Source organism: Escherichia sp. E14S1, from assembly GCF_004211995.1.
Lineage (GTDB): Bacteria > Pseudomonadota > Gammaproteobacteria > Enterobacterales > Enterobacteriaceae > Escherichia.
In genome coordinates this window covers 173,015-288,357 of record NZ_RHJQ01000003.1, presented here as the reverse complement: position 1 = coordinate 288,357, position 115,343 = coordinate 173,015, and the positions used below count along the sequence as shown (strand labels likewise).

108 protein-coding genes, 1 tRNA gene and 1 pseudogene (2 of these 110 running past the window's edge) are annotated in these 115,343 nt (G+C 50.8%); 33 read left to right on the top strand and 77 right to left on the bottom strand.

What is annotated here, in order from left to right; all coding sequences use genetic code 11:
• From appC to hyaA, 7 genes are all read right to left on the bottom strand, one after another.
• Positions 1-1,217: the 5' portion of a cytochrome bd-II oxidase subunit 1 gene (appC, locus tag D9734_RS03620; protein ID WP_130205402.1), read on the bottom strand. Its footprint begins 328 nt before the window's first position; the window shows 1,217 of its 1,545 coding nt (coding positions 1-1,217); its start codon is at positions 1,215-1,217; its stop codon lies beyond the left edge, outside the window.
• A 134-nt stretch (positions 1,218-1,351) separates the two neighbouring features.
• Positions 1,352-2,209 (bottom strand): hydrogenase expression/formation protein, encoded by an 858-nt coding sequence (locus D9734_RS03615; protein ID WP_130205399.1) that lies wholly within the window; start codon positions 2,207-2,209, stop codon positions 1,352-1,354.
• Positions 2,206-2,604, bottom strand: coding sequence for a hydrogenase-1 operon protein HyaE (gene hyaE, locus D9734_RS03610; RefSeq protein ID WP_130205397.1), 399 nt, complete (start codon positions 2,602-2,604; stop codon positions 2,206-2,208). Before hyaE ends, D9734_RS03615 begins: the two co-directional genes overlap by 4 nt.
• Positions 2,601-3,188, bottom strand: coding sequence for a hydrogenase 1 maturation protease (gene hyaD, locus D9734_RS03605; RefSeq protein ID WP_130205395.1), 588 nt, complete (start codon positions 3,186-3,188; stop codon positions 2,601-2,603). Before hyaD ends, hyaE begins: the two co-directional genes overlap by 4 nt.
• Entirely contained in the window at positions 3,185-3,895 is a 711-nt protein-coding gene (hyaC, locus tag D9734_RS03600) for a Ni/Fe-hydrogenase b-type cytochrome subunit (RefSeq protein ID WP_130205393.1), read from the bottom strand. Before hyaC ends, hyaD begins: the two co-directional genes overlap by 4 nt.
• Before the next feature lie 18 nt (positions 3,896-3,913).
• Entirely contained in the window at positions 3,914-5,707 is a 1,794-nt protein-coding gene (gene hyaB, locus D9734_RS03595) for a Ni/Fe-hydrogenase large subunit (RefSeq protein WP_130205391.1), read from the bottom strand.
• Positions 5,704-6,822: a hydrogenase 1 small subunit gene (gene hyaA / locus D9734_RS03590; protein WP_010344442.1), complete on the bottom strand. Its 1,119-nt coding sequence runs from the start codon at positions 6,820-6,822 to the stop codon at positions 5,704-5,706. Before hyaA ends, hyaB begins: the two co-directional genes overlap by 4 nt.
• Before the next feature lie 404 nt (positions 6,823-7,226).
• Between hyaA and D9734_RS03580 the strand changes: the two genes are divergently transcribed.
• The 3 genes from D9734_RS03580 (at position 7,227) to tusE (ending at position 8,593) form a co-directional block, all read left to right on the top strand.
• Positions 7,227-7,314, top strand: a tRNA-Ser gene (locus D9734_RS03580).
• A gap of 198 nt (positions 7,315-7,512) precedes the next feature.
• A complete protein-coding gene (yccA, locus tag D9734_RS03575; RefSeq protein ID WP_000375136.1) occupies positions 7,513-8,172 on the top strand; it encodes an FtsH protease modulator YccA in 660 nt (219 codons plus the stop codon).
• Between the two features lie 91 nt (positions 8,173-8,263).
• Positions 8,264-8,593 carry a sulfurtransferase TusE gene (tusE, locus tag D9734_RS03570; RefSeq protein ID WP_000904443.1) on the top strand — a complete coding sequence of 110 codons (330 nt, stop codon included), beginning with the start codon at positions 8,264-8,266 and terminating at the stop codon, positions 8,591-8,593.
• Here tusE and yccX read toward each other — a convergent pair.
• Positions 8,590-8,868 (bottom strand): acylphosphatase, encoded by a 279-nt coding sequence (yccX, locus tag D9734_RS03565; protein WP_000048252.1) that lies wholly within the window; start codon positions 8,866-8,868, stop codon positions 8,590-8,592. The two genes, tusE and yccX, sit on opposite strands and share 4 nt — an antisense overlap.
• 94 nt (positions 8,869-8,962) lie before the next feature.
• On the opposite strand from yccX, the gene rlmI reads away from it, so the two are divergent.
• The gene (rlmI, locus tag D9734_RS03560; protein WP_130205389.1) at positions 8,963-10,153 is read left to right on the top strand and encodes a 23S rRNA (cytosine(1962)-C(5))-methyltransferase RlmI; all 1,191 of its coding nucleotides are present in this window, start codon (positions 8,963-8,965) and stop codon (positions 10,151-10,153) included.
• A gap of 57 nt (positions 10,154-10,210) precedes the next feature.
• Complete coding sequence (hspQ, locus tag D9734_RS03555; protein ID WP_001295356.1) at positions 10,211-10,528, top strand: heat shock protein HspQ; 318 nt, start codon at positions 10,211-10,213, stop codon at positions 10,526-10,528.
• A gap of 45 nt (positions 10,529-10,573) precedes the next feature.
• Here the strand turns inward: hspQ and D9734_RS03550 are convergent, their stop codons facing one another.
• Positions 10,574-10,987, bottom strand: coding sequence for a CoA-binding protein (locus D9734_RS03550; protein ID WP_064528416.1), 414 nt, complete (start codon positions 10,985-10,987; stop codon positions 10,574-10,576).
• Positions 10,988-11,159: 172 nt separating this feature from the next.
• Between D9734_RS03550 and D9734_RS03545 the strand changes: the two genes are divergently transcribed.
• Both D9734_RS03545 and mgsA read left to right on the top strand, forming a co-directional pair.
• Positions 11,160-11,822, top strand: a complete 663-nt coding sequence (locus D9734_RS03545) for a DUF2057 family protein (protein WP_130205387.1) — start codon at positions 11,160-11,162, stop codon at positions 11,820-11,822.
• A 95-nt stretch (positions 11,823-11,917) separates the two neighbouring features.
• Complete coding sequence (mgsA, locus tag D9734_RS03540) at positions 11,918-12,376, top strand: methylglyoxal synthase (protein ID WP_064528411.1); 459 nt, start codon at positions 11,918-11,920, stop codon at positions 12,374-12,376.
• A gap of 31 nt (positions 12,377-12,407) precedes the next feature.
• Here the strand turns inward: mgsA and helD are convergent, their stop codons facing one another.
• Positions 12,408-14,462, bottom strand: a complete 2,055-nt coding sequence (gene helD, locus D9734_RS03535) for a DNA helicase IV (RefSeq protein WP_130205385.1) — start codon at positions 14,460-14,462, stop codon at positions 12,408-12,410.
• A gap of 122 nt (positions 14,463-14,584) precedes the next feature.
• Between helD and D9734_RS03530 the strand changes: the two genes are divergently transcribed.
• Positions 14,585-15,031, top strand: a complete 447-nt coding sequence (locus D9734_RS03530) for a YccF domain-containing protein (protein ID WP_032161476.1) — start codon at positions 14,585-14,587, stop codon at positions 15,029-15,031.
• 9 nt (positions 15,032-15,040) lie between these two features.
• The gene (gene yccS / locus D9734_RS03525) at positions 15,041-17,203 is read left to right on the top strand and encodes a YccS family putative transporter (RefSeq protein ID WP_130205383.1); all 2,163 of its coding nucleotides are present in this window, start codon (positions 15,041-15,043) and stop codon (positions 17,201-17,203) included.
• Here the strand turns inward: yccS and sxy are convergent.
• On the bottom strand, positions 17,166-17,795 hold the full coding sequence (gene sxy / locus D9734_RS03520; RefSeq protein ID WP_130205381.1) for a CRP-S regulon transcriptional coactivator Sxy: 630 nt from the start codon (positions 17,793-17,795) through the stop codon (positions 17,166-17,168). The two genes, yccS and sxy, sit on opposite strands and share 38 nt — an antisense overlap.
• A gap of 217 nt (positions 17,796-18,012) precedes the next feature.
• Here sxy and sulA point away from each other — a divergent pair, with 217 nt between their 5' ends.
• Together sulA and ompA are read left to right on the top strand one after the other, a co-directional pair.
• The gene (sulA, locus tag D9734_RS03515) at positions 18,013-18,522 is read left to right on the top strand and encodes an SOS-induced cell division inhibitor SulA (protein WP_064528402.1); all 510 of its coding nucleotides are present in this window, start codon (positions 18,013-18,015) and stop codon (positions 18,520-18,522) included.
• A 356-nt stretch (positions 18,523-18,878) separates the two neighbouring features.
• Positions 18,879-19,931: a porin OmpA gene (ompA, locus tag D9734_RS03510; RefSeq protein ID WP_064528817.1), complete on the top strand. Its 1,053-nt coding sequence runs from the start codon at positions 18,879-18,881 to the stop codon at positions 19,929-19,931.
• Positions 19,932-20,005: 74 nt separating this feature from the next.
• Here the strand turns inward: ompA and matP are convergent, their stop codons facing one another.
• Positions 20,006-20,458: a macrodomain Ter protein MatP gene (gene matP / locus D9734_RS03505; protein WP_064528401.1), complete on the bottom strand. Its 453-nt coding sequence runs from the start codon at positions 20,456-20,458 to the stop codon at positions 20,006-20,008.
• A gap of 185 nt (positions 20,459-20,643) precedes the next feature.
• On the opposite strand from matP, the gene D9734_RS03500 reads away from it, so the two are divergent.
• Together D9734_RS03500 and fabA are read left to right on the top strand one after the other, a co-directional pair.
• Positions 20,644-22,404 (top strand): Lon protease family protein, encoded by a 1,761-nt coding sequence (locus tag D9734_RS03500; protein WP_130205379.1) that lies wholly within the window; start codon positions 20,644-20,646, stop codon positions 22,402-22,404.
• A gap of 68 nt (positions 22,405-22,472) precedes the next feature.
• On the top strand, positions 22,473-22,991 hold the full coding sequence (gene fabA, locus D9734_RS03495) for a bifunctional 3-hydroxydecanoyl-ACP dehydratase/trans-2-decenoyl-ACP isomerase (protein WP_000227926.1): 519 nt from the start codon (positions 22,473-22,475) through the stop codon (positions 22,989-22,991).
• 69 nt (positions 22,992-23,060) lie between these two features.
• Here the strand turns inward: fabA and rmf are convergent, their stop codons facing one another.
• The 6 genes from rmf to rlmKL all read right to left on the bottom strand — a co-directional run bounded on the left by rmf (position 23,061) and on the right by rlmKL (position 31,174).
• Positions 23,061-23,228, bottom strand: coding sequence for a ribosome modulation factor (gene rmf, locus D9734_RS03490; protein WP_000828648.1), 168 nt, complete (start codon positions 23,226-23,228; stop codon positions 23,061-23,063).
• A gap of 255 nt (positions 23,229-23,483) precedes the next feature.
• Positions 23,484-24,047 (bottom strand): membrane integrity-associated transporter subunit PqiC, encoded by a 564-nt coding sequence (gene pqiC / locus D9734_RS03485; RefSeq protein WP_064528397.1) that lies wholly within the window; start codon positions 24,045-24,047, stop codon positions 23,484-23,486.
• The gene (gene pqiB, locus D9734_RS03480) at positions 24,044-25,684 is read right to left on the bottom strand and encodes an intermembrane transport protein PqiB (RefSeq protein WP_130205377.1); all 1,641 of its coding nucleotides are present in this window, start codon (positions 25,682-25,684) and stop codon (positions 24,044-24,046) included. Before pqiB ends, pqiC begins: the two co-directional genes overlap by 4 nt.
• A 4-nt stretch (positions 25,685-25,688) precedes the next feature.
• Positions 25,689-26,942: a membrane integrity-associated transporter subunit PqiA gene (gene pqiA / locus D9734_RS03475; RefSeq protein WP_130205375.1), complete on the bottom strand. Its 1,254-nt coding sequence runs from the start codon at positions 26,940-26,942 to the stop codon at positions 25,689-25,691.
• A gap of 204 nt (positions 26,943-27,146) precedes the next feature.
• Complete coding sequence (locus tag D9734_RS03470) at positions 27,147-29,054, bottom strand: ABC transporter ATP-binding protein (RefSeq protein WP_130205373.1); 1,908 nt, start codon at positions 29,052-29,054, stop codon at positions 27,147-27,149.
• 11 nt (positions 29,055-29,065) lie between these two features.
• Positions 29,066-31,174 (bottom strand): bifunctional 23S rRNA (guanine(2069)-N(7))-methyltransferase RlmK/23S rRNA (guanine(2445)-N(2))-methyltransferase RlmL, encoded by a 2,109-nt coding sequence (gene rlmKL / locus D9734_RS03465; protein WP_130205371.1) that lies wholly within the window; start codon positions 31,172-31,174, stop codon positions 29,066-29,068.
• 242 nt (positions 31,175-31,416) lie between these two features.
• On the opposite strand from rlmKL, the gene ycbX reads away from it, so the two are divergent.
• Positions 31,417-32,526 carry a 6-N-hydroxylaminopurine resistance protein YcbX gene (gene ycbX / locus D9734_RS03460; RefSeq protein ID WP_130205369.1) on the top strand — a complete coding sequence of 370 codons (1,110 nt, stop codon included), beginning with the start codon at positions 31,417-31,419 and terminating at the stop codon, positions 32,524-32,526.
• On the opposite strand, the gene zapC is transcribed toward ycbX, so the two are convergent.
• Entirely contained in the window at positions 32,523-33,065 is a 543-nt protein-coding gene (zapC, locus tag D9734_RS03455; protein WP_064528385.1) for a cell division protein ZapC, read from the bottom strand. The genes ycbX and zapC overlap by 4 nt on opposite strands.
• Positions 33,066-33,238: 173 nt before the next feature.
• A complete protein-coding gene (gene pyrD / locus D9734_RS03450) occupies positions 33,239-34,249 on the bottom strand; it encodes a quinone-dependent dihydroorotate dehydrogenase (RefSeq protein WP_130205367.1) in 1,011 nt (336 codons plus the stop codon).
• Positions 34,250-34,485: 236 nt separating this feature from the next.
• On the opposite strand from pyrD, the gene ssuE reads away from it, so the two are divergent.
• Genes ssuE through ssuB form a run of 5 tightly spaced genes read left to right on the top strand, consistent with a single transcriptional unit; the run spans position 34,486 to position 38,722 of the window.
• Complete coding sequence (ssuE, locus tag D9734_RS03440) at positions 34,486-35,061, top strand: NADPH-dependent FMN reductase (protein ID WP_077737658.1); 576 nt, start codon at positions 34,486-34,488, stop codon at positions 35,059-35,061.
• Positions 35,054-36,013 carry an aliphatic sulfonate ABC transporter substrate-binding protein SsuA gene (ssuA, locus tag D9734_RS03435; RefSeq protein ID WP_130205365.1) on the top strand — a complete coding sequence of 320 codons (960 nt, stop codon included), beginning with the start codon at positions 35,054-35,056 and terminating at the stop codon, positions 36,011-36,013. Before ssuE ends, ssuA begins: the two co-directional genes overlap by 8 nt.
• The gene (ssuD, locus tag D9734_RS03430; protein ID WP_130205363.1) at positions 36,010-37,155 is read left to right on the top strand and encodes an FMNH2-dependent alkanesulfonate monooxygenase; all 1,146 of its coding nucleotides are present in this window, start codon (positions 36,010-36,012) and stop codon (positions 37,153-37,155) included. The genes ssuA and ssuD overlap by 4 nt, the downstream gene beginning before the upstream one ends.
• A gap of 11 nt (positions 37,156-37,166) precedes the next feature.
• Positions 37,167-37,958, top strand: a complete 792-nt coding sequence (gene ssuC, locus D9734_RS03425; protein WP_130205723.1) for an aliphatic sulfonate ABC transporter permease SsuC — start codon at positions 37,167-37,169, stop codon at positions 37,956-37,958.
• A complete protein-coding gene (ssuB, locus tag D9734_RS03420; protein WP_130205361.1) occupies positions 37,955-38,722 on the top strand; it encodes an aliphatic sulfonates ABC transporter ATP-binding protein in 768 nt (255 codons plus the stop codon). The genes ssuC and ssuB overlap by 4 nt, the downstream gene beginning before the upstream one ends.
• A gap of 198 nt (positions 38,723-38,920) precedes the next feature.
• Here ssuB and pepN read toward each other — a convergent pair whose 3' ends face one another.
• On the bottom strand, positions 38,921-41,533 hold the full coding sequence (gene pepN, locus D9734_RS03415) for an aminopeptidase N (RefSeq protein ID WP_130205359.1): 2,613 nt from the start codon (positions 41,531-41,533) through the stop codon (positions 38,921-38,923).
• A 265-nt stretch (positions 41,534-41,798) separates the two neighbouring features.
• Here pepN and pncB point away from each other — a divergent pair, with 265 nt between their 5' ends.
• The 4 genes from pncB (at position 41,799) to aspC (ending at position 47,616) form a co-directional block, all read left to right on the top strand.
• Positions 41,799-43,001, top strand: a complete 1,203-nt coding sequence (gene pncB, locus D9734_RS03410) for a nicotinate phosphoribosyltransferase (protein ID WP_130205357.1) — start codon at positions 41,799-41,801, stop codon at positions 42,999-43,001.
• Positions 43,002-43,168: 167 nt separating this feature from the next.
• Positions 43,169-44,569 (top strand): asparagine--tRNA ligase, encoded by a 1,401-nt coding sequence (gene asnS, locus D9734_RS03405; RefSeq protein WP_130205355.1) that lies wholly within the window; start codon positions 43,169-43,171, stop codon positions 44,567-44,569.
• A gap of 602 nt (positions 44,570-45,171) precedes the next feature.
• Positions 45,172-46,242 carry a porin OmpF gene (gene ompF, locus D9734_RS03400; protein ID WP_130205353.1) on the top strand — a complete coding sequence of 357 codons (1,071 nt, stop codon included), beginning with the start codon at positions 45,172-45,174 and terminating at the stop codon, positions 46,240-46,242.
• Between the two features lie 183 nt (positions 46,243-46,425).
• Positions 46,426-47,616, top strand: coding sequence for an aspartate transaminase (gene aspC / locus D9734_RS03395; RefSeq protein ID WP_130205351.1), 1,191 nt, complete (start codon positions 46,426-46,428; stop codon positions 47,614-47,616).
• Positions 47,617-47,837: 221 nt separating this feature from the next.
• Here the strand turns inward: aspC and gloC are convergent, their stop codons facing one another.
• From gloC to cmoM, 7 genes are all read right to left on the bottom strand, one after another.
• Positions 47,838-48,485: a hydroxyacylglutathione hydrolase GloC gene (gene gloC, locus D9734_RS03390; protein WP_130205349.1), complete on the bottom strand. Its 648-nt coding sequence runs from the start codon at positions 48,483-48,485 to the stop codon at positions 47,838-47,840.
• Between the two features lie 26 nt (positions 48,486-48,511).
• A complete protein-coding gene (locus D9734_RS03385) occupies positions 48,512-49,060 on the bottom strand; it encodes a YcbK family protein (RefSeq protein ID WP_130205347.1) in 549 nt (182 codons plus the stop codon).
• Between the two features lie 180 nt (positions 49,061-49,240).
• The gene (gene ldtD / locus D9734_RS03380; protein ID WP_130205345.1) at positions 49,241-51,088 is read right to left on the bottom strand and encodes a L,D-transpeptidase; all 1,848 of its coding nucleotides are present in this window, start codon (positions 51,086-51,088) and stop codon (positions 49,241-49,243) included.
• A 257-nt stretch (positions 51,089-51,345) separates the two neighbouring features.
• Complete coding sequence (gene mukB / locus D9734_RS03375; RefSeq protein ID WP_130205343.1) at positions 51,346-55,806, bottom strand: chromosome partition protein MukB; 4,461 nt, start codon at positions 55,804-55,806, stop codon at positions 51,346-51,348.
• Positions 55,806-56,510 carry a chromosome partition protein MukE gene (gene mukE, locus D9734_RS03370; protein ID WP_010344468.1) on the bottom strand — a complete coding sequence of 235 codons (705 nt, stop codon included), beginning with the start codon at positions 56,508-56,510 and terminating at the stop codon, positions 55,806-55,808. Before mukE ends, mukB begins: the two co-directional genes overlap by 1 nt.
• On the bottom strand, positions 56,491-57,813 hold the full coding sequence (mukF, locus tag D9734_RS03365) for a chromosome partition protein MukF (protein WP_130205341.1): 1,323 nt from the start codon (positions 57,811-57,813) through the stop codon (positions 56,491-56,493). Before mukF ends, mukE begins: the two co-directional genes overlap by 20 nt.
• Positions 57,810-58,595: a tRNA uridine 5-oxyacetic acid(34) methyltransferase CmoM gene (cmoM, locus tag D9734_RS03360; RefSeq protein ID WP_130205339.1), complete on the bottom strand. Its 786-nt coding sequence runs from the start codon at positions 58,593-58,595 to the stop codon at positions 57,810-57,812. Before cmoM ends, mukF begins: the two co-directional genes overlap by 4 nt.
• A 135-nt stretch (positions 58,596-58,730) precedes the next feature.
• On the opposite strand from cmoM, the gene elyC reads away from it, so the two are divergent.
• Positions 58,731-59,510 (top strand): envelope biogenesis factor ElyC, encoded by a 780-nt coding sequence (elyC, locus tag D9734_RS03355; protein WP_130205337.1) that lies wholly within the window; start codon positions 58,731-58,733, stop codon positions 59,508-59,510.
• Here elyC and D9734_RS03350 read toward each other — a convergent pair.
• The 14 genes from D9734_RS03350 to D9734_RS03280 form a co-directional block, all read right to left on the bottom strand.
• Positions 59,487-60,380 (bottom strand): YcbJ family phosphotransferase, encoded by an 894-nt coding sequence (locus D9734_RS03350; RefSeq protein ID WP_130205335.1) that lies wholly within the window; start codon positions 60,378-60,380, stop codon positions 59,487-59,489. The two genes, elyC and D9734_RS03350, sit on opposite strands and share 24 nt — an antisense overlap.
• 154 nt (positions 60,381-60,534) lie before the next feature.
• Positions 60,535-61,281, bottom strand: a complete 747-nt coding sequence (gene kdsB, locus D9734_RS03345; RefSeq protein ID WP_064528339.1) for a 3-deoxy-manno-octulosonate cytidylyltransferase — start codon at positions 61,279-61,281, stop codon at positions 60,535-60,537.
• Positions 61,278-61,460, bottom strand: coding sequence for a protein YcaR (ycaR, locus tag D9734_RS03340; RefSeq protein ID WP_000350058.1), 183 nt, complete (start codon positions 61,458-61,460; stop codon positions 61,278-61,280). The genes kdsB and ycaR overlap by 4 nt, the downstream gene beginning before the upstream one ends.
• A 51-nt stretch (positions 61,461-61,511) precedes the next feature.
• Complete coding sequence (gene ycaQ, locus D9734_RS03335; protein ID WP_130205333.1) at positions 61,512-62,744, bottom strand: crosslink repair DNA glycosylase YcaQ; 1,233 nt, start codon at positions 62,742-62,744, stop codon at positions 61,512-61,514.
• Positions 62,745-62,780: 36 nt separating this feature from the next.
• Entirely contained in the window at positions 62,781-63,767 is a 987-nt protein-coding gene (gene lpxK / locus D9734_RS03330) for a tetraacyldisaccharide 4'-kinase (protein WP_130205331.1), read from the bottom strand.
• Positions 63,764-65,512: a lipid A ABC transporter ATP-binding protein/permease MsbA gene (gene msbA / locus D9734_RS03325; RefSeq protein WP_130205329.1), complete on the bottom strand. Its 1,749-nt coding sequence runs from the start codon at positions 65,510-65,512 to the stop codon at positions 63,764-63,766. Before msbA ends, lpxK begins: the two co-directional genes overlap by 4 nt.
• A 36-nt stretch (positions 65,513-65,548) precedes the next feature.
• A complete protein-coding gene (locus D9734_RS03320) occupies positions 65,549-67,813 on the bottom strand; it encodes a ComEC family protein (RefSeq protein ID WP_130205327.1) in 2,265 nt (754 codons plus the stop codon).
• A 205-nt stretch (positions 67,814-68,018) separates the two neighbouring features.
• Positions 68,019-68,303, bottom strand: a complete 285-nt coding sequence (gene ihfB, locus D9734_RS03315) for an integration host factor subunit beta (RefSeq protein WP_000167336.1) — start codon at positions 68,301-68,303, stop codon at positions 68,019-68,021.
• A gap of 159 nt (positions 68,304-68,462) precedes the next feature.
• Positions 68,463-70,136 carry a 30S ribosomal protein S1 gene (gene rpsA, locus D9734_RS03310; protein WP_000140327.1) on the bottom strand — a complete coding sequence of 558 codons (1,674 nt, stop codon included), beginning with the start codon at positions 70,134-70,136 and terminating at the stop codon, positions 68,463-68,465.
• Between the two features lie 110 nt (positions 70,137-70,246).
• Positions 70,247-70,930, bottom strand: coding sequence for a (d)CMP kinase (gene cmk / locus D9734_RS03305; protein ID WP_000125014.1), 684 nt, complete (start codon positions 70,928-70,930; stop codon positions 70,247-70,249).
• A gap of 172 nt (positions 70,931-71,102) precedes the next feature.
• Positions 71,103-71,867, bottom strand: a complete 765-nt coding sequence (gene ycaL, locus D9734_RS03300; RefSeq protein WP_130205325.1) for a metallopeptidase YcaL — start codon at positions 71,865-71,867, stop codon at positions 71,103-71,105.
• A 164-nt stretch (positions 71,868-72,031) separates the two neighbouring features.
• A complete protein-coding gene (aroA, locus tag D9734_RS03290; RefSeq protein WP_130205323.1) occupies positions 72,032-73,315 on the bottom strand; it encodes a 3-phosphoshikimate 1-carboxyvinyltransferase in 1,284 nt (427 codons plus the stop codon).
• A gap of 70 nt (positions 73,316-73,385) precedes the next feature.
• Positions 73,386-74,474 carry a 3-phosphoserine/phosphohydroxythreonine transaminase gene (gene serC / locus D9734_RS03285; protein ID WP_022645462.1) on the bottom strand — a complete coding sequence of 363 codons (1,089 nt, stop codon included), beginning with the start codon at positions 74,472-74,474 and terminating at the stop codon, positions 73,386-73,388.
• Between the two features lie 198 nt (positions 74,475-74,672).
• Positions 74,673-75,365, bottom strand: coding sequence for a DUF421 domain-containing protein (locus tag D9734_RS03280; RefSeq protein WP_130205321.1), 693 nt, complete (start codon positions 75,363-75,365; stop codon positions 74,673-74,675).
• A 129-nt stretch (positions 75,366-75,494) separates the two neighbouring features.
• On the opposite strand from D9734_RS03280, the gene ycaO reads away from it, so the two are divergent.
• From ycaO to pflB, 3 genes are all read left to right on the top strand, one after another.
• Positions 75,495-77,255 (top strand): 30S ribosomal protein S12 methylthiotransferase accessory factor YcaO, encoded by a 1,761-nt coding sequence (gene ycaO, locus D9734_RS03275; RefSeq protein WP_130205319.1) that lies wholly within the window; start codon positions 75,495-75,497, stop codon positions 77,253-77,255.
• A 405-nt stretch (positions 77,256-77,660) separates the two neighbouring features.
• On the top strand, positions 77,661-78,518 hold the full coding sequence (focA, locus tag D9734_RS23340; RefSeq protein ID WP_000642546.1) for a formate transporter FocA: 858 nt from the start codon (positions 77,661-77,663) through the stop codon (positions 78,516-78,518).
• 54 nt (positions 78,519-78,572) lie between these two features.
• On the top strand, positions 78,573-80,855 hold the full coding sequence (pflB, locus tag D9734_RS03265; RefSeq protein WP_001292820.1) for a formate C-acetyltransferase: 2,283 nt from the start codon (positions 78,573-78,575) through the stop codon (positions 80,853-80,855).
• Between the two features lie 318 nt (positions 80,856-81,173).
• Here pflB and ogrK read toward each other — a convergent pair whose 3' ends face one another.
• The 28 genes from ogrK to D9734_RS03125 form a co-directional block, all read right to left on the bottom strand.
• The gene (gene ogrK / locus D9734_RS03260; RefSeq protein WP_000468308.1) at positions 81,174-81,392 is read right to left on the bottom strand and encodes a prophage transcriptional regulator OgrK; all 219 of its coding nucleotides are present in this window, start codon (positions 81,390-81,392) and stop codon (positions 81,174-81,176) included.
• An 81-nt stretch (positions 81,393-81,473) separates the two neighbouring features.
• Positions 81,474-82,637, bottom strand: a complete 1,164-nt coding sequence (locus D9734_RS03255) for a phage late control D family protein (protein WP_130205317.1) — start codon at positions 82,635-82,637, stop codon at positions 81,474-81,476.
• A 13-nt stretch (positions 82,638-82,650) separates the two neighbouring features.
• A complete protein-coding gene (locus D9734_RS03250; protein ID WP_130205315.1) occupies positions 82,651-83,115 on the bottom strand; it encodes a phage tail protein in 465 nt (154 codons plus the stop codon).
• 14 nt (positions 83,116-83,129) lie between these two features.
• On the bottom strand, positions 83,130-85,577 hold the full coding sequence (locus D9734_RS03245; protein ID WP_130205313.1) for a phage tail tape measure protein: 2,448 nt from the start codon (positions 85,575-85,577) through the stop codon (positions 83,130-83,132).
• Complete coding sequence (locus D9734_RS03240; RefSeq protein ID WP_049804398.1) at positions 85,570-85,689, bottom strand: GpE family phage tail protein; 120 nt, start codon at positions 85,687-85,689, stop codon at positions 85,570-85,572. The genes D9734_RS03245 and D9734_RS03240 overlap by 8 nt, the downstream gene beginning before the upstream one ends.
• Positions 85,690-85,721: 32 nt before the next feature.
• Positions 85,722-85,997: a phage tail assembly protein gene (locus tag D9734_RS03235; RefSeq protein ID WP_062826789.1), complete on the bottom strand. Its 276-nt coding sequence runs from the start codon at positions 85,995-85,997 to the stop codon at positions 85,722-85,724.
• Positions 85,998-86,053: 56 nt separating this feature from the next.
• Positions 86,054-86,572, bottom strand: coding sequence for a phage major tail tube protein (locus tag D9734_RS03230; protein ID WP_001251408.1), 519 nt, complete (start codon positions 86,570-86,572; stop codon positions 86,054-86,056).
• A 12-nt stretch (positions 86,573-86,584) separates the two neighbouring features.
• Positions 86,585-87,775 (bottom strand): phage tail sheath protein, encoded by a 1,191-nt coding sequence (locus tag D9734_RS03225; RefSeq protein WP_130205311.1) that lies wholly within the window; start codon positions 87,773-87,775, stop codon positions 86,585-86,587.
• A 574-nt stretch (positions 87,776-88,349) separates the two neighbouring features.
• Positions 88,350-89,207 (bottom strand): DUF4435 domain-containing protein, encoded by an 858-nt coding sequence (locus D9734_RS03220; protein ID WP_001531545.1) that lies wholly within the window; start codon positions 89,205-89,207, stop codon positions 88,350-88,352.
• On the bottom strand, positions 89,208-90,452 hold the full coding sequence (locus tag D9734_RS03215; protein ID WP_001531543.1) for an AAA family ATPase: 1,245 nt from the start codon (positions 90,450-90,452) through the stop codon (positions 89,208-89,210).
• 1,030 nt (positions 90,453-91,482) lie between these two features.
• Complete coding sequence (locus tag D9734_RS03210) at positions 91,483-92,061, bottom strand: tail fiber assembly protein (RefSeq protein WP_062826786.1); 579 nt, start codon at positions 92,059-92,061, stop codon at positions 91,483-91,485.
• Complete coding sequence (locus tag D9734_RS03205; protein ID WP_130205309.1) at positions 92,061-94,679, bottom strand: phage tail protein; 2,619 nt, start codon at positions 94,677-94,679, stop codon at positions 92,061-92,063. Before D9734_RS03205 ends, D9734_RS03210 begins: the two co-directional genes overlap by 1 nt.
• Positions 94,680-94,689: 10 nt before the next feature.
• Positions 94,690-95,220 (bottom strand): phage tail protein I, encoded by a 531-nt coding sequence (locus D9734_RS03200; RefSeq protein WP_021544283.1) that lies wholly within the window; start codon positions 95,218-95,220, stop codon positions 94,690-94,692.
• Complete coding sequence (locus D9734_RS03195) at positions 95,213-96,121, bottom strand: baseplate assembly protein (protein ID WP_130205307.1); 909 nt, start codon at positions 96,119-96,121, stop codon at positions 95,213-95,215. The genes D9734_RS03200 and D9734_RS03195 overlap by 8 nt, the downstream gene beginning before the upstream one ends.
• 4 nt (positions 96,122-96,125) lie before the next feature.
• Complete coding sequence (locus D9734_RS03190) at positions 96,126-96,473, bottom strand: GPW/gp25 family protein (protein ID WP_000127163.1); 348 nt, start codon at positions 96,471-96,473, stop codon at positions 96,126-96,128.
• A complete protein-coding gene (locus D9734_RS03185; RefSeq protein ID WP_032221691.1) occupies positions 96,470-97,105 on the bottom strand; it encodes a phage baseplate assembly protein V in 636 nt (211 codons plus the stop codon). The genes D9734_RS03190 and D9734_RS03185 overlap by 4 nt, the downstream gene beginning before the upstream one ends.
• Before the next feature lie 66 nt (positions 97,106-97,171).
• On the bottom strand, positions 97,172-97,624 hold the full coding sequence (locus D9734_RS03180) for a phage virion morphogenesis protein (protein WP_001001787.1): 453 nt from the start codon (positions 97,622-97,624) through the stop codon (positions 97,172-97,174).
• Positions 97,617-98,084: a phage tail protein gene (locus D9734_RS03175; protein WP_130205305.1), complete on the bottom strand. Its 468-nt coding sequence runs from the start codon at positions 98,082-98,084 to the stop codon at positions 97,617-97,619. Before D9734_RS03175 ends, D9734_RS03180 begins: the two co-directional genes overlap by 8 nt.
• Entirely contained in the window at positions 98,047-98,292 is a 246-nt protein-coding gene (lysC, locus tag D9734_RS23470; RefSeq protein WP_229436302.1) for an Rz1-like lysis system protein LysC, read from the bottom strand. The genes D9734_RS03175 and lysC overlap by 38 nt, the downstream gene beginning before the upstream one ends.
• A complete protein-coding gene (lysB, locus tag D9734_RS03165; protein ID WP_032221687.1) occupies positions 98,192-98,617 on the bottom strand; it encodes an Rz-like lysis system protein LysB in 426 nt (141 codons plus the stop codon). The genes lysC and lysB overlap by 101 nt, the downstream gene beginning before the upstream one ends.
• A complete protein-coding gene (locus tag D9734_RS03160; RefSeq protein ID WP_001712252.1) occupies positions 98,605-99,030 on the bottom strand; it encodes a DNZ54_00345 family protein in 426 nt (141 codons plus the stop codon). The genes lysB and D9734_RS03160 overlap by 13 nt, the downstream gene beginning before the upstream one ends.
• Positions 99,031-99,044: 14 nt before the next feature.
• Positions 99,045-99,542, bottom strand: a complete 498-nt coding sequence (locus D9734_RS03155; protein ID WP_001530534.1) for a glycoside hydrolase family 104 protein — start codon at positions 99,540-99,542, stop codon at positions 99,045-99,047.
• Complete coding sequence (locus D9734_RS03150; protein ID WP_032221685.1) at positions 99,542-99,823, bottom strand: phage holin family protein; 282 nt, start codon at positions 99,821-99,823, stop codon at positions 99,542-99,544. The genes D9734_RS03155 and D9734_RS03150 overlap by 1 nt, the downstream gene beginning before the upstream one ends.
• Before the next feature lie 3 nt (positions 99,824-99,826).
• Positions 99,827-100,030 carry a tail protein X gene (locus D9734_RS03145; RefSeq protein WP_000846409.1) on the bottom strand — a complete coding sequence of 68 codons (204 nt, stop codon included), beginning with the start codon at positions 100,028-100,030 and terminating at the stop codon, positions 99,827-99,829.
• Entirely contained in the window at positions 100,030-100,539 is a 510-nt protein-coding gene (locus D9734_RS03140) for a head completion/stabilization protein (RefSeq protein WP_000988633.1), read from the bottom strand. Before D9734_RS03140 ends, D9734_RS03145 begins: the two co-directional genes overlap by 1 nt.
• Before the next feature lie 99 nt (positions 100,540-100,638).
• The gene (locus tag D9734_RS03135) at positions 100,639-101,382 is read right to left on the bottom strand and encodes a terminase endonuclease subunit (RefSeq protein WP_032221684.1); all 744 of its coding nucleotides are present in this window, start codon (positions 101,380-101,382) and stop codon (positions 100,639-100,641) included.
• Positions 101,383-101,385: 3 nt separating this feature from the next.
• Complete coding sequence (locus D9734_RS03130) at positions 101,386-102,459, bottom strand: phage major capsid protein, P2 family (protein WP_001248602.1); 1,074 nt, start codon at positions 102,457-102,459, stop codon at positions 101,386-101,388.
• 58 nt (positions 102,460-102,517) lie between these two features.
• Entirely contained in the window at positions 102,518-103,372 is an 855-nt protein-coding gene (locus tag D9734_RS03125; protein ID WP_001085975.1) for a GPO family capsid scaffolding protein, read from the bottom strand.
• Positions 103,373-103,545: 173 nt separating this feature from the next.
• On the opposite strand from D9734_RS03125, the gene D9734_RS03120 reads away from it, so the two are divergent.
• The 3 genes from D9734_RS03120 to D9734_RS03110 all read left to right on the top strand — a co-directional run bounded on the left by D9734_RS03120 (position 103,546) and on the right by D9734_RS03110 (position 109,073).
• Positions 103,546-105,318 (top strand): terminase ATPase subunit family protein, encoded by a 1,773-nt coding sequence (locus D9734_RS03120; protein WP_000156877.1) that lies wholly within the window; start codon positions 103,546-103,548, stop codon positions 105,316-105,318.
• Positions 105,318-106,352 carry a phage portal protein gene (locus tag D9734_RS03115; protein WP_023351983.1) on the top strand — a complete coding sequence of 345 codons (1,035 nt, stop codon included), beginning with the start codon at positions 105,318-105,320 and terminating at the stop codon, positions 106,350-106,352. Before D9734_RS03120 ends, D9734_RS03115 begins: the two co-directional genes overlap by 1 nt.
• Positions 106,353-106,856: 504 nt before the next feature.
• The gene (locus D9734_RS03110) at positions 106,857-109,073 is read left to right on the top strand and encodes an AAA family ATPase (RefSeq protein ID WP_130205303.1); all 2,217 of its coding nucleotides are present in this window, start codon (positions 106,857-106,859) and stop codon (positions 109,071-109,073) included.
• A 249-nt stretch (positions 109,074-109,322) separates the two neighbouring features.
• Here D9734_RS03110 and D9734_RS03105 read toward each other — a convergent pair whose 3' ends face one another.
• The 7 genes and pseudogenes from D9734_RS03105 to D9734_RS03075 all read right to left on the bottom strand — a co-directional run bounded on the left by D9734_RS03105 (position 109,323) and on the right by D9734_RS03075 (position 113,698).
• Positions 109,323-111,587, bottom strand: a complete 2,265-nt coding sequence (locus tag D9734_RS03105; RefSeq protein WP_130205301.1) for a replication endonuclease — start codon at positions 111,585-111,587, stop codon at positions 109,323-109,325.
• On the bottom strand, positions 111,577-111,852 hold the full coding sequence (locus D9734_RS03100; RefSeq protein ID WP_000027662.1) for a DUF5405 family protein: 276 nt from the start codon (positions 111,850-111,852) through the stop codon (positions 111,577-111,579). The genes D9734_RS03105 and D9734_RS03100 overlap by 11 nt, the downstream gene beginning before the upstream one ends.
• Entirely contained in the window at positions 111,849-112,073 is a 225-nt protein-coding gene (locus D9734_RS03095) for a TraR/DksA C4-type zinc finger protein (protein WP_001113264.1), read from the bottom strand. The genes D9734_RS03100 and D9734_RS03095 overlap by 4 nt, the downstream gene beginning before the upstream one ends.
• A gap of 2 nt (positions 112,074-112,075) precedes the next feature.
• Complete coding sequence (locus D9734_RS03090; protein ID WP_130205299.1) at positions 112,076-112,375, bottom strand: DUF5405 family protein; 300 nt, start codon at positions 112,373-112,375, stop codon at positions 112,076-112,078.
• Positions 112,375-112,600, bottom strand: a pseudogene (locus tag D9734_RS03085) (DUF2732 family protein). Before D9734_RS03085 ends, D9734_RS03090 begins: the two are co-directional and overlap by 1 nt.
• A gap of 63 nt (positions 112,601-112,663) precedes the next feature.
• Positions 112,664-113,164, bottom strand: a complete 501-nt coding sequence (locus D9734_RS03080; protein WP_000217677.1) for a hypothetical protein — start codon at positions 113,162-113,164, stop codon at positions 112,664-112,666.
• Between the two features lie 177 nt (positions 113,165-113,341).
• Positions 113,342-113,698, bottom strand: a complete 357-nt coding sequence (locus D9734_RS03075; RefSeq protein WP_000022051.1) for a Cox family DNA-binding protein — start codon at positions 113,696-113,698, stop codon at positions 113,342-113,344.
• Positions 113,699-113,802: 104 nt separating this feature from the next.
• Here D9734_RS03075 and D9734_RS03070 point away from each other — a divergent pair, with 104 nt between their 5' ends.
• From D9734_RS03070 to pflA, 3 genes are all read left to right on the top strand, one after another.
• Positions 113,803-114,114 (top strand): helix-turn-helix transcriptional regulator, encoded by a 312-nt coding sequence (locus D9734_RS03070; RefSeq protein ID WP_000072552.1) that lies wholly within the window; start codon positions 113,803-113,805, stop codon positions 114,112-114,114.
• A gap of 93 nt (positions 114,115-114,207) precedes the next feature.
• A complete protein-coding gene (locus D9734_RS03065; protein WP_130205297.1) occupies positions 114,208-115,203 on the top strand; it encodes a tyrosine-type recombinase/integrase in 996 nt (331 codons plus the stop codon).
• A gap of 31 nt (positions 115,204-115,234) precedes the next feature.
• Positions 115,235-115,343 carry the 5' portion of a pyruvate formate lyase 1-activating protein gene (gene pflA / locus D9734_RS03060; RefSeq protein ID WP_000067979.1) on the top strand. It continues 689 nt past the right edge of the window, so the window shows 109 of its 798 coding nt (coding positions 1-109); the start codon lies at positions 115,235-115,237; the stop codon falls past the right edge of the window.

The following is a 115,343-nucleotide window of genomic DNA, read 5'->3' as shown; positions in this document are numbered from 1 at the left end:
ATCAGCATCACCAGTAACAGCAGCGAACCGCAGCCAACCATGATGCGGAAACTCCAGAATACCGGCGCAACTTGCGGGATTGCGCCACGCATCGCCGCCTGGTACTGCGCAGCAGTGACCTGATTCATATCCGGTGCATAACGAGAGAGCAGCATGCCGTAACCGAGATCGCCTTCTAACTCGCGAAACGCCTGTAATACATGCGGCTCGCGGTTGCCCTGCGATATCTCCTGCATTAACAGCCAGGCTATGCGTCCGCGTTGCAGCCGTGGGTAGGTTTCGGCCATCAAATTTTTCAGCCCGGGAACAGGTTTATCCAATGAATGAGTGGCGAGGATCCCTAACAGGGCCGGGATTTTAATGGCAAAAGCGTTGCGTTCTTGATCCTGTTCCGGCCAGGCAACGAGATGGAACGGCGCGGGTGCAGGTTCAGTTTGCCACTCCCCTTCCATTGCCGCCAGTTTTACCGGCTGTACTCGTGCGACTTCATATGCAGAGCTGTCTCCGAGTTGCAGCGCGCCGATTATCGCCAGGGTCCCGAAGACAGAACCGATGGCAAACGAGCGGAGTGCAACGTCGCGCTCCCGCCCACGCAGCAAATACCACGCGCTGATCGCCATAATGAACATCGCCCCGGTCACATAACCTGCCATCACCGTGTGCACAAATTTCACCTGGCTGACAGGGTTAAAGACCAGATCGCTGAAGCTGGTCATCTCCATACGCAGGGTATCGATATCGAAATGCGCCCCGGTCGGGAACTGCATCCAGCCATTGGCATTCAAGATCCACAATGCGGAGATATTTGAACCGAATGCCACCAGCCAGGTGACCAACAGGTGTTGATATTTGTTCAGGCGTTGCCAGCCGAAGAAGAACAGACCAACAAAAGTGGATTCGAGGAAGAAGGCCATTAATGCTTCCATCGCCAGCGGTGCGCCGAAAATGTCGCCTACATAGTTGGAATAGAATGACCAGTTAGTACCAAACTGAAACTCCATCGTCAGGCCGGTGGCCACGCCGAGAGCAAAGTTGATACCGAAGAGCTTACCCCAGAAACGCGTCATATCGCGGTAGATTGTTTTGCCGGTAACCACGTAAATAGTTTCCATGATGGCCAGCAAAAAAATCAGCCCCAGGGTAAGGGGCACAAATAAAAAGTGATACAGCGCGGTCAGCGCAAACTGCCAGCGCGATAAGTCAATAACATCCCACATGCTAACTCCTGTAGGCGAAGAGAGGGTAATAACCCTTTAATAGTAGATCCCTCTTTTTATCCTTACAGTTTGTAGGTAGTTGTATTCGCTAATTGCGATATTCACAGGACCGAAAGCGATATTTGCCACCGTTTTTACTGTTGTGCGCTTTCCGCCAGCCACTGACAAACCTCGCCGAGACGCTGCGCAGAGTCCGCCAGATCTTCCGGCGCAGCCAGCACAACTTCGGGTATCGGGCAGATTTCATAACTCTCAAGCAGAGGGCCTTTTAAGGTGTCCATACAGCGTAAATGCCAGACATGGCGTAACCCCGTGGCGTTGATATAGCTCTCGCCATAGCCAATGGTGCGAATCTGAATATTTCCCGGCCCACAGAGACGTGAGAGAAAAAGCCGATCAGCCTCGCTGATGGGTAATTGCGTCAGATTAATGCTGTGCGGCTGCGCGTCGGGGTTACGTACATGTGCCAGTAACTCATGCGCCAACGGTAGGCCATTCATCAGGCCATCAATGGGCGGCGGTAACAGCGAATCTGTCGGCAAGAGATTTTGCGTTGCCGCCTGCCACAACGCCAGCGGCGCGCAGCCAGCCTCCAGTTTGTCCTCCAGCAACTTTTCGCCGCGACGTCTGCGCACCCGCCATAATCCGCAGAAGATCGCCTCCTGTATTTCACTTTCACTGTCGTCAGCCTGCTGAATGCGCACTGACACTTCCCCTTCCCCGAGAAGCGTATTGATAAAGTGACGATCGTCGGCGTTGAGATTTAACAGATCGACTGCCAGCACCTCGCCCAACGGCGGCTGGCGTTGACTTAGTTGATGTTGTAACTCGTTTAACAGCGCCATCACCTGCGGGCTGTGAGCACATTGCTCCAGGGCCGCCATACTCGGTTCATCATTCACCTGACAGGTGATCGGCAGTGGATTCATGCTGAAACTGTCATCGTTCGGTTGCGTTCCTGGCCCCAGCAGATGGAAAAAAGTTTCGCTCATGAGGCACGCTCCTGCTGCGGTTCGACAAGCCCGCGCATCAGGTTTATCAGTTCCGCCCACGGGTGAATACCATTCAGCACGCCGCGATAGTTTCCGCCGGTAAACACTAAAGTGGCGGGAAAGCGAAAGACGCCAAAGCGATCGCCGATGGCTTCGCTCTGCTCAAGATCGGCAATCGCCACCTTCCACACATAGTCTGGAAACTCGCGCAGTAGCTCGCCGATCATTACCGGATTGTCGCTGACTTCAGGCGTCCGTTTTGGGTCACAGCTTAACAACACCACGCCGTCTGGCGCTTGCGTAAGCCAGTCATCAAGACAGGATTCACTAACCTGCGTCCAGCCGCGCGCCAGCATTCGTTGCCACAACGCATCAAATGGCGTGTCGTTGCTCATCCCTGCTCCTCCAGCGTCATCCGGTACTGGCGCAAGCGAACGCCTTCGTAATTTTCCATCGACAGACAGTCATAATTGAGACAACGAGACTCCTCAGTCGGTTGCGGTACAACTCCCCACTCAGCCAACTGGACCAGCGCCGCCTGTTCCGCAGCGGGCAGTTGCTCTCGCGCCAGTTCGCTCAGGCTGCCGCCGTAGTCGTCGAGCATCGCGGGTTGCAGGCCGACGAGGGCAATATGTGCTGGCAGATGTCCGCGGATATCTGCCAGCGCCAGCACTTCGGAGAAACTGTTCTGGTGCAGGCTCATTTTCTTCGCGCTGAGATAGGCCGGAATACGTTCTCCGACATAGGTTCGTAGCGTTCCTGGCTCCAGCCCATAATCAATGGCATCGAGAATCAACAAGTGGCTGGCGCTTTCGACATAGCCCAGCAAGTTCAGCCCCTGAGTGCCGCCATCAACAATCTCCACTTCCTCGGGCCAGTGATAATGGGCATACAGCCGTTCTGCCACCCGCACGCCGAAGCCTTCATCGGCCCACAGCAGGTTACCCAGCCCCATTACCACCACGCGTTGCTCGCTCATGAACGCTCCTTGTTGCTTTTGACTTTAAAAAATTTGTGGCTGCGGTAGCCATTCACCATAGTGGAGATCACCGTGTCATCAGACATGATGTCTTCACGCAGCGCCATATACACATGACCGATCACAAACGCGCCAATCAGCCACATCCCCAGCCGATGCCAGCTGTGAATGTCCATTGAGTTGCCGCCCGTCCAGTAGAAAAATTCCACCACGTAACGGAACGGTGTGAAGATGGCATACTGACTATGTTCGCTGAACAGCGCAAAACCGGTGACGATCATAAAAACGGACATCAGGAAATAGCCGAACATCGCGGCCTGGGCGATGGGATTATGACCAATATCAGCACTCGGGCGTTTTGCCAGAAACAGATACCAGCGGATTTCATACCACACGCCCAACCACCAGCGTTTACGCCACACCGGCACGATGAACAGCTCGCGTGAGTAGCGATTACCGACAAATGCCCAGTAGATCCGCATCAGTAATATCACGGTAAAAATCATCCCAGCACTGAAGTGAATTAACCGGATGTACCCCATGTAGAACAGATAAGTCGCCTCGCCGCTGACCGAAGGCAGCGGTTTACCAATAAAGTAGCCAGTAACCATCAACACTGCCATGCACAGCACCGTCAGCCAGTGCCAGATCCGCACGGGCGCTTCAAAGACATAGTGGCTGACAACGTTGTCGCTTTTCTGTTGCATGATGATTCTCCTTCGCTGTTAACGCACCTGCACGGAGATAAGCTCGCTGCCATAGTCGCCTAGCACGTGAGTTGAACAGGCGAGGCACGGGTCGAAGCTGTGCAAAGTACGCAGGATTTCCAGCGGCTGTTCAGGAATAGCCATTTTGGTGTTCATCAGCGCCGCTTCATACGCACCAATTTGCCCTTTGGGATCGCGCGGGCTGGCGTTCCAGGTGGTCGGCACCACGCACTGATAGAGATCAATCTTGCCATCGCGAATGGCGGCCCAGTGACCTAACGCCCCGCGCGGCGCTTCGGTAAAACCGACGCCCCGGCACTCTTTCGGCCAGGTAGCAGGCTCCCATTTTTCAGTGGAGGCGGTGGCGAGGTTGCCGTTTTTCAGGTTGGTCATCAGCTTGTCAAAGAAGTATTGCAACTTACCTGCGGCCCACTGCGCTTCGTGCGCGCGGCACAAAATGCGGCCCAACGTTGACTGGATGCCATAAAGCGGCAGGTTCAGTGCCGACATCATGCGATCGACAGACTCAACGGTTGCCGCATCGCCTTTGTGGTAAGCGATCAACGTGCGCGCCAGCGGCCCCACTTCCATCGCATGACCGCGCCAGCGTGGCGCTTTGATCCACGAGTAGCGTTCCTGTTCATTCAGTTGCTGAATGTTAGTATCACTGCCTTTGACATCGCCGGGGTTGTACCACGGATCGGTAATACCATCGAAGGGATGACGTCCAACCCGATCGTCGGGATAACGATACCAGGCGTGATCGACAAACTCCTGCACCTGCTGCGGATCAACCAAATCTACTGGCAGCACGTTTTTGAAGTCGCCGTTAATTACTGCGCCGCCAGGCATCAGCAGACTTTTTTCGCCAAAGTCGTTGGCGATATCGGGGAACGCACCGTAGCTGAGGACGCATTGATCCGAAAGGCCCGTGCCGATTTCGCTCCACGGTTTGTTGAACTGGCCGATGGCTAAAGCGTCGGGGATCATCACGTTATTAATGAAGTCCGCCGTACGGGTGATAATCGACTGCACCAGGTTCAGGCGTTCCATATTGACCGCGCCGACCGCGCCGCTTTCGTCAATGTTAATTGCGCATGGCATCCCGCCGACAATCCAGTTTGGATGAGGGTTTTTACCGCCAAAGACCGCGTGGATTTTGACAATTTCACGCTGAAAATCGAGAGCTTCGAGATAGTGGGCAAAGCCCATCAGGTTGGCTTCTGGCGGCAGTTTATATTGCGGATGGCCCCAGTAGCCGTTACGGAAGATCCCCAACTGCCCGCCTTCAACAAATTTCTTCAGTCGGTTTTGTACGTCGAAGAAATAGCCAGGGGACGATTTCGGCCACGAAGAGAGGCTTTGCGCCAGTTCGGAGGTTTTCCGCGGATCGGCTTTCAACGCATCTAACACATCGATCCAGTCCATCCCGGCGAGCTGATAGAAATGCACCAGGTGATCGTGGCACCAGAGCGTTGCCAGCATAATATTGCGGATGATATTGGCGTTGTCCGGCACTTTAATACCGATGGCATCTTCGATGGCGTAAACCGAAGCCAGAGCGTGTACGCCGGTACAGACGCCGCAGATACGTTCAACGAACGCCCACGCATCGCGCGGATCGCGCCCTTGCAGGATGATCTCCAGCCCGCGAAACATAGTGCCGCAGGAGACGGCATTGGTTATCACATTCTGATCGTTGATATTTACTTCGCAGCGCATATGGCCTTCGATGCGCGTGATTGGATCAACCACCAGGCGACGTCCGGCATTGTTGATGGTGTATCCCTGAGTTTCGTACTGAGTGCTCATGCCTGTTTATCCTCGTTGCCCGGCTGTTGTTCTGCTTCTGCAAGTTGCTGGTTATGACGTCTGCGCTGGTCAACGGCGCTGGCGACTGCATGTACGCCAACCGCCGCAGCCACCACGCCAAGCGCGGTTAAACCGACGGTATCGGCGGTGGAGTGAGTCCCCATTTGCGGAATATCGACCACGCGGCTGTAGAACGAGCCGCGATCCCAGAAGCCATTTTCAGAACAGCCAAGACAACCGTGACCAGACTGAATCGGGAAGGAAACGCCATCGTTCCAGCGGGTAGAGGAGCAGGCGTTATACGTAGTTGGCCCTTTGCAGCCCATTTTGTACAGGCAGTAACCTTTACGCGCCGCGTCATCATCCCAACTCTGCACAAACTCTCCGGCGTCGAAGTGGGCGCGGCGATAGCATTTATCGTGAATACGCTGACCATAGAACATCAGCGGACGCCCCATTCTGTCGACATCCGGCAGGCGATCGAACGTCACCATGTAAGTAATGATGGCGCTCATCACATCCGGGATCGGCGGGCAGCCTGGCACTTTGATAATAGGTTTGTCGGTGATGACTTTGTCGATAGGCGTTGCCTGCGTCGGATTGGGCCGCGCGGCCTGCACGCAGCCCCATGAAGCGCAGGTTCCCCATGCGATAATCGCACTGGCTCCGGCAGCGGCACGTTTGAGTTTTTCAATAAACGGCCTACCGCTGCTGATACAGAACATCCCCTGCTCGCCCAGTGGCGGATTGCCCTCTACCGCAAGGATATATTTGCCATTGTATTGTGTGATGATGTCTTCAAAGACTTCTTCCGCCTGAGTTCCGGCAGCAGCCATCAGAGTATCGTCGTAGTCGAGAGAAATAAGGGAAAGAATGACATCCTTCGCCAGTGGGTGAGCGGAGCGGATAAAAGATTCGGTACAGCAGGTGCATTCCAGACCGTGGATCCACACCACCGGAATGCGCGGTTTATTTTCCAGCGCCCAGGCAATCTTTGGTGCCATTCCCGCGCCTAATCCCAGCGAGGTTGCAGCCAGACTGCAATATTTGAGAAAGCTGCGCCGGGTGACCCCCTGACGCCGCATGGCCTGGTAAAATGTCTCCTCGTTATTCATATCGCACGTCTCTTCTCCTTGCGACACCAGCAGGACGCCGGGCGCATATGGTCGGCAAGCGACGTCCCTGTAGCAAGGCAAACCATCGTTTTACGTGAGAGGCTGAAAACGAAAGCTCATCCTTCTGCACTGGCGCACGTCGCCAGAAAGTATTGTTAATAAAGCGTAGTGAAACTTTTGCACAAAACAATACAAACTGTGTGGATTTGTCTTTTAGCGATAAAAATGGGCCTTATTTTCCTTAAGGTTTGGCGCAGAACGATTACGAGCTCATTTTTATGGCGACAGAATACCCAAATTGCTGTTATTTCACGCAATCAACGCGCATTTGTCTGTTTTTCAAGCAAACAAACAAATTGGGGGTTTACACGACGCATCGGGATGTTTATAGTTCGCGTCATTCCGGAAGTGTGGCCGAGCGGTTGAAGGCACCGGTCTTGAAAACCGGCAACCCGAAAGGGTTCCAGAGTTCGAATCTCTGCGCTTCCGCCAAATAAGATAAGGGGTTAGCTAAATGCTAACCCCTTTTTCTTTTGCCTGTCAAAATGCTATACCACACTCAGTGGCTTAACCATCCTCTGCTAAACCTGTTCCAGATCAAATGCGTAAAGATGGGTAAAACCTCTGGGTAGCTTTCGGCATTATCATTATGCTGCTTCATTAATTACATCTGTCATAGAGAGTGACTCAATGGATCGTATTGTTAGTTCTTCACATGACCGTACATCGCTGCTTAGCACCCATAAGGTGCTGCGTAATACCTATTTTCTCCTGAGCCTGACACTGGCCTTTTCGGCGATTACCGCGACGGCCAGTACGGTTCTGATGCTGCCATCTCCGGGGCTGATTCTGACGCTGGTGGGTATGTATGGTTTGATGTTCCTGACCTATAAAACGGCGAATAAGCCGACCGGGATTATCTCCGCGTTCGCGTTTACCGGTTTTCTGGGTTATATCCTCGGGCCAATTCTGAACACCTATCTGTCAGCCGGAATGGGTGACGTAATTGCCATGGCGTTGGGCGGTACGGCATTAGTGTTCTTCTGCTGCTCTGCGTATGTGCTGACCACTCGCAAGGATATGTCGTTCCTCGGCGGTATGCTGATGGCAGGTATTGTTGTTGTCCTGATCGGGATGGTAGCGAATATCTTCCTGCAACTGCCTGCTCTGCATCTGGCGATCAGCGCGGTGTTCATTCTGATCTCCTCTGGCGCAATTCTGTTTGAAACCAGCAACATCATCCACGGCGGTGAAACGAACTACATTCGTGCCACTGTGAGCCTGTATGTGTCGCTGTATAACATCTTCGTTAGCCTGTTGAGCATTCTGGGCTTCGCCAGCCGCGATTAATCTCGCCCGCTATCTCTTTCTGAGCCTCGCTTTATGCGGGGCTTTGTTTTTTGTTACACTGCCGCCAGTCTGACTAAGGTAGTAAATAATTATGCTGATCTTCGAAGGTAAAGAGATAGAAACCGATACCGAAGGCTATCTCAAAGAGAGTAGCCAGTGGAGCGAACCACTGGCGGTGGTCATTGCAGAGAACGAAGGTATTACACTGTCGCCAGAACACTGGGAGGTGGTGCGTTTTGTACGTGACTTCTACCTGGAATTTAATACCTCTCCGGCAATTCGTATGCTGGTTAAAGCGATGGCGAATAAATTTGGTGAAGAGAAAGGCAATAGCCGTTATCTGTACCGACTGTTCCCGAAAGGCCCGGCAAAGCAAGCCACCAAAATTGCTGGCCTGCCTAAACCTGTGAAATGCATTTAACGAATACGAAAATCCGTTAACTCCCCGGAGGGATGATGCGGCTCGCTAAGCACCCGCTCCACACGCGCTGAACGCGGGCCGCCGCTTTTTAACCACTGCATTAATTTTTCCACCTGCCCTTCTTCACCGCAGGCAACGACTTCCACGCTGCCATCGTCAAGATTTTTGGCGTAACCGGTTAATCCCAATCTTTTCGCTTCGTACTGGGTGGTATAGCGAAATCCTACCCCCTGAACCCGGCCGTATACCCAGGCAATTATGCAGACTTTCGACATGACTGCTCCCCTTATCCTTAATGGACGCGTTGCAAATCCATGGAAAACTCCGGACAATGGCGCCCATTTCTTTGCATCGACAGAATAGTTAATTATGAGTGTACGTTTAGTGTTAGCCAAAGGGCGCGAAAAATCATTACTTCGTCGCCATCCGTGGGTCTTTTCCGGCGCCGTTGCCCGAATGGAAGGTAAAGCCAGCCTCGGAGAAACCATCGATATTGTTGATCATCAGGGAAAATGGTTAGCACGCGGCGCTTATTCGCCAGCATCGCAAATCCGTGCGCGCGTCTGGACGTTTGACCCGTCAGAATCCATCGACATTGCCTTTTTTACTCGCCGTTTACAACAGGCGCAAAAGTGGCGCGACTGGCTGGCGAAAAAAGATGGCCTCGACAGCTATCGTTTAATTGCTGGCGAATCTGATGGCCTGCCTGGCATTACTATCGACCGCTTCGGCAATTTTCTGGTGCTGCAACTGCTGAGTGCTGGCGCAGAGTATCAGCGCGCGGCATTAATTAGCGCCCTGCAAACGATCTATCCGGAGTGCGCAATTTACGACCGCAGCGACGTCGCTGTACGTAAAAAAGAAGGTATGGAGCTGACCCAGGGCCCCGTTACCGGCGAGCTGCCGCCTGCCCTGCTGCCGATTGAAGAACACGGTATGAAGCTGCTGGTGGACATTCAACACGGCCACAAAACGGGCTACTACCTGGACCAGCGTGACAGCCGCCTGGCTACCCGCCGCTACGTTGAAAATAAACGCGTACTCAACTGTTTCTCCTATACCGGTGGTTTCGCCGTCTCGGCATTAATGGGTGGATGCAGCCAGGTAGTCAGCGTCGATACTTCGCAGGAAGCCCTGGATATCGCGCGGCAGAACGTTGAGCTGAACAAGCTGGATCTGAGCAAGGCTGAGTTTGTCCGTGATGACGTCTTTAAATTGCTGCGTACCTATCGCGATCGCGGTGAAAAATTTGACGTTATCGTGATGGACCCGCCGAAGTTTGTTGAGAATAAAAGCCAGTTGATGGGCGCATGCCGTGGCTATAAAGACATCAACATGCTGGCCATTCAGCTGTTGAATGAAGGCGGAGTTCTCCTGACTTTCTCATGTTCTGGCCTGATGACCAGCGATTTATTTCAGAAAATCATCGCTGACGCCGCAATTGATGCCGGTCGTGATGTACAATTTATAGAGCAGTTCCGTCAGGCCGCCGATCACCCGGTGATCGCTACCTACCCGGAAGGGCTATATCTGAAAGGGTTTGCCTGTCGCGTCATGTAACTTGAAAAGTGAAATTTTGCCCATATATCAAAGGTAAAGATTTCCCGGGAGGTGACTATGATTGCCAGCAAATTCGGTATCGGCCAGCAGGTCCGCCATTCCCTGTTAGGTTATCTCGGAGTGGTCGTGGATATCGACCCGGTTTACTCGCTCTCTGAACCGTCGCCTGATGAGCTGGCGGTGAATGACGAGCTTCGCGCCGCTCCGTGGTATCACGTGGTGATGGAGGATGACAACGGCCTACCGGTTCATACCTACCTGGCTGAAGCCCAGCTAAGTAGCGAATTGCAGGATGAACATCCAGAGCAACCGTCAATGGATGAGCTAGCGCAGACTATCCGCAAACAACTCCAGGCGCCGCGTCTGCGTAACTAATCCTCATAAACATGCCCGGAAGGTTTTCGCCTTCCGGGTATTTTTTTATTTCGCCAGGCCCAGACGAGGGATCTCAATCGCCGGGCAGCGATCCATCACCACGTTTAGCCCTGCATCACGCGCCAGCACTGCCGCCTGTTCATTTATAACACCCAGCTGCATCCATAAGGTTTTCGCACCAATAGCGATCGCCTCCTGCGCCACACCCCATGCTGCTTCTGAATTACGGAAAACATCGACCATATCCACTTTTTCCGGAACCTCCGCCAGCGTGCCGTAACCTTGCTGGCCTAACAGCGTTTTACCGGCGACCTTTGGGGAGACGGGAATAACGTGATAGCCCTGATCGAGCAGATACTTCATTACGCGATAACTTGGACGATCGGGTTTGTCACTTGCTCCCACCAGCGCAATGGTGCGAGTGGACGTTAAAATGCCTGCAATATCGGTTTCTTTCATCATTTCCTCCAGACTATTTACCAAAGTGTACGACAATCCCGACATGCCAACCATGTAGCTACTACGAATGTATGAGAGCAAAAGCAGAAAACATGTCTATATGTTAGTAAGTATGATTAAAGAAAAATTTTGATACATTATTAGTCGGGCGGTCTTTGGACAGGAGCTACCTATGAAAACCGGCATTATGACCACCTTGATTGCACTGTGTTTGCCGGTATCCGTTTTTGCCACCACACTGCGGCTATCCAGCGATGTTGATCTCCTGATACTCGACGGCAAAAAGGTTTCCAGTTCTCTGCTTCGCGGTGCTGATAGCATCGAACTGGATAATGGACCACATCAGTTAGTGTTTCGCGTTGAAAAGACAATCCATCTTTCCAGTAACGAAGAACGACTTTATATCTCCCCGCCGCTGGTCGTTAGCTTTAATACCCAGCTCATTAGTCAGGTGAATTTTCGTCTCCCTCGCCTGGAGAATGAACGAGAAGCGAACCATTTTGACGCAGCGCCGAACCTTGAATTGTTAGATGGCGATGCGACGCCGATTCCGGTGAAGCTGGATATTCTCGCCATTACCTCTGCCGGGAAAACAATCGATTATGAGCTGGAAGTCGAACGCTATAACAAATCCGCAAAACGCGCTTCGCTACCGCAATTTGCCACTATGATGGCGGACGACAGTACACTGCTCTCCGGCGTTTCGGAACTGGATGCGATTCCTCCGCAGTCACAGGTGCTCACTGAACAACGGCTGAAGTATTGGTTTAAACTGGCTGACCCACAAACGCGTAATAACTTTCTGCAATGGGCGGAAAAACAACCTTCTTCCTGAGATTTTTGTGCCTGTGCGCAGGCTTTTTCAGTCTTTATCTTGCAGCGATAAGTGCTTACAGTAGTCTGTAGGAAAGTTAACTACGGATGTAAATTATGGAACTGACAACTCGCACAATGGCGGCGCGTAAACATATTGCGCTGGTGGCACATGATCACTGCAAGCAAATGCTCATGAGCTGGGTGGAACGGCATCAGCCGCTTCTGGAGCAGCACGAACTTTATGCAACGGGCACCACGGGTAACTTAATTTCCCGCGCGACAGGAATGAACGTCAACGCGATGCTGAGCGGCCCGATGGGCGGCGATCAGCAGGTTGGCGCATTGATCTCAGAAGGGAAAATTGATGTGCTGATTTTCTTCTGGGACCCGCTGAATGCTGTACCACACGACCCCGACGTGAAAGCGTTGCTGCGTCTGGCGACGGTGTGGAACATTCCGGTCGCCACCAACGTGGCAACGGCTGATTTCATCATCCAGTCACCACATTTCAACGACGCTGTAGATATTCTGATCCCGGATTATCAACGTTATCTCGCAGAACGCCTGAAGTAAGTTCGCACAGGCGGCACTCGCCGCCTGTTTCTTACGGTTTCCTTGCTACCGGTACATCCAGTTTTTTCAGGTCGTCCACAAAGGGAGAAGGATTCTCTTTGCTGAACAGTACCCAAACCCGATGCCGTGCGCGAGTGAGCGCAACGTACATTAATCGCCGTTCTTCGGCGTCCGGATAGTCCTCTACTGGCGGCAGTAGCGCCTCTTCCATAATGGACTCACGCGCCACAGCCGGGAAGCCATCACTCCCCTCCTGCAAACCAACGATGATGACGTAGTCGGCCTGTTGCCCTTTGCTGGCATGAATGGTCATAAAGTCGATTTGCAGCTTCGGCCAGCGCGTCGTGGCTTTATCCAGAGTAACGGGCTTCAGATGATGGTAACGCGCTAGTACCAGAATGCGCTCTTCGGGTTTGACATAACCAGATAGCTTGTCCAGTAAAGCGTCAAGCTGACTCTCATCCAACAAGGTGACGGCTTTTTTGTCACCATTCGTTAAGCTATTCAGCGGTTTTTTCAACTGATTAGGGTTCTGCTGAATAAAACGGTTTGCCACCTCTCCGATACGGCTATTGAAACGGTAAGTCGTGTCTAAATCACAGCGATCGCCTTCACCGAAGTTTTCATGGAAGGCCGTGGTGAGCGACATTTGCGCGCCGCTGAAGCGGTAAATAGCCTGCCAGTCATCGCCAACAGCAAACAACGTTGTCTGACTATTTTGTTTACGCAATGCTGCCAGCAAGGCCGCTCGCTGTGGGGAGATGTCCTGGAATTCATCAACCAGAATATGTTTCCACGGACTGATAAACCGCCCTTTCTCAAGGATAGCAATCGCCTGATGTATCAGACCTGAAAAATCGACGGCGTTTTCCGCTTTCAGCGCACCTTTCCAGGCTTTCAGCAACGGTGCCATCAATTTGATTCGTTTACTGAACAGATCCCGAATCTCTTCTGGCGCACTGGCAATCATTTCAGCCTGCGCGCCGCCGTGCATCCGCATCAGACTGACCCAGCGATCGAGGCGAGATGCGAGACGACGCTGCAATTTTTCATCATCCCAGAAGTTGCCTTCTGGCACTGACCACTGCAGTTCTTCCATCAACCATTGTCGCCAGCCCTTCGCCTGTGCTTTCTTTTCACTACACTGCTTGCGCCACTCAGCAATAAAGAGTTCATGGCGGGCTGCGGTGTCATTTTCCAGGTTGCTGACTGTCGGTACTTTTTTGCTGCCTTGCTGAATAATATGCAGGGCCAGAGAATGAAACGTGCGCGCGGTAATCTCTTCGGTATGCAGCCGTTCGCGGATCCGCTCGTCCATCTCTTCCGCCGCTTTTCGACCAAACGCCAGCAATAAAATTTGCTCGGGTGATGCTTCACCACGCGCCAATAACCAGCCAGCGCGCGCCACCAGCACAGACGTTTTTCCGCTTCCTGCGCCAGCCAGCACTAACAGGGAATGCTCACCATTAACCACCGCCCGGGCCTGCGCCGGATTAAGCGGTGAAGACTCAACCTGACGGAAAAAATCCGCATATTCGTTAAGCATGGTTTCGGTATACGCCTGATTATGCTGCAACCGACTGGCTTCAATATCTTTCAGCCAGGCCTGACATTTGCGCCACGCCTCACGACAGTTATCAAATTCCTCCAGGCGATTAACCGGTAATGGCAACGCTGACAAAGCCTGACGAATTTGTTGCTGTACCCCAGTGGTTTGCTCCCGCGTCAGCCATTTATTTTCTCCAGTGCGAGCAGCAATAAGATCCAGTTGTTGCTGCAATACGCCAGCGGCAATTTCGCTCATTTCCTCGCTCCAGCGCCGCCAGTGAGCATCAAGATGATGGTGAAAACGCTGCGTCTCTGCCCATTCAGTGCCATGCAGACGCACGACTTTTTCATCAGGCAATACAAATTCCAGCTCACCCCATACCAAACCACGTTTGCAGTGAATAGCCAGTAATTGATTGAAAGGAATAAGGTATTCGTGGCGATCGCCGGAAACTTTTATCCCGGCATTGAGGATCACCGCCCGATCGTAAGGGTGCTGTGCCAGACGTTTGCCAAGAGTTGTCGCTTTCAGTTCCATGTCTCTGTAGATCCACACGATGTCATTTCTTATCAGTGTAACCGCCAGAGAAAACGTGCTCCAGCCCAAAAAAACGTTACAATTGCCGCCCATTACTGAAAACCACAGTAAAGCGAGGTTTTATGCGTACCGTTTTGAACATTCTGAACTTTGTGCTTGGCGGATTCGCCACCACTCTTGGCTGGCTGTTAGCGACCCTGGTCAGTATTGTGCTGATTTTCACCTTACCGCTGACACGGTCCTGCTGGGAGATAACCAAACTGTCTCTGCTGCCTTATGGCAATGAAGCTATTCATGTCGATGAACTAAACCCGGCAGGCAAAAATGTGCTGCTTAACACTGGCGGTACGGTGCTGAATATTTTCTGGCTGGTTTTCTTCGGCTGGTGGCTATGTCTGATGCATATCGCAACAGGTATCGCGCAATGCATTTCCATCATTGGTATTCCGGTTGGTATTGCGAACTTTAAAATTGCCGCTATTGCACTGTGGCCGGTCGGACGCCGCGTGGTATCGGTAGAAACAGCTCAAGCTGCGCGTGAAGCCAATGCACGTCGCCGTTTCCAATAATCCAACATTATGGCCTTTATGCTAAGTCCTTTGCTCAAACGCTATACCTGGAACAGCACCTGGCTGTATTACGCGCGCATTTTTATCGCACTTTGCGGCACCACTGCGTTTCCGTGGTGGCTGGGTGATGTAAAACTTACGATTCCGCTGACTCTCGGAATGGTGGCGGCAGCACTGACCGATCTCGACGACCGACTGGCGGGACGTCTGCGTAATCTCATTATTACGCTGTTCTGTTTTTTTATTGCCTCGGCTTCAGTAGAGCTGTTATTTCCGTGGCCCTGGCTGTTCGCCATTGGTTTAACGCTCTCCACCAGCGGCTTCATTTTGCTCGGCGGTCTGGGTCAACGCTATGCGACCATCGCTTTCGGTGCATTGCTGATTGCCATTTATACGATGCTGGGAACCTCCCTGTATGAGCACTGGTATCAGCAGCCTATCTATCTGCTTGCTGGTGCGGTTTGGTACAACATCCTGACGCTTATTGGTCATTTGCTGTTCCCTGTCCGCCCGTTGCAGGACAACCTGGCTCGTTGTTATGAACAACTGGCGCGGTATCTGGAACTCAAGTCACGTATGTTTGATCCTGATATTGAGGATGAAAGCCAGGCACCGCTGTATGATTTGGCGCTCGCCAACGGGCAACTTATGGTGACGCTGAACCAGACGAAAATCTCGTTACTGACCCGCTTACGCGGCGACCGCGGTCAGCGGGGAACGCGTCGTACACTACATTACTATTTTGTAGCGCAGGATATCCACGAGCGGGCAAGCTCTTCACATATTCAGTATCAAACGCTGCGAGAACATTTTCGCCACAGCGATGTGCTGTTCCGCTTCCAGCGCCTGATGTCGATGCAGGGCCAGGCTTGCCAACAATTGTCACGCTGTATTTTGCTGCGTCAGCCTTATCAGCACGATCCACATTTTGAACGCGCTTTTACGCATATTGACGCCGCACTTGAGCGGATGCGCGAAAATGGTGCGCCCGCCGATCTGCTAAAAATACTGGGATTCCTGCTGAACAATTTACGTGCCATAGATGCCCAACTGGCGACTATTGAATCAGAACAAGCCCAGGCGCTGCCCCCCAATGCAGACGAAAATGAACTCGCCGACGACAGCCCTCGCGGGTTTAGCGATATCTGGCTGCGTCTTAAACGTAACTTAACGCCGGAGTCTGCACTATTTCGCCATGCAGTGAGAATGTCGCTGGTATTGTGTGTTGGTTACGCCATCATTCAGATAACCGGAATGCATCACGGGTATTGGATCCTGCTGACAAGTCTGTTTGTCTGCCAGCCAAACTATAACGCCACGCGCCACCGTCTGAAGTTAAGGATTATTGGTACGTTGGTGGGTATTGCGATTGGTATTCCTGTGCTGTGGTTTGTTCCGTCACTGGAAGGACAACTGGTGCTGCTGGTGATTACCGGCGTGCTCTTTTTTGCCTTCCGTAACGTGCAATACGCTCATGCAACGATGTTCATTACGCTTCTGGTGTTACTGTGCTTCAACTTGCTGGGTGAAGGTTTTGAAGTCGCGCTGCCTCGCGTAATCGATACGCTGATCGGCTGTGCAATAGCATGGGCGGCAGTGAGCTACATCTGGCCCGACTGGCGGTTTCGTAATTTGCCGCGAATGCTTGAACGCGCGACGGATGCTAACTGCCGTTATCTCGATGCCATTCTTGAGCAATATCATCAGGGGCGTGACAACCGTCTGGCGTATCGTATTGCCCGACGCGATGCTCACAACCGTGATGCTGAACTGGCGTCGGTGGTGTCGAATATGTCCAGTGAACCGAACGTCACACCGCAAATTCGCGATGACGCGTTCCGTTTACTGTGCCTTAACCATACTTTTACCAGCTATATTTCTGCCCTCGGCGCACACCGCGAGCAGTTAACCAACCCTGAAATTCTGGCGTTTCTTGATGACGCAGTTTGCTATGTTGATGACGCGCTACATCATCAACCTGCCGATGAAGAACGCGTCAATCAGGCATTAGCTGGCCTGAAACAGCGGATGCAACAACTTGAACCGCGGGCAGACAGCAAAGAACCTCTGGTCGTACAGCAAATCGGGTTACTGATTGCATTACTGCCAGAAATTGGCCGTCTGCAACGCCGGATTACTCAAGTTCCTCAGGAAACTCCTGTTTCGGTGTAATAGAATCTGCCCATTCTGCAAGCTCCTGGCGGCGTGCCACCGGGAGCGCAGCTTCATGAATACCGATAATTGCGCCTTCAAGCATGAACAGAATCTTTTCTGTCACCAGACTGTTATGCTGCCGTAGTCGCAACCAGCACATTTTCGCCCCAAGTATACGTAGCGCCCGAACATCCTTAATCCCCACTTCCCCGAGAATCGCTTCCAGGTGATAAGACATATTGGGCAAATCTTTCAGCCGTTGCTGGGTGTCGCGCGTACTTTTCTCTTTAAGCGCAGCGTCCAGCGAATATTTCGACAACCGCACCAACTTCTGTTGATTCCGCCATAAGCTTTCATCAACCCGGTAGTAATTGAGAGTAACGGGACGGCCACACTTTTTGTATGTCAGCCAGACTGGTGGATGTTTTACACAGTACTGTGCGCTTTGCTCACAAGCCCGAAGATACAACTCACCATCAGAAACCATCGCAAACACTGTATCGTCAACGGTCAGACTGTAACTGCCAAACAACGATCGATATTCAATAGTGCCTAACGTCGACAGGTATTCTTGTGACTTATAGATCCGCTTGTAGGAGAGGCTTTTCATAAAATTCCTTTTAAAATCATAATATAAAAGAATGATTCACATTAACGGATCCGTTAAATACGAAAATAGGCAACTTATTCTCAAGGGGCAAGATTAATTTAAGTTTTCAGGTCACCAACGACAAAAATTGCGAGGCTCTTTCCGAAATTTGTGTTGATCTTTGTTGTCACTGGATGTACTGTATATCCATACAGTAACTCACAGGGCTGGATTGATTATGTACACTTCAGGCTACGCAAATCGTTCTTCGATGTTCTCCTCCACAGCAAGCAAAATTGCGCGTGTCTCTACGGAAAACACTACAGCCGGGCTAATTAGTGAAGTTGTCTATCGCGAAGATCAGCCCATGATGACGCAACTCCTGCTTTTGCCATTATTACAGCAACTCGGCCAACAATCGCGTTGGCAACTTTGGTTAACGCCGCAACAAAAACTAAGTCGTGAATGGGTTCAGGCAGCGGGACTACCCTTAACTAAGGTGATGCAGATAAGCCAGCTTTCCCCTTGTCACACCGTGGAATCGATGGTTCGTGCTTTGCGTACGGGAAATTACAGCGTAGTGATCGGTTGGTTGGCAGACGATCTGACAGAAGAAGAGCATGCTGATCTTGTTGATGCCGCCAATGAAGGTAACGCAATGGGGTTTATTATGCGTCCAGTAAGCACACACTCTCACGCCACGAGACAACTTTCTGGGCTAAAAATTCACTCAAATTTGTATCATTAAGTAAATTTAGGATTAATCCTGGAACTTTTTTTGTTAACCCGTAGACGCTTTCACTTGTCACTAATTTTACTTGTGGAGGCTTGTCTGAAGCGGTTTCCGCGATTTTATCCTGTAAAGTATCGTTAACAAAAAAGGTTAAACGCACCTTATACAAGTCTTTTTTTTCATATGCCTGACGGAGTTCACACTTGTAAGTTTTCAACTACGTTGTAGACTTTACATCGCCAGGGGTGCTCGGCATAAGCCGAATTTATCGGCAGAGTTACAATTGAGCAGATCCCCCGGTGAAGGATTTAACCGTGTTATCTCGTTGGAGATATTCATGGCGTATTTTGGATGATAACGAGGCGCAAAAAATGAAAAAGACAGCTATCGCGATTGCAGTGGCACTGGCTGGTTTCGCTACCGTAGCGCAGGCCGCTCCGAAAGATAACACCTGGTACACTGGTGCTAAACTGGGCTGGTCCCAGTACCATGACACTGGTTTCATTCCTAACAATGGTCCGACCCACGAAAACCAACTGGGTGCAGGTGCTTTTGGTGGTTACCAGGTTAACCCGTATGTTGGCTTTGAAATGGGTTACGACTGGTTAGGTCGTATGCCGTACAAAGGCGACAACATCAACGGCGCATACAAAGCTCAGGGCGTTCAGCTGACCGCTAAACTGGGTTACCCAATCACTGACGATCTGGACATCTACACTCGTCTGGGTGGTATGGTATGGCGCGCAGACACCAAGGCTAACGTACCTGGTGGCCCATCCTTTAAAGACCACGACACCGGCGTTTCTCCGGTATTCGCAGGCGGTGTTGAATACGCGATCACTCCAGAAATCGCTACCCGTCTGGAATATCAGTGGACCAACAACATCGGTGACGCTAACACCATCGGTACTCGTCCGGACAACGGTCTGCTGAGCCTGGGTGTTTCCTACCGTTTCGGTCAGGGCGAAGCAGCTCCAGTAGTTGCTCCGGCTCCAGCTCCGGCACCGGAAGTACAGACCAAGCACTTCACTCTGAAGTCTGACGTTCTGTTCAACTTCAACAAAGCAACCCTGAAACCGGAAGGTCAGGCTGCTCTGGATCAGCTGTACAGCCAGCTGAGCAACCTGGATCCGAAAGACGGTTCCGTAGTTGTTCTGGGTTACACTGACCGCATCGGTTCTGACGCCTACAACCAGGGTCTGTCCGAGCGTCGTGCTCAGTCCGTCGTTGATTACCTGATCTCCAAAGGTATCCCGTCTGACAAGATCTCCGCACGTGGTATGGGCGAATCTAACCCGGTTACTGGCAACACCTGTGACAACGTGAAACAGCGTGCTGCTCTGATCGACTGCCTGGCTCCGGATCGTCGCGTAGAGATCGAAGTTAAAGGCATCAAAGACGTTGTAACTCAGCCGCAGGCTTAAGTTCTCGTCTAATAAAAAACCCCGCTACTGCGGGGTTTTTTTTCATCTGTAGTAAAGTAAATGACCTTCGCCAGTTATTCCTTACCAAGTAATGCCTGCAAATCCTGCTTCAAAGAAGACATTTTATTCGCATACTTCTCTTTGTTTTCCGCATCTTCAATCAGCTGGACAATCGTTTCGGATAGCGTTTTACCACGACGTTGCGCAAGCCCTGCTAACCGTTGCCAGACAATAAATTCCAGATCGATAGATTTCTTGCGCGTATGCTGATGCTCCGCATTAAAGTGCCGTTTTCGTCTGGCCCGAATCGTCTGTTTCATGCGATTAAGCAGCTCTGGATTCATATGTTTTTCAATCCAGCCATTTACGAGTACAGGTTCGTTCTCCAGCGATAGCAACACATCGACGGCTTCCTGGGCGGCACTGGCCTCTATGTAACGGGTGATCAACTCACCTTCACGGTGCTTCTTCACCAGATATTTCCATTTCCAACCACTTTCAAGATTTTCAAGTTGTTGATATTTCATAGCGATCTCAATGTTACCGTGTAACTCTTTACAGAATATCAGCTTTTTACCTGCGTGATGAAAAGAATCTCTGTCCTGTGAGCTTTAACGCGCATGCCGGGACTTTTGTCGGTGCTTTCTACGTGTGCTGCAGTGCCGGTTACGGTATAATCGCGCCTTTGACAACAGACTAAAAAACATCGACTTTGACCATTACGAAACTTGCATGGCGTGACCTGATTCCTGATACCGAAAGCTATCAGGAAGTATTCGCACAGCCACATTTGATTGACGAAAACGATCCTTTATTCAGTGACACTCAACCGCGACTGCAATTTGCGCTTGAGCAGTTGCTGCACGCGCGGGCATCATCCTCTTTTATACTGGCAAAAGCGCCGGAAGAATCCGATTATCTGAATCTTATAGCCGATGCTGCACGCGCGCTACAAAGCGATGCAGGCCAACTGATGGGCGCTCACTATGAGATTTCCGGCCACACCATACGCTTACGGAACGCAGTTAGCACTGACGATAATTTTGCAACCTTAACCCAGGTTGTTACTGCTGACTGGGCTGAAGCCGAACAGCTTTTTGGCTGTTTGCGCCAGTTTAATGGCGACATTACCTTGCAGCCAGGACTGGTACATCAGGCCAATGGCGGCATTTTGATTATCTCCTTGCGTACACTGCTGGCCCAGCCATTGCTGTGGATGCGTCTGAAGAACATCGTCAACCGCGAACGCTTCGATTGGGTAGCATTTGATGAGTCGCGCCCTCTCCCCGTCTCTGTACCTTCAATGCCATTGAAGCTGAAAGTCATTCTGGTAGGCGAACGCGATTCATTGGCCGATTTCCAGGAGATGGAGCCAGAACTGTCTGAACAAGCGATCTATAGCGAATTTGAAGATACTCTGCAGATAGTCGATGCCGAATCCGTACGCCAGTGGTGTCGCTGGGTGACTTTTATTGCCAGACTTAACCACTTGCCAGCGCCAGATGCCGATGCCTGGCCGGTACTTATCCGCGAAGCAGTACGCTATACCGGTGAGCAAGAAACGCTGCCCCTTAGTCCGCAGTGGATCCTCCGCCAGTGTAAAGAAGTCGCTTCATTGTGCGAAGGTGATACCTTCTCCGGCGAGCAGCTAAACTTAATGCTACAGCAGCGGGAATGGCGCGAAGGTTTCCTCGCCGAGCGTATGCAGGATGAAATCCTTCAGGAGCAGATCCTGATTGAAACCGAAGGTGAACGCATCGGGCAAATTAACGCCCTTTCGGTCATTGAATTTCCAGGCCATCCACGCGCATTTGGCGAACCTTCTCGCATTAGCTGCGTTGTGCATATTGGCGATGGTGAATTCACCGACATCGAACGAAAAGCGGAGCTTGGCGGCAACATTCACGCTAAAGGGATGATGATCATGCAAGCGTTTTTGATGTCGGAACTTCAGCTTGAGCAACAGATCCCTTTCTCGGCGTCACTGACCTTTGAGCAATCTTACAGTGAAGTGGATGGTGACAGCGCATCAATGGCCGAGCTCTGCGCTCTGATCAGCGCCCTTGCTGATGTCCCGGTGAATCAGAGTATCGCTATTACAGGTTCAGTGGATCAGTTTGGTCGCGCCCAGCCTGTGGGCGGTCTGAATGAGAAAATCGAAGGCTTCTTTGCTATCTGCCAGCAGCGTGAGTTAAGTGGGAAGCAAGGTGTGATTATCCCCAGCGCTAACGTTCGCCATTTAAGTCTTCACAGTGAACTGGTGAAGGCGGTAGAGGAAGGCAAATTCACCATCTGGGCAGTGGACGATGTGACTGATGCACTGCCGTTATTATTAAATCTGGTGTGGGATGGCGAAGGCCAGACGACGCTGATGCAAACTATCCAGGAACGTATCGCGCAAGCATCGCAACAGGAAGGGCGTCACCGTTTTCCGTGGCCACTACGTTGGCTGAACTGGTTTATTCCGAACTGATCGGACTTGTTCAGCGTACACGTGTTAGCTATCCTGCGTGCTTCAATAAAATAAGGCTTACAGAGAACATGGTAGATAAACGCGAATCCTATACAAAAGAAGACCTTCTTGCCTCTGGTCGCGGTGAACTGTTTGGTGCTAAAGGCCCACAATTGCCAGCACCGAACATGCTGATGATGGACCGTGTGGTCAAAATGACTGAAACGGGCGGTAACTTCGACAAAGGGTATGTAGAAGCAGAGCTGGATATTAATCCGGACCTGTGGTTCTTCGGTTGCCACTTCATCGGCGATCCGGTAATGCCGGGCTGCCTGGGCCTGGACGCGATGTGGCAGCTGGTAGGATTCTACCTCGGCTGGCTGGGCGGCGAAGGTAAAGGCCGCGCCCTGGGCGTTGGCGAAGTGAAATTCACAGGCCAGGTGCTGCCGACGGCGAAAAAAGTGACCTATCGTATTCACTTTAAACGCATTGTTAACCGTCGTCTCATTATGGGCCTGGCGGATGGCGAAGTGCTGGTTGATGGTCGTTTGATCTATACCGCCAACGACCTGAAAGTAGGTCTGTTCCAGGATACGTCTGCATTCTGATTTTAATCAGACAGAGTATAAAAAGGCGAAACCTCCGCAATGCGGAGGTTTCTTTTTAAAGAGACAGAATCAGGCCATTACCACCCTGTCCGCCATGGCTTCTCGCCAGCCTCCCAGCCATTGTGACCTTTGATTCAGCGTCTGATAGGGACACATTTCTTTTGAGCGTCCGGCGATGCCGGCCTGATAACCACGTTGATGTGCCCGTTCCAGGCGATCTCGTTTTTGTCTCTTCATGCCTCGTTTCCCTCATACTGGTTTCTGGTGGAAAAGAAAACAGTGATTACTAAATGTGCAATCACAGTTAAGCAATACCGCGAATCATAACTGCCGTCAATGCGCAAAATTCACGCCACTGCCATATTTGTGAGCTACACGGGCATGTCGGTTGTACAAAAAATGTGAAGCGGAACAAGTTTTCCCATGGCTTATAAACAAAAAAACCGCCTCAGGCTACATGCCGGAGACGGTTATATTTACAAATCTTTATAATTAAGGTAGACGCTTTATCTCTTGCGCAATAGTAGCGGCTTCCTGACTCCAGACACTGGCCAGCACTTTGACCATTTCATCGTAGCCATCCTGATTCTGCACCCCTTCCACACGGAACGGACGTTTTATCAGTTGTCCCTGATGGTTTAGTAGCCACTCGCCACTCACTATCACCTTACCATCGTAACGGCCGTTAAACTCTGTCACAGTCACATTAAGCGTGTCCTGGGTACTTCCCAAAGGCTGGGAGGCTACGACCCAACCGGGCAGTTGCGCACTCAGGTTAGCGACCAAAGTATTGCGCAACTGTTGATCCAGCGGGCTGGCCCACAGGTTGTTATTGGCAATCACATACTTCACATCACTGGTCTGGTATACCACGCCATTCCCTGCCAGATAATCAGGTACGGAAACCTGCTCGACCCATAGCAGGCGGTTACCCTGGCTGGCGGTACTTTGCGTACCGCTCTGCACCACAGGCAATTGGTAATAGTTTTTGTTAATTTCACCGGAGCTGCATCCGGCCAGCCACAGTGCCGCTATCGTCACTAGCCACTTTTTCATTGTTTTGCCCTCTTCGGCTCTGGATCTTTTTTATCCTTCGCTTCAAATACCAGCGCGTTGCTCTTCTCGTTGAGCGTTTTCAGAACCGGTTGCAGTTCACGCAATACCTGATCAAGACGCTGCATATCCGCAACCATCTTGTTATAAGCTGCGGAACCCGGCTGGAAGCCCTGCATGCTACGATTCAATTCGCGCAGTGTCGACTGCATATCCGTCGGCAACTGTTGCATCGACTGACTGGCAAGGATCTTGTTCATACTATCCAGCGTAGTCTGCAGGTTTTTCATCGTGCGCTGACTTTCCGACAGCGTACTGGTCGCCTGTTCAATCATCGGGTTCAACGGCAGTTTGTTAATCTTATCCAACGCTTCCATCAGACGTTGCTGGATTTGCGCCAGACCACCGCTAACGGTCGGGATTATTTGATAGCCATTAAACTCACGCACACCGGTAATTGCCGGAGCATTTGGATAGAAGTCCAGATCGACGTACAGCGCTCCCGTGACCAGATTCCCGGTTTTCAGTGAACCGCGTAAACCGCGCTTCAGCAATTCGGCCAGGTGTTCTACCACATCAGCATTTTCACCTAGCTGCATTTTCAGTCGTTCTGGTTCAATACGCACCATGACTGGAATGCGATAATCATCGTTAAAGACCTGACGCATATTCGGCGCAAAGAATGGCACTTTGCTTACCGTACCGAGACGAATACCGCGGAATTCCACTGGCGCGCCAGGTTGCAGACCGCGTACCGAATCTTTAAAGAACATCAGATAATCAATGTGATCTGTGTACAGTGAATCCTGGATACTCTTCTGATCATCATACAAAACGAATGACGTTTTTGGCGCAACCGGCTGTCCCAAGTCCAGTCCTTCAGGCACGTCAAAGCTGACACCACCACTTAGCAACGTCGTCAATGACCCCATCTCTACGCGCATCCCCGCCGAGGTCAGATCCACCGCTATGCCGCTATCTTTCCAGAAGCGAACGTTGCTCGTTACCAGGCGGTCATAAGGCGCATTGATGAACAGTTGATAGCTGATATTACGCTTCTGGGTATCGAAGGTGCTGGTTTCAACCGACCCTACGCGATAGCCACGAAACAGGACGGGATCTCCCGCCGTGAGCTGGCCAGCTTTGTTGCTGTCAAGAATGACACGGATCCCTTTGGCATCTGGTGGGGCCAACGGTGGAGAATCAAGCAAATCATATTTTGTTTGCTTGCTGCCTGCAGCCCCCGGTTGCAACTCGATATACACCCCGGAAAGCAACGTACCAAGGCCACTAATGCCTTCACGACCAATTTGTGGTTTCACTACCCAAAAGACCGTATCTTTGTGCAGCAGTTTTTCCATACCGGCGTTGAGACGCGCTTTGATTTCAACATGCGTTAAATCATCAGCCAGCGTGGCACTTTCGACCACACCGACGTCCACGCTACGACTTTTAATGGTAGTCTTGCCGCCTTCTATTCCTTCCGCATTAGCAGTGATCAGGGTAACTTCCGGCCCTTGATGACTGTAATGATAAAAAAGTACCCAGGCCCCGATGAGTGCCGTAACGATGGGAAATATCCACACAGGGGACCAGTTCTTCACTTTCTGGATTTTGGCTTCCCCACTATTAGATTCCATACTGTCAGGACTCCTCATGCTCTGGTTCAGGTTGACGATCCCACGACAAACGTGGATCAAACGTCATCGCAGAAAACATTGTCATAATGACGACTAAAGCAAACATTAATGCACCCATTGCCGGATAAATACTCATTAAGCCTCCCATACGCACCAGCGCCGAGAGCACCGCTATCACGAAAACGTCAATCATTGACCAGCGGCCTACAAACTCAACAACTTCGTAAATCAAATGCATTCTTTCACTATCACGCTTGCCGTGCCCTTTCGCATCCCAGCACAGCCAAGCTATAGCGATCATCTTTAAAGTTGGCACCATGATACTGGCTAAAAAGATGACGGCGGCAACCGGATAAGAGCCTTCGCTCCATAATAAGATGACCCCGGCGAGAATGGTCGACGGCATCTTAGAGCCTAAAAAATCGGTCACCATAATGGGTAAGATGTTCGCCGGGAGATATAACATGATCGACGTAAAAAGCAGTGCCAATGTCCATTGCAGGCTGTTTTTGCGTCGAATATATCCTTTGGTGCCACAGCGCGGACACACTGGATCATCGGCAGGAAGAATTGCCGTACAGCATGAGCAAGAGCGCAGCCCCTGGCGTATTCCCGTTATGCCGGGTTTCAGCGTCTGGTGAAGCTCTGGCATCGGGGCAATATCATCCCATAACCAGCGGCGATCAACGCACTGAAAGGCGCGTAATTGCAGCACACAAAATAAACACCAGGGAATGAAACTACTGCCCACGCCAATGCTGCCGTAAGCCATCAGTTTGACAAAACTGACCAACACACCGGCAAGGAAAATCTCCGCCATTCCCCAGGTTTTAAGCTGAAAAAGTACCCGCCCCAGTTGTTCTTTTAAACGAACAGGTATTTCCGCGCGATTAACCAACAGTAAAATAGTAATCAGGCAAAACGCGGGGACCAGTTGCACAAACAACAGGAAAAAAGTACCGAGGCTGGCATAGTCCTCGGAAAACAGTACGCCCGGGATTTCCAGCAACGTAATCTCACTGGTTACCCCCGCAACGTTCATATTGACAAAAGGGAACAGGTTGGACAGCAGCAGCATGAACAGTGCAGCCAACGCATAAGCGGTAGGACGCTGTCGAGGGGCATCCCACGCAACGGTTAACGTTGTGCCACACCGAGGACATGCCGCCTTCTGACCATGCTCAAGGTGGGGTAAAACCACCAGCATGTCACACTGCGAACACAGGATGTGCTTCGCGGCATGATGATGTTCGCACATTGGTACTCCTTAATGATGCGCTATTCTACAGAATGCTGACATAGCACTCGCTTTCAATGCCGGATGCTGAACTACCGCATTATCCGCTCAGGGAGCTCGTGGAAACGCAATAAATTGACGTTTCCACCCAGGCCAGATAAGCGTAGCGCATCAGGCAATTTGGCCGTTATCAGCAGTCTCTCTTTTCACTTAACTGATTAGCGATCAGCCACCATTTTTTAACGCTTCAAGATACTCCCAACGTTCAAATGCCTGCTCCAGTTCCTGTTCAGCGGAAGTCAGATCAGCGAGCACTTTTTGCGTATGCTCATGTGGCTGGCTGAAGAAAGAGGCATCTGCCACCTGCGCCTGTAAGGCTTCCAGTTTTGCTTCTAAATCTTCAAGCAGTTGCGGTAACTGTTCTAATTCGCGCTGCAATTTATAGCTTAGTTTGCTACTGCTGCGTTTTACAGTTTCTGCTTTCGGCGCAGCTACTTCTTCGTTTTTTTTCACCGCAGGCTGTTTTAACGCCACATACTGTTCTTGCTGTCCGCGCGCGTCGTGATAACCGCCGACATAACGGCCAATTTTGCCGCCACCTTCGAAGATCCAGCACTCTGTTACGGTGTTATCAACAAACTGACGATCGTGACTAACCAGCAATACTGTACCCTGGTAGCTGTCGATCAGCTCTTCAAGCAGTTCCAGCGTTTCAACATCGAGATCGTTGGTCGGTTCGTCGAGGATCAGTAAGTTACTGGGTTTCAGGAACAGACGCGCCAAAAGCAGACGGTTACGTTCCCCGCCAGAAAGCGCGCGCACCGGCGTCATCGCCCGTTTCGGATGGAACAGGAAGTCCTGTAAATAGCCCAGTACATGGCGCGGTTTACCGTTAACCATCACCTCTTGCTTACCTTCAGCAAGGTTATCCATCACCGTTTTGTCGGGATCGAGTTCCGCGCGGTGCTGGTCAAAATAGGCGACTTCCAGTTTAGTGCCGACGTGAATGCGTCCGCTGTCCGGCTGAAGTTGACCAAGCATCAGTTTCAGCAACGTGGTTTTGCCACAGCCATTCGGGCCAATCAGGGCAATTTTATCGCCACGCAGTACCTGGGCAGAAAAATCTTTCACCAGTTGCTTGCCGTCAACCTGGTAGCAAACGTCTTCCATTTCGAAAACGATCTTACCGGAGCGACTGGCCTCTTCCACCTGCATCTTTGCAGTACCCATCACTTCGCGACGTTCGCCACGCTCGCGACGCATTGCTTTCAGCGCACGCACGCGGCCTTCATTACGGGTACGGCGTGCTTTGATCCCCTGACGGATCCACACTTCTTCCTGTGCCAGTTTGCGATCGAACTCGGCATTTTGTAGTTCTTCCACGCGCAGAGCTTCTTCTTTTTCCAACAAATACTGGTCGTAATTACCCGGATAGGTGACCAGTTTGCCGCGATCGAGATCGACAATACGCGTCGCCATATTGCGAATAAATGAACGGTCGTGGGAGATGAAAATAATCGTACCGCTGAACGTTTTCAGGAAACCTTCCAGCCAGTCGATGGTTTCAATATCCAGGTGGTTTGTCGGTTCGTCGAGCAGCAACACGCGCGGATTACTCACCAGCGCTCGCCCTAATGCGGCTTTACGCAACCAGCCGCCGGAAAGCGACGACAGCGCGACGTTAGGATCCAGCCCAAGCTGCGCCAGCACTTCGTTGATGCGGTTTTCCAGTTGCCACAGGTTGTGGTGATCCAACTGTTCCTGAACCTTCGCCAGTTCGTTGAGATTCTTCTCGCTCGGGTCGTTCATCACCAGGCGCGAAATATCGTGATAGCGTTTCAGGTATTCCGCTTGTTCTTCAATGCCTTCGGCAACAAAATCATAAACGCTACCCTCAACGTTACGCGGTGGATCCTGCTGCAAACGCGCAACGATCAAATCTTGCTCGTAAATAATGCGACCGTCATCCAGCCCCTGTTCACGGTTAAGGATTTTCATTAACGTCGATTTGCCTGCACCGTTACGGCCCACCAGACAAACACGTTCGTTATCTTCGATATGCAGTTCTGCGTTATCGAGAAGCGGCGCGTCGCTGAACGACAGCCATGCGCCATGCATACTGATTAATGACATTACTATTCCTTTCAGGCTGCGGTAATCAGCCAGCAGTTGTGGATCTGGCGGTTACGGGCGAAATCCTGGGAGAGCGTTTTTTGCGTAATTTCTTGTGCTTTCAGTCCTAGTTTTGCCAGTCCATCGAGATCCATACGGAAGCCACGTTTGTTGTTCGAGAACATGATCGTCCCACCAGCACGCAGCAGACGTTTCAAATCTTTCATCAGCGCCAGATGATCGCGCTGAACATCAAACGCATCTTCCATTCGTTTCGAGTTAGAGAAGGTTGGTGGATCGATAAATATCAGATCGAACTGTTCATTTGCTTCACGTAACCACGCCAGGCAGTCGGCCTGAATCAGGCGATGCGCACGACCGGTTAAGCCGTTAAGGCGCAGGTTACGTTCTGCCCACTCCAGATAGGTACGCGACATATCCACCGTAGTGGTGCTGCGCGCGCCGCCTAATCCCGCGTGCACAGTGGCGCTACCGGTATAGGAGAACAGGTTGAGGAAATCTTTGCCTTTGCTCATCTGACCGAGCATACGACGGGCGATACGGTGATCGAGGAACAAACCAGTATCAAGATAATCCGTCAGGTTCACCCACAGGTGAGCGTTATATTCGGTAACTTCAAGAAACTCGCCCTTCTCGCCCAGTTTCTGGTACTGATTTTTGCCCTTCTGGCGTTCACGGGTTTTCAGCACCAGTTTGTTTGGCGCAATCCCGAGTACCGAAATGGTCGCCGCGATAATATCGAACAGACGTTGACGCGCTTTGTGCGCATCAATGGTTTTCGGCGGCGCATACTCCTGCACCACCACCCAGTCGGCATAACGGTCAACGGCAACGTTGTATTCCGGTAGATCGGCGTCGTACAGGCGGTAGCATTCAATGCCTTCCTGACGCGCCCACTTCTCGAATTTTTTGAGGTTCTTACGCAGACGGTTGGCGTAGTCTTCTGCCACCATTGCCGGTTTGCTGTCTGGAGTGCTTTCGGCAACGTGGTAATTTTTCTGCACGCAGTCTAATGGACCGTTTTTCGCTTTGTACTGTTTGTCTGCACGCAGCTGCAGGCAACTTAACAGATCCGGCGAGGCACTGAATAAAGAGAGATTCCAGCCGCCGAACTGGTTTTTCATGATTCGGCCCAGCAGGCTATGCAGCGCAATCAGCGCCGGTTCGCTGTCCAGACGTTCGCCGTAAGGCGGGTTGCTCAACACTGTACCGTACGGTCCTTTTGGCAGCGGATTGGTCAATTGCGCGACATCTTTCACTTCAAAAGTGATCAGTTCGCCAATCCCCGCAAGACGGGCGTTGGTGCGCGCACGTTGAATCACCCGCGCATCGCTGTCGGAACCGTAGAAATGAGAGTTGTACTCAGCCAGACCTTTACGGGCGCGGGTTTGCGCTTCCGCTTTTACTTCTTGCCAGATAGCTTCATCATGTTGCGCCCAGCCGCTAAAGCCCCAACGCCCGCGGTGCAAGCCCGGTGCGCGGTCGGTCGCCAGCATCGCCGCTTCAATCAGCAACGTACCAGAACCACACATTGGATCGAGCAGCGGTGTTCCTGACTGCCAACCGGAACGCATCACAATTGCCGCCGCCAGAGTTTCTTTGATCGGCGCAATACCCGCACGATCGCGATAGCCGCGCAGATGCAAACCATCACCACTTAAATCGAGAGCGATGCTGGCGGTTTCTTTATTTAGCCAGACGTTCACGCGGATATCCGGCGCATCACGATCGACATTCGGACGCGGCAGATTCTTACGGGTGAAAGCATCAACGATCGCATCTTTGACTTTCATCGCGCCGTACTGGCTGTTGCGGATGGTGTCATTCAGACCGCTGAAGTGGACAGCAAAGGTCGCGCCAGGATTAAACATCTCTGTCCAGTTGATCGCCTGAACGCCGAGATAAAGGTCTAAGTCGCTGTAAACCTTGCACTCGCCCAGCGGCAACATAATACGTGAGGCCAGGCGACTCCACATCAGGCTCTGGTAAACAAGCCGCGTGTCGCCCTTGAAATGGACCCCACCCTGAACCACCTGGCATTCAACGGCCCCCAGGTTTTCGAGTTCAGTTTTTAACAGCTCTTCCAGCCCACGGGCCGTACTGGCAAACAGAGAATTCATATCGTCACTTTTACTCTAAGGCCTACCGCAGTAGGCGTAATTGTTGCAGTCAGTTTGGACATGGACAGCATGGAGAAACCGGAACGTACACCAGTACGTGAGGATTTCGAGTACTGCCCAGGGCTAAACTGACAAATAAAATAGCCTAACGGGATAGGCACTAAGAAAATTGTTGCGCATTATAGCTAATAAGCGCGTCATGTCATAAAGTTGAGGGCTTATTTTCATTTGAGGACCGCACCGTGACGACATTAACCCGGCTTTTTATTCATCCTGTTAAATCGATGCGCGGCATCGGTCTGACACATGCTCTGGCTGATGTCAGCGGTCTGGCCTTCGATCGCACCTTTATGGTCACAGAACCTGACGGTACGTTTATTACTGCCCGCCAGTTTCCGCAGATGGTGCGATTTACCCCTTCGCCCGTGCATGACGGCTTACATCTCACCGCGCCAGATGGCAGCAGCGCATACATCCGTTTTGCTGATTTCGCTATGCAGGACGCGCCAACCGAAGTGTGGGGTAACCATTTTACTGCACGCATTGCGCCAGATGAGATCAACAAATGGTTAAGCGGCTTTTTCTCCCGTGAAGTGCAATTGCGCTGGGTAGGACCGCAGATGACACGGCGCGTAAAACGCCATAACACTGTACCCTTGTCGTTTGCTGATGGCTATCCGTATCTGCTCGCTAATGAAGCCTCACTGCGTGATGTGCAGCAACGCTGCCCGGCAAGTGTAAAAATGGAGCAATTTCGCCCCAATCTGGTGGTTTCCGGCGCGGCAGCCTGGGAAGAAGATACCTGGAAAGTGATTCGCATTGGCGATGTGGTGTTTGACGTGGTAAAGCCCTGCAGCCGCTGCATTTTCACCACTGTCAGCCCGGAAAAAGGACAAAAGCATCCGGCAGGCGAACCGTTAAAAACGCTGCAATCCTTCCGTACTGCCCAGGATAATGGCGATGTCGATTTTGGTCAGAATTTAATTGCCCGCAATAGTGGCGTTGTTCGTGTTGGTGATGCAGTGGAAATTCTTGCTACTGCACCGGCGAAAATCTACGGCGCGGCAGCCTCAGACGATACTCTCCCGACAAAGCAGCAAATGGATGCGAATGTAGATATCGACTGGCAAGGACTGGCATTTCGCGGTAATAATCAACAGGTATTGTTAGAACAATTAGAAAATCAAGGGATTCGGATCCCCTATTCTTGTCGCGCGGGCATATGTGGAAGTTGTCGAGTTCAGCTTCTGGAAGGCGAAGTCACCCCGCTGAAAAAATCAGCTATGAGCGACGACGGGACAATTCTTTGCTGTAGTTGTGTACCGAAGACTGCATTGAAACTGAAAGGTTAAACGGCCTGTTCAAGGCTGAAGCTGTCATAACTCATATGAGGTTTCAGCCTGTCATTCATAATTTTGATGGCGTCACCCAGTTGCATGGCGCGACCAGCGATGACAACACAAGGCTGCGCAAGGAGGCACAGCGCGGCATTTTCACCAGATTCAACAACCAGAAGGCTGACTTGTTCATTGGTATCGCTTAACCAGACACAGGCTGCATCACCCGGCACTGGCGACCACATTTCACCATGAGAAACAAAATGCCAGCTTTTCGGCATTTGCGGTTTGAGATAACGAACTGCCACCAGCGCATTAAGCACCAGTTCAGCTTTTTGTTCTTTTGATAAGTTAAGGTCGCGGCATTTTTCTTCAAACGAGAAATAGAGCGCGGCGTCATCAACGCAGAATCCCGCAGGAGAAAAGGCGTCTGGTGTCAACATCTTGCGCGCAAAACGTGAGCGAAATAGCATGCCATTGGCTAAATCAAGCATCATTCGATCATGCTCTTCATCATAATACCAACGCCAATTATCGTCTGGTTTAATTCGCATATGCTTCTCCTCTACCCTATAAATCCACTGCAACATATTCCATTGTTGCTTCGCTTAATAACCTCAACAAGAAAAGTACAAAATGTCTAAATAAGTAACAGCAATGAATATAAAACAACCAGGGCTGAAAATAAAGCCCTGATTATCTTATAAAGAGAAAATGAAAGAAATAATTAGATATGGTTAACGATTTCTTTAATCAGCGGCGGACCTTTAAAAATAAAACCGGAATAAATTTGCACCAAAGAAGCCCCCGCAGCTATCTTCTCGCGAGCAGCGATTACCGAGTCAATACCACCAACACCAATAATCGGTAAGCGGCCGTTTAATTCCTGCGACAAGCGACGAATAATTTCCGTACTTTTTAATTGTAAGGGACGACCACTTAAGCCACCAGTTTGATCACAATTTTTCATTCCCTGAACTAAAGAACGATCGAGGGTCGTATTAGTTGCAATGACGCCATCAATATTATGGCGAACTAAACTATCGGCGACCTGGATCAACTCTTCTTCAGAAAGATCCGGCGCGATCTTCACTGCTATTGGTACATATTTGTGGTGGTGCGCTTGCAGATCATTTTGTTTATTTTTAATTGCCGTTAATAAATCATCCAGCGCTTCGCCATATTGCAGAGTGCGTAATCCCGGGGTATTTGGTGATGAAATATTGATGGCAATATATCCTGCATAGGCGTAGATTTTTTCCATACAAATCAGATAGTCATCTTTGCCTTGCTCAACCGGCGTATCTTTATTTTTGCCGATATTGATTCCCAGAACACCGTCGTAATGGGCTTTTTTAACGTTCTCTACGAGGTTATCAACGCCGAGGTTATTAAAACCCATACGGTTTATTAAACCTTCAGCATCTACCAGGCGAAAAAGACGAGGTTTATCGTTTCCTGGTTGTGGACGCGGGGTGACAGTACCGATCTCGATCGATCCAAATCCCATTGCACCAAGGGCATCAATACACTCCCCGTCTTTATCAAGACCGGCAGCCAGGCCAAGCGGGTTTTTAAAGGTCAGTCCCATACAGTTAACCGGCTTCGCTGGAACATTTTGCCGAACAAGCGCTTCAAATGGTGTTCCGGTGATGCGGCGTAATTGCTGAAAAGTAAACTCGTGTGCGCGCTCTGGATCGAGCTGGAAAAGGGCTTTACGAACGAAGGGGTAGTACATGAACTCTCCTGGATTCCCGGTGTGCAAACCGGGGGCGTATTATGTGCGAGTTCGCAGCAAAAGGGAATTGACCTGCGGCAATAAATAGCAAACGTTTTCTTGTTGCGCCTTTTTTATGCTTTTTTTGGCTTTCCTTCTTCAGATAAATCATTTCGACTCACGAACGCCCTCTGTCAGACTGACCGAATTGTTATCAATGTTAACAAAACAAGAACAATTGGTTATAAGGAGAGAGTATGCGTGTCATCACCCTGGCGGGTAGTCCTCGCTTTCCTTCTCGCTCCAGTTCCTTACTGGAATATGCGCGGGAAAAACTGAATGGCCTGGATGTTGAGGTTTATCACTGGAATCTGCAAAACTTCGCCCCGGAAGATCTGCTCTATGCCCGTTTCGATAGTCCGGCACTCAAGACCTTCACCGAACAGCTGCAACAGGCCGATGGGCTGATCGTCGCCACGCCTGTGTATAAAGCCGCCTATTCCGGTGCGCTGAAAACCCTGCTCGACCTGCTGCCAGAACGCGCTTTGCAAGGCAAAGTAGTGCTACCGCTGGCGACGGGCGGCACCGTGGCCCATCTACTGGCGGTCGATTATGCCCTTAAACCAGTTTTAAGTGCGCTGAAAGCCCAGGAGATCCTGCACGGCGTGTTTGCCGATGACTCGCAGGTGATTGATTATCAGCACAAGCCGCTATTCACGCCAAATCTACAAACCCGTCTTGATACCGCGCTTGAAACTTTCTGGCAGGCATTGCACCGCCGCGATGTTCAGGTTCCTGACCTTCTGTCTCTGCGAGGTAATGCCCATGCGTAACATCATTAAACTGGCGCTGGCGGGCTTACTTAGCGTCTCTACACTCGCGGTTGCCGCGGAATCTTCGCCCGAGGTGTTACGGATTGGCTATCAGAAAAGCAACATCAGTTCGGTACTGGCGAAAAATTACCAGTTGCTGGAAAAACGCTATCCGCAAACCAAAATCTCCTGGGTGGAGTTCCCGGCTGGCCCGCAGATGCTGGAAGCGCTGAACGTCGGCAGTATTGATCTCGGCAGTACCGGGGATATTCCGCCCATCTTTGCTCAGGCCGCCGGGGCTGATTTGCTGTATGTGGGCGTCGAGCCGCCAAAGCCAAAAGCCGAAGTGATTCTGGTGGCAGAAAACAGCCCGATCAAAACCGTGGCCGATCTTAAAGGCCACAAAGTTGCCTTTCAGAAAGGCTCCAGTTCGCACAACCTTTTACTGCGCGCCCTGCAACAGGCCGGGCTTAAATTCACCGATATCCAGCCCACTTACCTGACGCCAGCTGATGCCCGCGCCGCGTTCCAGCAAGGTAACGTCGACGCCTGGGCTATCTGGGATCCCTACTACTCCGCCGCGTTATTACAGGGCGGCGTGCGGGTGTTGAAAGATGGCACCAGTCTCAATCAAACCGGATCGTTTTATCTGGCCGCTCGTCCCTATGCAGAAAAAAACGGCACCTTTATTCAGGGTGTGCTCACAACCTTTAGTGAGGCCGATGCGTTAACCCGCAGCCAGCGCGAGCAAAGCATCGCTTTACTGGCAAAAACAATGGGCTTACCGGCTCCGGTAATTGCCTCTTACTTAGATCATCGCCCTCCTACCACCATCAAACCGGTTAACGCCGAGGTTGCCGCCTTACAGCAGCAAACAGCAGATCTGTTTTATGAAAACCGTCTGGTGCCGAAAAAAGTCGATATTCGCCAGCGCATCTGGCAGCCCACGCAACTGGAAGGAAAACAATTATGAGTCTGAATATGTTCTGGTTTTTACCGACCCACGGTGACGGACATTACCTGGGAACGGAAGAAGGTTCACGCCCGGTTGATCACGGTTATCTGCAACAAATTGCGCAAGCGGCGGAACGTCTTGGCTTTACCGGTGTGCTAATTCCAACGGGGCGATCGTGTGAAGATGCGTGGCTGGTTGCGGCGTCGATGATCCCGGTGACGCAGCGGCTGAAGTTTCTTGTCGCCCTGCGCCCCAGCGTAACCTCACCTACCGTTGCCGCCCGCCAGGCCGCCACGCTTGACCGTCTCTCTAATGGGCGTGCATTGTTTAACCTAGTCACAGGCAGCGATCCACAAGAGCTGGCAGGCGACGGCGTGTTCCTTAATCATAGCGAGCGTTACGAAGCCTCGGCGGAATTTACCCAGGTCTGGCGACGTTTATTGCTGGGCGAAACCGTCGATTTCAACGGAAAACATATTCATGTGCGGGGAGCCAAACTGCTCTTCCCGCCGATTCAACAGCCATATCCTCCGCTTTACTTTGGCGGATCGTCAGACGTCGCCCAGGAGCTGGCGGCAGAACAAGTTGATCTCTACCTCACCTGGGGCGAACCACCAGAACTGGTTAAAGAGAAAATCGAACAAGTGCGGGCGAAAGCTGCCGCGCATGGACGAAAAATTCGTTTCGGTATTCGCCTGCATGTGATTGTCCGCGAAACCAACGACGAAGCGTGGCAGGCCGCCGAGCGGTTAATCTCTCATCTTGATGATGAGACTATCGCCAAAGCACAGGCCGCATTCGCTCGGACGGATTCCGTAGGACAACAGCGAATGGCGGCGCTACATAACGGCAAGCGCGACAATCTGGAGATCAGCCCCAATTTATGGGCGGGCGTTGGCTTAGTCCGCGGCGGTGCCGGGACGGCGCTGGTGGGCGATGGTCCTACGGTCGCCGCGCGAATCAACGAATACGCCGCGCTTGGCATCGACAGTTTTGTGCTTTCGGGCTATCCACATCTGGAAGAAGCGTATCGGGTTGGCGAGTTGCTGTTCCCGCTTCTGGATGTCGCCATCCCGGAAATTCCCCAGCCACAACCGCTGAATCCGCAAGGCGAAGCGGTGGCGAATGATTTTATCCCCCGTAAAGTCGCGCAAAGCTAAGGAACACGATGATGGCAACGCCAGTGAAGAAGTGGTTATTACGCGTTGCCCCCTGGTTTTTACCGGTGGGCATCGTGGCGGTGTGGCAACTGGCCTCCTCAGTTGGCTGGCTGTCGACGCGTATTTTGCCCTCTCCGGAAGGAGTGGTGACGGCGTTCTGGACGCTCTCCGCCAGCGGCGAATTGTGGCAGCATCTGGCGATCAGCTCCTGGCGGGCGTTGATTGGCTTTTCAGTTGGCGGATCGCTGGGGTTGATTCTGGGACTGATTAGCGGACTGTCGCGCTGGGGAGAACGGCTGCTGGATACCTCAATTCAGATGTTGCGCAACGTGCCGCATCTGGCACTGATCCCGCTGGTGATTTTGTGGTTTGGCATTGATGAATCCGCGAAAATCTTTCTGGTGGCGCTCGGCACGCTTTTCCCCATTTATATCAATACCTGGCACGGCATCCGTAATATCGATCGCGGGCTGGTGGAAATGGCGCGTAGCTATGGCTTATCCGGATTACCGCTGTTTATCCATGTGATCCTGCCTGGCGCCCTACCCTCAATTATGGTCGGCGTGCGCTTCGCGTTAGGTCTGATGTGGCTAACGCTGATTGTTGCTGAAACCATTTCTGCTAATTCTGGCATTGGTTATCTGGCGATGAATGCGCGGGAGTTTTTGCAAACGGACGTGGTGGTGGTTGCCATTATTCTCTACGCCCTGCTCGGCAAACTTGCTGACGTCAGCGCGCAACTTTTAGAGCGCCTCTGGTTGCGCTGGAACCCGGCTTATCATCTGAAGGAGGCCACTGTATGAATACTGCTCGTCTGAACCAGGGTACGCCGCTACTGCTCAATGCGGTAAGCAAACATTACGCGGAAAATATCGTCCTGAACCAACTGGATTTGCATATTCCGGCAGGCCAGTTTGTGGCGGTAGTGGGCCGCAGCGGTGGTGGCAAAAGTACCCTGCTGCGACTGCTGGCCGGGCTGGAAACGCCAACCGCAGGCGATGTGCTGGCAGGCACAACACCGCTGGCTGAGATTCAGGATGATACGCGAATGATGTTTCAGGATGCGCGTCTGCTGCCATGGAAATCGGTGATTGATAACGTTGGGTTAGGCCTTAAAGGCCAGTGGCGCGATGCCGCTCGTCGGGCGTTGGCTGCGGTAGGGCTGGAGAATCGCGCGGGGGAATGGCCGGCCGCTCTTTCTGGCGGGCAGAAACAGCGTGTGGCGCTGGCGCGAGCGTTGATCCATCGACCGGGTTTATTGTTGCTTGATGAACCACTCGGTGCGCTGGACGCTTTAACGCGACTGGAGATGCAGGATTTGATTGTGTCACTCTGGCAGGATCATGGCTTTACTGTTTTGCTGGTGACGCATGATGTGAGCGAAGCGGTAGCGATGGCTGACCGGGTGCTGTTAATTGAAGAAGGAAAAATTGGTCTGGATTTGACGGTGGATATCCCCCGTCCGCGCCGGTTAGGATCAGTACGATTAGCGGAGCTGGAAGCGGAAGTGTTGCAGCGGGTGATGCATCGTGGGCATTCTGAACAACCGATTCGGCGTCATGGTTAATATGCCGGATGCGGCGCACAAAACCAGCAGCTTCAACGGGCTTGTAGGCCTGATAAGACGCGTCAAGCGTCGCATCAGGCAGTTGGACACGGTTGCCGGATGCGGCGTGAACGCCTTATCCTGCCTACAAAACCAGCAGTTTCAACGGGTTTGTAGGCCTGATAAGACGCGTCAAGCGTCGCATCAGGCATGTTTGTATCAAGCCAGTGCTTTAGTTATCTTCTCGTACAGATCGCCAGAGAGATTTTCCAGCCCTTTCAACTGTTCCAGCGCCGCGCGCATTTTCTCCTGACGTTTGGCATCATAACGTTTCAGGCGAATCAGCGGCTCAATCAGACGTGAAGCCACCTGTGGGTTACGGCTGTTGAGGTCGGTAAGCATTTCCACCAGGAACTGGTAACCGCTGCCATCTTCGGCATGGAACGCTGCCGGGTTGCTGCCCGCAAATGCACCAATTAACGAACGAATACGGTTCGGGTTGCTCATGGTAAATGAGCGATGCTGCAACAGACCACGCACCGTCTCCAGCACATTCGCCGCCGGGCTGGTGGCTTGCAGGATAAACCATTTATCCATCACCAGACCGTCCTGATGCCACTTATCGTCGTATTCCTGCATCAACTTGTCACGGCATGGCAACTGCGCAGCAACCGCCGCAGAGAGCGCCGCCAGCGCATCGGTCATATTGTTCGCTTCGTGGAACTGCTTGCTCACCAACACATCAGCCAGATGCGTTTCACCAAAAGCGAGGAAGCGCAGGCAGGCGTTACGCAGCGTCCGTTTCGCAATATCTTCATGCTCAACGCGATACTCACTCTGGTAATTCGCGTTATAGATTGCCAGCAGCTCATCCGCCAGTTCAGTCGCCAGAGTACGAGTGAGTGCTTCGCGTACTTCGGCAATAGCAATCGGATCAATGATATCGAACAGTTCCGCCATTTCATTGACGGAAGGCAGTGTCAGAATTTCTGCCGCCAGTGCCGGGTCAATCTTCTCATCCAGCAGTACCGCGCGGAAAGCATCGGCAACGTGTGCTGGTAAAGACAATGGTTGACCTTGCTGATGACGGGCGACGTTCAGCTTGATGTAGGTTGCCAGCAAACTTTGCGCCGCGTCCCAGCGAGAGAAGTCATTACGCGCATGACGCATCAGGAAGGTCAGTTGCTGATCGCTCCACTTATATTCCAGTTTCACTGGCGCAGAGAATTCGCACAGCAGCGCAGGCACCGGCTGGAAGTAGACATTATCAAAGACAAAGGTCTGTTCCGCCTGGGTGACGTTCAGCACTGAATTCACCGGATGATCGCCTTTCTGCAACGGGATCACTTTGCCTTCGTTGTCATACAGTTCGATGGCAAACGGAATATGCAGCGGCTGTTTTTCTGCCTGATCCGGCGTAGCAGGCGTGCGCTGGCTGATGGTCAGGGTGTACTGCTCGGTTTCCGGATTGTAGTCGTCTTTGACGGTCACAACCGGCGTGCCGGACTGACTGTACCAACGGCGGAAATGGGAGAGATCGACATTCGACGCATCTTCCATTGCCTGAACAAAGTCGTCACAGGTCGCTGCACTGCCATCATGGCGCTCGAAATAGAGCTGCATCCCTTTCTGGAAGTTTTCTTCGCCCAGCAGGGTGTGGATCATACGGATCACTTCCGCGCCCTTCTCGTAAACGGTCAGGGTGTAGAAGTTGTTCATTTCAATGACCATGTCCGGGCGGATCGGGTGCGCCATCGGGCTGGCGTCTTCCGCAAACTGCAATCCGCGCATGGTGCGCACGTTATTGATGCGGTTAACTGCGCGGGAACCAAGGTCAGAGCTGAATTCCTGATCGCGGAACACCGTTAAGCCTTCTTTCAGACTAAGCTGGAACCAGTCGCGGCAGGTCACACGGTTACCGGTCCAGTTATGGAAATATTCATGACCGATAACGCGTTCAATATCAAGGTAATCTTTGTCGGTGGCGGTGTCGGTGCGCGCCAGTACATACTTGGAGTTAAAGATATTCAGACCTTTATTCTCCATCGCGCCCATATTGAAGAAATCCACCGCAACGATCATATAGATGTCGAGGTCATACTCCAGGCCGAAGCGTTCTTCATCCCACTTCATGGAATTTTTCAGGGACGTCATCGCCCACGGAGCGCGATCAAGGTTGCCGCGATCGACATACAGCTCCAGCGCTACTTCGCGGCCAGAACGCGTGGTGAAGGTGTCGCGCAGCACGTCGAAGTCGCCTGCCACCAGCGCAAACAGGTAGCACGGTTTCGGGAACGGGTCCTGCCACTGTACCCAGTGACGTCCGTTTTCCAGTTCGCCTTGCGCAACGCGGTTACCGTTGGAAAGCAGGAATGGATATTTGGTTTTATCGGCAATAATTTTGGTGGTAAAACGCGCCAGCACGTCCGGGCGGTCGAGATAATACGTAATATGGCGGAAACCTTCGGCTTCACACTGAGTGCAAAGCGCATCGCCTGACTGATAAAGCCCTTCCAACGCGGTATTCGCTGCCGGACTAATTTCATTAACAATCTTGAGCGTAAAACACTCCGGCAAATTACTGATGACCAGTGCGCCCTCTTCTTCTTTCCAGGCGTTCCACGGCTCATCATTAATATGAATAGAAACCAGTTTAAGATCTTCGCCATCAAGACGAAGCGGTGCATCTGATGCACCATGACGGACAGCCTGGCTGACTGCGGTAACTACCGTCTTTTGCGCGTCCAGGTCAAAGGTCAAGTCAATATCAGTAATCTGGTAATCCGGCGCACGATAATCGTGACGGTATTTGGCTTGTGGCTGTTGAGTCATAAATAACCTTTAGCATCTTTTATAGAGTCTGGTGTTCAGTCTATTCCTGTTGCGTAAATCTCGCTACGCAGAATCTTCATCTTTTCAGGTACAAACGCTTTTATTGCTACATTTGTATAACATACACAGCGCAACGCTATCGACCATAAAGGTGGCATATGGTGTGATCGGGGTTCAATAAATTGCGAAACAAGGTATACTCCAGCAGTTTCCTAAGATGTTTATTGTACTAAACGCTCCCGTAAGAGGACGCTACTGCGCACCTATGACACAATTCGCTTCTCCTGTTCTGCACTCGTTGCTGGATACAGATGCTTATAAGTTGCATATGCAGCAAGCCGTGTTTCATCACTACTATGATGTGCATGTCGCGGCGGAATTTCGTTGCCGTGGTGACGATCTGCTGGGTATTTATGCCGATGCTATTCGTGAACAGGTTCAGGCGATGGAAAACTTGTGCCTGCGGGATGATGAATATCAGTGGCTCTCTGCCCTGCCTTTCTTTAAAGCCGACTATCTCGACTGGCTGCGTGAATTCCGCTTTAATCCGGAACAGGTCACTGTTAGCAACGATAACGGTAAGCTGGATATTCGTTTAAGCGGTCCGTGGCGTGAAGTCATCCTATGGGAAGTTCCTTTGCTGGCGGTCATTAGTGAACTGGTACATCGCTATCGCTCACCGCAGGCCGACGTTGCGCAAGCCCTCGACACTCTGGAAAGCAAATTAGTCAACTTCTCGGCGTTAACCGCCGACCTTGATATGTCGCGCTTCCATCTGATGGATTTCGGCACTCGCCGCCGTTTTTCTCGCGAAGTACAAGAAACCATCGTTAAACGTCTGCAACAGGAAAAGTGGTTCGTTGGCACCAGTAATTACGATCTGGCGCGTCGCCTTTCCCTTACGCCGATGGGAACCCAGGCACACGAATGGTTCCAGGCACATCAGCAAATCAGCCCGGACCTTGCCAACAGCCAGCGAGCTGCACTTGCTGCCTGGCTGGAAGAGTATCCCGATCAACTGGGGATTGCGTTAACCGACTGTATTACGATGGATGCATTCTTACGTGATTTCGGTGTGGAGTTTGCCAGCCGCTATCAGGGCTTGCGTCATGACTCTGGCGACCCGGTAGAATGGGGCGAAAAAGCGATTGCACATTATGAGAAACTGGGGATTGATCCGCAAAGCAAAATACTGGTTTTCTCCGACAATCTGGATTTACCTAAAGCGGTTGAGCTTTATCGCCACTTCTCTTCTCGCGTACAATTAAGTTTTGGCATTGGTACACGCCTGACTTGTGATATTCCTCAGGTAAAACCCTTGAATATCGTGATTAAACTGGTGGAGTGTAACGGTAAACCGGTGGCGAAACTTTCTGACAGCCCTGGCAAAACTATCTGCCATGACAAAGCGTTTGTCCGCGCGCTGCGTAAAGCATTCGACCTTCCGCACATTAAAAAAGCCAGTTAATATCATCAGGGAGCCATAACGGCTCCTTTTTTGCCTTTTATTCCGAAATCTTTTGCCCCATCTGCGAATTCTGCTTGTCTGATTGCAGATGCCAGGTAACATAGGTATCCCCCCATTGACGGGTGGACAAGTGTTTATTTTTTCCGACTATTAACAGAGAGAATATTATGAGCGTTGTGCCTGTAGCCGACGTACTCCAGGGCCGCATAGCCGTTGACAGCGAAGTCACCGTGCGCGGATGGGTACGTACCCGCCGAGATTCAAAAGCTGGCATCTCCTTCCTCGCCGTTTATGACGGTTCCTGCTTTGATCCTGTACAGGCTGTCATCAATAATTCTCTGCCCAATTACAATGAAGACGTACTGCGTCTGACCACCGGTTGCTCGGTCATTGTGACGGGTAAAGTCGTGGCATCGCCGGGCCAGGGGCAACAATTTGAAATTCAGGCCAGCAACGTTGAAGTTGCCGGTTGGGTTGAAGATCCAGACACTTACCCGATGGCCGCAAAACGCCACAGCATCGAATATCTGCGTGAAGTCGCTCACCTGCGTCCGCGTACCAACCTGATTGGCGCAGTAGCACGCGTTCGCCACACGCTGGCACAGGCACTGCATCGCTTCTTTAACGAGCAGGGCTTCTTCTGGGTTTCTACGCCGCTGATTACCGCGTCCGATACCGAAGGCGCTGGCGAAATGTTCCGCGTTTCAACGCTGGATCTGGAAAACCTACCACGTAACGATCAGGGCAAAGTCGATTTCGATAAAGACTTCTTCGGTAAAGAGTCTTTCCTGACCGTATCTGGCCAGTTGAACGGCGAAACTTATGCCTGTGCGCTGTCGAAAATTTATACCTTCGGCCCGACCTTCCGTGCTGAAAACTCCAACACCAGTCGTCACCTGGCGGAATTCTGGATGCTGGAGCCAGAAGTCGCGTTTGCTAATCTGAACGATATCGCCGGTCTGGCTGAAGCCATGCTGAAATATGTCTTCAAAGCAGTTCTCGAAGAACGTGCTGACGACATGAAATTCTTCGCTGAACGCGTGGACAAAGATGCTGTAAGCCGCCTGGAACGTTTCATTGAAGCAGACTTCGCCCAGGTTGATTACACCGAAGCAGTCACCATCCTTGAAAACTGCGGTAAGAAATTTGAAAACCCGGTTTACTGGGGCGTCGATCTCTCTTCTGAGCACGAGCGTTATCTGGCGGAAGAACACTTTAAAGCACCGGTAGTGGTTAAAAACTATCCGAAAGACATTAAAGCGTTCTATATGCGCCTTAACGAAGACGGTAAAACCGTTGCCGCAATGGACGTACTGGCGCCGGGTATCGGTGAGATCATTGGTGGTTCGCAGCGTGAAGAGCGTCTGGACGTGCTGGACGAGCGCATGCTGGAGATGGGCCTGAACAAAGAAGATTACTGGTGGTATCGCGATCTGCGTCGCTACGGTACTGTTCCACATTCCGGTTTCGGTCTTGGCTTTGAACGCCTGATTGCCTACGTGACCGGCGTACAGAACGTGCGTGACGTGATTCCTTTCCCACGTACTCCGCGTAACGCCAGCTTCTAATTCACTTCCTGAAAGAGCCAGCGCACGCTGGCTCTTTTTTATCCCCTTCTGTCAAGTTATCTGTTTGTTAAGTCAATCAATCTATTTGCAACCCCTCAAGGCCCCTCTTCCTGTTACGGAATATTTCTCTGAAATATTTGCGAACAAAAAATTAACCCACAGTCTTATTGCGGATTAGCAATTTCTTAGCTGATAGCACAATTTTTATACTTATTTTTGGCTTTCTGGACGCCTGAAAGCGTGATTCAGCGAGACTGCGGGGAAAAATGATCAGAAAGAAAATTTTCGTTTAGTTAATTTAAACATAAGGAAATCATATAAATAGATCAAATTCACTGCAAATATCATTAAAGTCCAATGGAAATATGACGGCGTTCACAAAGCCCCTTAAATTTTACCATTGGTTACACACTTTTGCTTTTTGTAACTATATCTTTATCTTTGTAGCACTTTCACGGTAGCGAAACGTTAGTTTGAATGGAAAGATGCCTGCAGATACATAAAACACCAAACTCTCATCAATAGTTCCGTAAAGATTCATTGACAGAACTTATTGGCGGCAGTGGCAGGTGTTATAAAAAAAACCATGAGGGTAATAAATAATGATGAAGCGCAATATTCTGGCAGTGATTGTCCCTGCTCTGTTAGTAGCAGGTACTGCAAACGCTGCAGAAATCTATAACAAAGATGGCAACAAAGTAGATCTGTACGGTAAAGCTGTCGGTCTGCATTATTTTTCCAAGGATAACGGTGAAAACAGTTACGGTGGCAATGGTGACATGACCTATGCCCGCCTTGGTTTTAAAGGGGAAACTCAAATCAATTCCGATCTGACCGGTTACGGTCAGTGGGAATACAACTTCCAGGGTAACAACTCTGAAGGTGCTGACGCTCAAACTGGCAACAAAACCCGTCTGGCATTCGCTGGTCTGAAATACGCTGACGTAGGTTCTTTCGATTACGGTCGTAATTACGGTGTTGTTTATGACGCACTGGGCTACACCGATATGCTGCCAGAGTTCGGTGGCGATACCGCATACAGCGATGACTTCTTCGTTGGTCGTGTAGGCGGCGTTGCTACCTACCGTAACTCCAACTTCTTTGGTCTGGTTGATGGCCTGAACTTCGCTGTTCAGTACCTGGGTAAAAACGAGCGTGATACTGCACGACGTTCTAACGGCGACGGTGTTGGCGGTTCCATCAGCTACGAATTCGAAGGCTTTGGTATCGTTGGTGCTTATGGTGCAGCTGACCGCACCGACCTGCAAGAAGCTCAGCCTCTCGGCCAGGGTAAAAAAGCTGAACAGTGGGCAACTGGTCTGAAGTATGATGCAAATAACATCTACCTGGCTGCAAACTACGGTGAAACCCGTAACGCCACCCCGATCACTGGTGGCTTTGCCAACAAAACGCAAGACGTTCTGTTAGTTGCGCAATACCAGTTTGACTTTGGTCTGCGCCCGTCCATCGCTTACACCAAATCTAAAGCGAAAGACGTAGAAGGCATCGGTGATGTTGATCTGGTGAACTACGTTGAAGTGGGCGCAACCTACTACTTCAACAAAAACATGTCCACCTATGTTGACTACATCATCAACCAGATCGATTCTGACAACAAACTGGGCGTAGGTTCTGATGATACCGTTGCTGTAGGTATCGTTTACCAGTTCTAATAGCAGACCTCTTTGTTAAATGCCGAAAAAACAGGACTTTGGTCCTGTTTTTTTATGCCTTCCAGAGCAATCTCACGTCTTGAAAAAACAGCCTGCGTTTTCATCAGTAATAGTTGGAATTTTGTAAATCTCCCGTTACCCTGATAGCGGACTTCCCTTCTGTAACCATAATGGAACCTCGTCATGTTTGAGAACATTACCGCCGCTCCTGCCGACCCGATTCTGGGTCTGGCCGATCTGTTTCGTGCCGATGAACGTCCCGGCAAAATTAACCTCGGGATTGGTGTCTATAAAGATGAGACGGGCAAAACCCCGGTATTGACCAGCGTTAAAAAGGCTGAACAGTATCTGCTCGAAAATGAAACCACCAAAAACTACCTCGGCATTGACGGTATTCCTGAGTTTGGTCGTTGTACTCAGGAACTGCTGTTTGGTAAAGGTAGCGCCTTAATCAATGACAAACGTGCACGTACAGCCCAGACCCCAGGTGGTACCGGGGCATTACGTGTAGCTGCCGATTTCCTGGCAAAAAATACCAGCGTTAAGCGCGTGTGGGTGAGCAACCCAAGCTGGCCAAACCATAAGAGCGTATTTAACTCTGCGGGTCTGGAAGTTCGTGAATACGCTTATTACGATGCGGAAAATCACACTCTGGACTTCGACGCTTTAGTTAACAGTCTGAACGAAGCTCAGGCTGGTGACGTTGTCCTGTTCCACGGCTGCTGCCATAACCCTACCGGCATCGATCCTACACTGGAGCAATGGCAAACGCTGGCGCAGCTTTCTGTTGAGAAAGGCTGGCTGCCGCTATTTGACTTCGCTTACCAGGGTTTCGCCCGTGGTCTGGAAGAGGATGCTGAAGGTCTGCGCGCTTTCGCGGCTCTGCATAAAGAGCTGATCGTCGCCAGTTCCTACTCTAAGAACTTTGGCCTGTACAACGAGCGTGTTGGCGCTTGTACTCTGGTTGCCGCAGACAGTGAAACTGTCGATCGTGCATTCAGCCAGATGAAAGCAGTAATTCGCGCAAACTATTCTAACCCACCGGCTCACGGGGCTTCGGTTGTTGCCACGATCCTGAGCAACGAGGCTTTGCGTGCGATCTGGGAACAAGAGCTGACCGATATGCGCCAGCGCATTCAGCGTATGCGTCAGTTATTTGTTAATACACTGCAGGAGAAAGGCGCAAACCGCGACTTTAGCTTTATCATCAAACAGAATGGTATGTTCTCTTTCAGTGGCCTGACAAAAGAACAGGTACTGCGTCTGCGTGAAGAGTTTGGCGTGTACGCTGTTGCTTCTGGTCGCGTAAACGTGGCCGGAATGACGCCAGATAACATGGCGCCGCTGTGCGAAGCGATTGTGGCTGTGCTGTAAGCGTTAAAACCAATGAAGCCCGCTGAAAGCGGGCTGAGACTGATGACAAACGCAACATTGCCTGATGCGCTACGCTTATCAGGCCTACGCGTCCCCTGCAATATTTTGAATTTGCACAATTTTGTAGGCTAGATAAGGTGCTCGCGCCGCATCCGGCATAAACAAAGCGCACTTTGTCAGAAATCCAGGCCCGCATTAAAAGCGGGCTTTTTTATGCGCTTTTACCAGACGGGCATTTCGTCTTGCAGGAAGGGGTTATGCAGGCGCTCATAACCAAGAGTGGATAATGGTCCGTGACCAGGAATAAATGTCACGTCATCCCCCAATGGCAGCAATTTATCTTTGATTGAAGAAATTAGTTGATTGTGATCGCCTCGTGGGAAGTCACTGCGCCCTACTCCGCCTTTGAAAAGGACGTCGCCAGAAATCAACAGTTTTGCCTGATTATCAAAGAAAACCACATGGCCTGGCGTATGCCCTGGGCAATGTAACACCTGTAAAGTCACATTCCCTATGCTGATAGTGTCGCCTTCATTCAGCCAGCGATCTGGCGTTAATGGCTGACACTCTTCTAGGCCAAACATGCGACTCTGCGCAGGCAAGCCTTGCAGCCAGAACTCATCTTCTTTTTCCGGGCCAAGCACTGGCACGCCGTAGTGTTGTGCCAGTTCCGCCGCTGCGCCAACGTGGTCCAGATGACCATGCGTCAGCAGGATCTGCATTAGCGTCAGGCCGCTGGCGTCAACTTCCTGTTTGATTTTTTCCGCATCGCCACCCGGATCGACCAGTGCGGCCAGGCGAGTTTGCTCACACCAGATCAATGAACAGTTCTGGGAAAATGCGGTGACCGGAATAATACGATAATTCATACTGCCCCTGTTTCGTTAAGCGATTGTTACCAGTGCCGCGCTGGCCCGGTATCAATATGCACAAAGTTACTGCGTGGGTAATATCCTACACCACCTGCGCGCATAGATAACGCTGCTTTGCGTATATTGCTTAACGCAATACCTTCAATATGGAAGTCCATCGCCTGCCCTTTAGTGTGATAGCTTTTCTTTGCTACTCCACGGCTGTGGGCGCGTAATTCATTATTGGTGTCAATCGAACGGTAGCCAGAAATGAGCTGTACTGGCTTGCGAGTGCCTAACAACCCTTGCAGGCGATATAACTGGTCGAATAATCCTGGGTCGATGGACCTTATTTTGTTCGCGCGGAAATCGCGGAAAAAATGGTTTAGTTTTGCCAATTCTTCCTGAATATAGCCTCTGCCATCGAAAAACTCCGCCTTAATTGACTCTCCGGTATGGAGATTGTTAAGTGTCAAAATGCGCGGACGTGGGGTAGAGAGTGTCGCAAATGAAGGCGTCGGCAGGATGGCGGCACCAAGTGCAACACCACCAAGCGCCAGTAGTTTGCGGCGATTAGCGTCGAATTTGTCCATGATAATCAAGTCTACAGGTCAATGTTATCGTTTATATGCACTTCTGGCGCACAAGAGGCACCTTAACCGCCCATAAAGCTGACGTCAAGATGACTCACCCCCAGCAGCGACGGGGGCTACAGAGAATAGCCCCCGAAAATGCTAATTATTACGACAACAGATTTTCCCGAACTACTTCATTTACCTGATTAATTGTTCCGCTTTTGAGACAATTTGCGAGCTGGATCGTGCCGGCAGATCATAATTGTAAATATCTGTACGATATTGGGTACGACCATCTGCACCAACAAAAGCGGTCAGATAGTAAAGATTAACCGGTATCGATTGACGAATATTAACGTAACGGGTATCACCCCGCTTTAGAGCATCGGAGATACGCTTGTCATTCCAGCCAGCATCCTGCAGCAGCATATTTGCCAGATCCGACGCCTTATTCACCCGCACACAGCCAGAACTCAACGCGCGCGTTTCACGTTTGAAAAGATTGTGATTCGGCGTGTCATGCAAATAGATAGCGTCTGAACTCGGCATATTAAATTTATACCGTCCTAGCGAATTTCGCGGGCCAGGAGCTTGCTGGAAGCGGAACGGCAAATTCGATGCGGTTATCGTCGACCAGTCAATCTGCCACGGGTCAAGCGCATCTTTGCTGTTCCAGCCGCGCATAACCGTATAGCCATGGCTTTCAAGATAACCGGGATCGTTACGCACCTTTGGCAGAATATCTTTGCGTGCCAGCGTCGGTGGTACGTTCCACGGCGGGTTTACCACCACATTGTTTAAGGCACTGCTCATCATCGGCGTTTTGCGATCGGGACGACCGACAATGACCCTTGAATCCAGCACTTGATTGCCGTTCTGATAATAGACCAGCGAATAGGCCGGAATGTTAACCATGATGCCAGTAGAAAGCTCGGATGGCAGCAAGCGCAATCGCTGGATATTGAGCGCCAGCACGCCCGCTCGCTGTGCAGGCGTGACGTTTAACCAGTCTCGCGTTGCCGGGCCAATAGAGCCATCTGCCCCTAAGCCTTGCCATGCCTGAAAACGTTTCACGGCTTCCACCAGCTCATTATCATAGGCAGCTCGGACGGCTGGCGCAGGTTTACTGCGAGCTGTAGTTTGCTTACCCATCGGCTTAGTTTCGGCTGTTTCGATTGCAGCGGCAGACGGACTAACTACCGCGCCTGTCGATGTTTCATCGCCCGGCAGTGCTATTTTCGGCCCACCTTCGAGCATACCTGTACGCTGCAAAATCTCGCGCAGCGCCGGGACGTCGTTACTCCATTGACCAGGACGTAGCGTTGCTTTACCGGTCAGTTGCGGCCACGGTTTGGAATCACTCAATAAGTTCAGCAAAGATTCATGCATTGCTGAATATTGCGGATGCTGTGGTGCCAACCCTGTGACAAACGTGGTCAGTTGACCGTTATCCAGCGCCACCTGCCAATGGTTAATGACCGAGAGCGGCGGTGTTGAGAGCGCATAAGGTTTACTGCTGTACAGCCAGCGGGTACCTTTGACCGGAATGTTTGCGACGAAATGGAGATACCCCATCATTGCATCCGATAGCACCACATCACGTGCCATACCGTTAACGCCAGGGTTAGTCAGTAACTCCACCCATTTGTTAAACTGCGGTTGAAAACCGGCAATCGCCACTTCCGCCAACTGCTGCTGGAAAGCTTTAACTGCATCACGATTTTCCCACATCGGCTGCATATCGCGTGCTGCATACAAGAGTTGAAGCTGGTTAAGATAAACCGGCTTATAACCTGCAGGTAATTGTGATTCAATTTGCGTGCGGGCCTTTTCTGCCGCACCTTCAGGTAGCGGTTGGATCCCCGCCATTATTGCCGTGGCTTGCGCCTGCGGCAGTACATCTCCCTGTTCACTTACAGCCACCGGGCTGTCACCAGGGATAACCTCAGGCTCATCAGCCTGCACACTGAACAGTGGAGCGAATGTTACGGCCAGGCACAAACTGATTGCCGAAAGCCGACGACCACACATCATGTTAAGCAACATCCCTTGCCCCCTGTTTTTATCATACTCTGAATAGCCAGGCTGTTTTATCTTAACTGCCTTTACAACGCCAATACTCATGAAAGTATGACGAGCAAGCCTGTTACTTCTCAAGCTTACCTTCAGTATATAAACGTCGGTACGTTTTTACACAACCTAATGTAAAGAAGTTTAAAGAAAAGCGCGCCATAATGCGGCATTTTTTTAGTGCAGAAACGGAGTTTTTCGAAAAAAAAAGCGGCATCGCTGCCGCCTTGAACTTAACTTGCCTGAGAAGGCGCTTCGTCCGTTCCTGGAAGCGTTTCAGGGAGTCGCGGCGCAAATCCTCGCAGGCCGACTACGTGAACGTGTTCGGTATTCTGGAAGACTTTACGCACCAGTTTATAGGTGGTGCCTTTCTCCGGGCTGATATTTTCAGGTGCCGCGATGATGAGCTGCATTTGCAAACGCTCACACAATTCAAACAGCGTGGCGATGGAACGGGCATCCAGTCGCGCAGCTTCATCGAGGAATAGCAGACGGCAAGGAGAGATATCTTTACCGCGCAGGCGGCGAGATTCATCTTCCCAGCTCTGTACCACCATCACCAGAATCGACATACCCGTACCGATAGCCTCACCGGTCGACAGTGCGCCAGACTCCGCGCGCAACCAGCCATCGGAACCACGGTTAACCTCAACTTCCATCTCCAGGTAGTTACGGTAATCCAGAAGTTCTTCACCAATGGTTTGCGGCGTGCGCTGACCCATATCAATTTGTGGATTAAGTCGCTGATACAGTTTTGCCAGAGCCTCTGAGAAGGTTAGACGGTTGCTCTTGAACAGATCCTGATGTTGTTCATGCTGTTCTGAAAGCACGTCAAGCAGCATGGCGTGGGTTTCACGCACGTTCACGTTCAGACGCACACTGTTCACCTGACCGAACGATACGCTCTGCAAGCCCTGGTTGAGCATGCGGATACGGTTCTGTTCGCGCTGAATGGTTTTGCGAATGATGTTCGCCACACTGCGGGAGCTGATCGCCAGTTTCTGTTCGCGAGAAGTTAACTCTTCGGTCAGACGGCTAAGTTCGATTTCCATCTGCTCGATAGCTTCCACCGGATCATCGGTACGAATAATATCCTGGCGAATACGTTCGCGCAGATGCTGATAAACCGCCACGAAGAACTGGATTTTGCGCTCAGGTCGTTTTGGATCTTCCGACATGCGCAGCACGTCGCGCAGATGTTCGTTATCCGCCACCGCCAGACGCAGCGCACCCAACGCCTTATCCGACATGGAACGCAAATCATCAGCGGAGAGATAGGCCAGCTCACGACGGTGTAAGCGGCGCTCAACACCGTTATCTTTCACCATGCGCATGACTGCACACCAGCCCGCTTTCGCGGTCACTACCTGCTCGCGCATCTCAAAGTAATCACGTTCCAGCTTGCGCAGTTTGCGGGTCAGGTTGTCCATCTCCGCTTCGCAGAAGGTCAGCGCTTTTTCCAGTTGATTGCGGCGTGAACGGTTATTGCTCAGTTGCGCGTGCAGCTCGTCACGGCGAATACGCGCCCGCTCTTCTGCCCCGCTATCGGCACGCACGCCGATATCCTGCAGTTCTCGTTGTAGATCGTTAAGCAGCTCTTTTTTGGTGTCGTAAGAACTTTTCAGCGAAGCCAGTACCTGGTTGTACTGACTCAACTGCGCAGCGTGGCCGCGCAACGCTTCACGAGCACGAGTACGTTCCGCTTCCGCCTGCTCCAGACGTTCGCGCAGTTTTTCGTTGAGATCGCTGTTCCCACTCAGCATTTCTGCCGAGTCAGAGTAGCTAAAGTGCGCACGACGCTGTACCACTTCAGTCAAGGCAAATGCCTGTTGACGGGCATCGCGCTGCATCTGCTGAGAATACGTGTAATCTTCTTTTAACTGTTCGAACTGTTCCGGGTCGCTCTGCAACACAGAAACGATCGGCTCCAGTTTCGCCAGTTGATTGCCAAACTGCTGAACAAAACGCGCGGCTTCCTGAGCTTCATCAAGACGTTCGCGGATTTCATCGACACGATCCGCCAGTGAGTCATCCGCTAACAGGTTGAGACGCGGCAGGATACGGTTCAGTGCCGCAACGCCCTCTTTCGCCTGCTCAAACTGAATTCGCTGCTGCTGGTTATCATTTTCATGATTACTCAACGCCCGCTCCAGTTCGACACGACGGCTGTTCAGTTGGCGAATTTCGGCTTCTGGATCGGACTCAAACGCCACTGCCAGATGGCTGCCAATAAAGCGGCTGAATGCCTGATGCAGTCGCTGGGTTTTCTGAACATCAAAGGAGAGCGTAGCAAAGCGTTCAGAGAGCAATTCGCGCTCGGCGTGCAAGCTTTCGATGCGGCTTTCACGCGCCGCGCGACCAAACAGCGGCACTTCCGGGAAGCGCGAGTAACGCCACTGACGCTCGGCGGTTTTCACCACCACCGCTTTTTCCAGCTCATCGACGTTGAACACGCTATCATCGAACGACTGCGGATCTCCCTCGATCAAGTAGAGATCTTCCGGACAATCGGTTAAGCCTTCTAGCTGTTCGGCCACCTGAGACAGATCCGGCACCACAATGGCGTGGCGAGACGGGCCATACAGCGCCGAGAAGTACGGCGCATCTTCCAGGCTAACGTCGTCATAAATTTCTGACAGCAGCACGCCGCCAAAGCGTTCCGCCAACGCATTCAGACGCTGGTCTTCGGAGCCGCCTGGCTGGCTTAAACGTTCGATCTCTTCATCGACAGCGTTTTTGCGCGCGCCCACTTCATCACGTTCAACAATCGCTTCGCGCTCACGCTCCAGCAGTTGTTGCAGATATTCGGTGACATCCTGGCTGCAGGTGAACTCTTCACCGCACTGCTCGCTCAACTGATTGAGGCTGTTTTGCGCTGCCAGCCAAACCGGCGCACGCTGCATCAGGCTCTGAATACGAGATTGCAGCTGTTCCTGTTCCTGACGCAGTGCCATACGCTCTTCACGGGCGTTGGAAACGCTGTCAGAAAGAGAGGCAATACGCGCTTCCAGTTCCTGATGCAGGGCTTCCAGTTCGTCGATATCAAAATTCTTGCCCTGACGTTTGCAGAAATCTGCCAGCAGACGTTCAGCTTCTTGCTGCTCGCGCAGACGCTGTTCCAGTTCGCTTAAGCGCATCCGCAGTGGCTGAACCTGCTCTGCCAGGTGACGCTGATCGACCCCTTCGCGCAGCAGTTCGCGGGCGACATCCCACGCCTCGTTACGCGCCAGCGGGCCGTTGATTGCAACCACCAGCTGATAAGCCTGCTCAAACTGGCTGTGCGCAGTTTGCGCCATGCTCATTTTCTGCTCAAGAGAGAGCATTTTTTCGGTCGCTTCCAGCTCTTTCGCCTGGAAGGTTTCCAGCCATTCGGCGGCGCTGTCGGCGGTTAAGTCCGGCAGATGGCACAGTTCTTTGGCGCGATTAAGCGCAGCAATCGCCTGGTTGTACTGGATCGCACGCGTTTGCTGGACGTCCAGCGCCTGCTGGTAGTCAGCAAGCTGACTTTTCAGCTCGTCCACTTCCAGTTCGGCGGCTTCCGCGCGCGCTTCGTTATCTTCCTGACGCTCGATGGCTTCTGCCACCACTTCATTTTGCTCTTCGAGACGGATCTGCAGTTCATCGAGGTCCGCTTCGTAGCGTTCGATTTTCTCCTGCTGACGCAAAGCGGTTTGCACCAGGTTCAGGTGATCGCTGGCCGCCTGATAATCCGCTTCCAGATCGCCTTCGGCACCGTTGTGCTCTGCCAGTTCACGCGCCATATCGACGTGTTTGTACTGCTCCGCCGCCAGCTGCTGACGCGAAGTATGTAGCTCGCGACGAAACTCCAGGGCTTTATCGAGATGAACACGGCGCTCGTTGGCGTGACGCATGTAGTCCGCCGCCACGTAGTTGGTAGCTTCGCTGATCAGATGCTTAAACAGGTCACGGTCAGACTGGGTGACGCGAATCGCTTCCAGCGTCATACGGTTTTCACGCAGCGCCGCTTCCATGTCCTGGAACGCTTTACGCACGCCGCTGTTTTCCGGCAACAGGTAGTCGCGCAGAGAACGGGTGATGGCACTGGAGATACCACCGTACAGAGAAGCTTCGATCAGACGATAGAATTTGCTACGGTCAGACGCCGAACGCAGACGACGCGCGATGATGCCCAGATCGAACATCAGCGAGTGATAATCGGTAATGGAGTTGAACTGCTTAAACTGCACGCCTTCCATCGCCTCGAGCTTTTCTTTCAGCTCGTTAAGCGGCAGCACGCGCGCCTGGCGTTCGTTCAGGGATTCGGTCACCAGCTGCGTCGGCTGCACCGACATCGGCAGTCCCTGAATGGCAAACGGCTTGATATCAACTTTACGATCGCGTCCGGCAACCTGTTGCAGACGCACACCGACCACCACGCGCTGGTGGCGCGAGTTAATGGTGTCGAGCATCGAATAACAGACACCCGCTTTCAGCTTACCGTGCAGACCTTTATCGCGCGAACCGCTGGTAGCCCCGGCTTCCGTGGTGTTACGGAAATGCAGCAGGGTCAAGTCGGGAATGAGCGCCGTAACAAACGCCGCCATCGTGGTGGATTTACCCGCACCGTTACCGCCGGAAAGCGTCGTGACCAACTCATCCAGGTCAAAGGTGCGAGCAAAAAAGCCGTTCCAGTTAATCAGCGTCAGTGAGCGAAATTTACCGCGTTCAATCATTATTCTTCCTCTCCGCTATCTGGCTGATTCTCTTCAGTTTCGTCATTGAGTTGCAGGTGATTTTCCAGCGACATTGCTTCACCATCGCGAATCAGACGACGTTGTGCTTCACGCGGATCGTCGCCCGCACGCACATCGGCACCAAAGCGGAACACCGATTCGGTAATGCGGAACTTGCTGCTGTCGTGGCCCATAAACCACACCATGCCTAAGCGACGCAGACGGTTGAGCGAAGAGCGTACTTTTTCCTGCAACTTCTGGCGGTCAACGTCTGAACCGGTAGAACGATTGTTCACCAGTTTCAGCAATTTTGCTTCATCGGCCAGGGTGAGCAGTTCGTCATACAGTTCCTGCTGGGTAAAGATCCCCTCGTTCGCCAGCCGTTCCGGGCTGAGATAGAGATAACAGAGGATTTTCCCGACCATCATGTCCAGTTCCGACAACACGGAACGAGGGATGATGGTGGTGGAACGTGGACGTAAATAGAAGAAACCTTCCGGCGCGCGGATTAGCTCCACGTTATAACGCGCGTAAAATTCTTCCAGATATTCCTGAAAATCCATCAGGAAAGCATGATTATCCAGTTCGTCGAGGCCAATATGGCGGCCTGAACGTAAGGCGCTATCCAGCGCCGGAAATAACGGATTCGCCAGCGCCTGCGCCAGCTTAACCGGCATCACTTGTTCAATATTTGTCGATGACATGCGCCTGTACCTTGGCTCCGTAATCATTAATCGGCTGCCATTTCGCTGGCAGTCCGGTGAAGTCTGCTTGCGCTACGCCGAGGCGTACCGCCTGATCAATAACAATACGCGCGACGTCAAAGTGACGCGCACGCGGATACTGCGCCAGATATTCGCGTACCACCAGACCAAGATCCAGCGGTACTTGTCTGGTTTTATAGACGGCGAGCTGCTCTTCGATAATCGCTGCGAGTTGTTCGCGGATCTCGTTAAACTCTTCGTACTCTAAATCTGGCGGAAGTTCCCCGGTCACTTCTTCATCGCGCAGTGCCATCTCTTCGTCACGCATATCCAGCAGACGATCGGCATTGGCGTAAGTCAGCGCCCACGGCTCATCAAAATAGGTTTGTACCGATTGGCGTAAACGCTGGGCAAAGACGCGGTTTTTATCCATATCGATAGCGGTACGAATAAATTTGTGTACGTGGCGATCGTAGCCAATCCACAAGTCGATGGATTGCTGGCCCCAACTGATAATACGGTCGAGTTTGCTCTGCAGATCGAACACCAGGCGATCGACAAAATGCAGATCGTCATGGGTCATCGTCGCATCCTGAATGCGCAACAGATTGGCCTGGAGTTTGTCGCCTGCCGCTTCCAGCGTATCCTGCAATTCACGCAGCGTTCCGGAAGTTTCCGAAAGCAACAATTCACAGCTGGAGATCGCCGCCCGCCAGTCTTTATTCAGCAACTGAGCGATATCGTCCTTCACCTGCTGCTGCTGTTCGTCCATCAGACGTTGCGTCAGGTCGATGCTGTCGAAAATTTCCGCTACCGAATATTTCAGCGGCGCATAGACGTTGCGGTGCCAGTGAAATTCATCACCGCCCTCTTCGGCGGCATCGGCTGCACGTTTTAGCTCACCCGCCACAATCGACAACTGCATAGAAAGGCGCAACGTAGAAAACTCGCGCTGACGGATGTAGTAGTCAGTAATGCCGATGCCGAGCGGCGTCAGGCGATAAATAGCATTCCCTTCCGCCTGCTCGCTGGTAAAGCGGTTCAGCAGACGTTGACGCACCATATCGTTGATCGCGTTGTTGGCGCGCACGCCGATGGTTTCGCTGGTTTGCTCAAACGCATCACTCACATGGCGGAACGCATCCACCAGCTCGCCTTCACTCATCTCACCATCAAGACGCTCACCATTCAGCGTGGCAACAGCCAGCAGAAAAGAGAGTCGGTCTACCGGCAGCGAGATGGAGAAGTCATTTTTTCTGGCCCAGGCAACCAGTTCGGGGACTGTCTGGGATAATTCACTCATACTTTATCCTTGCTCTGCGGTTTGTGCGCGGTGACATGAATATAACGCCCCAGGTTAATATACGGTTCCTGACGGCAATAACGCGTTTCTAATTCAAGTAATGCTTCATAGCTGTCGCGCTGTTGGTGCTTTTCACGCAGATAATCATGAAACACGCGAACGCCTGTCTTACCCATAATTTGCCAACCAGCTTCTTCCAGCCACAGATAAACTTGCGCCGGGTCGCGTGGATAATCTGGCGAAAGCGTCCGTTTTTTCTTTTTCGGCATTCCCGCCTGCACGTAATCAAAATTCCCGGCGACCATGTTATGCATCAGCAAGCCGTGCGCATTGTAGAACATTAACGACAACACACCGCCTGGACGCAACACGGACCACAGGGTCTGTAATACGCTGCGGGGATCGGCCACCCACTCCAGCACCGCATGGAACAATATCAGATCAACGGGCGTTTCCAAATGTGAAGCAACATCCTGAGCGGCGCAATGTATAAATTGCATTTTGTCGCTCACACCTTTTGCTTCTGCCGCCTGTTTTGCGCGGTCGATCATCTGCGCAGAGAGATCGCATAAAATGACCTGATGCCCGCGCTCGGCCATTTTGATTGCGGTCTGCCCTTCACCGCCACCGGCATCCAGCACACGCAGTTTTTGCGCGCCCATTTCCGCCAGCACGCGATCGAGATCTTGCCACAGAATAGCCTGTCGAAGCTGCCCTTTGGTGGTGCCGTAAATGTTACGGGAAAACTTTTCCGCAATATCATCAAAATTGCGATCCTGCATTGCTTTCTCCACCGGTTGGCTAAGACGTTTTCTGATAAAGACGCTATTTTGTCACAGCCACGGCGAGAATGAACCCGTCTGGTGTAATATCGCTGGCGATCCCTTGCTATATGGTCAAAAAAGGAACCAGAAAGGATGCTTTTTACACTGAAAAAAGTGATTGGCAATATGTTGCTGCCACTTCCGCTGATGTTGTTGATTATTGGCGCTGGCCTGGCGCTGCTGTGGTTTAGCCGTTTTCAAAAAACCGGGAAGATTTTTATTAGCATTGGGTGGCTGGCGCTCTTGTTATTGAGTTTGCAACCGGTAGCCGACCGCCTGCTGCGTCCCATCGAAAGCACCTATCCGACATGGAATAATTCGCAAAAAGTGGACTATATCGTGGTGCTCGGAGGTGGTTATACCTGGAACCCGCAGTGGGCACCGAGCTCTAATTTAATCAATAACAGTTTGCCGCGCCTGAATGAAGGTATTCGTCTTTGGCGCAACAACCCTGGCGCAAAGTTAATCTTTACCGGTGGGGTAGCGCAAACCAATACGGTCAGCGCAGCCGAAGTAGGTGCCAGAGTGGCGCAATCGCTGGGTGTCCCACGCGAGCAAATTATCACACTGGATTTACCAAAAGATACCGAAGAAGAAGCTGCCGCAGTGAAAAAGGCGATTGGCAACGCCCCTTTCCTGCTGGTGACATCTGCGTACCATTTGCCACGCGCGATGATCTTTTTTCAGCAGGAAGGGCTGAATCCATTGCCTGCGCCGGCCAATCAGCTAGCAATCGACTCGCCGCTTAATCCGTGGGAACGAGCAATCCCCTCGCCGCTCTGGTTGGTGCATAGCGACCGCGTTGGCTATGAAACGCTTGGCCGCATCTGGCAGTGGCTGAAAGGTTCGTCAGGCGAGCCACGGCAGGAGTGATTTAGTCGCCAGATCAAAGTTGCTACGGTTAAACCGCCCGGTATTGACCAGTTGCGCAACTTCATCCCATAACACATACAACCAACGCCGCCAGATGAAAGACTCCGCCACTGGCGCGCGTTGCAGGTAACTCCAGAGCAAATCTTCCGCCAGGGTGTTATCCATCAACCGGAATAATTCATACTCACGCGGTGCCCAGAGCATTAACCCCGGTCCGACCATCGCCAGGAGCTGATCGCTACGGGAATCTTTCAGCATGCTACGCAAACAGAAATTGCCGTGAATCAGCACACAATTATCGTTAAAACCTTCAAACAGCACCGGCAGACATTCACGAGTGCGAAAAAGAATCCTCTTATCCTGCATGGTTAAACCTGTGTTATTGAACTGATTGAGCGTCGCCCACAGCATTTCAACGTGCTGACGATACCAGGAAGGCCAGAAATTTTCCTGAGTATTGTCAACCGCGCCAACACATCCGCGGCTGTCCTGACGGTGCCAGGCCAACAATGCTTCAACAATTTGATCTTTCAGATGTTCCCAGCGCTCTGGCGTTCTTGCGGGGGCTTCCACAGAAACACCGCGCATCCGCTCCAGCAACAAGACATCGGGACCGGGATGTTCTTCATGCGTCATCACGCCATAGATAGTCGGCATGCGAACAGTCCCGCTCCGAGCCAGCATGGTGGTTTTCCATGCCAGCTGTCTGGCCTGCCCCGGGGTAGAAAAACTTCGCGCCATGAGCGGCATCGGGTTTCCCTGGCTGTCATACAACGCCCACAGAGTTGTGTCTGCTTTTTCATTCACACACTCTATACGACTCAATCTTTCGCCCAGTAAATGGCTTAGTTCGGCACGCAGCTGTTCCATTCAGATTACCCTCATAAAAGCTACTGCTTTCATAATGAGCGCCAATGTAAAAGATGTCACCTGAATGAGATCAATTGTTGAAGGGAAAAAATGAAGAGAATCGTAACGCTACGACACTCCTCCCAAAATTGAGATGGAGTGTCGTGGGGAAAAATTAAGCCATTTCAGCGCGAACACGCTCAAGATCTTCGGGAGTATCTACACCGGTGCCAGGAACCTCCTGGGCGACAGCAACATGGATTTTTTCTCCATACCACAGCACACGAAGCTGTTCTAACATTTCGATATGTTCTAACGGGCTTGGCTGCCAGTTAACATAGCGGCGGATAAAACCTGCACGATAGCCATAAATGCCGAGATGGCGCAGGAAGTTATCTCCTACGGTTTCCAGACCTTTCGCAAAACGGTCACGATCCCACGGAATGGTGGCGCGCGAGAAGTAGAGCGCATAACCTTCGGCGTCGAGAACAACTTTAACCGCATTCGGGTTAAAGGCTTCTTCCGCACTGTGGATAGGCACAGCCAAGGTCGCCATTCCAACCTGACGCTGGGCAAGGTTATCGGCAACCTGACGAATGATTGTCGCGGGGATCATCGGTTCATCACCCTGCACATTCACAATCACCGTGTCGTCGCTGAACGCGCATTTTTCGACAACCTCCGCCAGGCGTTCTGTACCTGACTGGTGATCTGCACGCGTCATGCATACTTCACCGCCAGCAGCTTCAACAGCGCGGGCGACATCCTCATGATCGGTTGCGACGATGATGCGCTCGGCACCTGATTCGCGCGCGCGTTCGAGTACATGAACAATCATAGGTTTGCCGTTAATATCGACCAGCGGCTTACCTGGCAGACGCGTGGAAGCGTAGCGCGCGGGAATAATGACCACAAAACTCATGATTTACTCTCATCAGCAGTCAGCACGCGGGCTTCCGTTTCCAGCAACACTGGAATGCCATCGCGCAGCGGAAAAGCCAGGTTGTCCAGTTTGCAAATAAGTTCTTGTTTTTCCTGGTTATACCAAAGTTTGCCGTTGCAAACCGGGCAGGCAATGATTTCAAGCAGACGATGATCCATAGTTCCTCCAGATGGATCGGGTTATGAATGCATAAATCTTATCATAATCATTTATGCGTCGGGGTCTATTTCCCAGCCAGTGCGGTAATCGGTAAAGAAACCGTGCGGGCAGCGCCCTATTGTTACTCGCGTTGCCTGCTGCCAGTGAGCAAAATCCGTAATCGCCTGACGCAGCCCTTTTTGAAGGGTCACTGTTGGTTTTACCCCATCCTGTAGCCAGAGAGAGAGCACTTCAAAGATGCCAGTCTGGCGATGCATCTTAGAATCCATTCGCCCAACTAATTGCCCACGATGCAATAACGGTAGAACGAAATAACCATACTGGCGTTTGGGCGCTGGCGTGTAGCACTCCAGCCGGTAGCTAAAATCAAAAAGTTGCTCCGCCCGTTTACGATCCCAGACAACAGGATCAAAAGGCGAAAGTACCGCGCTGTGCGTTGCAGTGAGCTTTCCGGCGAGCGCACGTTCGAGTAGCGGCAGCAAATCAGCATGCAGCCAAAGATTACCCAATTTTTCAACATGCACAGCAATGATTTGCTGCTGTTCAGCCCTCGCTTCGCGCCACGCCGCCAGCGCCGGACGTTTCAGCCGGTAGTAATCCGCCAGCCACTGTTCGCGAAATATTCCCAGGCTGCGCGCACTGTTATCCAGCATGATGATTTCTGCTTCTGTTTGCGAAATGAGATCTCGCTCATCATCCCAGTCAGGCATGACACGGTGGGTTAAATCATAAACGCGCTGGAAGTTGTGCCGTTCAATCACCATCACCTTTCCGGCGGTAAAGAGCCCTTCCAGATGCCGTTTATGCGGCTTCCACTCCCACCAGCCGCTCGCCCCTTTACGAGGATGCTCAAAATCGGCTGAACGTACCGGCCCCTTATCATGAATATGCTGAATTAACTGTGCAATTTCCGCCGCATGTTCCTGCATCCAGGCATCTTTGTATTTCCAGCCCATTTTTTCAGGTGCCAGCATGCGGTGGCGAATAAGACGAAAATCGCTACGCGGCATAAAGCAGGCTTCATGCGCCCAGTATTCCATTAATTCGCCACACGCCAGAGACTCATCCAGCCACTGCGCAGGATAATTTCCCAGACGACTGAAAAGCACCAGATATGGACTACGGGCAACAATATTGATGGTATCGATTTGCAACAAGGACATGCGAGAAATGGTAGCCAGAATATCTTCCGGCGACGCGCGACGACGGGGCTTGTTTAACAGCCCTTGCGCGGTGAGATGAAGATTTCGTGCATCGGTGAGGGAGAGATAAGGCAGCGTCATTCATTGCTCCGTCAATTAAACGCTGCCGCGGCTGAATTAGTTGCCAGAAGCCAGCGAGGAAAGTTGTGCGAGCAGTTTCTCTGGTTCATCGCCCGTAAGCTGTGCGTCAACGGGCAAATACCACCAGTTTTCTTCTGCAAAAGCCCGACATTTCACCGCATCTTTTTCGGTCATGACCAGTGTTTGCCCGGCGCTTAATAGTGCGCTGACATCCGCATGATTCAAAGATTGATGATCTGCCAGCGGCACACATTTTTCCGGTTGTATACCGCACATCTTTAGTGTGGCAAAAAATCGCGGCGGGTGACCAATACCTGCCATCGCCACCACATGTTTAAGTTGTGTAACGTCACAACGCGCGCCGGTAAGTAAATTCACTGCCTGACCCGGTATTAAGTTCATCGGGATTTCACCGTGACGCGGTACGCCGCCATTGACGATTACCGCATCAACCGATTTTAAGCGCCCCGCGCGCTCGCGCATTGGCCCCGCCGGCAACCACCAGCCATTGCCAAAGCGACGCACGCCATCGATGACGGCGATTTCCACATCACGCGCCAAACGATAGTGCTGTAAACCGTCATCAGTCACGATAATCTGCACATCGGGATATTGCGCCAGAATGGCTTTTACCGCATCTGAACGGACAGGAGAAACTGCAACAGGTGCACCCGTACGCTGATAAATCAGCACCGGTTCATCGCCCGCCTGTGCGGTGGTGGTATCTGCCGACAATAACAGCGGATACGACTCAGCTTTACCGCCATAGCCCCGTGACACTACGCCAACACGAATACCGCGCTTTTGTAGTTGTTCCACCAGCCAGACAACCACCGGAGTTTTTCCGTTGCCGCCTGCGGTGAGATTACCAACCACGACAACCGGTACGGGGGCTCGCCAGGCGCGCTTCAGTTTTAGTTTATAGCAAAGACGGATAGCGCCACTCACCAGGCCATACAACCAGGAGAGTGGCAGCAATAACCGCCACAAAGGGGATTCACCAGACCAGATTTTTTCGATCATTGGCCAAACTGCATTTTATGAAGTTGCGCGTAGACTCCACGGTGCTCAAGCAAATCGTTATGCGTACCGCGTTCCACAATGATCCCGTCCTCGACGACCACAATTTCGTCTGCCTTTTCAATGGTAGACAAGCGGTGGGCAATCACCAGTGAGGTACGGTTTTTCTGCAACTCGTCCAGCGCCGCCTGAATCGCGCGTTCGGATTCGGTGTCCAGCGCCGAGGTGGCTTCATCCAGAATCAGAATTGGGCTATCACGCAGCAAGGCTCGGGCAATGGCAATACGCTGGCGCTGACCGCCAGAAAGCAACACGCCGTTTTCACCAATCACCGTATCAAGACCGTTATCCATCTTATTGATAAAGTCCATGGCATAGGCCATACGTGCCGCTTCTTCAATCTGCTCACGGCTGTACTGTTCAGTACGGGCGTAAGCAATGTTGTTGGCAACCGTGTCATTAAACAGATGGACATTCTGCGACACCAGAGCAACCTGGTTACGTAAAGACGCCAGGGTATACTCGCGCAGATCGTGACCATCCATCAGGATCTCGCCTTCATCGATATCATAAAAACGGGTGATCAGGCTGGCAATGGTCGATTTACCCGACCCAGAACGCCCTACCAAAGCCACTGTTTTCCCTGCCGGGATCTTCAGGTTGATATTACGCAGCGCAGGGACTTCACGCCCCGGATAGGTAAAAGTGACATTGCGGAATTCAACGTCACCAGTAGCACGCTCAATCTCGCGTTTACCTTCGTCTTTCTCCTGTTCACTATCCAGAATGGTAAACAGCGTCTGACATGCCGCCATCCCGCGTTGGAACTGGGCGTTAACGTTGGTCAGCGATTTCAACGGACGCATCAGTGCAATCATCGAAGAGAAGACGACAGTAATCGTACCAGCAGTCAGGCTATCCATCACGCTTGGGAAGCTCGCAGCGTAGAGAACAAATGCCAGCGCCAGAGAGGCGATCAGCTGAATGATCGGGTCAGAGATGGAAGAAGCAGAAACCATCTTCATCCCCTGCAAACGCATCTTGTTGCTGACCTTATCAAAACGCTTTGTTTCTACTTCCTGGCCGCCAAAAATCAATACTTCTTTGTGGCCTTTCAGCATCTGTTCAGCACTGGTGGTCACCTGCCCCATGGTGTTCTGCATGTTTTTACTGATGCTGCGAAAACGCTTCGATACGATACGAATCGCAATCGAGACAATCGGCGCCAACACAATCAAAATGATCGACAGCTGCCAGCTGTAATAGAACATCATGGCGAACAGACCGATAATGGAAGCACCTTCACGCACCACCGTAATCAGCGCGCCGGAAGATGACGAAGCAACCTGTTCAGAATCGTAAGTAATACGTGAAAGCAGTGTCCCGGTTGATTGTTTGTCAAAAAATGACACTGGCATTCCCATCATGTGGCCGAACAGACGTCGGCGCATGGTCATAACCACTTTTCCTGATACCCAGGAGATACAGTAGCTGGAGATATAACTGGTGATACCACGTAAAATCATCAGGCCGATAACCACCAGCGGCATCCACATCAGCACGGAGCGATCTGTTTTACCAAAGCCATCATCGAGAAGCGGCTTAAGGAGCGATAACATGAAGGTATCGCTGGCTGCGTTGAGAATTAACGCTATGCCCGCCACGATCAGACCCGCTTTAAAAGGCGCAATGGTTGGCCACAGTCGGCGGAATGTCTGCCACGTAGAGAGATCTTTGTCGTTATGCATTCAAAAAACCAGCATTTGTTGAAATAGCCGCATATTCTACCCGTTATCCACTGGCACGCCAAACCACTGATGATACCAACGAGGTAAAATTTGCTCCCTTAGGCTGCTGACCCGCCAACCTTGCGCTGAAAAATTGACCGTTACTTGCCCCTGATGTGGGGTATCAACCCATTGATATCCTTGTAGTTGATAGCGAAGTTTAACTTTACTGGAGGGCAGTCGCCATGCGTTATAGCGCGATGCCGATGCCAGTGCCATTTTTCCATTTACCCGCTGAATTAATGGCACCGATGACGAGGTATTACTGCCGTGATGGGGTACCTGAATCAAAGTTGCCTGAACCTGTTGCCAGTAATGACTTAGCATTTTTTGTTCAGCGGGGGCTTCAATATCGCCAGTCAAAAGAATGCTATGTGTTCCATCATCAACCTTAATCACACAGGAATGGTTATTTCCCTTTTCGTTACTCCCTTGCAAAGGCCAGTGCACACTAAACTGCAATCCTTGCCACTGCCACGCTTCGCCACGCACGCAGGGCTGATGATGCACCCAGTTTAAGGGGCTTCTTACCCATAACGTCGGCCAGGCATGTAATATCGAGTCCAGTCCACCCCGATGATCAAGATGTTCATGACTAAGAATAACGCCTACCGGTTCAAGGTCATGCCAGCGGAGCCAGGGAATAATCAGTTGTTGCCCACTGTCCCCCTCCGGCCAGGCGAGCCCTGTATCATAGAGAACCGCTTTACCGTTTCGAGCGATCACCATTGCCAGCCCTTGCCCGACATCAAGCATATAAACCTGCCACTCATCAGACCGTGGTTTTTGCCACAGTGGCCAACACATTATAATTCCTCCAGCCATACACACCGCAGGCAACGTTTGCCATGCGTTTAGTCGCCATATCACCAGTAATAACCAGGGCGAAAATGATAGCCATTGCCAACGTTCAGCAATGCTTATCCACCCTTCAGGCAAACTCTTTAACCCCCAAAAAAGTAAAGCTAAGGACCGATCGGCAAGAAACCATATACCTTGTTCCAGGATTAATGGCCCGATTAAATGCACAACCATCGCGGCGAGGATCAACGGAACCGAAATAAATGTCACTAAGGGAATAGCGAACAAATTTGCCATAAATGAAGTCAGACTAACGCCATGAAACATGACTATTTGCACCGGCATTAGCAGGAGTGTTATACCAAGTTGCAGATGGATAAGTGAAACAATAGATTGCAATACAGGCGGCAATGGCCAGACTGGGCAGGGAAACCACTGATACCAAAATATCAGCGCGGCCACCGCTGCGGCAGAGAGCCACAAACTTTGCGAGAGGATAGCGACAGGATCCATCAGCAGAATTGCTGCCAGGCAGCATATCCACACATCCCAACCACTCCATTGCCGGCCGCTCAATTTGAGCGCTCCCCAGGTCGCAAGCGCCACCACGGTACGCAATGCAGGCGGCTGCATACCGGTAAGCCAGGCATAAAAAGCAGCGCAGCAAACTCCACCGATTAATGGCATCTGCCAGTAAATCCAACGCCCGGGGAGGAAAATTTGCCCGCCACGAATTAGCCCCGCAGCCAGTAATGCTGCAAAAGCGATGTGTAAACCCGATATCGCCATTAAATGTGCCGTACCGGTATCGCGCATTATATTTTTAATTTCTTTAGATACCGATAACCGTTCACCCATTCCTAAGCCGAGCATCACCGTCTGCCATGAATACGGCTGCAGCGTCGTTTGCAGGGATGCCAGATATTGCGCACGTAGGCTACAACCTGGTTCAATGACGCTTGCTTGCAGAAAACGTCCGGTAAGTGGCTGATGCTGGGCAATGGCATAACGCTGACTGTCAAAGCCGCCATCATTAAGTTGACCATGAACAGCACGCACTTTGAGTTTCATCGACCATCGTTGCCCGGCGCATACCGATTGTGGCAAATATTCGCCATATAGCGCGATGCCTGGCGCGGGGAATAACCGCCGCCCTTGTAGATGAGTAATTTTCCCGTAATGCGTGGTCATGCCGTCAGTGGCGGTAATCTCGACGACTGCATCCTGCGTCGCGCCAGTTAAGTTTTCTCCTGCCCACAGAATTTGCTTCGCCGCCAACACGCCCCAAAGAAAAAACAGCAATGTCAGCGTGAAATAACGGACGACTTTAACAGGAATAAATGCCAGTACGCAGACAAATACAGTCAGACTCGCAAGAGTTAATGTCCCAGGTAACTGCGGCAAAATCAGCAGCGGAAAAATCCCGCAAATTATGCACAGGCTAACTGTCGTTATTTTCATGCACTCCTCCCTGTTTTTGGAAAGTGTGCAACTTTGTTGAGTGGTTGTCTGGCGGGAGTTTTGCGTTGCCCGAGGCACGTTCAGAAGAATTTAGCAGGATGATGAAAACTGTACACAACTCTGCGAGACAGCTTCCAGAACCATATTGCAGAAATGAAAAAAGCACCCGACAGGTGCTTTTTCCGCGTTCAAGTTTTACTAAAACTTAACCGTAAATATTGGCGCGATCGCGCAGTTCTTTACCTGGTTTAAAGTGAGGAACGTATTTTCCTTCCAGCTCTACTTTATCGCCAGTCTTCGGATTACGTCCGGTACGCGGTGCGCGGTAGTGCAAAGAGAAACTGCCGAAACCGCGGATTTCAATACGCTCGCCCTGCGCAAGAGTCGAGGCCATATGCTCCAGCATCTCTTTTACTGCATCTTCAACCGTCTTGGCGGGAATGTGCGATTGCTGGGTGGCAAGTCTTTCTATCAATTCTGACTTGGTCATGATTCCTCCGGTTCCTTAAAGGCAAATTTAACGGCTGCTGTTGCTGCATTGATTAAGGGCGGCCGTAGCCGCCCTTAGTGCTTGATTACAGGACGAAACCTGCAATCTGTCAAGTAAACTCAGCAAACTTCGGAATAAAAATCCCGAAGAGTCAGAGAATTACTCGCCTTTAGCTGCTTTGAAAGCTTCAGCCATTGCGTTGTTGGAGAAGTTTGCATCTTCCTGTTTGTTAACAGTTGCGATTGCATCTTTCTCGTCAGCTTCGTCTTTCGCACGAACAGACAGGCTGATTGCGCGGTTTTTACGATCAACGCCAGTGAATTTAGCTTCAACTTCGTCGCCAACGCTCAGAACCAGGGTAGCGTCTTCAACGCGGTCACGGGATGCTTCAGAAGCACGCAGGTAACCTTCAACGCCGTCAGCCAGTTCTACGGTTGCGCCTTTAGCGTCAACTGCAGTTACTTTACCGGTTACGATAGCGCCTTTCTTGTTCAGAGCAACCCAGTTGTTGAACGGATCTTCTGCGAGCTGTTTAACGCCCAGGGAGATACGTTCACGTTCTGCGTCAACCTGCAGAACAACTGCAGCGATTTCGTCGCCTTTTTTGTATTCACGAACTGCTTCTTCGCCTGCAACGTTCCAGGAGATGTCAGACAGGTGAACCAGGCCGTCGATGCCGCCGTCCAGGCCGATGAAGATACCAAAGTCAGTGATAGACTTGATTTTACCTTCAACACGGTCGCCCTTGTTGTGGGTTTCCGCGAACTGCTGCCACGGGTTAGCTTTGCACTGTTTCAGACCCAGGGAGATACGACGACGTTCTTCGTCGATATCCAGAACCATAACTTCCACTACATCGCCAACGTTAACAACTTTGGACGGGTGGATGTTTTTGTTGGTCCAATCCATTTCGGAAACGTGTACCAGGCCTTCAACGCCTTCTTCGATTTCAACGAAGCAGCCGTAGTCGGTCAGGTTGGTCACGCGACCAGTCAGTTTGGTACCTTCCGGATAACGTTTAGCGATAGCTACCCACGGATCTTCGCCCAGCTGTTTCAGGCCCAGGGATACACGGGTACGTTCGCGGTCGAACTTCAGCACTTTAACAGTGATTTCGTCGCCCACGTTGACGATTTCGCTCGGATGCTTAACGCGTTTCCAGGCCATGTCAGTGATGTGCAGCAGGCCGTCAACGCCGCCCAGATCAACGAATGCACCGTAGTCAGTGAGGTTCTTAACGATACCTTTAACTTCCATGCCTTCCTGCAGGTTTTCCAGCAGCTGATCGCGCTCTGCGCTGTTTTCGGATTCGATAACGGCACGACGAGAAACAACAACGTTGTTGCGCTTCTGATCCAGCTTGATTACTTTGAATTCAAGCTCTTTGCCTTCCAGGTGCAGAGTGTCACGCACCGGACGAACGTCTACCAGAGAACCTGGCAGGAACGCACGAATACCGTTCAGCTCAACAGTGAAGCCGCCCTTAACTTTGCCGTTGATAACACCGGTAACAGTTTCAGCATCTTCGTAAGCTTTTTCCAGCGTGATCCAGGCTTCGTGACGTTTAGCTTTCTCACGGGACAGCAGAGTTTCACCGAAGCCGTCTTCTACTGCGTCCAGAGCAACGTCAACTTCGTCACCTACCTGGATTTCCAGTTCGCCCTGGGCGTTTTTGAACTGCTCAGCCGGGATGGCAGACTCAGATTTCAGACCAGCGTCAACCAGTACTACATCTTTGTCGATAGCAACAACAACGCCACGAACGATAGAACCCGGGCGGGTTTCGATTTCTTTTAAGGACTCTTCAAAGAGTTGAGCAAAAGATTCAGTCATGTTTAATCTTCAGGTTTATATTTAACGTCCACCTGGCTCCGTGCCGGATGGGGTTGTTTAACATACCCGCTGTCATTCCATTGCAACGGGGGTACTGCAAATTCGGTCGCTTATGCGAGAGCCAATTTTTGGCGCGCGTAGTGTAACGCTTTTTCAATCACTTGCTCAATGCTTAAGGTGGTGGAATCCAAAACTAAAGCATCGGCTGCCGGAACCAAGGGCGCTACCGCGCGATTACGATCGCGGTCGTCGCGTTCTTTGATCTCGGCCAAAAGGCGCTCAAAGTTAACACTAAAGCCCTTCTCCTGCAACTGTAGCATGCGGCGATGCGCACGTTCTTCCGAGGAGGCGTCAAGGAAAATTTTTACTGGCGCATCAGGGAATACCACTGTCCCCATATCGCGACCATCGGCGATCAAACCGGGTAACTCCCGGAATGCACGTTGGCGACGCAATAATGCTTCACGAACGCGTGGGAATGCAGCGACTTGTGAAGCAGCATTCGCCACTTCCTGAGTACGAATTTCGCCGCTGACATCTTCCCCTTCGAGGATCACTTCCAGATTGCCATTGGTCGACACAAAACGTACATCCAGATGGGATGCCAGCGGCACCAGCGCATCTTCCGACGCAACATCAACATGGTGATGTAATGCCGCCAGTGCCAGTACGCGATAAATTGCACCCGAGTCCAGCAGATGCCATTGCAACGCTTCCGCCATAGCCTTACACAAGGTGCCTTTCCCTGCACCGCTTGGGCCATCAATGGTAATAACCGGGGCAATTGCCGTCATCTTTATCTCCTTAAAACAGGCGTACCGTTAACATAACCGCGCGCATTATACGCGTCGGCGCCACAAATCGTTAACGTTGTGTGCAAAAACCAGTTTTGTCTGTATTCAGATGGGGATTTATTGCGCAATTATAGCGGGCTGGCGAAAGACCAGCCCGAAAGATGACAATGATTTACTTACCGGAGGCGATACGATCGCGGATGTGCTGTGCACGCTCTGCTGATGGTGGATGAGAGTCAAACATAGACTGAGTACGACCGCCATCCAGGCTGGCCAGTTTTTCAAAGCTACCGACCAGTCCCTGGGTGTTAATGCCACGTTTCTTCAGCAGATCAAAGGAGAAATCATCTGCTTCAGACTCTTTATCGCGGGAGTACTTAGCATTGATAGCGCCTTCTGCGATATCGCCCAGTTGCGAGCGAGAAAGCTGAGAAGCAACACCGCTGGTGGCGGAAATTGCATCACGTGCGGCAACGATCGCATAAGAGGCTTTCATTTCAGCCAGCGAGTGACCCAATGCAACGTGTCCCAGTTCATGACCCAGAACGCCTTCAATTTCGTTGTCGTTCATCATGTCCATCAGGCCACTGTAGACACGGACACAGCCGTTTGCCATCGCCCATGCGTTAACGTCGCTGGTCATATAAACCTTATAGTTGACCGGCGTACCGTTAATGTTGTTACCCAATGCTTTGGCGATTTTTGCCAGACGTTTACCGTACTTGCTGGATTTGCTTGCAACTTGATTGCCGCTGTCCATTTCGGTACAGCCCTGATTGGCAATGGCTTTTGCATCGGCGTCGCTTAACGTTGCAGCTTTATAGGCATTTAAACCGGAGCTGATAGCCATATTGGTATCAATACCGTGCGTATTTTGACACCCTGTCAGTAGTGCTGCAGAAGTCGCAATCGCCAGCAGTAATTTAGTATTCTTCATGTGAATCATCCGTTGATTAATCATATATAAATATTATGTATCAATAAATTACATTGATAATCGACGTTACCACTGTTCAAAATGACTCACAAGGTCCGAAAAAAAACGCCGGCAGTGTGCCGACGCTTTTAGAAAGAAATATTTGTCTATTTATCGCCCGTTATTCAAGCTGGTTGGCTTATCCGCGCCAGTTGTTCGAAGTAATCCGGGAAGGTTTTAGCCGTACATTTGGGGTCAAGAATCGTCACTGGCGTATCTGACAAGGCCACCAGCGAGAAACACATCGCTATCCGGTGATCATTGTATGTCGCGATCTCGGCAAAGTTCAGTTTTTCCGGTGGAGTTATGCGAATGAAATCGTGCCCCTCTTCAACTTCTGCACCGACTTTACGTAGCTCTGTTGCCATCGCGAACAGGCGATCCGTTTCTTTTACGCGCCAGTTATAAATATTGCGCAGCGTGGTTGTGCCTTTTGCAAATAACGCCGTCGTGGCAATGGTCATCGCCGCATCGGGAATATGGTTCATATCCATATCGATGGCGTTCAGTTCGCCACACGTGCAGGCAATATAATCATCGCCCCAGCTAATGGTCGCCCCCATTTTTTCCAGTACATCAGCAAATCGAATATCGCCCTGCATACTGTTGCGTCCAATGCCGGTCACTTTTACCGTGCCGCCTTTGATTGCTGCTGCTGCCAGGAAGTAAGAAGCTGAAGATGCATCTCCTTCGACCAAATAAGTACCCGGAGACTGATAAGACTGCCCCCCTTTTACGACAAATTGTTGATAGTGCTGATTTTCAATCTCAACACCAAACGTTTTCATCAGGTTGAGCGTGATATCGATATAAGGTTTAGAAACCAGATCACCTTTAATACGAATAACTGTATCTTTCGGCGCAAGAGGCGCAGTCATTAACAGTGCGGTGAGGAACTGGCTGGAAACGGAGCCATCAACGTCAACGTTGCCGCCAGTAAAACCGCCCTGTAAACGCAACGGTGGATAATTATCTTGTTCCAGGTAAGTGATTTTCGCTCCGCCCTGGCGCAACGCATCCACCAGATGACCAATCGGGCGTTCTTTCATACGCGGCTCACCAGTCAGGACAATATCATTGTTTCCCAGACAAAGTGCCGCCGCCAGCGGACGCATAGCCGTTCCGGCGTTTCCAAGAAACAACTCCAGGGCACTTTCTGCGTGTAATGGACCGCCGTTACCGATGATTTCGCAACGCGTACGATCGGCTGAAAGCGTGTAACTTACCCCTAACGCCGTTAATGCATTCAGCATATGGCGCACGTCATCGCTATCAAGCAGATTAGTTAATACTGTTTTGCCGTGTGCTAATGCCGCCAGCAATAAAGCGCGGTTAGAAACGCTCTTGGAACCGGGCAGATTAATAGTGCCATCGACACGGGCGATGGGGTGCAACGTCAGGGATTCCATGAACTCAACTCTCTACAACAGAAATAAAAACCCCACAGTCTGGCTGTGGGGATTACGCAAAATGTCGGCATTAGCCGTGACGACGTTCGAACTCAACCATGAAGTCTGTCAGTGCTTTAACGCCTTCCAGCGGCATGGCGTTATAAATAGAAGCACGCATTCCGCCGACCACACGGTGACCTTTCAGCGCATGTAAGCCCGCAGCGAAAGACTCTTCGAGGAACAATTTATCAAGCGCGCTATCCGCCAACTGGAACGGCACGTTCATCCGCGAACGGTTAGCTTTCGCCACATCATTGCGGTAGAAATCGCTGTTATCAATCACCCCATACAGCAGTTCTGCTTTTTGCTGATTGATCTTATCCATTGCAACCACACCGCCGTTCGCTTTCAGCCATTTGAAGACCAGACCAGACAGATACCAGGCAAACGTTGGCGGCGTGTTAAACATGGAGTCGTTATCGTTGAGGATGGAATAATCCAGAATCGACGGACAAGCGATATTCGCTTTGCCCAGCAAATCTTCACGAACGATGACGATTGTCAGGCCAGCCGGGCCGATATTTTTCTGCGCACCAGCGTAAATTACGCCATAACGGCTGACATCAATCGGACGGGAAAGAATGGTTGAAGAGAAGTCGGCAGCGACCACCACATCTTTGCCGAAGTCTGGCGTTTCGTCGATGGCGATACCATCAATGGTTTCATTCGGGCAGTAATGCATATAAGCAGCATTATCAGAGAGCTGCCATTCACGCATTGGCTTAACCGCGCGCAGACCATCAACAGTCACTTTGGCGTCAAAGACATTAGGCGTGCAGTATTTTTTCGCTTCTTTAATGGCACTTGCCGCCCAGTAACCGGCATCAACATAATCTGCGGTGGTTTTATCACCAAGAATATTCAGCGGTACAGCAGCAAACTGACCGCGACCGCCGCCGTGGCAGAACAATACTTTGTAGTTGGAGGGGATATTAAGAAGATCACGAAAATCCTTCTCGGCTTCCTCTGCAACCTGAATGAACTCTTTGCCACGGTGACTCACTTCCATCACCGACGTACCAAGACCGTTCCAGTCGCGCAGTTCCTGTTGAGCCTGTTTAAGCACCTCTGCCGGCAGCATTGCCGGACCAGAACTAAAATTGAAGATTTGAGCCATTTCCCCTCACCACGTTGCGTTGCTATTAACCCGCGGTCAATCGATTGCGACCACAGGTAATACATTATTCCTGTGGCTATCGGTTTTATCATTCAGTGACACACATCGCAATGAGTAAAACCGTTGAGGGCAAAAATGTGGCTTGCATCACACAAAAGAATCTCTCGGATTATTAGAAAAAAGCCGATGTTTTTACTGTCAGGTCACCCGTTTTGCCCGACTTGCCTTCGTCCATTCTGGATTTGCACAGCGCGGACATAATTGTTTTTCCCCCGCGTTCATATGAATGATTTCACTGCAACGGATGCATGCATAGTCCGCCGACTCCGGCACCACTTTGTAACGCTGAGTACAGTCACTGGGTAAAATAAGTAAGCCTGGTTTTACTTTGTCATTTTCAAAGAAATAGACGCTAATTTGGCCATTGGTTTCGAGAATAGCCAGACGCACCTGCCCCAGTTGTTCCACGCCACGCAACCGTAGTTCCATAAAGAACTCAAATTCCGTCATGTTGGAGTTATTGAGTTTCGACCAGGCCAGCTCGCCATCTTCAATAATGACAACCGGTTTACCTTCCAGCAAATCTTCCAGTTTTTCACTGTGCGCCATCAACCACATCACCAGGCGGTATAACAACGCCAGAGTAATAAAGACGATAAGCACCGGGACCATCGGCACATCATCATAAAACGCCACATCCCCTGCCGCCGACCCCAGAGTCAGAATGATTAATACTTCAAATAGCGACATTTGCCGCACGCCGCGTCTCCCTGTCATTTTGAGGAACAAAAAGACCAACACAAAGGTATAGAGACTGCGTAGTGCAACTTCGCCAAGGAAATCAAAAGGCACTTTATCGAATGCCATACGGTGGAGATCGAACGCCTTCATTTTTATGCTCTTATCGTAGTTTATCCGCTAAAAGCATAGCTAACAGTTCATCAGCGTGGCGGCGGTGATAGCACCTTTGAGATAAAACCCGTATTATTGCGCGCTTTCCGTACGACTAAAGTGATTTTCATGACGCAAACATTTATCCCCGGCAAAGATGCCGCACTGGAAGATTCCATCGCTCGCTTCCAGCAAAAACTCTCCGACCTCGGTTTTCAGATTGAAGAGGCCTCCTGGCTGAATCCGGTACCTAACGTCTGGTCCGTGCACATTCGCGACAAAGAGTGCGCCCTGTGTTTTACCAACGGCAAAGGCGCAACCAAAAAAGCGGCGCTGGCTTCTGCCCTCGGTGAATATTTCGAGCGTCTGTCTACCAACTACTTTTTTGCGGACTTCTGGCTGGGCGAAACCATCGCCAACGGTCCGTTCGTGCATTATCCCAACGAAAAATGGTTCCCACTGACCGAAAATGACGATGTGCCAGAAGGGCTGTTCGATGACCGTCTGCGCGCGTTTTACGATCCGGAAAATGAACTGACCGGCAGTATGCTGATTGACCTGCAATCCGGTAACGAAGATCGTGGTATTTGCGGCCTGCCGTTTACACGTCAGTCCGACAATCAGACCGTTTATATTCCGATGAATATCATTGGTAACCTGTACGTCTCTAACGGTATGTCCGCAGGTAATACCCGCAACGAAGCACGCGTTCAGGGGTTGTCCGAAGTTTTCGAACGCTACGTGAAAAACCGCATTATTGCTGAAAGCATCAGCCTGCCAGAGATCCCAGCAGACGTGCTGGCGCGTTATCCAGCAGTAGTTGAAGCGATCGAAACGCTGGAAGCGGAAGGTTTCCCGATCTTCGCATATGATGGTTCCCTTGGCGGCCAGTATCCGGTGATTTGCGTGGTACTGTTTAATCCTGCTAACGGCACCTGCTTTGCCTCATTCGGTGCGCATCCTGATTTTGGCGTTGCACTGGAACGTACCGTGACCGAGCTGCTGCAAGGCCGCGGTCTGAAAGATCTGGATGTGTTTACTCCACCAACCTTCGATGATGAAGAAGTCGCTGAGCATACCAACCTCGAAACGCACTTTATCGACTCCAGCGGTTTGATCTCCTGGGACCTGTTCAAGCAGGATGCCGATTATCCGTTTGTAGACTGGAATTTCTCCGGCACCACTGAAGAGGAGTTCGCCACGCTGATGGCTATCTTCAAGAAGGAAGATAAAGAAGTTTATATTGCCGATTACGAGCATCTGGGTGTCTACGCTTGCCGAATTATCGTGCCTGGCATGTCTGATATTTATCCGGCTGAAGATTTATGGCTGGCAAATAACGGTATGGGCAGCCATTTACGGGAAACAATTCTGTCACTGCCCGGTAGTGAGTGGGAAAAAGAAGATTATCTGAACCTCATTGAGCAACTGGATGAAGAAGGTTTTGATGACTTTACCCGCGTGCGTGAGCTGCTGGGTCTGGCGACCGGGCCAGATAATGGCTGGTATACCCTGCGTATCGGTGAGCTGAAAGCCATGCTGGCGCTGGCTGGCGGCGATATGGAACAGGCTCTGGTCTGGACCGAATGGACGATGGAATTTAATTCATCGGTGTTCAGCCCTGAACGCGCCAACTATTATCGCTGCCTGCAAACTTTATTGCTGCTTGCTCAGGAAGAAGATCGTCAACCGCTGCAATATCTGAATGCGTTTGTTCGCATGTACGGCGCAGATGCCGTGGAAGCCGCCAGTGCGGCAATGAGCGGCGAAGCCGCGTTTTATGGCCTACAGCCAGTGGATAGCGATCTGCACGCGTTTGCCGCGCATCAGTCGTTGTTGAAGGCCTACGAAAAGCTGCAGCGCGCCAAAGCAGCATTCTGGGCAAAATAAAATCAAATAGCCTACGCAATGTAGGCTTAATGATTCGTCTGAGTTATATTACGGGGCGTTTTTTTAATGCCCCGCTTTACATATATTTGCATTAATAAAATAATTGTAATTATAAGGTTAAATATCGGTAATTTGTATTTAATAAATACGTTCGATATTGTTACTTTATTCGCCTGACGCTCCCTTTTAATTAACTGTTTTAGCGGAGGATGCGGAAAAAATTCAACTCATTTGTTAATTTTTAAAATTTATTTTTATTTGGATAATCAAATAGTTACTCCGTATTTGCATAAAAACCATGCGAGTTACGGGCCTATAAGCCAGGCGAGATATGATCTATATCAATTTCTCATCTATAATGCTTTGTTAGTATCTCGTCGCCGACTTAATAAAGAGAGAGTTAGTGTGAAAGCTGACAACCCTTTTGATCTTTTACTTCCTGCTGCAATGGCCAAAGTGGCCGAAGAGGCAGGTGTCTATAAAGCAACGAAACATCCGCTTAAGACTTTCTATCTGGCGATTACCGCCGGTGTTTTCATCTCAATCGCATTCGTCTTCTATATCACAGCAACCACTGGCACAGGCACAATGCCCTTCGGCATGGCAAAACTGGTTGGCGGCATTTGCTTCTCTCTGGGGCTGATTCTTTGTGTTGTCTGCGGAGCCGATCTCTTTACTTCCACAGTGTTGATTGTTGTTGCCAAGGCGAGTGGGCGCATCACCTGGGGCCAGTTGGCGAAAAACTGGCTAAATGTCTATTTTGGCAACCTGGTCGGCGCACTGCTGTTTGTACTTTTAATGTGGCTTTCTGGCGAATATATGACCGCGAATGGTCAATGGGGACTAAACGTCCTACAAACCGCCGACCACAAAGTGCACCATACTTTTATTGAGGCCGTCTGTCTTGGTATCCTGGCAAACCTGATGGTATGTCTGGCAGTATGGATGAGTTATTCTGGCCGCAGCCTGATGGACAAAGCGTTTATCATGGTGCTGCCGGTCGCAATGTTTGTTGCCAGCGGTTTTGAGCACAGTATCGCAAACATGTTTATGATCCCGATGGGTATTGTAATCCGCGACTTCGCATCTCCGGAATTCTGGACCGCTGTCGGTTCTGCACCGGAAAATTTTTCTCACCTGACCGTGATGAACTTCATCACTGATAACCTGATTCCGGTTACGATCGGTAATATTATCGGCGGTGGTTTGTTGGTTGGGTTGACATACTGGGTCATTTACCTGCGTGAAAACGATCACCATTAATGGTTGTCGAAGTACGTAGTAAATAAAAAATCCACTTAAGAAGGTAGGTGTTACATGTCCGAGCTTAATGAAAAGTTAGCCACAGCCTGGGAAGGTTTTACCAAAGGTGACTGGCAGAATGAAGTAAACGTCCGTGACTTCATTCAGAAAAACTACACTCCGTACGAGGGTGACGAGTCCTTCCTGGCTGGTGCTACTGAAGCGACCACCACCCTGTGGGACAAAGTAATGGAAGGCGTTAAACTGGAAAACCGCACTCACGCGCCAGTTGACTTTGACACCGCTGTTGCTTCCACCATCACCTCTCACGACGCTGGCTACATCAACAAGCAGCTTGAGAAAATCGTTGGTCTGCAGACTGAAGCTCCGCTGAAACGTGCTCTTATCCCGTTCGGTGGTATCAAAATGATTGAAGGTTCCTGCAAAGCGTACAACCGCGAACTGGATCCGATGATCAAAAAAATCTTCACTGAATACCGTAAAACTCACAACCAGGGCGTGTTCGACGTTTACACTCCGGACATCCTGCGTTGCCGTAAATCTGGTGTTCTGACCGGTCTGCCAGATGCATATGGCCGTGGTCGTATCATCGGTGACTACCGTCGCGTTGCGCTGTACGGTATCGACTACCTGATGAAAGACAAACTGGCACAGTTCACCTCTCTGCAGGCTGATCTGGAAAACGGCGTAAACCTGGAACAGACTATCCGTCTGCGCGAAGAAATCGCTGAACAGCACCGCGCTCTGGGTCAGATGAAAGAAATGGCTGCGAAATACGGCTACGACATTTCTGGTCCGGCTACCAACGCTCAGGAAGCTATCCAGTGGACTTACTTCGGCTACCTGGCTGCTGTTAAGTCTCAGAACGGTGCTGCAATGTCCTTCGGTCGTACCTCCACCTTCCTGGATGTGTACATCGAACGTGACCTGAAAGCTGGCAAGATCACCGAACAAGAAGCGCAGGAAATGGTTGACCACCTGGTCATGAAACTGCGTATGGTTCGCTTCCTGCGTACTCCGGAGTACGATGAACTGTTCTCTGGCGACCCGATCTGGGCAACCGAATCTATCGGTGGTATGGGCCTCGACGGTCGTACCCTGGTTACCAAAAACAGCTTCCGTTTCCTGAACACCCTGTACACCATGGGTCCGTCTCCGGAACCGAACATGACCATTCTGTGGTCTGAAAAACTGCCGCTGAACTTCAAGAAATTCGCCGCTAAAGTGTCCATCGACACCTCTTCTCTGCAGTACGAGAACGATGACCTGATGCGTCCGGACTTCAACAACGATGACTACGCTATCGCTTGCTGCGTAAGCCCGATGATCGTTGGTAAACAAATGCAGTTCTTCGGTGCGCGTGCAAACCTGGCGAAAACCATGCTGTACGCAATCAACGGCGGCGTTGACGAAAAACTGAAAATGCAGGTTGGTCCGAAGTCTGAACCGATCAAAGGCGACCTCCTGAACTACGATGAAGTGATGGAGCGCATGGATCACTTCATGGACTGGCTGGCTAAACAGTACATCACTGCACTGAACATCATCCACTACATGCACGACAAGTACAGCTACGAAGCCTCTCTGATGGCGCTGCACGACCGTGACGTTATCCGCACCATGGCGTGTGGTATCGCTGGTCTGTCCGTTGCTGCTGACTCCCTGTCTGCAATCAAATATGCGAAAGTTAAACCGATTCGTGACGAAGACGGTCTGGCTATCGACTTCGAAATCGAAGGCGAATACCCGCAGTTTGGTAACAACGATCCGCGTGTAGATGACCTGGCTGTTGACCTGGTTGAACGTTTCATGAAGAAAATTCAGAAACTGCACACCTACCGTGACGCTATCCCGACTCAGTCTGTTCTGACCATCACTTCTAACGTTGTGTATGGTAAGAAAACCGGTAACACCCCAGACGGTCGTCGTGCTGGCGCGCCGTTCGGACCGGGTGCTAACCCGATGCACGGCCGTGACCAGAAAGGTGCTGTAGCTTCCCTGACTTCCGTTGCTAAACTGCCGTTCGCTTACGCTAAAGATGGTATCTCTTACACCTTCTCTATCGTTCCGAACGCACTGGGTAAAGACGACGAAGTTCGTAAGACCAACCTGGCTGGTCTGATGGATGGTTACTTCCACCACGAAGCGTCCATCGAAGGTGGTCAGCACCTGAACGTTAACGTGATGAACCGTGAAATGCTGCTCGACGCGATGGAAAACCCGGAAAAATATCCGCAACTGACCATCCGTGTATCTGGCTACGCAGTACGTTTCAACTCGCTGACTAAAGAGCAGCAGCAAGACGTTATTACTCGTACCTTCACTCAATCTATGTAATTAGATTTGACTGAAATCGTACAGTAAAAAGCGTACAATAAAGGCTCCACGAAAGTGGGGCCTTTTTTAGCAAGAGAGCCTTTTTTGTCAGCTATCTATACTTTAAGGTAACTGCCAAAACAGACTCGACGTAGCCTTCGAGCTGCGCACCAACACGGCCTCAGATGGGCCACATCTGGAGAAACACCGCAATGTCAGTTATTGGTGACATTTTTTGATATCTAATCACATGAAATAAAAGGATTTATTTCTGGTCACGTCCACACATTGACCACATCGACAAAAAAGCCCCTCGACTGAGGGGCTTTCTGTTTGTAATTACATCCACATAATTTGCTGCCCTGACGGCAACGGGTGCGGCCTTACGGCGTGGACTTCTCCCGGCTTCACGATGTATCGCTGTACCGACTCATAAGTGATGAACGTGGCGCTGCAATTCACGTTCTGACACTGGTGATAACGCTCTTTTGTCGTGTCAGTGATATAGCGACTTGTACGCGCATGTGCGGCATGCTGGCATAAAGGACAATGAAACATCGCGAGCACCTCTTCCGGTTTTGTTGATGGTGCCATTTTAGTTAATTTACCATTACAAAACAAACAGATAAATAAAACACATCACTCATTATCTTCGGTTTCGTACTCCACATCAGAAAGCCTGACCTCAAGCTCTAAGGACGTCGTGAAGCCGCTATTATTCAGAAAATGTGTCACCTTAGTGATTGTCCAGTCCTGCTCGTCTATGACACGCTTAAAGCCTGACACTCTGACCGGTGTTTCCGTGTAAATATCTGCCCGACCGGTAGCCAGGCTAATGGAGAACTCCGCAACGCCCCGTTGCAGTTTGTCCCACTTCGCCTGAGCGGCGCGCATTGCCTGCGCTTTCGTGGCATATACCGTGGTCAGGGCAAAAACATTGTCAGCCTCACCGGCCATGTATTCACCTTCGCGCGCTTCCGGTACTTTTGGCGCTTTCTTCTGCGTGACCGGTTTCGCTTTCGGGTGCTCCAGTGCGCGCAGGTGTTTCTCTTTCTTTTTGCGTTTCAGTTTTACCTTCTGCTTTTGCGGCTTCGGGTCTTTGGTGTGTAACCACTTTGCCGTTACGCCGGTGTAAGCTCCACGGTCAGCAATCGCAAAATGATGACGGTCACCGTCGCTGCGGGTGATGGTAATCTGCGGGATTTTTTTACCGCTGGCCGTCACCCCCTGCCCCGCTTTGAGAAACAGCAGTTTTCCCATTTTTACCGACACCTCACCGCCGTTGCGTTCAGCAAGACGGGTCAGGAATTTCGCGTCGGACTCCTGCGACTGGTCGATGTGCGGGATTTTAATTCCGGCCAGTGACGGAGCGACACTGGCTTCCAGCCTGTTACGGGTGGCTATCGCCTCAACAATCGCACCGAGCGTGGTGTCATGCCAGGAGCCTTCCCGGCGGGAATTGAGCGTCCCGCGAAAATCTGCACTCCGGGCGCGGATGGTGACCACATCCGGAGCGCCCCGGTGTTCAACCTCATCAACGGTGAATTTCCCTTTGCATACCAGGGCAAAACCTTTCCAGCCGATATACACCGTCAGGACAGCGCCACGAACCGGCAGCCCGACCTGCCCGTCGGCATCGTTCAGTTCAATATCAAGCTGGTCAGCCTCAAAGCCCCGGTTATCCGTCAGGGTCATGCTCATCAGACGGTCGCTGATATTGCCGGTAATATCCCTGCTGTCGAGCATCAGCATGTAATCCGGCGTCAGCGTACTGCCTGCATCAAATGTCAGCGCATCCAGCATTATCCCGCCCCCGTCATACCGTGAATTTAGTCGCCATACTGCCAGCCTTACCGATGAGCGATTCCGCCTGTTTACCGATATCGCCATAAAGCGCGGCCAGTGATTCATCAACGCGGGTGAGCGACAGCGTAAAATCAATTTTTCGGGGTGTGCCGTCTGCAAAGAAAATACTCCCTGTTTCACTCACCTTGCTGATGACATACATGCCGTAAATCATGCCGGTGCCATCCAGCAACGGCCACGCCCGACCTTCCTCTGCCATCAGCCTGAGCGTGGTCATCGTCAGCTTTCCGCCGGTCAGTTCGGGATAAAGCACACCGGCAAGCGTGATGTTTTCCTCGCCAACACCGAGAAACTGAAAGGCATCCCGTTTACCGATACGGGAATTTGACGGCCAGCGATAATCTGATTCACGCTGCATGGTCTGGTGTGGCAGCGTCTGGCGCATAAAAACAAACATACCTAACGCGAGCATCATTTTTCGTCACCTCCTTAACCGTCATGCATCATGCTGGCACGGGCGCGCGCACGTTTATCCCGCTCGTATTTTTCGAGTGCATCCTGTAACTGGCGGTCAAGCGGTGTCCCCGGCGCAGTACCACCCGTCAGGCTGATGTGATATTCGTTTTTACTCTGGTCTACATAAGAGCGGCCAGCCGGTGCCGTGACCGGCTGATAAGCCTGATAGCCTGCATAAGAGCTGGTCGCCGGAATATAGTCACCGGTACCATACGTGGCGGCATGAGTTCTGGCGGCGGTCTGGTCAAGTGTGTCTGACTCTTTGTTGATAACACCGAGTTTTTCCAGTACCCAGTCAATACCACTGCGCAGTTTGTTGAACGCATTAAGCGGCAGCATCAACGCGTCAGCCAGTGCCTGCCCGAACATGACGCCCGTGTCACGGCAACGGTTCAGGGTGTCCTGGGTGGCTTTGACCGGGGCAATCAGGTTTTTAAACCACTGCCACGCGGCCTGTAACTTTTCGCCCAGCCAGTCAAACACCGGCTTCAGTGGCGTGAACAGTTCCCCCACCGGCGCAAATGCCGCTTTCAGCCCTTCAACCACACCGCCAAAGAATGCGCTGACAGGCTCCCAGTATTTACGGATAAGCAACGCCCCGGCGACAATGGCAGCCACCACGGCCACAACCGGCCAGCTAATAGCCCCGATGGCGGTCATAACAGCACTGCCAACCGTCGTGAAGATTGCCCCCATTGCGCCTGCTGCCGCGATGATGGCATTGATGCCGGTGATAACCGGCCAGGCTACAAGACCAATTGCACCGATGATGCCAATCAGCGCCAGCGCGCCACCGGCAATGATGCCGATGGTTGACGCCAGTGATTTGTTTTTCTGGATCCAGCCGTCGAGTTTTAACACATACTTTGTGGCCGTCTGCGTGAGCTTACGCAGTGTGCCTTCCTGCTGGTCAAACAGGTCAGTCCCCACCGCCTCATAAGCGGACTGAAACTCCTTAAAGTCACCACCGAGGTTATCCTGCATGATTTTAACCAGCTCTTCCGTTTTACCGTCCGAGGCTTTCAGCGTGGCGGTCAGCTTATCCAGTTTTCCGCTTGCTGCCGCTGCCAGTAAAACGTTCGCTGATTTCAGGGCTTCCTCACCAAAAATGGTTTTAAGGTATTCCCCCTTCTGAGACGTTCCCAGCTTGTGTTTATCAAAGCTGGCCTGAATCTCTTTCAGAATGGTGAACAACGGACGCATATTTCCCTTTTTGTCCGAGGTTTTAACGCCAAGCTCTTTGAGTGCATCCCATGCTTTTCCAGTCGGTGCCTGTAATCGGGTGACAACGGCACTGCCACCCGTACCCGCCATTGACCCCCTGATGTTATTGTCATGCAGCACACCTGTCATGGCCGCTGCCTGTTCAAGACTTACACCTGCCGTCCTCGCAACCGGACCGAGGTAAGTCAGTGCATCACTGAGTCCCTGAAAATCAGCCGCCGACTTATTCATCGTTGCCGACAACACGTCGCCCACATGGCTGACATCATCATTTGACAGTTGAAAGGATGCCTTAGTCCCCAGCAACAGTTGCGCGTTTTCTTCCATCGACCGCTGGTTTGCCAGTGCCATATTCAGTGTGACCGGCGTTGCCGCCTGAATAGCCGCAGCATCCCCACCGGCTTTCGCAATGATAATCTGTGCACCGGCTGCATCATCCGCCGAGGCTGCGGTATTGTCGCCGAGCTGGCGCGCCTGTTTGCGGAGTGCGGTCATTTCGGCGGAGTCTTTTGCCACTCCGAGCACGGCCTGCAATTCTGAGTTTTTCTGCGCAAACTCATAACCGGGCATCAGCAGCTTAACACCGGCCATCGTTCCCGCCGCCGCAATCCCCACACCGGCAGCGCCCCCTGAGGCCATATTTCCGGCCAGCTCCTTTCCTGCCTGATAACGCTGTTTTACTGCGTTAAGTTTTGCCTGTTGCGCACTGACACGCGCCAGCGCGTCACGCTGCCGGTTAAGCTGTGCGGTGGTTTCACTGATACGGTTTTTCAGCCCCTGCTCATCATGTGCAAGATTGCGGGTATTAATTCCCACAGCGGCCAGTTCCCGCTGCTGGCGTTTAACGGAATCTGTCAGGCGGTTATATTTCGCCTGTAAGTCCTCCGCCGCACGCTTTGCGGATTCCAGGACTTTCGCCTGAGCACGGGTCGGACGTTCGGTGTTTTTAAACTGTGTGGCAAGGGCTTCGGCCTCCTGCCGTGCCTTTTCAAGTGCATGACCAGTCACGGCGAGCTGTGCACTGGTCTTGCGGAATCCCTCAATACGGGATGCGTGACCGTTCAGCTCGCGCAGTGATTTTTGTGTTTCCCGGATATCCCCCGACAGCGACTTGCTCGCTGTGCGGATGGATTTAAACGGGCGGGATGCCTGGTCAACAGCCCTGAGCAATACCTGTAATTTTACATTGTTACTCATTCGTGTTTCCGCTTCGCTGGAGCGCCTTTTCGCGCCATGTGATGAGTTCGGTCAGGCTCATGGGATACAGTTCTGATGGCGGCCAGTGAAATATCACTGCCACATCCGCCATCAGGTCATCGACCGAGAGATTTTTCGGAAACGTTACTGCACCGAGTTCGGCGACAAAAAACCGACCACCTTACCGGCCAGCGCCACAAGGTCAGGCAGTTCCAGCGCGGCGACTTCCTGCTCGGTCAGCATCGGTGCCGTCATGCGCGGCAGCACCTTAATCAGTGCATCGACTTCGGAGTTCGCGACCGCTGCCAGACTGACACCGCGCAGCGTCCCCGCATTGGGTTTCATCAGCGTGACCTGTTCGATAACCTGATCACCACGTTTGACCGGATTGTCCAGGGTAATGACATTTTCTTTGTTCATGGTTTTCTCACTTCTGAATCAGGGTTAACCGGTCAGCCTGGCTGACCGGATGAAAATCACAGGCCGATATTGCGGCGGTGTTGCTCCAGCCGGTCGACGCCGTTCACCTTCTCAATCATGTTGATGGTGTCGATTTCGACCAGCTCCTTACCGTCCATCGTCAGCCGGAAATAGGTGCAGACCACGGAGATTTTCGACTCGGTGTCTTCTCCCTGTTTACCCTCGCCGGTGTCGATTTCTTTCTGACGTCCACGCATGACCACTTCAACGGCCACCGTTTCGCCGGTATCGTCGCGCTGGTAAGAGCCAGCAAAACGAATCGGTACGGCATCCACACCGGTTGCGGCGTAAAGCTCCCAGATAACCGAATCCGGGAAGCCCCCGAGCGACCACTCCATTGACAGCGCATCGTCATCAAGGCCGAGGTCTACCGGGGCGCTGCCGTTCATCCCCGCACCGCGATAGTTTTCGAGCTTACGGGTCAGTTTTGGCAGCGTGACGGACTTTGCAACGCCCTGATAGCTGTAGCCGTTCAGAAAGACGTTCATTAACTTGAGTTTGCGCGGCATTGCCATCGGTCAGGCTCCTTAATTGCTGTTAACCGAGGTGACCAGACTTGCCAGGTATCTTGAAGTAATACGCTGGCGCAGGGTCAGGTTTTCGAGAGGAGGCACCGGTGTATAGTCGTAGTCGATATACAGTTTTCCGGCCTTGAGGGTTTCCGCATCGTTGGATTCTTCACTGAACCAGCATGTGCCATCCACGATATAACCGTTGTTTTTCAGTTCGCGGAATTTGGCATTGATGCCGTCAATGATGTCGCGAATCAGCGTTGCGGTGATGGGCTTATCAATAGCCCACATGTGCGCCTCAGCCATCGTGTCGGCCAGCACCTGCGCGGTGCGGGTGTAACTTTCAAAGAGGAACAGCGGGTCATCGGAGCAGGTACGGTTACCCCAGAAGCGGAAGCCGTCGCGGCGAATCAGCGTAGTGATGCCTGACTCGTTAAGCAGGTCAGCATCAGTGCCGGACTTCTGCAAATCCCAGAATACAGAGGCGCTGATGCCGGTAACACCATTTACCCCGACGTTGGACAACGTTTTATGCCAGCCCTGCTCCTGATCGATTTTGGCACGCAGCCCCAGCGCACGGGCGGTGGCATACGCGGTGGCAGTGGTGCTGGTAACCGTATCCCATGCGAGGAAATCCGGCCAGATGACCATCAGCTCACGCTGGCTGAAATTCTGACGGTAGGCTTTTGCCTCGGAAATGGTTTTACAGCCCCATGCGCTGATATACCCGAAGGCATTCAGTTCCTGGCATACCGATGCCAGTGCGACGGCGACCTCTTTGGTGTCCAGTCCCGGTACGCCGAGAATACGCGGTTTAACGCCGGTAACCGACTCAGCGCCCATCAGGGCTTTCAGTCCGGTGTACTGACCGTTTTCGTCGGTGGTGCCGATGATATTGGAAACGGTCTGCGCGAGTTTCGTTTCCTCGTCGTCGCCGGAGCCGTCTTCCACACGCACAACAACGGTGACCGGTTTTGACTGATCGGCGATGGCCTGCAACGATGCCGCCAGCGTGCCTTTTTTACCGGCCTTTGCAATTGCGCTCTGCACATTGGTAATCAGCACCGGTTTATTGAGGGGGAAGATTTCCGCATCCGCATCGCTGGCCGTGCAGACCATGCCGACAATGGCGGTGGATACGGTGGAAATGACGCGGGTGCCGTCGTTAATCTCCAGCACCTGCACGCCGTGATGATAGTCACTCATCCGTTTAACTCCGTGGTTAATGGGTGCAACTATTTTCTTTTGTGCAGAGCATGAGACGCTATTTGACCTGGCTGGTCGGTGGATGAAACAACAGATAAAGAAAAGGCGGGCAATCAGCCCGCCTGTCCTGATTTGTACTCTCTCAGTTTCCAACTGACAAATTACGTAACCAAAACTCTGTCAAATCTGACAGTCTGCTTTGAGCGAAAAACAGGTATTGAGATACATAATAAATCATCTCAATTTTCAACTTTTCTGCCACTTAACATCTTGAGTAGTAAATAGTACAAAACTATCTACTGCCGAAGGGCTCTAGGAAGTATGGTTTCTGCACAATAAGACTTATATCGGCTCACGGGGAGCCAAAAGATATTCATTGCCTAGAATTTGCAGATGAGGTGGTAATCTGTACTGGGGCGGTACTGCAACAGCTATGTATATTTCCACTGTGGTAATCTGTACCAGCAGGTAGAAGCTGTTATACATCACCGCCCCTGTAGTGCTAATCCGGAGATAGCACTACTCTCATCAAGGCTTGTTCTTCCATAAACCGCAATAGGTGTTAGTTTTAGCCTTAATGTAAAATTAACAATTGATTCAGACGCTTATGTAATTTTGTGGTTCTAAATGTATGATGATCGTAACTCATACGCATATAACTATCTATCTCATCCAGACGCATGTTCTTATTTACAGATATATCAGTTTCATACATCATTTTTAATATACATGTAAAGTCATGACCATTGCATATAGAAAAATGATCTGGCGACATTAATTCTAATTTACGCATTTCATTATATAAATTTTTCGCATTAAAATCCTTATCAGTACGACTCCTGCTAAGCACATGATTTATATATTTGGTTTCATCAACTACAACATCTGTCCTGTTAATACTTACAAAATTCCTGTAATTCATTCCTTTGAAATTAAGATTGCTATGTGTAAGATAATTGTACCATTTGAGAAGTCCGATTTTATAGCATGCACAAAGGATGTTCATCTTTACATCCTGACAGAATATATCGGCCAATTCCCCTTGAATTAATTTCCTATCTGTATGTGACATAATGAATTTATCAACCGCACCACCTTTTACTAACATCATTTCAAGGTCATGAGCATCAGTATAAAAAATCCCCTCGTGATTTATTCCGCTTAACTCATCAAAGTCCGCGTCACATACACCATACACAGCATTATTACCTGCACGACGTAATTGACTAACAGCCAATATTACTTCACGTTTTCCATTTTCAGGTGATTCATAAATGATTCTATTATCAAGCCGGTATGCATTGAAGAATCGGATATCTGAAATGCCCTCAACCACAATCAATATACAACGTTGATACATTTCATTTCTGAATAAAAGCATCATACTACTCAACCAATCATCTTCGCGAACAGCATTGCGTAATGACATCATTTACTCGTTTCCTTCTGAAAGCTGTTGGCTTTCATTTCTATTTCTAATCATTTCATATAGATCGTATGTTAATTCCCAATTCTTACTAATTACTTGTGGTGAATGAGTAGCAATAATGACCTTTTCATACTTGTTAATCTTTTGTATTTTTTTGAGAGAATCCAAGAAAGTTTGTTGCCAGGCGACATGCAATGATATTTCTGGCTCGTCTATAAGAATTACTTTTTGTGAAACAAAATCGAAAATCAAATTAAAAAGAAGAACTATTTGGTTCTGTTCACCTGATGAAAGCAAATTACGATCAATAACATCGCCATTGTGACTTTTGAAATAAAATCCGTTATCTCTATCAATCATCACTTTTTTAAAAGCTAAAACCTTTTCTTTCAAAATTGATTCAAATAAATCAATTTTTTGATGTAATGTCTGAAACGGTGACAATTTTCCAAGGGCATCTTCAATATATAGATCCAACACACTTAGATATTCATTGCTACTATAAAAACTTGTGCTTTTTTGAGGCATTAGCTCGTTATCAGCCTGAATAAGGCCATAACGCATATAATGTCGACGTTTATCTTGAATACCATTTAAGCGATCTTGAATATTTTCTGATGAAAATCGTTTTGATTGCTCTAAACGCTCAAATAATCGAATAGGAAATGTAGCGTCTAATTTTTGTGATAATGCAGCGGAATCATCTTGTGCATTTTTCATTAAATATTTTAATTTTCTAGCACATAAGTCAATGACTGTTTCATCAACAGCTTTGACTTGTAATCGATCTGCACATATAAAAGATACGTCTTCTTTCGATGTAATATGACTTAACACATCCGAAGATAATGGTTTATCAGTTCGTAATTTTTGTTTTGGTTTAACATCCCCCCTATGCAAGCTTACATAAAATAACTCTTCCATAATAGATTCATCTGTCTGTAACTTGAGTCTTTCTTCCGTTCTGTTTCCTGAGCTATTATCCAGATGATTCAATATTAAACCATCTTTATTGGTGTCATGAGTAATTGAAACAGAGCCACCTTGAAAATCAATTTTAATAAAATCAAAATTAAGTTTACAGAGAGCATTTAATTCATTTGTAAGAATACTATTGATGATTTTAAGAATCATTGTCTTACCATATCCATTTGGACCAGTAAGCATAGTAATTTCATTGTTATCCAAGGGAATTTCATAATCAAGGAGACCAAATAGTTTTTTTACTTTTAAATGTATCAATTTCATATCAACCTCGCAGACGATGAATTATAACCATTTATTACATGGCGCATATGAAATGCAATATATCATTGTCATGAGTTGCATTTCAAACATATGCCCCAACATCAATGCTAAATCCGTGATTAAAATTAATAAACTCCTGGTTTTTGCAAATAATTTCTTGCCCTAATAGTTTGGAAATACCTCTTTTAAATTTATAGTGAATAATATTACGCCCATTTAGTTCTCTCTTTGCAGAACTGAACATGTCGGGAGCTACGGTGTGGAGAAACACTGAAACGATCGTTAGTGAATATTTGCACACTGGTGATAGTACTAAACAGCCCTTTGGTCATGTCCGAAAAATAGTGACTCGTACAACATGATCGATGTGATAGCATTTATGACAGTGAAACATAACAATCACCTTTGAACATTTTCCATACGTGCATTATACCTATTAAATCTAAACAAAACAAATAGATATAAAATATTCATCCGCGTATCTTCATGCTCTCATATACCACATACGGGAGCCTTAACATCAAGTACTAAGCACGTCGTGAAGCCGTTTCCGTGAAGACGACTTTGCACTACTTGACTGATTAGCCATGCCTGCTTGTCTATCACACATTTAAAGTTTTTCATCGCTAACGTAGTTAGTCCATTCCCTTGAATGGCGTTTTACCAGTCTATATATGACAAATATCGTACTTTTTCCACATTCAGTCCAATTCATTCACCGCTCCTGATTCACCTACAACACCCTCTCAACGACGTTCTCTGTACCTGTAATACCGGCGCAAATTGCGTCGAAAATGTCGTTCTGCATCGCATAAACCTTCATCAGATTTGGCCTACAATGCAGCGAATAGTCTGAAATTAAAAACCGATGATGATGGACTGTACTGTTCATGCAAGTCTGGTCGCTCTGTGCCTCATCAAGGAATGAATAATGATCTTGGCGACGTCTACTCTTGGCACAGAGCGGACTGTCAGATTAGTTTTTGCTCTGTGCCATAGATGAGTAATCTCACACCAGATCTAATACAATTTATTGCGGCATTTCCGGCCATTCTATATCCGGAGCATCTTCCGGCTGAACGCGATTCAGTAACACACGGTATTTTTTCCAGTGTGTCAGGCTTAACTTTTCTTCCTCGGTAGCCATATCTAAATCGACAGCATCCTGCAGCGTGGCAATGATTTCACCTGCATATGCAATCTGCTCTTTCTTCTGAGACTCCGCCGCTCTGACAAGCGCATCACGCTCTGCATTCTCATCATTCACCCACGCATTGCCGTTCCATTTCTGATAATCCCCATCCGGGGAAATGGCTGTCACGTCTGGAGGTAATACGCCAAGTTCAGAAATATAAATGGCTGCTCCCGTTTTCGTTTCGTAGACAGTCTTTCCGCGATGGTCTTCCATCAGTTCCCATTTCATTTCGTCTGCATTGAAAACGGCTGCATAACCAGCTGGAATATCAGGTGGTGCAATATCTGTACTGTTTGCAGGCAGGCCAGTGTACGGTGGGATATATGCGTCACTTTCCCCAATAAATTCATTGGTTCCATCAAGTAAATTAAATACGTGGATAGTTTGTGCTTCTGCACTCATTCTGAAAGCCATTATGCAAGCCTCACAATATAGTTAAATGCGATGTTTTTGACGGTGTTTTCGGTATTACCTGTAGCATTAACGGTAATAGAGTGCCCGTGTGAGCCAATAGCAACCGTGTGTGAATGTGCACCAATACCAACCGTATGATTATGTGCGCCAATATCTACCGTGTGGGCATGATTCCCGGCAGCTCCTGATGTGCCATTAAACGATGGGTTGTCAAAGCCTGTTTTACCGGTTTCACCATTAGTATTGGCATTCCCTCTGTAAATGGTATGTGTATGGTTACCTGTGGTATTAGTGGTTTTTGTTCCGTAGTTAAACGTACTGACTGTCTTCGTGCCGTAATCAAATGAACTGGTCGTTTTCGTCCCTAAATCCGTATTTGACGCACTGGCGCTGTGAGTATGCGATTTAATCCCGTCCTGTTCCTGTGACAATACGGCACGCCCACTGGCGGGTTTGCCCTTGATTGTCCAGCCGCGCATATCTGGAATAACACCAGAAGGATAGGCAATAGCCAGTTTCGGATATGCAGCCTTATCAAACGTCTGCCCCTGCATAATTGCATAGCCTGCAGGTGGTGTATCTGATGGCCACGGCAGCGGAACACCTGGCGGAAACGCTTCAATATTTGCCGAGCCGTCAAATTTTACGCCGTTAATTGTCCTTGCCGTTTTCAGCTTTGTTGCTGTAGCAGCATTGCCGGACAGTTCGCCTGAAAGACCGGCGCTGAAGGTTTGTTTCGCCGCCCATGTCTGGGCTTCGTCAATGATTGGCACACGTCTTGTGGTGATCGTGCGACTTCCCGGATTTCCTGAAATACGCACCATAAAAAAGCGGTAGTTCGCTTTACTTACGGTGCTGCGCCATACATGCATTGAGCGCCCCGTACCGGAATCATCACTCGGACCCACTGCGATGTTTATCAGGTTGCCATCAATGACGCCCCAGTCCATACCGTCGGGAATGTTGGTCATGTTATCAAGCCGAACGGTTATCAGACTGCCCGGCACAAAGTCGTAGGTCTGCCAGTCCAGGCTGGTGAGCTTTGCCACAGCACCGCCGATACCCAGATTCAGGGGAAGTGAATACGAGGTGTAGACTTCCCGCCATTCGCTCCACGAGCTGCCGGTATAGACGCGCTCAAACGTGCGACCTTTAAGGGTTGCACCTGTTCCGGCAGTTGTATAACGCTGCCATACGTTAACACCATCAAAGCGCCTCAACACTTCCAGAATCCCGAGGACTGTCACGCCGTTTCCGTCCAGTATTGGACCGTTGGTCGCTTTACCTGTAACGCTGTAAATACCTGGTGAAGTCACATCATTCAAATCCCCGTCGTAATAACGACTCTCTGACTGATGACCGACTCTTAACCACGGTTCCCACTGTGGATTCTCTGCATTCCATGTAGCAGAAAGGCAGCGAACATATACATCCCCACGGCGGGTCGTGTAGCGTTGCATGCGTGAGTACCCACCACCTTCAAGAACTTCAAGGAGTCCCTGACCATAACTTCCTTCTTCCGGATAGTTGCGGTCAAATGAAGCGATAGAGCCACTACTGTTTCGCCATAAGCCAAGATGCTCTGCGCCTCCGAGCGTGTTCAGGTCAATGGTTGTACTCAGGGGGCGTGTTGCTGACTGAATCTGACGCCAGTAGCTCCACGGACCGTCTGAGCCATTCCAGGTGCCAGAAAGGTTGCGCATATAAACATTGCCTGTTCTGGTGGTATAACGCTGCATTCCTGCAAAATTACCGCCATTGAATACCTCAAGCACACCGACTGCACCGTCTTCAGGGAAATTTTTCTCCAGTGTTGCGTTGGTGGATGTTGCTTTAGACCAGATACCTGAATAAGCCTTAACAGGACCAAATGTATTCAGATCAGCATCAAGCGGCATTTCGCCATTGTTTTTCATAAACGTCAGGCTGGTAACGCCAACATTTTCCAGAAAAGCTGATTTATCCTGGATATCTGCACCATTCTGATTTTTCGCCAGACGTGAATTTGCGTTGTCATTTGCTGCCTTGACCGCTTTTGGCGTTGCCGCCAATGACTCACTGGTGCTGTTTGTTGCACTGCTTAACTGAGTAAAACCTTTTTCTGTCAGTGTGGCGTCAGGATGGCGGCGGGACTGCTCATGCTCTGCGATTTTGTCATCGACGTAATCCTGCGTCGCCATCACTGTGCTGGCATCAATACTCAGCTCAACAGACGCCACGTTACTGACAATAATAACCATGCGGCAGGTCTGCGCACGCCCGGAGCCTTCAGCGAGTTCAGGCTTATAGCTTTCTGCCATGTTGGCGACCGCAATCAGTGTTCCGGCATCGTCATACAGACCCAGCTCACGCATCCAGAAGCCGCCCACTTCGGGCGGTACAACCAGTTCAGCCACGATATAGTTTTTATTCTTATTATCCACGCTGACTTTATTCAGGGCATGACGCCAGACCTCATGCACCAGTTTCGTCTGACTGGCATCCGGCACCGGCAATTTGCCATTACCGTCACCCACGGCCATTGCAGACAGGGTTACTTTTTTCCCGCCGGGGACAGTGGCGGCTGCCAGCTTTGCGGCTCCGGCAGTAGTGATAACGGTTTTAAATTTCGTACTCATTGTTTCTCACTTATCCGGGATAAACAGTAATAACATCACCATCACAGACCACACCGCCTGTATACAGATAGCCGGGAATGTCCTGGATAATGTTCAGGCCGATAAGGTGGCGACTTGCGGGTTTGGCATCGGCAATCAGCCGTTCCATTTCCAGATACATTTCCTCTGTGATACCGCTTTCCAGCACACCGATATCAAGACGAAAGGTTCCGGGCGGGTCGTTTGTCTCCCACCATTCTTTTACGTTAATGAGATAGCCGAGCGGCTCCACCACGCGTCGGATTGCGCCTATAGTGCCCTTATGACAGTGGATGAAATAGGCATCACGGATAACGGCGCGTTTTGTCGCTTCCGGCCACTTTTCATCCCACCTGTCAACCGAAAACGCCCACGCCAGCCACGGCAGCAGATTTGCCGGGCAGGTGTCCGGGTTCCACAGCTCACGAATACTGACCGGCGTTTTTTCAATTTCCGCACAGGCTTTTGCGGCGGCGACTTCAAGCAGTGATGAGCCGGTCGGCAGCAGGCGCGAATCACTCATCCGAGCCTCCGGTCACGACGCGGTATTCGGTACAGAAAGACGCCTGCGTACTGTTGAGCACGATGTCGGCCAGTGGTGCAGCCAGTTCGACACGCTGCACGCCTTCCACATGCAAAGCGGCATAAATGGCAGACAGACGGATGTCGCGCCCCAGCCGGTGCTGTGCCGTGATGTACGCTTCCAGTTTTTTCACGGCGGCGGCGCGGATGGGTTCGCTTTCGGGACCAGGGTAAAGGTAAAGCGTGGCGTTTATCTGGTATTCAACAATGGCGGCAGACTGCACGGTCACGCGGTCGGCCACCGGCCTGACGTCCTCGCCATTAAGGGCGTTACGCACCACGGCCAGCAGGTCTTCGGATGCGACACCGTTATTTTCACGTGACAGCACAGAGATGGTGACGCAGGCCGGAGACGGACTGGTGACAGAAATATCCGCGACACGCCCGTCGGCACTGCGACCATGATACTGATAGGCTCCCACCGACCCGGCGACGCTTAAGCCCTCAAACGCCTGCTGAATACGCAGACGGTAATCGGTGTCAGACTCCATCACTTCCGGTGTCGGCGGGATGGTCGAATCATCTGCCGGGGTGATAGTCAGGCGCGTGGTGTTGTAATTGGCACCAATCACATCAAGGTCATTACCGGCGGCACAGGCCAGCATCACCGCCCGTGCGGCCTCATTCACACGCTGACGCCAGATAAGCTCACGATAAGCATTCTCCTCCAGCAGTTTGACGAGAGGCTCAGATTCCAGCGTCAGGGTACGGGCGACCGCCTCCTGCTGGTCTTCCGGGTAAAGGGAAATCAGTGTCGCCTTGCGTTCGGCAAGAATGGTTTCAAAATCCAGCTCCTCGACCACATCCGGTGCGGGTAGCTGGTTCAGGTCGATAATCGGCATGGTTTCAACTCACAGGGATGGTTAACGAAAGTGGCTGGCCGGTGTCGTTGTGCTGGCCGGTTAACGTAACTGTCATTCGCCCGTCAAAGCTGCGCGCCGTGGTGACGGATGACAGGGTGACGCGGGGTTCCCATTTCAGCACCGCCATGTAACAGGCGACCTTAATCTGCAACTCAAGCGCCGGGGTCTGCGGCTGGTCAATCATTGACGCCAGCAACGAGCCGTAATCACGACGCATCACCCGTGAGCCGACCGGTGTGCGCAGGATATCGCCGATACTCTGGCTGATATGCTCAAGGTCAGTGACAGTCAGGCCATCACTGCGATTCATTCCGAGATAACGCGCTGTCATAGAGGACTCCCGGTTGTGCCGCCGCTGTCGCCGGGGTGTTTATGGGTATGCAGTACCTTACCGTTTGATGAGAGTTCACCGCCGGTGTGTTCAATGTTGCCGCGCATCGTCCCGCCCTTCTGCACTTCCAGCGTGCCGGTAATCAGCCTGTTGGTGCAGACCACCTCCGGTGTGTCCAGGGTGATGCGGTTTGACGCTTTCACCATGACCACCGGCACCGTGGCAGTAACAGAATCAGAAGCCGTCACACTGGCCGTTTTAATTCCGCTTACCGTGAGCGCACTGGTTTCGGGTTCATACTCAATCACCGCCCCGTCAGGGAAACGGATATGCAGGGCATCCGCCGACGCAGACGGTGCGGGATTATCGCCGGAATAAATCCCCGGCAGAACAAACGCCGTGTCGAGTTCACCGCCCACGGACAGAATCAGCACCTGTTCCCCCACGGAAGGTGCCCACCATGTGCGCGAACGACCGGCGCGATGGGTCAGCCACTGCAGCCAGTCGGTACACATGCCGCCGGTCTGCACACGGCAGAGACCGGCGTTAAGGTCGGTTTCGACGATAACGCCGGTGCGAATCATGTTGCGCAGTGCGCGCGCGAGTTCCTGAATATTTGCGAGAGTGTTCATAACGGGAAGGATGCCGCCGGGTCATACCGGCGGCAATGTGACGATGAGGTGTCGGGAATGGCACAACTAACGCTCAAGGTGAGCCAGGATAATCTCTTCAATCATCTGCACATCCTCACCGGTAAAGCCGAGCAGAGGACGCGCAGGATAATCAATTTTCTTACCGTCTTTCCGGGTTTCTTCCGACAGACCAAACTGATGCACACTGGCGATTTTCGGTGACTTCCCGCCGTAAAACTCCATTGATGCCTGTTCAGGGCTGGCGCGGATATGCAAAAAACGACTGGTGATAAGTTTCGCAAACATTTTTCGCTTAACGCGACCGGTCTTTTTTCTGGCGCTCTGCTGCTGGCGTGGCGCATAGGGTGTGCCGTCCGGAGCTTTCTGTGCCATCACCCGACGCTGCTGACTCTGCCGCAGGCGTTTCGCCAGTTCGGCACTCAGTCGCCGACGCCCTGACGGTGACAGCGACTCAATAAGTCCGGTCAGCCGGTCTTCAAAACGCTTAAACTCATTCATCCCACTTGCTCACCAGTTCGCCATTGATATAAAGCTCCATCGGGCGGGTGACCGGCTCTGGCGGCGGAGGTTCCGGGATATTCTTCGCATGCAGTGCGCCGTCAACCTCACTGACCAGCGTGCGCTCGGTCAGCATCAGGCTGATGCTGATATCAAAGCTGCTGTCATTGTTGATGTCTGCATAAAACGTGAAGCCCTTTTTCTGGCCTTCGTCGGTGGTCATGATGTCGGGCTGATTTTTCCGCAGCCACGCCAGCACCGGCACGATGAGCAGGTCAAAACCACCGGTAAAGTCGGTCACAATGACATTGAGCGTGTAACGCTTTTCGAATGACAGCGACGTCGCCAGTGTGGAGGCAATACTCCCGTTATCCACGAATATCCGCAGCATCTCGGGGCTGGTTTTCAGTACCGTGACGGCATCAGTCAGTGCCCTGCGCAGGCTGTCGGGTTTGAGCATCGTTTTCGTCCTGACAGTGTTTAATCATTTTTACCTGGCTGGCACAGCGTGCCAGCGCGTTCTCAAGCTGCCGGATATCGGCACTTAAATCGCCGTTCGTCTCCGGGTCACTGCCCGGCATCGGGCAAAGACTCACTTTCGGGCAGGCGTTGGCGACAATCACTGGCGTCAGTGCAGGCGGGGCGCTGGTGCAACCGGCGCACAGCATCAGGCAGGTCAGCGCCGTACCAGCGGCGAAAATCTTCGTTTTCATTGAGTAACCTCGTGATGGTTTTCTCGCGCTGTGCTTCACGCTTCGCGGCGTTTTCCAGTTCCTGACGCAGTGCCACCTGCGCCAGCTCGTTTTTGTCTGCCCTGGTGAGGGCAACATGAAGCTGATTTTTCAGCACGGTGATGGTCGTCTGCTGCCCGCTGGCGACGTTGTTCGCCCTGTCCAGCGAGGCGCGCAGGCTGGCATTTTTGTGTTTCACCAGAAACAGACCGGCCACCGCCAGTGATAACAACACAACCAGCACAATCATCAGCTTTGACATGGTTCCCGCCCCTCAAAACGCTGACGGCAGGCCGTACGTATCAGCCGGAAGAACACCGACGCCACGAGGTAAATCAGCGCAGTAAAAATCCACCCGGCAGCGACCAGCGAGATAAACGTCGCCACCATCACCACCAGAGCCGCCGCCCGTCTGCGCCACGGCACCGGCTGCAAAAACAGCGACGTGACAATCTTCACGGCCAGCGATTCCGGCGGCAGCTCCCGCCCGTAGCGTTCCAGCACATACTCTGTGGCATACACGCCGACACCACCGGCAACCACACAGATAACCGTCGCCAGAATCGCCCAGGCGGCGACAAAACTGACGGCCACGCTCTGCGGGTAAATCAGGGACAGTGCCAGCATCAGCGCCAGCGACACGTTCAGCATCAGTGAAAGGGATAATTTCTTCATGGTGTTTACTCCGTTTAAGCCGGTACGCCGCCAGCGGTACGCCAGACGGTGACCAGTTTTTCCAGTGAATGCTCACGCTGACCGTAACCGGCACCCGGCAGGGACGCCCAGATATTGCGACAGCGTGAAATGGCGCGCTCAATGCGTCCCGCCCGGATGTCATCCAGTGCACCGCGTTCGCGGATCAACTGAATGGCGAGTCTGTCCTGCGACAACGGACTGAAATCCGGCAGGGCAAGCTGTTTGCGGTAGTGCGGCCAGAACAGGTAAAGCTGCTGATAGCGACCGGAGGCCGTGGATTTTTCACCGCGACGGTTAAACACCTTCGCCGGTCGGCCATGCGCGAACGGGTGGTCACTGTAGTCGGTGAAAATTTCCGGCTTCCCGTCCACTCCGGTGACTATCACGTCATAGCCACGGTTTTTCGTCAGCGGATGATTCGCCGTCCCTTCGGACACGGCCAGCATGTCGAGAAAGGCAGCGATATTCTGATGCGTGTTAATTACCGGCATTACGGTTTCCCCCTGCACTTAAAGCGGCGCTGAATGGCAATCTCAATCACCTGATAACCAGCGATACCCAGCATGGAGCCGATGCCGCACACCGCAGGCAGTGACAGGTCAGGAAACTGCACCAGAACAACACCGGCAACCATCGAGACAAAACCACCGAGCAACATGCGCCCGATAAACAGACGCGGGGTGATGGGTTCACCACCGGCAAGCACCTTGCCGACAACAATCAGCACCCCAATCATGAAAAGCGACAGGACGCTTTTTTCTTCTGCTGTCATGCGTTACTCCCACAGATTGACAGTTTCAGCCACGGGCGCGGTCTGAACGTCGGGCAGTTCGACGGCGGTGCCGTGTGGCAGCACCGCACCCAGTTCAGCCAGTCCCGGATTTGCGGCGAGCACGGTCTCAACCACGCCCTCAGTGCGCCCGTAATACCGGACACAAATGGCGTCGAGCGTGTCGCCCTGTAGCGCAAAGGTCTTCATCAGATTTGACTCACGATGCAGCGCGGCTTGTCCTGGATACGCGCCACCGCCCAGCGCATATCCCGCCACAGTTCATCAATGGTGCTGTCAATGCTGTCAGCCTTCTTGTCGCCTTTCGCACTGGCATCCACGCCGCGATAACGCTCATAAAGCGACGCGGTCGCCATCGCACACACGGCGCGCTCGTAGTAAAAAACTTTGATGCTTTCACCGTCGATGTCGTCCGCCGGGACGTCCGCCAGACGCGTAAAACCGGCGGCAATTTTCTGTTCGCGGTACTCGTACAGCTCCGCATTCGTCTCCGCCATACCTGACTTGATGGCCTCACGCAGACGGGCGGGGGCGACGGTCTGCTCAAGGCGCATACGTTCCCGGACGCGCTTCGGGTCGATATCGGGAAAAAAGAACGTGTTTTTAATCACCGGCTCGTCGCCTGCCGGTTGCGGGATGACCACCGTACCCTCACCGGACACGGGAGCCTCCTTTCGCGGAATAATCAGCGTCATCATGACCACCTCTGAAAAGTTGGGCGGTGGACGCCGGTGCAGTGTCAGGTGATTCACCCTCACTGACCGGCGTGCCGCCCTGGCGCGGGGCGCATTCGGTTGTTAACTGGCTTTCTTTTTCGGGCGTCCACGTTTTGCCGGTGTCACGCTCCGGGTCTTACGCGGGGCGCGGGTGGCCGCTTTGGGCTGCGGCTCCGGCTTCGGTTTCAGCTCCCGCTCCAGTCGTTCAATCTCTTTTTTGACGCCTGCCTGACAGTCGAGCTGTGTCGCACGTTGCAGGTGTGCCAGCGCCCCTGCGGCATCACCAGCGTCACGCAGAAACAGACCGGTGATTTTGTGCAGCTTTGCGCGCACTTCATCAGGCATGTCAGCCGTGGCGGTCAGTTCGAGGGTGTCCGTCAGCAGGCGGGGATCCACAGACTCACCGGCAGCGTGAGCGCGCATGGCCGCAAGCGCCACCTCCTCGGTGAACATGTACGGCGGGGTGCGGCGGTGTTTACCCGGCATGGTCAGACCGTACTTCAGGGCATAACGGGCAATCTCCAGCGCACCGGCAATATCGCCGGTATCCAGACGCCACAGCATGACTGTCATCAGAATGTCATCCTGTGCACCTTTGCCCTGCTCCAGCACGCCGTTCACCCACGGCAACCAGAACGGCAGCAGTTCGCGCTTTTTCGCGGCCTTCAGCTCTTTTGAATAAATCGCTTTCAGTGTGCGCTGGTCTGCGGCGAGCTTAACCAGCATCTGCTCATAGACAGTTGCATGTCGCAGCGGGGCGGCCTCCCGCTGCGCGGTTATCGCTGCCGAGACCCGCATCATGTGGCGTTGTGCGGGACTCGTCATCGGTTACGCTCCCGGCTCTGCGGTCGCCTTAGCCGGTGTGGAGAAATCACCGACCTTGATTTTTTCCACCAGACAACCGGCGGCGTAGTCTTCCACCACGTAATCAATGTTCATTGACTCGTAGTTCTCCACGCGGTCGAGTTTCGGGTTTTCCACAATCACGCGGCGATGGCTGTCATCCATGTAGTAGATGGACAGGTTTTCCAGCTTCGTGATGAGCATCGCATCCGCCGGGAAGTACGGGACGCGTACCGCTGGCAGGTTGCCGATGCGTTTCTGGCTGATGATGACGTCAGCGGCCAGCATTTCGCTGTTGTCCTGCTCCTTGTTGACGATGGGGAAATATTTGTCCGCCAGCAGCTGACGCCCCACAATCACCACAAGGTCAGGGTCTTCCTGATACCACGGCTCAATCAGGTTGTTGGTCGCATCCATCACCAGTGCATCGAGGCTGGCATAATCACCGCCCTTACCCACGCGGATGACCTCAGAGGTGGTGTGCCCTTCCTCGTCAGTGACCTTGCTCATCACGCGCGCCGGTGCTTCATTGCGGTATTTCTGCAGCCAGCCGACCGCCACATCCTGCAGCATCGGATTGCTGCTGCGGTCAGAGGTTTCGGCACGCTTCACGCCGTTAAAACCGGCCATGATTAAATCAAGGGACTGGCGTTTGATAATGGCGTTACGGACACGGAGCTGGAAATCCTGATAACGCGCCCACAGGTCAAGCGTTTTGTAGCGGATATAAAAATCGAAGTTAATCTGGTCGCATTCGTACTTACTGGACGCCAGCTTCGAGAAGTCCTTCGGCTGACGCTCGGTGCCACCGGCGGTGTCGGTGGTGCTGGCGATGGAGCCGGTGACACCGATGCCAATTTTTTCCCCTTTCATTTCGCTGACCGGCACAATATTGATGCGGGTCAGAAAGTCAGAGGACTCCTGCATGGTGTTCATCAGGGTCTGGGTGACCGACGGTTCAACGGTGAATTTTTTCGACACATCACCGGCGTCGATGCCGTTCAGTTCGGCAACACGGGACAGGTAGGCATTAAATTTAAAGCGGGTTTCCTGGCGCATAGTTTTTCCTGAAATTAAGGGTTAATCGTGAAGGTTTTCCCGGACTGACTGACGCTGGTCAGCAGTTCGTCATCAGGGCGTCACCGCCACCGCCGGTGGCCTTGCTGCGGCGCTGCTGGGTCAGACTTTCGGTGTGGTCGAGACTGTTTTTCAGGCGGGTGAATGCCTGGCTGGTTTCATCCGCCCTGTCAGTCACCTCCTGCTTAAGTGCGGAAAAGGCGGTTTCCATCTCAGCGAGGCGCTGCTCAGTGGCGCTCAGTTTTTCCTGCACATGTTCAGCAACAGCGGTCACCGCTTCATGCACGTCATTCAGACGGGCGTCATCGCTGGCCTGTTTGCGGCCAAAAATGGATTTCACCTTTTCGGTCAGGGCGGTGAACACGGTTTCAGGCAGGTCTTCAAATTCCAGCTCAACGGGCGTTGCCACTGAAATCAGGTTTTCAGGGCTTAATTTGAAGCGGTTCAGGGGGTTGTGTTTTGCCGTGCGGCAGAATTCCAGGTATTCCGTGCCGAGGCTTGCCGGGTCATCGGTGACGGCCAGCCCCACCAGATAACATTTGCCGGTGTTGGCAAAGTTCGGCTGAATTTCCATTGAGGTGTAGACCTTCTGCGCGGCCTTGTTCATCGCGATAAGGTCATCGGTCGGGGTGATTTTCGCAAACAGCGCCCATTTGCCTTTCAACGCCGAATCATCGTCAATCTTTTCGGCCTTCAGTTCGACCACATCGCCATAACGTTTAAAGATGCCGTCAGGCAGGATGCCGCGCAGATGTTCCAGGTTAATGCGGCAACCATAGACACGCGGGTCAAAGGTTTCGGCCATTTCCTGAATATCCTGCGCACTGATGACACGCCCGTCACAGGTGTCACCCTCAACGCCGATACGAAAGAATTTTGAGACTTTTTTTGCCATTGTCAGGAGTCCTGAATAGTGATTAGAGGAGTCACATGTCGGCATCAGTTTCCCGACGATGCGCATCCTCCGCCATCAGTCCCGGATGGCTTATCACTGACACAACAGCACCTTAGCGAATCGCGGGGCGCGACTCAGTAGCCTTGCCGTGTATTCATCACGGCGAGGTATTCATGACCATCACCACAGACACCACTCTTTTACACGACCCGCGTCGTCAGGCGGCGCTGCTGTACTGGCAGGGGTTTTCCGTGCCGCAGATTGCCGCCATGTTGCAGATGAAACGCCCGACGGTGCAGAGCTGGAAACAGCGCGACGGCTGGGACAGCGTTGCCCCCATCAGCCGTGTCGAAATGAGTCTGGAAGCGCGACTGACCCAGCTCATCATCAAACCGCAGAAAACCGGCGGTGACTTCAAGGAAATTGACCTGCTCGGACGCCAGATTGAACGACTGGCACGGGTAAACCGCTACAGTCAGACCGGCAACGAGGCAGACCTTAATCCGAACGTCGCTAACCGCAACAAAGGCGGGCGTCGCAAACCGAAAAAGAATTTTTTCAGTGACGAGGCCATCGAAAAGCTGGAGCAGATTTTCTTTAAGCAGTCTTTCGACTATCAGCTGCACTGGTATCGCGCCGGGCTTGAGCACCGCATCCGCGATATTCTGAAATCCCGCCAGATTGGCGCAACGTTTTATTTTTCCCGCGAGGCGCTGCTGCGCGCCCTGAAAACCGGTCATAACCAGATTTTTCTGTCGGCCAGTAAAACGCAGGCGTATGTGTTCCGCGAATACATCATCGCCTTTGCCCGTCTGGTTGACGTTGACCTGACCGGTGACCCGATTGTCCTGGGCAATAACGGCGCAAAACTGATTTTTCTCGGCACCAACTCCAACACCGCACAGAGCCATAACGGCGACCTGTACGTCGATGAGATTTTCTGGATCCCGAATTTTCAGGTACTGCGTAAGGTGGCATCAGGTATGGCCTCACAGAGTCACCTGCGTTCGACCTATTTCTCCACCCCGTCCACGCTGGCGCACGACGCCTACCCGTTCTGGTCGGGTGAACTGTTCAACCGGGGACGCGCCAGCGCCGCCGAACGTGTGGAAATCGACGTCAGTCATAACGCCCTTGCCGGTGGGCTTCTCTGTGCGGACGGCCAGTGGCGGCAGATTGTCACCATTGAGGACGCCCTGAAAGGTGGCTGCACGCTGTTCGACATTGAGCAGCTTAAACGCGAAAACAGCGCCGACGATTTTAAAAACCTGTTCATGTGTGAATTTGTTGACGACAAGGCGTCGGTGTTCCCGTTCGAGGAGCTGCAACGCTGCATGGTCGATACGCTGGAAGAATGGGAAGACTATGCGCCGTTTGCCGCCAATCCGTTCGGCTCCCGCCCTGTATGGATTGGTTACGACCCGTCACACCGTGGCGACAGCGCCGGATGCGTGGTGCTGGCACCGCCGGTGGTGGCCGGTGGCAAATTCAGAATACTTGAGCGTCACCAGTGGAAAGGCATGGACTTTGCCACTCAGGCGGAATCCATCCGCAAACTCACCGAAAAATACAACGTCGAATACATCGGAATTGATGCCACCGGCCTCGGTGTCGGCGTGTTCCAGCTCGTGCGCTCGTTCTATCCCGCCGCGCGCGACATCCGCTACACGCCGGAAATGAAAACCGCAATGGTGCTCAAGGCCAAAGACGTTATCCGCCGTGGCTGTCTGGAATATGACGTCAGCGCCACCGACATCACCAGCTCGTTTATGGCTATCCGCAAGACCATGACCAGCAGCGGACGCAGCGCCACCTATGAGGCCAGCCGCAGCGAGGAAGCCAGCCACGCCGACCTCGCCTGGGCGACCATGCACGCCCTGTTAAATGAGCCACTCACCGCCGGTATCAGCACCCCGCTGACATCCACCATTCTGGAGTTTTACTGATGAGCAAGAAAAAAGGGAAAACACAGCAACCTGCGGCAAAAAAAATGACCGCCAGCGCCCCGAAAATGGAAGCATTCACCTTTGGTGAGCCGGTGCCGGTACTCGACCGCCGTGACATTCTGGATTACGTCGAGTGCATCAGTAACGGCAGATGGTATGAACCACCGGTCAGCTTTACTGGTCTGGCAAAAAGCCTGCGTGCTGCCGTGCATCACAGCTCACCGATTTACGTCAAACGTAATATTCTGGCCTCGACATTTATCCCGCATCCGTGGCTGTCCCAGCAGGATTTCAGCCGCTTTGTGCTGGATTTTCTGGTGTTCGGTAATGCGTTTCTGGAAAAGCGTTACAGCACCACCGGTAAGGTCATCAGACTGGAAACCTCACCGGCAAAATATACCCGCCGTGGCGTGGAGGAGGATGTTTACTGGTGGGTGCCGTCCTTCAACGAACCGACAGCCTTCGCGCCCGGTTCCGTGTTTCACCTGCTGGAGCCGGATATTAATCAGGAGCTGTACGGCCTGCCGGAATATCTCAGCGCCCTTAACTCTGCCTGGCTGAATGAATCAGCCACGCTGTTCCGCCGCAAGTATTACGAAAACGGCGCACATGCCGGATACATCATGTACGTCACCGATGCCGTGCAGGATCGCAACGATATCGAAATGCTCCGCGAAAACATGGTGAAGTCGAAAGGCCGCAATAACTTTAAAAACCTGTTTCTCTATGCCCCACAGGGGAAAGCCGACGGCATTAAAATTATCCCGCTCAGTGAAGTGGCAACGAAAGACGATTTTTTTAATATCAAAAAAGCCAGCGCCGCAGACCTGCTGGACGCGCACCGCATCCCCTTTCAGTTGATGGGCGGCAAGCCGGAGAACGTCGGGTCACTGGGAGATATTGAGAAAGTGGCAAAGGTCTTTGTCCGCAATGAGCTTATCCCGCTACAGGACAGGATTCGGGAAATAAACGGCTGGCTCGGCCAGGAGGTCATCCGCTTTAAAAACTACTCACTGGACACTGACAACGGCTGAACATCGCCGCCTGCGGGCGGCTTTTTTACCCCCCCGCCATCACGCCCTCACACGCTCACCACCGCACAAAACAGCCCGCAGACACACCAACGCCCCGGCGCACACTCTAAACGCCATCACGACGCGCTCAGACGCTGAAAAAATAAAATCAGCACCACCGCCAGCGCGCAGTGCTTTCCCCGCCTCGCCCGCCCGCTTCATGGGGCGGTTTTAATGCAGTTGCATGATGAAACTGAAATCACATCAGCACTGACCGAAACTGACAAAAAGAATAGTATCTGACACATGCAAAAACACGCACTTAATATACGCCTATCTATAGCTCCTACAGGATTGTCAAAAAACGACCAACTCGTCATAGCGTAAACACATTTGGCTCAACGAACACTTACGTTATATGCCTCTTGAACATATCAAAGTCTTAAGGTAGATCTTTACCACTAAGTGGCTATATTAAGCTGCTTTTTTACATACAATAAAAGCTTTATCGTATGAGGCATAAAAATGGAACTTAGATTAAAAAATGTTACCAGTTATAAGAAAGACGCCTTCACAATACTGAATCTTGAAAAAAGAGTAAACATACTATACGGCCAAAATGGTTGTGGCAAATCTACCATTTCAAATTATTTCTACGACTCTACACACACAGATTATAACGAGTGTGAATGTACCCTTCTTGACAATTACAAACCTCTTGTTTACAACACTAAATTTATTGAAGATAATTTCTACAATGCACAGGAACAAAAAGGTGTTTTTACATTAAGTAAAGAAAATGCAGATATTGAAAAACAATTAATTGAAAAAGAAGCAATTAAACAGCAACTTACAGAGCAATATAGACAAAAAAAAGGAGTGTTATTGAAATTAGAAGCAGAAATGGAAAAAAAAGAAAATGAATACATCGAATCGATCTGGAAAAAAACAGAACCAATCAGAAACTCTGTACTAAAAACCTTAATGAAAGGTAAAGTTGGCTATAAAAGACCTTTTTTTGAGATGATAAAATCATCCTCACCAATCACCTTTATTAATTTAAATGATATAGCAAAAGAATACTCTATACTATTAGAAAATAGAAACAATGAAACCGCATTAATAACTCCTTTACATCCATATATCCCATCAATTGATGATGTAAATACATTAGCAACACCTATAATAGATACAAGCAATAGCTATTTATCAGAAACCATTAATAAACTTCATAATCTTGACTGGGTAAAAAAAGGTAAAGAACATTATTTAGACGGTTCTACATGTCCGTTTTGTCAGGAAAAAACTATTAGTCACGAATTTTTAAATGCCCTTAAATCAATATTTGACGAAAGTTATTCAAAGAAAGTAAAACAGCTCTCAGATATAAAGTCAGTTTATGAGAAAAATACCATATATCATTTTAACGAAATACAAAACAATATATCATCATGTGCACTAATCAATGAGAAAGATAAAGAGATCATTATTTCCAATATTAAAATATTGCAAAACATTGCAGAAAAAAATTTAATAAACATTATTGATAAGATCAACAATCCATCAACATGCGTTACATTAGAAATTGATAAAGAACTAGAAAATCATGTTCAGGAAAGCATAGACGCTGTTAACAAAAAAATAAGAGACATAAATGATAAGGTTAAAAAACTCAAAGAGTATGAGAATAAAATCGGAAAACAAGTTTGGGGGGCTCTCCATGCTTTTTGCAGCGATGATTTAGAGAATTTATCCAAACACAAAGAAAAATTCTTTGATATCAAAAAGAAAGTTCATGATGAATTAAATAATATTGAGCAACAAGGAAAAGAAAATAATCTCACAATAAAAGCATTGCGAGATAAAATATCTAACATTGATTCTACGATAGACTCAATAAACACCCATTTAAAAAATCTAGGGATCTCTGGTTTTTGTATTGAAAAACATGCAGAAAGAAAAGATATGTACATTATATCTCGACCAGGGCATACAAAAAACCAAAATGTTTATAGATCTCTTAGCGAAGGTGAAAAAACACTAATAACGTTTCTTTATTTTTTAGAGTGCTGTAAAGGTAAAACCGATAAAAATGATACCGATAACAGGGATATTTTTATTGTTATTGACGATCCAATATCTAGTCTATCGCAAAACTATGTCTACGACATCGCATCAATTATTCATCACCACATTATAAAAAATGAATTAACAAAAAAGGTATTAATCCTTACTCACAATCTTTATTTCTTTCATGAACTTATTAAGCTATCTCCTAAAAGCAGAGAAGACAAACTATTTAAGAAAAACTATTATCTAGGTAGAGTAACGAAAAATGATTTTAGTATAATTACTGAAATACAAAAAAACAGCATACAGAATGAATATCAATCTTTGTGGCAAATATTAAAAGATGCAAAAGATGGCAAAGCAAACAAAATCATAATACCTAATATTATGAGAAACATACTAGAATATTATTTTGCATTTGTTCATAGAACAGATGCTCTACAAGATGAATTAACAAAGTTGGCACGCGACGATAGCAACAGTGATTTCAAAGCATTCTACAGATACATTAACAGAGGTTCTCACTCTGATGCGGTAAATATTACTGATATGGGCGACATAGACCCAGATAAATACCTAAAACAATTGAGAACAATATTTTCAGCTACTGGTGACGAAATGCATTATTTAAAAATGATGGACGAACTAGAAGAGGAGAACGTTACCGCTTAGGCCGCATATTATCGTTTTGGGTAAGAACGACGGTGCTTACGCACCGTCTCCCAACGCCCAAAGCGGTAGCGGTTGTACTGGCGTACATTCACTAGCTTTAACATGAGGCAATCTCCATGCCAGCACTATTGTTGCCAATAGCAGCCTTTATACCCTTTGTACAAAGCTAATACCAAGAGTAATGCAAAGTAGATGTCCCAAGCGGTAACGGGGCTATTCTATGTCAAACACAGAAAAAATCAAAGCGCCCTATGAATCCCCCCAACCATCAGCGACCGGATACGTGAATTTTTTCCCGTCATAATTTACGGTTGCCCCACGCGCCAGCGCCTCAAGCTCCCATCGCTGCGGCCTGATACCGTTCTGAGCAAGGTCAACGCGGATACGGGTGATTTGCAATCGTTCCGACCGGGTCAGTCTGGCAGATGGTGCAATTTCATGCGGTTTTAACGGGCTTCCGTTTCTTTGCTGACGGTTTGGCGTTCTCAGGTCGTGTTTTAATGCGCCCCTGAGCGCCCTCACGACCTCAGGTTCATTCCATTCAATAACACCGTCATCAACCAGATTAAGCACTGCTGCGGCGTGCTCAGAAGGTGTGGGAGCCGGTGACGAAGTATCACCACCGGTGAGCTTTCCACAGTTATTGACAGGACTCCGAGGCGCGGCGATGCCGCTTTTTAAAGTCAAAGGCTCAACGACCGGCACTTTCGGCACAATGCGCCAGTCCGTCGTTCTGGTGATATGAATATGACGCGCGCCGAGATGCGGCGCGTAAATGCCGACCACTCTCTCGACCTCTTCCTCGTACTCGTTAACGTCATCCGACGGGCTACGGGCGACCCTGACAGTCTGACAATCGCGCGGGACATTTGCCCCACCCTGCGCGCTGATATACAACGCAAAATCACCACTGTCTGCGGCGGCGCGTGCAGCCTCGACGCGCTCGTCAAACTCATCAGCAATGCTGACGCCGCGCGGCAATTTGCGTAGTTCACGGTAAGCCCCCATTGTCGGCAGACCAACCGTTTTAAATTGCGGGATGCGCCACGTTGACGCCCATGCGGTAACAGCCGCTGCAGTGTCTTTCAGCGGCCTGCCGGTGTCGTTATCGAGCTGACCATCCAGTGCATAGCCGTCGATGTTTTTTGAAATGTATTTCGCGATATATCCCGCAGCACCGCCCCGGTTAAGGTGTTTTGCCTGAAAACGGTTTCGCGCGGCTCCTCTTTCGTCGCCATCCTCTTTGAGCGCATAGCGACGCATGATTTCGATAATCTGGTTACGCTGGCGTGAATTACAAAAAAGCATCATATGCCAGTGCGGCGTTCCGTCGTGGTGTGGCTCGACGACACGCAAACCGTAGACCTGTAAATCATTATCCTTGAATGCCGTGCGCATCAGGCTCCAGATACGGCAGAGATAACGCTGCGCATCCTTTGGATTAAATGCCTCATCGTTCCAGCCGTGATTAAGCTGAACGGTTTTATTTTCGCCTTTTCCGACCTGACGTGTCGGGTGATACTTTGACGGCGCGGTCAGCGTGATAAACATCCCCACATCACCCTCTGCGGCGGCGTAACGCTCAATACCGGCAATGGTGTTCATCAGCTCCATCCGGCGAATTTCAGGATTAGAAATACTGCCCATCACCTTACTGATAAGGTCGATGCGCTCGCCGGTTTCCCTGTTTTCAAGGTCACACGATTTAAGAAATTCCAGATTTGCCTGGCGGCGTGCACGTACATCACGAATGGCATGTTTACTGGCATAAGGAGAACGGTCTTTATTCACCTCCCCGACAGCAATCAGTAACGCCTCATGCCAGCGCATACGCTGGCCTTTAAGCTGATGAGTCCACCACTCATCGTTAAACAGACGGGCAATGGCAGAATATGCCTGCCTCGTGGTCATCTGTCCTTTACGGTATTTTTTCCAGTAGAGAGGGGAAATATTGAAAGCACGTGCAGCGCCAGCAACATGACCATAGAGGTGAGCCTGCGCCTCATCCGTAAACAGCGATTCTTTTTCGCCATGCGCATCCACCCAGGCATCGCAGAGTTCCTCATACATCATGAAAAGCTGCGATGAAATACGGGCGGCAAACTTTTTCAGCTCCTTATCATTCATCCCCGGCAGACGCGCATAATGGTCACGCTCTGCCAGAAACAGCAATGACGCGTCGGTGTTCATTTCATGGTGCTGATTCACGCGCTCAATGCGCGGCCATAAACGACGCTGAAAAGTGGATGTGAGGAAATAAAACCCGTGCACCGGGCTTTTATTGCGCCGGATGTAGTCATAGCGTGAAGTAAACAGCGAACGCAAAAAGTAAGGCAGGCGGTTAATCGTGGATAAAACACCTTGCACCTGACGCATCTCGTCACGTGTAAGGGGTCTTTCGCGCCCGACGGCCTCGCGTGGCGCGTTCCATGCATAAGCACCGGTAAACGTCTTACCGGTGCCTGCGGCAAATGCTGACGGAGGGACAAAACGCCCGGAGGCTTTAACGGCCATGTGAGCCAAAAGCCTCTGAACAACGCTTGCTGAGTTGCTCAACCTGCGCGTTTAAATCAGCAAAAGATTTTGCGCTTCCGGTCAGAATATCGTGATGCATCAGGCCGGAAACGAGCTGGCTTAATTTCGGGTAATAACCAACCACCGCCAGCCATTCCTGACCGGCGTTTTTACCGCTTTCCGCTCTCTTTTTCTCGTGGAGAATAAACTGAAAGCTGTCACTGGTAACGACATAACGTTCGCCAATTTCAATACGAATACTCATGCCGTTCTCCGGTAATGTTTGTTTTTTGCTTCAAAGACTGACTGACAGGAAACACAACGCGTGGCTGAGGGATAAGCAGCACGACGGGCAGCAGGTATTGGCGCGTCACACTCTTCGCAAACCAGCGCAGAAGCACCGCAATGTTTTACCCTTGCCGCGTTAATCTGGCGCTCCAGTAATTCAGCCTGTTGTTCCTGAATAAAATCTACGTTGTCCGGCATTATCAGCTCCTTTTATCGTTAAGTTTCCTGGATACATCAGCGCAATAACTGGCAAGTTCTGTCGTTAATTTTGTCAGTTCATCCACGGAGGAAATTTGCTTGTGGAATACAGCGCGTTTAACAAGTAAATTGACCACATCAGACAGGAGGTTTAATTCATTCTGATAAATCGCGATAACAGATTCAGTTATGTCGCGTTTTTCTTTATCAAGACAAAGTTGAATAAGAGACAAATCGCCATTTTTCATAACGGCGATTTTTAAGGCGTTATTCAGTAATACAACCGAACGAGAACAGGACATCAAAGCACCTCCCCGCGAGACAATCCGATATTGTGAAATTTTTTCCGACTCCTGACTGAGCAGCTCGACTATCTCCACGCGGGATAACTCCGCCTTTGTGATGTGGCGAATCATGGCGTCAAGATGAGAAGAAAAGCGCGTCGCTGCATCGGCCTGTGCTTCGGTTCTGGCCTGTTGCAGCAGTAATGCGTATTTACCGCTCTGATTTTCAGAAACTGTATGCATGACTTTCTCCAGGCAAAAAGAAGCCCCGCACAATTAAGTGCGTTAAAAACTCTGGTTAATTACTTAATGCAGGTATTGCTCTGGTTTTACCGACGTCAGAATTGTCGGTGCATACTCAAACAGACTGAATAATTCACGTAAGGCACGGAACAAAGCATCACGCCAGTAACATGATTCTTCATTAATTCGCCAGTACGGCTGATTGAATTCTTTTTCTGTCAATCCCGCATGCATAAATAAAGTACGACGCTGACTGACTGTTAAAAAACTAATATATGCATACTCACTTGCGCCGACCTGACGGCGTTTTGAGAATGCCCCGCGCAATTCATCAATTGCACATACAAGTCGTTCACGTTCGACGTCGTTCATTTCTTCAAAACGCATCGTTGCGTGACGCTGTTTTAACTGCGCATGAAAGCAAACCGTTAGCCGTTCACGTTCCATCATCTGATTATAATAATCGCATGTCTCCTGCCAGCGAGGGACGGCCAGATGCTTACCAATTATCCGGCGCATAGCTGCTGGCTGTTTTTCAACAAGATTGAGCGTCATCACTGTCATTTCCATACCCTCCGGCTTTTCAGAAAGGTCAGAGCCTTTTTTAACGGACTCTGTTTTTTGGTGCGGATAATGATTCCCTTGCGTCCCTTCCCGTGGGTGATGGTGAAGTCAATCGCCCTAGGGCTTTCGTTACGCAATAACTGAGCAATACAACGAGGCTCGTTCATCCTTTCCACCTTAAGCCGCACGGCCATGTCTTGATTTGCTGTAACTAATGCGATTTTTCCAGTCATGCCATTCTGTCGGAGCTTCATCAACTAGCTGGGCTGCGTACTTGTCCCACTCACGGCGATTAATCCATAACTCAGCATGACCGCCCGGCTTTAATGGGTCCGTCATATAAAAGGCTGGTAACTTGCCTGCTTTCGCCATTTCAGCAACAGCGCGAGGCGTCTTACCGATGTAAAGAGCAAAGCCCTCTTTCGAGAGCAAATCCGACGGTGCGGCTGCAAGTTTGATGTCACATTTTTTACTTTTTGTGAGATCAGATACTTTTTCTCCAACGTCGTTATTCATTTCTGATCCAATACTCATTTTGATATCCTCAACTTTGGTGCCATTCAACCAGAGCTATTTGAAGCCGCTCTGCGTTGTTCTGGTGTGTCGCATGCAACATAAATTACGAGATACGACAATTCATGTCAAATACACAAATCACATCTCAAGCAGAGAAACTCGCACTTATTCGGGAGTCAGAAAGAATGACAAGGAAGCAAGTTGCTGAATTAACTGGAATTAACTACAACACCTATGCTGGATATGAGCAGGGAAAAGTAAAGATGTCTTTTGACGCAGGTATGAAATTTTTCAAGCCAGAAAGATTTCGCAAGTACCGTGACTGGTTCATGTTTGATGAAACTGATCCCGCTGGCGGACAAATAGCCCCGGCGCTCGCGCACATTGGGCAAGACTCAACAACCTTGCACCACTCAGACCAAAAGACTGGCTGACGATTTATTCAGCATATGTGTGCAGTAAATGTACGAAAGAAAATTGCATTAATTTTCAAGTAGTAGAAGTAAACAGCGTCATCGGAGGGCTTTATGTCTATTAAAAAGCTCGATGATGGTCGTTATGAAGTGGACGTCAGACCGCAGGGTGCAGATGGAAAACGTATCAGGCGGAAATTTAAAACTAAAGGTGAAGCTCAAGCATTCGAACGTCATGTACTAGTTAACTACCACAACAAAGAGTGGCTGGAGAAGCCAGCCGACCGCCGAACTCTTACAGAGTTGTTAGGCAGATGGTGGATATATCACGGAAAATCACATGAGCGTGGAGATATTGAACGGGGGCGTTTAACGACAATAATCGCCAAATTTGCAGAAATGGGAGTGTCCAGAGCTGACCAGCTAACAAAGAAAACGATAACTGATTATCGCGTTGTAATGATGAACGATGGTCTAAAACCAGCCAGCGTAAATCGGCATCTGGCAATAATGAGCGGGATGTTCACCAAGTTAATTGACGCCGGTGAATACCACTCTCACAACCCGTTCCGTGAGGTTAAGCGGTTACGTGAAGCTGTTACAGAAATGGCTTTTTTGTCCAGTGAAGAGATTACGCGGCTGTTATCCATGCTTGATGGTGATGAATTAAATGCGACTCTGGTCTGCCTTTCTACTGGTGGACGCTGGAGTGAAGTGTCTAATTTAAAAGCTGAACACATCATTAACCAGATGGTTACGTTTATGAAAACTAAAAACGGAAAGCGCAGGACAATTCCCGTTTCGCAGGACCTGATTAAACGGATCAAGACCAAAAATTCAGGCAGGATTTTTAATGCCAGTTACTACAAAGTGCGTAACGCTCTCAGGGAAGTAAAACCTGATTTACCTGACGGACAGGCAGTGCATGTTTTGAGGCATACATTTGCCACACATTTTATAATGAATGGAGGTAACATAATCACATTGCAGCGCATCCTGGGTCATTCTAACATTCAGCAAACTATGACCTACGCACACTTTGCACCGGATTTCTTACAAGATGCAGTGACTCTTAACCCGGTGTCAGGAATGTCCATAATGCGTCCATAAACCAGAGTTAACTAGAGCCAATTGAAGCGATATGAGTAATTTAACTAATTGTAATACAACAGAAAATACCGCTACGGCGGGGGCTACCAAGTCAGTTATTGGTCGCATTCACTCCTTTGAATCCTGTGGAACCGTAGACG

What these genes read in the sequence shown, in the direction of transcription:
- D9734_RS03615 (WP_130205399.1), bottom strand. Translation starts at nt 2,209, where the DNA reads ATGAGCGAAACTTTTTTCCATCTGCTGGGGCCAGGAACGCAACCGAAC.
- hyaE (WP_130205397.1), bottom strand. Translation starts at nt 2,604, where the DNA reads ATGAGCAACGACACGCCATTTGATGCGTTGTGGCAACGAATGCTGGCG.
- hyaD (WP_130205395.1), bottom strand. Translation starts at nt 3,188, where the DNA reads ATGAGCGAGCAACGCGTGGTGGTAATGGGGCTGGGTAACCTGCTGTGG.
- hyaC (WP_130205393.1), bottom strand. Translation starts at nt 3,895, where the DNA reads ATGCAACAGAAAAGCGACAACGTTGTCAGCCACTATGTCTTTGAAGCG.
- hyaB (WP_130205391.1), bottom strand. Translation starts at nt 5,707, where the DNA reads ATGAGCACTCAGTACGAAACTCAGGGATACACCATCAACAATGCCGGA.
- hyaA (WP_010344442.1), bottom strand. Translation starts at nt 6,822, where the DNA reads ATGAATAACGAGGAGACATTTTACCAGGCCATGCGGCGTCAGGGGGTC.
- yccA (WP_000375136.1), top strand. Translation starts at nt 7,513, where the DNA reads ATGGATCGTATTGTTAGTTCTTCACATGACCGTACATCGCTGCTTAGC.
- tusE (WP_000904443.1), top strand. Translation starts at nt 8,264, where the DNA reads ATGCTGATCTTCGAAGGTAAAGAGATAGAAACCGATACCGAAGGCTAT.
- yccX (WP_000048252.1), bottom strand. Translation starts at nt 8,868, where the DNA reads ATGTCGAAAGTCTGCATAATTGCCTGGGTATACGGCCGGGTTCAGGGG.
- rlmI (WP_130205389.1), top strand. Translation starts at nt 8,963, where the DNA reads ATGAGTGTACGTTTAGTGTTAGCCAAAGGGCGCGAAAAATCATTACTT.
- hspQ (WP_001295356.1), top strand. Translation starts at nt 10,211, where the DNA reads ATGATTGCCAGCAAATTCGGTATCGGCCAGCAGGTCCGCCATTCCCTG.
- D9734_RS03550 (WP_064528416.1), bottom strand. Translation starts at nt 10,987, where the DNA reads ATGAAAGAAACCGATATTGCAGGCATTTTAACGTCCACTCGCACCATT.
- D9734_RS03545 (WP_130205387.1), top strand. Translation starts at nt 11,160, where the DNA reads ATGAAAACCGGCATTATGACCACCTTGATTGCACTGTGTTTGCCGGTA.
- mgsA (WP_064528411.1), top strand. Translation starts at nt 11,918, where the DNA reads ATGGAACTGACAACTCGCACAATGGCGGCGCGTAAACATATTGCGCTG.
- helD (WP_130205385.1), bottom strand. Translation starts at nt 14,462, where the DNA reads ATGGAACTGAAAGCGACAACTCTTGGCAAACGTCTGGCACAGCACCCT.
- D9734_RS03530 (WP_032161476.1), top strand. Translation starts at nt 14,585, where the DNA reads ATGCGTACCGTTTTGAACATTCTGAACTTTGTGCTTGGCGGATTCGCC.
- yccS (WP_130205383.1), top strand. Translation starts at nt 15,041, where the DNA reads ATGGCCTTTATGCTAAGTCCTTTGCTCAAACGCTATACCTGGAACAGC.
- sxy (WP_130205381.1), bottom strand. Translation starts at nt 17,795, where the DNA reads ATGAAAAGCCTCTCCTACAAGCGGATCTATAAGTCACAAGAATACCTG.
- sulA (WP_064528402.1), top strand. Translation starts at nt 18,013, where the DNA reads ATGTACACTTCAGGCTACGCAAATCGTTCTTCGATGTTCTCCTCCACA.
- ompA (WP_064528817.1), top strand. Translation starts at nt 18,879, where the DNA reads ATGAAAAAGACAGCTATCGCGATTGCAGTGGCACTGGCTGGTTTCGCT.
- matP (WP_064528401.1), bottom strand. Translation starts at nt 20,458, where the DNA reads ATGAAATATCAACAACTTGAAAATCTTGAAAGTGGTTGGAAATGGAAA.
- fabA (WP_000227926.1), top strand. Translation starts at nt 22,473, where the DNA reads ATGGTAGATAAACGCGAATCCTATACAAAAGAAGACCTTCTTGCCTCT.
- rmf (WP_000828648.1), bottom strand. Translation starts at nt 23,228, where the DNA reads ATGAAGAGACAAAAACGAGATCGCCTGGAACGGGCACATCAACGTGGT.
- pqiC (WP_064528397.1), bottom strand. Translation starts at nt 24,047, where the DNA reads ATGAAAAAGTGGCTAGTGACGATAGCGGCACTGTGGCTGGCCGGATGC.
- pqiB (WP_130205377.1), bottom strand. Translation starts at nt 25,684, where the DNA reads ATGGAATCTAATAGTGGGGAAGCCAAAATCCAGAAAGTGAAGAACTGG.
- pqiA (WP_130205375.1), bottom strand. Translation starts at nt 26,942, where the DNA reads ATGTGCGAACATCATCATGCCGCGAAGCACATCCTGTGTTCGCAGTGT.
- D9734_RS03470 (WP_130205373.1), bottom strand. Translation starts at nt 29,054, where the DNA reads ATGTCATTAATCAGTATGCATGGCGCATGGCTGTCGTTCAGCGACGCG.
- rlmKL (WP_130205371.1), bottom strand. Translation starts at nt 31,174, where the DNA reads ATGAATTCTCTGTTTGCCAGTACGGCCCGTGGGCTGGAAGAGCTGTTA.
- zapC (WP_064528385.1), bottom strand. Translation starts at nt 33,065, where the DNA reads ATGCGAATTAAACCAGACGATAATTGGCGTTGGTATTATGATGAAGAG.
- pyrD (WP_130205367.1), bottom strand. Translation starts at nt 34,249, where the DNA reads ATGTACTACCCCTTCGTTCGTAAAGCCCTTTTCCAGCTCGATCCAGAG.
- ssuE (WP_077737658.1), top strand. Translation starts at nt 34,486, where the DNA reads ATGCGTGTCATCACCCTGGCGGGTAGTCCTCGCTTTCCTTCTCGCTCC.
- ssuA (WP_130205365.1), top strand. Translation starts at nt 35,054, where the DNA reads ATGCGTAACATCATTAAACTGGCGCTGGCGGGCTTACTTAGCGTCTCT.
- ssuD (WP_130205363.1), top strand. Translation starts at nt 36,010, where the DNA reads ATGAGTCTGAATATGTTCTGGTTTTTACCGACCCACGGTGACGGACAT.
- ssuC (WP_130205723.1), top strand. Translation starts at nt 37,167, where the DNA reads ATGGCAACGCCAGTGAAGAAGTGGTTATTACGCGTTGCCCCCTGGTTT.
- ssuB (WP_130205361.1), top strand. Translation starts at nt 37,955, where the DNA reads ATGAATACTGCTCGTCTGAACCAGGGTACGCCGCTACTGCTCAATGCG.
- pepN (WP_130205359.1), bottom strand. Translation starts at nt 41,533, where the DNA reads ATGACTCAACAGCCACAAGCCAAATACCGTCACGATTATCGTGCGCCG.
- pncB (WP_130205357.1), top strand. Translation starts at nt 41,799, where the DNA reads ATGACACAATTCGCTTCTCCTGTTCTGCACTCGTTGCTGGATACAGAT.
- asnS (WP_130205355.1), top strand. Translation starts at nt 43,169, where the DNA reads ATGAGCGTTGTGCCTGTAGCCGACGTACTCCAGGGCCGCATAGCCGTT.
- ompF (WP_130205353.1), top strand. Translation starts at nt 45,172, where the DNA reads ATGATGAAGCGCAATATTCTGGCAGTGATTGTCCCTGCTCTGTTAGTA.
- aspC (WP_130205351.1), top strand. Translation starts at nt 46,426, where the DNA reads ATGTTTGAGAACATTACCGCCGCTCCTGCCGACCCGATTCTGGGTCTG.
- gloC (WP_130205349.1), bottom strand. Translation starts at nt 48,485, where the DNA reads ATGAATTATCGTATTATTCCGGTCACCGCATTTTCCCAGAACTGTTCA.
- D9734_RS03385 (WP_130205347.1), bottom strand. Translation starts at nt 49,060, where the DNA reads ATGGACAAATTCGACGCTAATCGCCGCAAACTACTGGCGCTTGGTGGT.
- ldtD (WP_130205345.1), bottom strand. Translation starts at nt 51,088, where the DNA reads ATGTTGCTTAACATGATGTGTGGTCGTCGGCTTTCGGCAATCAGTTTG.
- mukB (WP_130205343.1), bottom strand. Translation starts at nt 55,806, where the DNA reads ATGATTGAACGCGGTAAATTTCGCTCACTGACGCTGATTAACTGGAAC.
- mukE (WP_010344468.1), bottom strand. Translation starts at nt 56,510, where the DNA reads ATGTCATCGACAAATATTGAACAAGTGATGCCGGTTAAGCTGGCGCAG.
- mukF (WP_130205341.1), bottom strand. Translation starts at nt 57,813, where the DNA reads ATGAGTGAATTATCCCAGACAGTCCCCGAACTGGTTGCCTGGGCCAGA.
- cmoM (WP_130205339.1), bottom strand. Translation starts at nt 58,595, where the DNA reads ATGCAGGATCGCAATTTTGATGATATTGCGGAAAAGTTTTCCCGTAAC.
- elyC (WP_130205337.1), top strand. Translation starts at nt 58,731, where the DNA reads ATGCTTTTTACACTGAAAAAAGTGATTGGCAATATGTTGCTGCCACTT.
- D9734_RS03350 (WP_130205335.1), bottom strand. Translation starts at nt 60,380, where the DNA reads ATGGAACAGCTGCGTGCCGAACTAAGCCATTTACTGGGCGAAAGATTG.
- kdsB (WP_064528339.1), bottom strand. Translation starts at nt 61,281, where the DNA reads ATGAGTTTTGTGGTCATTATTCCCGCGCGCTACGCTTCCACGCGTCTG.
- ycaR (WP_000350058.1), bottom strand. Translation starts at nt 61,460, where the DNA reads ATGGATCATCGTCTGCTTGAAATCATTGCCTGCCCGGTTTGCAACGGC.
- ycaQ (WP_130205333.1), bottom strand. Translation starts at nt 62,744, where the DNA reads ATGACGCTGCCTTATCTCTCCCTCACCGATGCACGAAATCTTCATCTC.
- lpxK (WP_130205331.1), bottom strand. Translation starts at nt 63,767, where the DNA reads ATGATCGAAAAAATCTGGTCTGGTGAATCCCCTTTGTGGCGGTTATTG.
- msbA (WP_130205329.1), bottom strand. Translation starts at nt 65,512, where the DNA reads ATGCATAACGACAAAGATCTCTCTACGTGGCAGACATTCCGCCGACTG.
- D9734_RS03320 (WP_130205327.1), bottom strand. Translation starts at nt 67,813, where the DNA reads ATGAAAATAACGACAGTTAGCCTGTGCATAATTTGCGGGATTTTTCCG.
- ihfB (WP_000167336.1), bottom strand. Translation starts at nt 68,303, where the DNA reads ATGACCAAGTCAGAATTGATAGAAAGACTTGCCACCCAGCAATCGCAC.
- rpsA (WP_000140327.1), bottom strand. Translation starts at nt 70,136, where the DNA reads ATGACTGAATCTTTTGCTCAACTCTTTGAAGAGTCCTTAAAAGAAATC.
- cmk (WP_000125014.1), bottom strand. Translation starts at nt 70,930, where the DNA reads ATGACGGCAATTGCCCCGGTTATTACCATTGATGGCCCAAGCGGTGCA.
- ycaL (WP_130205325.1), bottom strand. Translation starts at nt 71,867, where the DNA reads ATGAAGAATACTAAATTACTGCTGGCGATTGCGACTTCTGCAGCACTA.
- aroA (WP_130205323.1), bottom strand. Translation starts at nt 73,315, where the DNA reads ATGGAATCCCTGACGTTGCACCCCATCGCCCGTGTCGATGGCACTATT.
- serC (WP_022645462.1), bottom strand. Translation starts at nt 74,474, where the DNA reads ATGGCTCAAATCTTCAATTTTAGTTCTGGTCCGGCAATGCTGCCGGCA.
- D9734_RS03280 (WP_130205321.1), bottom strand. Translation starts at nt 75,365, where the DNA reads ATGAAGGCGTTCGATCTCCACCGTATGGCATTCGATAAAGTGCCTTTT.
- ycaO (WP_130205319.1), top strand. Translation starts at nt 75,495, where the DNA reads ATGACGCAAACATTTATCCCCGGCAAAGATGCCGCACTGGAAGATTCC.
- pflB (WP_001292820.1), top strand. Translation starts at nt 78,573, where the DNA reads ATGTCCGAGCTTAATGAAAAGTTAGCCACAGCCTGGGAAGGTTTTACC.
- ogrK (WP_000468308.1), bottom strand. Translation starts at nt 81,392, where the DNA reads ATGTTTCATTGTCCTTTATGCCAGCATGCCGCACATGCGCGTACAAGT.
- D9734_RS03255 (WP_130205317.1), bottom strand. Translation starts at nt 82,637, where the DNA reads ATGCTGGATGCGCTGACATTTGATGCAGGCAGTACGCTGACGCCGGAT.
- D9734_RS03250 (WP_130205315.1), bottom strand. Translation starts at nt 83,115, where the DNA reads ATGATGCTCGCGTTAGGTATGTTTGTTTTTATGCGCCAGACGCTGCCA.
- D9734_RS03245 (WP_130205313.1), bottom strand. Translation starts at nt 85,577, where the DNA reads ATGAGTAACAATGTAAAATTACAGGTATTGCTCAGGGCTGTTGACCAG.
- D9734_RS03240 (WP_049804398.1), bottom strand. Translation starts at nt 85,689, where the DNA reads ATGGCGGATGTGGCAGTGATATTTCACTGGCCGCCATCAGAACTGTAT.
- D9734_RS03235 (WP_062826789.1), bottom strand. Translation starts at nt 85,997, where the DNA reads ATGAACAAAGAAAATGTCATTACCCTGGACAATCCGGTCAAACGTGGT.
- D9734_RS03230 (WP_001251408.1), bottom strand. Translation starts at nt 86,572, where the DNA reads ATGGCAATGCCGCGCAAACTCAAGTTAATGAACGTCTTTCTGAACGGC.
- D9734_RS03225 (WP_130205311.1), bottom strand. Translation starts at nt 87,775, where the DNA reads ATGAGTGACTATCATCACGGCGTGCAGGTGCTGGAGATTAACGACGGC.
- D9734_RS03220 (WP_001531545.1), bottom strand. Translation starts at nt 89,207, where the DNA reads ATGATGTCATTACGCAATGCTGTTCGCGAAGATGATTGGTTGAGTAGT.
- D9734_RS03215 (WP_001531543.1), bottom strand. Translation starts at nt 90,452, where the DNA reads ATGAAATTGATACATTTAAAAGTAAAAAAACTATTTGGTCTCCTTGAT.
- D9734_RS03210 (WP_062826786.1), bottom strand. Translation starts at nt 92,061, where the DNA reads ATGGCTTTCAGAATGAGTGCAGAAGCACAAACTATCCACGTATTTAAT.
- D9734_RS03205 (WP_130205309.1), bottom strand. Translation starts at nt 94,679, where the DNA reads ATGAGTACGAAATTTAAAACCGTTATCACTACTGCCGGAGCCGCAAAG.
- D9734_RS03200 (WP_021544283.1), bottom strand. Translation starts at nt 95,220, where the DNA reads ATGAGTGATTCGCGCCTGCTGCCGACCGGCTCATCACTGCTTGAAGTC.
- D9734_RS03195 (WP_130205307.1), bottom strand. Translation starts at nt 96,121, where the DNA reads ATGCCGATTATCGACCTGAACCAGCTACCCGCACCGGATGTGGTCGAG.
- D9734_RS03190 (WP_000127163.1), bottom strand. Translation starts at nt 96,473, where the DNA reads ATGACAGCGCGTTATCTCGGAATGAATCGCAGTGATGGCCTGACTGTC.
- D9734_RS03185 (WP_032221691.1), bottom strand. Translation starts at nt 97,105, where the DNA reads ATGAACACTCTCGCAAATATTCAGGAACTCGCGCGCGCACTGCGCAAC.
- D9734_RS03180 (WP_001001787.1), bottom strand. Translation starts at nt 97,624, where the DNA reads ATGAATGAGTTTAAGCGTTTTGAAGACCGGCTGACCGGACTTATTGAG.
- D9734_RS03175 (WP_130205305.1), bottom strand. Translation starts at nt 98,084, where the DNA reads ATGCTCAAACCCGACAGCCTGCGCAGGGCACTGACTGATGCCGTCACG.
- lysC (WP_229436302.1), bottom strand. Translation starts at nt 98,292, where the DNA reads ATGCTGTGCGCCGGTTGCACCAGCGCCCCGCCTGCACTGACGCCAGTG.
- lysB (WP_032221687.1), bottom strand. Translation starts at nt 98,617, where the DNA reads ATGTCAAAGCTGATGATTGTGCTGGTTGTGTTGTTATCACTGGCGGTG.
- D9734_RS03160 (WP_001712252.1), bottom strand. Translation starts at nt 99,030, where the DNA reads ATGAAGAAATTATCCCTTTCACTGATGCTGAACGTGTCGCTGGCGCTG.
- D9734_RS03155 (WP_001530534.1), bottom strand. Translation starts at nt 99,542, where the DNA reads ATGCCGGTAATTAACACGCATCAGAATATCGCTGCCTTTCTCGACATG.
- D9734_RS03150 (WP_032221685.1), bottom strand. Translation starts at nt 99,823, where the DNA reads ATGACAGCAGAAGAAAAAAGCGTCCTGTCGCTTTTCATGATTGGGGTG.
- D9734_RS03145 (WP_000846409.1), bottom strand. Translation starts at nt 100,030, where the DNA reads ATGAAGACCTTTGCGCTACAGGGCGACACGCTCGACGCCATTTGTGTC.
- D9734_RS03140 (WP_000988633.1), bottom strand. Translation starts at nt 100,539, where the DNA reads ATGATGACGCTGATTATTCCGCGAAAGGAGGCTCCCGTGTCCGGTGAG.
- D9734_RS03135 (WP_032221684.1), bottom strand. Translation starts at nt 101,382, where the DNA reads ATGACGAGTCCCGCACAACGCCACATGATGCGGGTCTCGGCAGCGATA.
- D9734_RS03130 (WP_001248602.1), bottom strand. Translation starts at nt 102,459, where the DNA reads ATGCGCCAGGAAACCCGCTTTAAATTTAATGCCTACCTGTCCCGTGTT.
- D9734_RS03125 (WP_001085975.1), bottom strand. Translation starts at nt 103,372, where the DNA reads ATGGCAAAAAAAGTCTCAAAATTCTTTCGTATCGGCGTTGAGGGTGAC.
- D9734_RS03120 (WP_000156877.1), top strand. Translation starts at nt 103,546, where the DNA reads ATGACCATCACCACAGACACCACTCTTTTACACGACCCGCGTCGTCAG.
- D9734_RS03115 (WP_023351983.1), top strand. Translation starts at nt 105,318, where the DNA reads ATGAGCAAGAAAAAAGGGAAAACACAGCAACCTGCGGCAAAAAAAATG.
- D9734_RS03110 (WP_130205303.1), top strand. Translation starts at nt 106,857, where the DNA reads ATGGAACTTAGATTAAAAAATGTTACCAGTTATAAGAAAGACGCCTTC.
- D9734_RS03105 (WP_130205301.1), bottom strand. Translation starts at nt 111,587, where the DNA reads ATGGCCGTTAAAGCCTCCGGGCGTTTTGTCCCTCCGTCAGCATTTGCC.
- D9734_RS03100 (WP_000027662.1), bottom strand. Translation starts at nt 111,852, where the DNA reads ATGAGTATTCGTATTGAAATTGGCGAACGTTATGTCGTTACCAGTGAC.
- D9734_RS03095 (WP_001113264.1), bottom strand. Translation starts at nt 112,073, where the DNA reads ATGCCGGACAACGTAGATTTTATTCAGGAACAACAGGCTGAATTACTG.
- D9734_RS03090 (WP_130205299.1), bottom strand. Translation starts at nt 112,375, where the DNA reads ATGTCCTGTTCTCGTTCGGTTGTATTACTGAATAACGCCTTAAAAATC.
- D9734_RS03080 (WP_000217677.1), bottom strand. Translation starts at nt 113,164, where the DNA reads ATGACAGTGATGACGCTCAATCTTGTTGAAAAACAGCCAGCAGCTATG.
- D9734_RS03075 (WP_000022051.1), bottom strand. Translation starts at nt 113,698, where the DNA reads ATGAGTATTGGATCAGAAATGAATAACGACGTTGGAGAAAAAGTATCT.
- D9734_RS03070 (WP_000072552.1), top strand. Translation starts at nt 113,803, where the DNA reads ATGTCAAATACACAAATCACATCTCAAGCAGAGAAACTCGCACTTATT.
- D9734_RS03065 (WP_130205297.1), top strand. Translation starts at nt 114,208, where the DNA reads ATGTCTATTAAAAAGCTCGATGATGGTCGTTATGAAGTGGACGTCAGA.